The organism is Klebsiella sp. (assembly GCF_027492335.1).
GTDB classification, from domain to species: domain Bacteria; phylum Pseudomonadota; class Gammaproteobacteria; order Enterobacterales; family Enterobacteriaceae; genus Klebsiella; species Klebsiella huaxiensis.
The window spans coordinates 1-115,343 of the sequence record NZ_JAPUEW010000068.1; the positions used below are offsets into that span (position 1 = coordinate 1).

Annotated in this window: 104 protein-coding genes, 2 other RNA genes and 2 pseudogenes (1 of these 108 running past the window's edge); 34 read left to right on the forward strand and 74 right to left on the reverse strand. The window is 54.5% G+C overall.

What is annotated here, in order from left to right:
- Nucleotides 1–82: 82 nt before the first annotated feature.
- Nucleotides 83–208: non-coding RNA, RtT sRNA (locus tag QVF11_RS20370), on the forward strand.
- Between the two features lie 29 nt (nt 209–237).
- A non-coding RNA gene (locus QVF11_RS20375) (RtT sRNA) lies at nt 238–363 on the forward strand.
- Nucleotides 364–502: 139 nt separating this feature from the next.
- On the opposite strand, the gene QVF11_RS20380 is transcribed toward QVF11_RS20375, so the two are convergent.
- The 3 genes from QVF11_RS20380 to xapA all read right to left on the reverse strand — a co-directional run bounded on the left by QVF11_RS20380 (nt 503) and on the right by xapA (nt 3,648).
- Entirely contained in the window at nt 503–1,387 is an 885-nt protein-coding gene (locus QVF11_RS20380) for a LysR family transcriptional regulator (RefSeq protein WP_112212922.1), read from the reverse strand.
- Between the two features lie 100 nt (nt 1,388–1,487).
- Nucleotides 1,488–2,744 (reverse strand): nucleoside permease, encoded by a 1,257-nt coding sequence (locus QVF11_RS20385; protein ID WP_287858915.1) that lies wholly within the window; start codon nt 2,742–2,744, stop codon nt 1,488–1,490.
- 70 nt (nt 2,745–2,814) lie between these two features.
- Nucleotides 2,815–3,648: a xanthosine phosphorylase gene (xapA, locus tag QVF11_RS20390; protein WP_287858917.1), complete on the reverse strand. Its 834-nt coding sequence runs from the start codon at nt 3,646–3,648 to the stop codon at nt 2,815–2,817.
- Between the two features lie 274 nt (nt 3,649–3,922).
- Here xapA and QVF11_RS20395 point away from each other — a divergent pair, with 274 nt between their 5' ends.
- Nucleotides 3,923–4,687, forward strand: coding sequence for a nucleoside-specific channel-forming Tsx family protein (locus tag QVF11_RS20395; RefSeq protein ID WP_287858919.1), 765 nt, complete (start codon nt 3,923–3,925; stop codon nt 4,685–4,687).
- A 31-nt stretch (nt 4,688–4,718) separates the two neighbouring features.
- On the opposite strand, the gene QVF11_RS20400 is transcribed toward QVF11_RS20395, so the two are convergent.
- Nucleotides 4,719–5,645, reverse strand: a complete 927-nt coding sequence (locus QVF11_RS20400; RefSeq protein ID WP_112212918.1) for a LysR family transcriptional regulator — start codon at nt 5,643–5,645, stop codon at nt 4,719–4,721.
- A gap of 89 nt (nt 5,646–5,734) precedes the next feature.
- Here QVF11_RS20400 and QVF11_RS20405 point away from each other — a divergent pair, with 89 nt between their 5' ends.
- The gene (locus QVF11_RS20405; RefSeq protein ID WP_112212917.1) at nt 5,735–6,733 is read left to right on the forward strand and encodes a bile acid:sodium symporter family protein; all 999 of its coding nucleotides are present in this window, start codon (nt 5,735–5,737) and stop codon (nt 6,731–6,733) included.
- Here QVF11_RS20405 and QVF11_RS20410 read toward each other — a convergent pair.
- The 3 genes from QVF11_RS20410 to zipA all read right to left on the reverse strand — a co-directional run bounded on the left by QVF11_RS20410 (nt 6,730) and on the right by zipA (nt 10,050).
- Nucleotides 6,730–6,948 carry a DUF3820 family protein gene (locus tag QVF11_RS20410; RefSeq protein WP_110272204.1) on the reverse strand — a complete coding sequence of 73 codons (219 nt, stop codon included), beginning with the start codon at nt 6,946–6,948 and terminating at the stop codon, nt 6,730–6,732. The genes QVF11_RS20405 and QVF11_RS20410 overlap by 4 nt on opposite strands.
- A complete protein-coding gene (ligA, locus tag QVF11_RS20415) occupies nt 6,941–8,965 on the reverse strand; it encodes an NAD-dependent DNA ligase LigA (protein WP_287858922.1) in 2,025 nt (674 codons plus the stop codon). Before ligA ends, QVF11_RS20410 begins: the two co-directional genes overlap by 8 nt.
- 74 nt (nt 8,966–9,039) lie before the next feature.
- Nucleotides 9,040–10,050, reverse strand: a complete 1,011-nt coding sequence (zipA, locus tag QVF11_RS20420; RefSeq protein ID WP_167492733.1) for a cell division protein ZipA — start codon at nt 10,048–10,050, stop codon at nt 9,040–9,042.
- Between the two features lie 230 nt (nt 10,051–10,280).
- On the opposite strand from zipA, the gene cysZ reads away from it, so the two are divergent.
- The 5 genes from cysZ (at nt 10,281) to crr (ending at nt 15,142) form a co-directional block, all read left to right on the forward strand.
- Nucleotides 10,281–11,042 (forward strand): sulfate transporter CysZ, encoded by a 762-nt coding sequence (gene cysZ, locus QVF11_RS20425; protein ID WP_287858923.1) that lies wholly within the window; start codon nt 10,281–10,283, stop codon nt 11,040–11,042.
- A 165-nt stretch (nt 11,043–11,207) separates the two neighbouring features.
- Nucleotides 11,208–12,179, forward strand: coding sequence for a cysteine synthase A (cysK, locus tag QVF11_RS20430; protein WP_181485398.1), 972 nt, complete (start codon nt 11,208–11,210; stop codon nt 12,177–12,179).
- A gap of 381 nt (nt 12,180–12,560) precedes the next feature.
- Complete coding sequence (gene ptsH / locus QVF11_RS20435) at nt 12,561–12,818, forward strand: phosphocarrier protein Hpr (protein WP_002913505.1); 258 nt, start codon at nt 12,561–12,563, stop codon at nt 12,816–12,818.
- 44 nt (nt 12,819–12,862) lie between these two features.
- Nucleotides 12,863–14,590 (forward strand): phosphoenolpyruvate-protein phosphotransferase PtsI, encoded by a 1,728-nt coding sequence (ptsI, locus tag QVF11_RS20440; RefSeq protein ID WP_112212912.1) that lies wholly within the window; start codon nt 12,863–12,865, stop codon nt 14,588–14,590.
- Between the two features lie 42 nt (nt 14,591–14,632).
- Entirely contained in the window at nt 14,633–15,142 is a 510-nt protein-coding gene (gene crr, locus QVF11_RS20445) for a PTS glucose transporter subunit IIA (RefSeq protein ID WP_000522253.1), read from the forward strand.
- Between the two features lie 42 nt (nt 15,143–15,184).
- On the opposite strand, the gene QVF11_RS20450 is transcribed toward crr, so the two are convergent.
- Together QVF11_RS20450 and pdxK are read right to left on the reverse strand one after the other, a co-directional pair.
- The gene (locus tag QVF11_RS20450; RefSeq protein WP_112212911.1) at nt 15,185–15,424 is read right to left on the reverse strand and encodes a cytoplasmic protein; all 240 of its coding nucleotides are present in this window, start codon (nt 15,422–15,424) and stop codon (nt 15,185–15,187) included.
- Nucleotides 15,421–16,287 carry a pyridoxine/pyridoxal/pyridoxamine kinase gene (gene pdxK, locus QVF11_RS20455; RefSeq protein ID WP_287858931.1) on the reverse strand — a complete coding sequence of 289 codons (867 nt, stop codon included), beginning with the start codon at nt 16,285–16,287 and terminating at the stop codon, nt 15,421–15,423. Before pdxK ends, QVF11_RS20450 begins: the two co-directional genes overlap by 4 nt.
- 82 nt (nt 16,288–16,369) lie before the next feature.
- On the opposite strand from pdxK, the gene ptsJ reads away from it, so the two are divergent.
- The 4 genes from ptsJ to QVF11_RS20475 all read left to right on the forward strand — a co-directional run bounded on the left by ptsJ (nt 16,370) and on the right by QVF11_RS20475 (nt 19,286).
- Nucleotides 16,370–17,668 carry a MocR-like B6 salvage transcription factor PtsJ gene (ptsJ, locus tag QVF11_RS20460; protein WP_287858932.1) on the forward strand — a complete coding sequence of 433 codons (1,299 nt, stop codon included), beginning with the start codon at nt 16,370–16,372 and terminating at the stop codon, nt 17,666–17,668.
- A 14-nt stretch (nt 17,669–17,682) separates the two neighbouring features.
- On the forward strand, nt 17,683–18,390 hold the full coding sequence (locus QVF11_RS20465; protein ID WP_112212908.1) for a type 1 glutamine amidotransferase: 708 nt from the start codon (nt 17,683–17,685) through the stop codon (nt 18,388–18,390).
- 91 nt (nt 18,391–18,481) lie between these two features.
- Entirely contained in the window at nt 18,482–18,856 is a 375-nt protein-coding gene (locus QVF11_RS20470; protein ID WP_112212907.1) for a YfeK family protein, read from the forward strand.
- 22 nt (nt 18,857–18,878) lie between these two features.
- Nucleotides 18,879–19,286 carry a YybH family protein gene (locus QVF11_RS20475; protein WP_112212906.1) on the forward strand — a complete coding sequence of 136 codons (408 nt, stop codon included), beginning with the start codon at nt 18,879–18,881 and terminating at the stop codon, nt 19,284–19,286.
- On the opposite strand, the gene cysM is transcribed toward QVF11_RS20475, so the two are convergent.
- The 9 genes from cysM to QVF11_RS20520 form a co-directional block, all read right to left on the reverse strand.
- A complete protein-coding gene (cysM, locus tag QVF11_RS20480) occupies nt 19,283–20,194 on the reverse strand; it encodes a cysteine synthase CysM (protein WP_110272192.1) in 912 nt (303 codons plus the stop codon). The genes QVF11_RS20475 and cysM overlap by 4 nt on opposite strands.
- A gap of 136 nt (nt 20,195–20,330) precedes the next feature.
- Nucleotides 20,331–21,425 (reverse strand): sulfate/thiosulfate ABC transporter ATP-binding protein CysA, encoded by a 1,095-nt coding sequence (cysA, locus tag QVF11_RS20485; RefSeq protein WP_110272191.1) that lies wholly within the window; start codon nt 21,423–21,425, stop codon nt 20,331–20,333.
- On the reverse strand, nt 21,415–22,290 hold the full coding sequence (gene cysW / locus QVF11_RS20490) for a sulfate/thiosulfate ABC transporter permease CysW (protein WP_112212905.1): 876 nt from the start codon (nt 22,288–22,290) through the stop codon (nt 21,415–21,417). The genes cysA and cysW overlap by 11 nt, the downstream gene beginning before the upstream one ends.
- Entirely contained in the window at nt 22,290–23,123 is an 834-nt protein-coding gene (gene cysT, locus QVF11_RS20495; protein ID WP_110272189.1) for a sulfate/thiosulfate ABC transporter permease CysT, read from the reverse strand. Before cysT ends, cysW begins: the two co-directional genes overlap by 1 nt.
- Complete coding sequence (cysP, locus tag QVF11_RS20500) at nt 23,123–24,139, reverse strand: thiosulfate/sulfate ABC transporter substrate-binding protein CysP (RefSeq protein WP_287858936.1); 1,017 nt, start codon at nt 24,137–24,139, stop codon at nt 23,123–23,125. The genes cysT and cysP overlap by 1 nt, the downstream gene beginning before the upstream one ends.
- A gap of 184 nt (nt 24,140–24,323) precedes the next feature.
- Nucleotides 24,324–25,223 (reverse strand): Dyp-type peroxidase, encoded by a 900-nt coding sequence (locus tag QVF11_RS20505; RefSeq protein ID WP_110272187.1) that lies wholly within the window; start codon nt 25,221–25,223, stop codon nt 24,324–24,326.
- A gap of 94 nt (nt 25,224–25,317) precedes the next feature.
- Nucleotides 25,318–25,893: an RpoE-regulated lipoprotein gene (locus QVF11_RS20510; protein WP_112212903.1), complete on the reverse strand. Its 576-nt coding sequence runs from the start codon at nt 25,891–25,893 to the stop codon at nt 25,318–25,320.
- A gap of 61 nt (nt 25,894–25,954) precedes the next feature.
- Entirely contained in the window at nt 25,955–26,404 is a 450-nt protein-coding gene (locus QVF11_RS20515) for a DUF2919 domain-containing protein (RefSeq protein ID WP_142513052.1), read from the reverse strand.
- On the reverse strand, nt 26,391–26,816 hold the full coding sequence (locus tag QVF11_RS20520) for a GNAT family acetyltransferase (RefSeq protein ID WP_004104360.1): 426 nt from the start codon (nt 26,814–26,816) through the stop codon (nt 26,391–26,393). The genes QVF11_RS20515 and QVF11_RS20520 overlap by 14 nt, the downstream gene beginning before the upstream one ends.
- Nucleotides 26,817–27,027: 211 nt before the next feature.
- Between QVF11_RS20520 and amiA the strand changes: the two genes are divergently transcribed.
- Nucleotides 27,028–27,900 carry an N-acetylmuramoyl-L-alanine amidase AmiA gene (gene amiA / locus QVF11_RS20525; RefSeq protein WP_110272183.1) on the forward strand — a complete coding sequence of 291 codons (873 nt, stop codon included), beginning with the start codon at nt 27,028–27,030 and terminating at the stop codon, nt 27,898–27,900.
- Entirely contained in the window at nt 27,900–28,799 is a 900-nt protein-coding gene (hemF, locus tag QVF11_RS20530) for an oxygen-dependent coproporphyrinogen oxidase (protein WP_287858938.1), read from the forward strand. The genes amiA and hemF overlap by 1 nt, the downstream gene beginning before the upstream one ends.
- Before the next feature lie 11 nt (nt 28,800–28,810).
- On the opposite strand, the gene eutR is transcribed toward hemF, so the two are convergent.
- The 18 genes from eutR to maeB all read right to left on the reverse strand — a co-directional run bounded on the left by eutR (nt 28,811) and on the right by maeB (nt 46,110).
- Nucleotides 28,811–29,863, reverse strand: a complete 1,053-nt coding sequence (gene eutR / locus QVF11_RS20535; protein ID WP_287858940.1) for an HTH-type transcriptional regulator EutR — start codon at nt 29,861–29,863, stop codon at nt 28,811–28,813.
- A gap of 48 nt (nt 29,864–29,911) precedes the next feature.
- Nucleotides 29,912–30,394, reverse strand: coding sequence for an ethanolamine utilization microcompartment protein EutK (eutK, locus tag QVF11_RS20540; protein WP_110272181.1), 483 nt, complete (start codon nt 30,392–30,394; stop codon nt 29,912–29,914).
- Between the two features lie 10 nt (nt 30,395–30,404).
- Complete coding sequence (gene eutL, locus QVF11_RS20545; RefSeq protein ID WP_110272180.1) at nt 30,405–31,064, reverse strand: ethanolamine utilization microcompartment protein EutL; 660 nt, start codon at nt 31,062–31,064, stop codon at nt 30,405–30,407.
- A 9-nt stretch (nt 31,065–31,073) separates the two neighbouring features.
- A complete protein-coding gene (eutC, locus tag QVF11_RS20550) occupies nt 31,074–31,967 on the reverse strand; it encodes an ethanolamine ammonia-lyase subunit EutC (protein ID WP_112213205.1) in 894 nt (297 codons plus the stop codon).
- A gap of 20 nt (nt 31,968–31,987) precedes the next feature.
- Nucleotides 31,988–33,349, reverse strand: a complete 1,362-nt coding sequence (eutB, locus tag QVF11_RS20555; protein ID WP_112212898.1) for an ethanolamine ammonia-lyase subunit alpha — start codon at nt 33,347–33,349, stop codon at nt 31,988–31,990.
- An 11-nt stretch (nt 33,350–33,360) separates the two neighbouring features.
- Nucleotides 33,361–34,764, reverse strand: coding sequence for an ethanolamine ammonia-lyase reactivating factor EutA (gene eutA / locus QVF11_RS20560; protein ID WP_287858942.1), 1,404 nt, complete (start codon nt 34,762–34,764; stop codon nt 33,361–33,363).
- Complete coding sequence (gene eutH / locus QVF11_RS20565; RefSeq protein WP_110272177.1) at nt 34,761–35,993, reverse strand: ethanolamine utilization protein EutH; 1,233 nt, start codon at nt 35,991–35,993, stop codon at nt 34,761–34,763. The genes eutA and eutH overlap by 4 nt, the downstream gene beginning before the upstream one ends.
- A gap of 195 nt (nt 35,994–36,188) precedes the next feature.
- Nucleotides 36,189–37,376, reverse strand: coding sequence for an ethanolamine utilization ethanol dehydrogenase EutG (eutG, locus tag QVF11_RS20570; RefSeq protein ID WP_287858944.1), 1,188 nt, complete (start codon nt 37,374–37,376; stop codon nt 36,189–36,191).
- Nucleotides 37,366–38,205 carry an ethanolamine utilization protein EutJ gene (gene eutJ / locus QVF11_RS20575; RefSeq protein WP_287858946.1) on the reverse strand — a complete coding sequence of 280 codons (840 nt, stop codon included), beginning with the start codon at nt 38,203–38,205 and terminating at the stop codon, nt 37,366–37,368. The genes eutG and eutJ overlap by 11 nt, the downstream gene beginning before the upstream one ends.
- Before the next feature lie 12 nt (nt 38,206–38,217).
- Nucleotides 38,218–39,621 carry an aldehyde dehydrogenase family protein gene (locus QVF11_RS20580; RefSeq protein ID WP_287858948.1) on the reverse strand — a complete coding sequence of 468 codons (1,404 nt, stop codon included), beginning with the start codon at nt 39,619–39,621 and terminating at the stop codon, nt 38,218–38,220.
- A gap of 11 nt (nt 39,622–39,632) precedes the next feature.
- A complete protein-coding gene (gene eutN / locus QVF11_RS20585) occupies nt 39,633–39,920 on the reverse strand; it encodes an ethanolamine utilization microcompartment protein EutN (protein WP_110272173.1) in 288 nt (95 codons plus the stop codon).
- 106 nt (nt 39,921–40,026) lie between these two features.
- Entirely contained in the window at nt 40,027–40,320 is a 294-nt protein-coding gene (eutM, locus tag QVF11_RS20590) for an ethanolamine utilization microcompartment protein EutM (protein ID WP_110272172.1), read from the reverse strand.
- A gap of 39 nt (nt 40,321–40,359) precedes the next feature.
- Nucleotides 40,360–41,376: a phosphate acetyltransferase gene (gene pta, locus QVF11_RS20595; protein ID WP_181485373.1), complete on the reverse strand. Its 1,017-nt coding sequence runs from the start codon at nt 41,374–41,376 to the stop codon at nt 40,360–40,362.
- Nucleotides 41,373–42,176 (reverse strand): ethanolamine utilization cob(I)yrinic acid a,c-diamide adenosyltransferase EutT, encoded by an 804-nt coding sequence (gene eutT / locus QVF11_RS20600; protein WP_142513058.1) that lies wholly within the window; start codon nt 42,174–42,176, stop codon nt 41,373–41,375. The genes pta and eutT overlap by 4 nt, the downstream gene beginning before the upstream one ends.
- Nucleotides 42,173–42,865, reverse strand: a complete 693-nt coding sequence (gene eutQ / locus QVF11_RS20605; RefSeq protein ID WP_287858951.1) for an ethanolamine utilization acetate kinase EutQ — start codon at nt 42,863–42,865, stop codon at nt 42,173–42,175. The genes eutT and eutQ overlap by 4 nt, the downstream gene beginning before the upstream one ends.
- Nucleotides 42,843–43,322: an ethanolamine utilization acetate kinase EutP gene (gene eutP / locus QVF11_RS20610; protein ID WP_110272168.1), complete on the reverse strand. Its 480-nt coding sequence runs from the start codon at nt 43,320–43,322 to the stop codon at nt 42,843–42,845. The genes eutQ and eutP overlap by 23 nt, the downstream gene beginning before the upstream one ends.
- Before the next feature lie 12 nt (nt 43,323–43,334).
- Complete coding sequence (eutS, locus tag QVF11_RS20615) at nt 43,335–43,670, reverse strand: ethanolamine utilization microcompartment protein EutS (protein ID WP_004123425.1); 336 nt, start codon at nt 43,668–43,670, stop codon at nt 43,335–43,337.
- A 160-nt stretch (nt 43,671–43,830) separates the two neighbouring features.
- Entirely contained in the window at nt 43,831–46,110 is a 2,280-nt protein-coding gene (gene maeB, locus QVF11_RS20620) for an NADP-dependent oxaloacetate-decarboxylating malate dehydrogenase (RefSeq protein WP_112212890.1), read from the reverse strand.
- A gap of 288 nt (nt 46,111–46,398) precedes the next feature.
- On the opposite strand from maeB, the gene tkt reads away from it, so the two are divergent.
- Nucleotides 46,399–48,402: a transketolase gene (gene tkt, locus QVF11_RS20625; RefSeq protein WP_287858953.1), complete on the forward strand. Its 2,004-nt coding sequence runs from the start codon at nt 46,399–46,401 to the stop codon at nt 48,400–48,402.
- Between the two features lie 8 nt (nt 48,403–48,410).
- Here the strand turns inward: tkt and QVF11_RS20630 are convergent, their stop codons facing one another.
- The 3 genes and pseudogenes from QVF11_RS20630 to aegA form a co-directional block, all read right to left on the reverse strand.
- Complete coding sequence (locus QVF11_RS20630; RefSeq protein ID WP_287858955.1) at nt 48,411–49,478, reverse strand: DUF1176 domain-containing protein; 1,068 nt, start codon at nt 49,476–49,478, stop codon at nt 48,411–48,413.
- A gap of 65 nt (nt 49,479–49,543) precedes the next feature.
- A pseudogene (nudK, locus tag QVF11_RS20635) lies at nt 49,544–50,141 on the reverse strand (GDP-mannose pyrophosphatase NudK).
- Between the two features lie 58 nt (nt 50,142–50,199).
- Complete coding sequence (gene aegA / locus QVF11_RS20640) at nt 50,200–52,182, reverse strand: formate-dependent uric acid utilization protein AegA (RefSeq protein WP_112212886.1); 1,983 nt, start codon at nt 52,180–52,182, stop codon at nt 50,200–50,202.
- A 381-nt stretch (nt 52,183–52,563) separates the two neighbouring features.
- Between aegA and acrD the strand changes: the two genes are divergently transcribed.
- Nucleotides 52,564–55,677 carry a multidrug efflux RND transporter permease AcrD gene (gene acrD, locus QVF11_RS20645; RefSeq protein ID WP_287858957.1) on the forward strand — a complete coding sequence of 1,038 codons (3,114 nt, stop codon included), beginning with the start codon at nt 52,564–52,566 and terminating at the stop codon, nt 55,675–55,677.
- A gap of 136 nt (nt 55,678–55,813) precedes the next feature.
- On the opposite strand, the gene ypfM is transcribed toward acrD, so the two are convergent.
- The gene (ypfM, locus tag QVF11_RS20650) at nt 55,814–55,873 is read right to left on the reverse strand and encodes a protein YpfM (protein WP_100181659.1); all 60 of its coding nucleotides are present in this window, start codon (nt 55,871–55,873) and stop codon (nt 55,814–55,816) included.
- A 384-nt stretch (nt 55,874–56,257) separates the two neighbouring features.
- Between ypfM and QVF11_RS20655 the strand changes: the two genes are divergently transcribed.
- The 3 genes from QVF11_RS20655 to QVF11_RS20665 are packed head-to-tail and all read left to right on the forward strand — an operon-like array spanning nt 56,258 to nt 57,974.
- Nucleotides 56,258–56,611 (forward strand): ArsC family reductase, encoded by a 354-nt coding sequence (locus QVF11_RS20655; protein ID WP_110272155.1) that lies wholly within the window; start codon nt 56,258–56,260, stop codon nt 56,609–56,611.
- 3 nt (nt 56,612–56,614) lie between these two features.
- Nucleotides 56,615–57,742: a succinyl-diaminopimelate desuccinylase gene (gene dapE, locus QVF11_RS20660; protein ID WP_112215498.1), complete on the forward strand. Its 1,128-nt coding sequence runs from the start codon at nt 56,615–56,617 to the stop codon at nt 57,740–57,742.
- A 28-nt stretch (nt 57,743–57,770) separates the two neighbouring features.
- A complete protein-coding gene (locus tag QVF11_RS20665) occupies nt 57,771–57,974 on the forward strand; it encodes a YpfN family protein (protein ID WP_112215497.1) in 204 nt (67 codons plus the stop codon).
- 202 nt (nt 57,975–58,176) lie between these two features.
- Here QVF11_RS20665 and ypfH read toward each other — a convergent pair whose 3' ends face one another.
- The 6 genes from ypfH to dapA form a co-directional block, all read right to left on the reverse strand.
- Complete coding sequence (ypfH, locus tag QVF11_RS20670) at nt 58,177–58,875, reverse strand: esterase (protein ID WP_287858960.1); 699 nt, start codon at nt 58,873–58,875, stop codon at nt 58,177–58,179.
- Between the two features lie 77 nt (nt 58,876–58,952).
- The gene (locus QVF11_RS20675; protein WP_287858961.1) at nt 58,953–60,956 is read right to left on the reverse strand and encodes a tRNA(Met) cytidine acetyltransferase TmcA; all 2,004 of its coding nucleotides are present in this window, start codon (nt 60,954–60,956) and stop codon (nt 58,953–58,955) included.
- A gap of 12 nt (nt 60,957–60,968) precedes the next feature.
- Entirely contained in the window at nt 60,969–61,838 is an 870-nt protein-coding gene (ypfJ, locus tag QVF11_RS20680) for a KPN_02809 family neutral zinc metallopeptidase (protein WP_112215494.1), read from the reverse strand.
- Between the two features lie 119 nt (nt 61,839–61,957).
- Nucleotides 61,958–62,671 carry a phosphoribosylaminoimidazolesuccinocarboxamide synthase gene (purC, locus tag QVF11_RS20685; RefSeq protein WP_110272150.1) on the reverse strand — a complete coding sequence of 238 codons (714 nt, stop codon included), beginning with the start codon at nt 62,669–62,671 and terminating at the stop codon, nt 61,958–61,960.
- A 108-nt stretch (nt 62,672–62,779) separates the two neighbouring features.
- A complete protein-coding gene (bamC, locus tag QVF11_RS20690) occupies nt 62,780–63,814 on the reverse strand; it encodes an outer membrane protein assembly factor BamC (RefSeq protein ID WP_287858963.1) in 1,035 nt (344 codons plus the stop codon).
- A gap of 16 nt (nt 63,815–63,830) precedes the next feature.
- The gene (gene dapA / locus QVF11_RS20695; RefSeq protein WP_112215492.1) at nt 63,831–64,709 is read right to left on the reverse strand and encodes a 4-hydroxy-tetrahydrodipicolinate synthase; all 879 of its coding nucleotides are present in this window, start codon (nt 64,707–64,709) and stop codon (nt 63,831–63,833) included.
- A gap of 153 nt (nt 64,710–64,862) precedes the next feature.
- Here dapA and QVF11_RS20700 point away from each other — a divergent pair, with 153 nt between their 5' ends.
- On the forward strand, nt 64,863–65,432 hold the full coding sequence (locus QVF11_RS20700; RefSeq protein WP_167492732.1) for a glycine cleavage system transcriptional repressor: 570 nt from the start codon (nt 64,863–64,865) through the stop codon (nt 65,430–65,432).
- A 3-nt stretch (nt 65,433–65,435) separates the two neighbouring features.
- A complete protein-coding gene (gene bcp, locus QVF11_RS20705; protein ID WP_112215491.1) occupies nt 65,436–65,906 on the forward strand; it encodes a thioredoxin-dependent thiol peroxidase in 471 nt (156 codons plus the stop codon).
- A 79-nt stretch (nt 65,907–65,985) separates the two neighbouring features.
- On the opposite strand, the gene QVF11_RS20710 is transcribed toward bcp, so the two are convergent.
- The gene (locus tag QVF11_RS20710) at nt 65,986–67,062 is read right to left on the reverse strand and encodes an AI-2E family transporter (protein WP_110272146.1); all 1,077 of its coding nucleotides are present in this window, start codon (nt 67,060–67,062) and stop codon (nt 65,986–65,988) included.
- A 229-nt stretch (nt 67,063–67,291) separates the two neighbouring features.
- Here QVF11_RS20710 and bepA point away from each other — a divergent pair, with 229 nt between their 5' ends.
- On the forward strand, nt 67,292–68,755 hold the full coding sequence (gene bepA / locus QVF11_RS20715; RefSeq protein ID WP_112215490.1) for a beta-barrel assembly-enhancing protease: 1,464 nt from the start codon (nt 67,292–67,294) through the stop codon (nt 68,753–68,755).
- A 9-nt stretch (nt 68,756–68,764) separates the two neighbouring features.
- Entirely contained in the window at nt 68,765–69,124 is a 360-nt protein-coding gene (gene arsC / locus QVF11_RS20720) for an arsenate reductase (glutaredoxin) (RefSeq protein ID WP_110272144.1), read from the forward strand.
- 40 nt (nt 69,125–69,164) lie between these two features.
- Here arsC and QVF11_RS20725 read toward each other — a convergent pair whose 3' ends face one another.
- From QVF11_RS20725 to bglK, 5 genes are all read right to left on the reverse strand, one after another.
- Entirely contained in the window at nt 69,165–69,866 is a 702-nt protein-coding gene (locus QVF11_RS20725; protein ID WP_220022280.1) for a DnaA inactivator Hda, read from the reverse strand.
- A 95-nt stretch (nt 69,867–69,961) separates the two neighbouring features.
- A complete protein-coding gene (gene uraA, locus QVF11_RS20730) occupies nt 69,962–71,251 on the reverse strand; it encodes a uracil permease (protein ID WP_112215489.1) in 1,290 nt (429 codons plus the stop codon).
- Nucleotides 71,252–71,346: 95 nt separating this feature from the next.
- Nucleotides 71,347–71,973, reverse strand: coding sequence for a uracil phosphoribosyltransferase (upp, locus tag QVF11_RS20735; protein ID WP_112215488.1), 627 nt, complete (start codon nt 71,971–71,973; stop codon nt 71,347–71,349).
- Between the two features lie 182 nt (nt 71,974–72,155).
- A complete protein-coding gene (locus QVF11_RS20740; protein WP_287858965.1) occupies nt 72,156–73,586 on the reverse strand; it encodes a 6-phospho-beta-glucosidase in 1,431 nt (476 codons plus the stop codon).
- A 13-nt stretch (nt 73,587–73,599) separates the two neighbouring features.
- Nucleotides 73,600–74,493 carry a beta-glucoside kinase BglK gene (bglK, locus tag QVF11_RS20745; protein ID WP_287858967.1) on the reverse strand — a complete coding sequence of 298 codons (894 nt, stop codon included), beginning with the start codon at nt 74,491–74,493 and terminating at the stop codon, nt 73,600–73,602.
- 264 nt (nt 74,494–74,757) lie between these two features.
- Here bglK and purM point away from each other — a divergent pair, with 264 nt between their 5' ends.
- The 4 genes from purM (at nt 74,758) to ppx (ending at nt 80,218) form a co-directional block, all read left to right on the forward strand.
- Nucleotides 74,758–75,795: a phosphoribosylformylglycinamidine cyclo-ligase gene (gene purM, locus QVF11_RS20750; protein ID WP_112215485.1), complete on the forward strand. Its 1,038-nt coding sequence runs from the start codon at nt 74,758–74,760 to the stop codon at nt 75,793–75,795.
- Nucleotides 75,792–76,433 carry a phosphoribosylglycinamide formyltransferase gene (purN, locus tag QVF11_RS20755; protein ID WP_112215484.1) on the forward strand — a complete coding sequence of 214 codons (642 nt, stop codon included), beginning with the start codon at nt 75,792–75,794 and terminating at the stop codon, nt 76,431–76,433. Before purM ends, purN begins: the two co-directional genes overlap by 4 nt.
- Before the next feature lie 179 nt (nt 76,434–76,612).
- Nucleotides 76,613–78,673: a polyphosphate kinase 1 gene (gene ppk1, locus QVF11_RS20760; protein WP_112215483.1), complete on the forward strand. Its 2,061-nt coding sequence runs from the start codon at nt 76,613–76,615 to the stop codon at nt 78,671–78,673.
- 3 nt (nt 78,674–78,676) lie between these two features.
- Nucleotides 78,677–80,218 carry an exopolyphosphatase gene (ppx, locus tag QVF11_RS20765; protein ID WP_112215482.1) on the forward strand — a complete coding sequence of 514 codons (1,542 nt, stop codon included), beginning with the start codon at nt 78,677–78,679 and terminating at the stop codon, nt 80,216–80,218.
- A gap of 43 nt (nt 80,219–80,261) precedes the next feature.
- Here the strand turns inward: ppx and QVF11_RS20770 are convergent, their stop codons facing one another.
- Nucleotides 80,262–82,481, reverse strand: coding sequence for an EAL domain-containing protein (locus QVF11_RS20770; protein WP_112215481.1), 2,220 nt, complete (start codon nt 82,479–82,481; stop codon nt 80,262–80,264).
- 369 nt (nt 82,482–82,850) lie between these two features.
- On the opposite strand from QVF11_RS20770, the gene QVF11_RS20775 reads away from it, so the two are divergent.
- On the forward strand, nt 82,851–83,042 hold the full coding sequence (locus tag QVF11_RS20775) for a YfgG family protein (protein WP_287859042.1): 192 nt from the start codon (nt 82,851–82,853) through the stop codon (nt 83,040–83,042).
- 17 nt (nt 83,043–83,059) lie between these two features.
- Here the strand turns inward: QVF11_RS20775 and QVF11_RS20780 are convergent.
- A pseudogene (locus tag QVF11_RS20780) lies at nt 83,060–83,976 on the reverse strand (LysR family transcriptional regulator).
- Between the two features lie 72 nt (nt 83,977–84,048).
- On the opposite strand from QVF11_RS20780, the gene QVF11_RS20785 reads away from it, so the two are divergent.
- Nucleotides 84,049–85,245, forward strand: coding sequence for an MFS transporter (locus QVF11_RS20785; protein WP_287859046.1), 1,197 nt, complete (start codon nt 84,049–84,051; stop codon nt 85,243–85,245).
- 72 nt (nt 85,246–85,317) lie between these two features.
- Here QVF11_RS20785 and guaA read toward each other — a convergent pair whose 3' ends face one another.
- On the reverse strand, nt 85,318–86,895 hold the full coding sequence (guaA, locus tag QVF11_RS20790) for a glutamine-hydrolyzing GMP synthase (protein ID WP_112215478.1): 1,578 nt from the start codon (nt 86,893–86,895) through the stop codon (nt 85,318–85,320).
- Nucleotides 86,896–86,963: 68 nt separating this feature from the next.
- Nucleotides 86,964–88,430 (reverse strand): IMP dehydrogenase, encoded by a 1,467-nt coding sequence (guaB, locus tag QVF11_RS20795; protein WP_110272117.1) that lies wholly within the window; start codon nt 88,428–88,430, stop codon nt 86,964–86,966.
- Nucleotides 88,431–88,588: 158 nt separating this feature from the next.
- Between guaB and xseA the strand changes: the two genes are divergently transcribed.
- Entirely contained in the window at nt 88,589–89,959 is a 1,371-nt protein-coding gene (gene xseA / locus QVF11_RS20800) for an exodeoxyribonuclease VII large subunit (RefSeq protein WP_142462707.1), read from the forward strand.
- Nucleotides 89,960–89,965: 6 nt separating this feature from the next.
- On the opposite strand, the gene QVF11_RS20805 is transcribed toward xseA, so the two are convergent.
- From QVF11_RS20805 to QVF11_RS20865, 13 genes are all read right to left on the reverse strand, one after another.
- Nucleotides 89,966–90,184, reverse strand: a complete 219-nt coding sequence (locus QVF11_RS20805; protein WP_287858972.1) for a zinc ribbon domain-containing protein — start codon at nt 90,182–90,184, stop codon at nt 89,966–89,968.
- Nucleotides 90,185–90,314: 130 nt separating this feature from the next.
- The gene (locus tag QVF11_RS20810; RefSeq protein ID WP_287858973.1) at nt 90,315–90,704 is read right to left on the reverse strand and encodes a cell envelope integrity TolA family protein; all 390 of its coding nucleotides are present in this window, start codon (nt 90,702–90,704) and stop codon (nt 90,315–90,317) included.
- Nucleotides 90,705–90,752: 48 nt separating this feature from the next.
- Nucleotides 90,753–91,130: a TonB family protein gene (locus QVF11_RS20815; protein ID WP_287858974.1), complete on the reverse strand. Its 378-nt coding sequence runs from the start codon at nt 91,128–91,130 to the stop codon at nt 90,753–90,755.
- Between the two features lie 159 nt (nt 91,131–91,289).
- The gene (gene der / locus QVF11_RS20820; RefSeq protein ID WP_112215473.1) at nt 91,290–92,768 is read right to left on the reverse strand and encodes a ribosome biogenesis GTPase Der; all 1,479 of its coding nucleotides are present in this window, start codon (nt 92,766–92,768) and stop codon (nt 91,290–91,292) included.
- 115 nt (nt 92,769–92,883) lie between these two features.
- Nucleotides 92,884–94,062, reverse strand: coding sequence for an outer membrane protein assembly factor BamB (bamB, locus tag QVF11_RS20825; protein WP_110272112.1), 1,179 nt, complete (start codon nt 94,060–94,062; stop codon nt 92,884–92,886).
- Nucleotides 94,063–94,072: 10 nt separating this feature from the next.
- Nucleotides 94,073–94,693 (reverse strand): YfgM family protein, encoded by a 621-nt coding sequence (locus QVF11_RS20830; RefSeq protein ID WP_112215472.1) that lies wholly within the window; start codon nt 94,691–94,693, stop codon nt 94,073–94,075.
- 34 nt (nt 94,694–94,727) lie between these two features.
- Complete coding sequence (gene hisS, locus QVF11_RS20835; protein WP_142513074.1) at nt 94,728–96,002, reverse strand: histidine--tRNA ligase; 1,275 nt, start codon at nt 96,000–96,002, stop codon at nt 94,728–94,730.
- A gap of 91 nt (nt 96,003–96,093) precedes the next feature.
- Nucleotides 96,094–97,215 carry a flavodoxin-dependent (E)-4-hydroxy-3-methylbut-2-enyl-diphosphate synthase gene (gene ispG / locus QVF11_RS20840; RefSeq protein WP_142513075.1) on the reverse strand — a complete coding sequence of 374 codons (1,122 nt, stop codon included), beginning with the start codon at nt 97,213–97,215 and terminating at the stop codon, nt 96,094–96,096.
- A gap of 26 nt (nt 97,216–97,241) precedes the next feature.
- Entirely contained in the window at nt 97,242–98,231 is a 990-nt protein-coding gene (rodZ, locus tag QVF11_RS20845) for a cytoskeleton protein RodZ (protein ID WP_142513076.1), read from the reverse strand.
- A gap of 274 nt (nt 98,232–98,505) precedes the next feature.
- A complete protein-coding gene (gene rlmN / locus QVF11_RS20850; RefSeq protein WP_112215468.1) occupies nt 98,506–99,672 on the reverse strand; it encodes a dual-specificity RNA methyltransferase RlmN in 1,167 nt (388 codons plus the stop codon).
- Nucleotides 99,673–99,960: 288 nt separating this feature from the next.
- On the reverse strand, nt 99,961–100,392 hold the full coding sequence (gene ndk, locus QVF11_RS20855; protein WP_004114414.1) for a nucleoside-diphosphate kinase: 432 nt from the start codon (nt 100,390–100,392) through the stop codon (nt 99,961–99,963).
- A gap of 160 nt (nt 100,393–100,552) precedes the next feature.
- Complete coding sequence (gene pbpC, locus QVF11_RS20860) at nt 100,553–102,877, reverse strand: peptidoglycan glycosyltransferase PbpC (RefSeq protein WP_287858978.1); 2,325 nt, start codon at nt 102,875–102,877, stop codon at nt 100,553–100,555.
- Nucleotides 102,878–107,824, reverse strand: coding sequence for an alpha-2-macroglobulin family protein (locus QVF11_RS20865; RefSeq protein ID WP_287858980.1), 4,947 nt, complete (start codon nt 107,822–107,824; stop codon nt 102,878–102,880). It abuts the gene before it with no gap.
- A gap of 529 nt (nt 107,825–108,353) precedes the next feature.
- Here QVF11_RS20865 and QVF11_RS20870 point away from each other — a divergent pair.
- From QVF11_RS20870 to sseA, 3 genes are all read left to right on the forward strand, one after another.
- The gene (locus tag QVF11_RS20870) at nt 108,354–109,565 is read left to right on the forward strand and encodes a hypothetical protein (RefSeq protein ID WP_287858982.1); all 1,212 of its coding nucleotides are present in this window, start codon (nt 108,354–108,356) and stop codon (nt 109,563–109,565) included.
- A 35-nt stretch (nt 109,566–109,600) separates the two neighbouring features.
- Complete coding sequence (locus QVF11_RS20875; protein WP_112215464.1) at nt 109,601–110,785, forward strand: amidohydrolase; 1,185 nt, start codon at nt 109,601–109,603, stop codon at nt 110,783–110,785.
- Nucleotides 110,786–110,909: 124 nt separating this feature from the next.
- Complete coding sequence (gene sseA, locus QVF11_RS20880) at nt 110,910–111,755, forward strand: 3-mercaptopyruvate sulfurtransferase (RefSeq protein ID WP_112215463.1); 846 nt, start codon at nt 110,910–110,912, stop codon at nt 111,753–111,755.
- Nucleotides 111,756–111,795: 40 nt separating this feature from the next.
- Here the strand turns inward: sseA and sseB are convergent, their stop codons facing one another.
- The 5 genes from sseB to hscA all read right to left on the reverse strand — a co-directional run.
- Nucleotides 111,796–112,572 carry an enhanced serine sensitivity protein SseB gene (gene sseB / locus QVF11_RS20885; protein WP_287858984.1) on the reverse strand — a complete coding sequence of 259 codons (777 nt, stop codon included), beginning with the start codon at nt 112,570–112,572 and terminating at the stop codon, nt 111,796–111,798.
- A 61-nt stretch (nt 112,573–112,633) separates the two neighbouring features.
- Nucleotides 112,634–113,920: an aminopeptidase PepB gene (gene pepB / locus QVF11_RS20890; RefSeq protein WP_287858986.1), complete on the reverse strand. Its 1,287-nt coding sequence runs from the start codon at nt 113,918–113,920 to the stop codon at nt 112,634–112,636.
- Nucleotides 113,921–114,024: 104 nt separating this feature from the next.
- Nucleotides 114,025–114,225 (reverse strand): Fe-S cluster assembly protein IscX, encoded by a 201-nt coding sequence (gene iscX, locus QVF11_RS20895; RefSeq protein ID WP_112215460.1) that lies wholly within the window; start codon nt 114,223–114,225, stop codon nt 114,025–114,027.
- A 1-nt stretch (nt 114,226) separates the two neighbouring features.
- Nucleotides 114,227–114,562 (reverse strand): ISC system 2Fe-2S type ferredoxin, encoded by a 336-nt coding sequence (fdx, locus tag QVF11_RS20900; RefSeq protein WP_112215459.1) that lies wholly within the window; start codon nt 114,560–114,562, stop codon nt 114,227–114,229.
- Nucleotide 114,563: 1 nt separating this feature from the next.
- Nucleotides 114,564–115,343: the end of a Fe-S protein assembly chaperone HscA gene (hscA, locus tag QVF11_RS20905; protein ID WP_287858987.1), read on the reverse strand. It continues 1,071 nt past the right edge of the window; 780 of the gene's 1,851 nt are visible here — the last part of the coding sequence; its start codon lies off the right edge, out of view — the gene reads right to left on this strand; its stop codon occupies nt 114,564–114,566.

Here is a 115,343-nt window from a genome sequence, read left to right on the forward strand (position 1 = left end):
GCAGTTGACTTTTAATCAATTGGTCGCAGGTTCGAATCCTGCACGACCCACCAATGTAAAAAAGCGCCCTAAAGGCGCTTTTTTGCTATCTGCAATATACAAGATTCGAACCTGCTGCAGGTTCGAGTCGAACGAAGAGAGACAACGGAGCCGCCTGCGGCGACGGCCCGAAGGGCGAGCGAAGCGAGTCATCCTGCACGACCCACCAATGCAAAAAAGCGCCCTAAAGGCGCTTTTTTGCTATCTGCAATATACAAGATTCGAACCTGCTGCAGGTTCGAGTCGAACGAAGAGAGACAACGGAGCCGCCTGCGGCGACGGCCCGAAGGGCGAGCGAAGCGAGTCATCCTGCACGACCCACCAATGCAAAAAAGCGCCCTAAAGGCGCTTTTTTGCTATCTGCAATATACAAGATTTAAACCTATATGATGGTGTTACGCTTATCAGGCCTCCGGTACGTTGTAGACCCGATAACACGTTCGCACCACCATCGACGACTTAATTACCCCGTCAACGCTTCCACTAGCTTCGTCAGCGCAAGCGTCGCCTGAGACTCTTCATAGACGATATATAAATCAGCGGGAATACGCTCCTCCAGCGGACGAAATACAACGCCAGGCCAATTCATCTGCGCATAGCTATCCGCGATTAGCGTAATACCAATCCCCATGCTGATCATCGCCAGAACCGTTTGTGGTTCCATCACTTCACGAACAATCATCGGCGAAAATCCGGCAGTCTGGCAAACGCGTTGCAAAAATGCCCAGTCGGTATGGATCGAGGGCATGGTGACAAAATATTCATTTCGCAATGCCTCCAGGGGAACCACACCGTGGGTAGTCAGGTGGTGTTCTTCCGGCATAGCGACCAGAAAAGACGATTCATGCAAACGTAAACTGGTAAACCCTTCCGTTGGCTCGGTGGCCATCCGCCAGATTCCCGCATCCAGCTCTCGCCGTTCCAGTAGCGCCATCTGCATAGCAGGCATTTTTTCGCGAAACAGCACCTCGACATTCGGATTGTCCTTTAAAAAACGGTGCATCACGGGGCGCATTTTCCCCCACATTGCCGTCCCCACTACGCCAAGCTCAATACGCCCTGCTTCACCGCGTCCAATTTGCTCAACCCTTGCCAGCGCCTGATTGGCACTAGCCAGCAGGCGGCGAGACTCTTCCATCAGGATCTTACCTGCATGTGTTAACACTACGCTGCGGGAATGACGAACAAACAGTAGCGTACCAAGCTGCTGTTCCAGTTCTTTAATGTGAATACTCAGCGGAGGTTGCGACATATTCAGGCGAGCAGCAGCGCGTCCAAAGTGTAGTTCTTCTGCGACGGCAAGAAAATAACGCAGTAACTTCAGATCGGTACGATACGTGCGTTCCATCAATAATGCGCTCCTGAAGCGAAGGATAGTACGCAAAGTTACCACACTGTATCGCAGAAAATGAAACGGCGGGTACAGAGTTCCCGCCATTGTAGAATGGTTAGTGGGCCAGCGATCTCTGCGCCAGCTTTTCAGGCTCATGTTTGTACCTGAAGAACAGCGCAAAAATAACCGCCAGTACCAACGAATAAGCTGCGAACAGTAGCCAGATAGTTTGCCAGTCTTTCACACCGTCAACGGAGAAGTAATCCACCGCCATACCGCTTAAAATCGATCCAACCCATGCGCCAACACCGTTCACCATCGTCATAAACAGCCCTTGCGCACTGGCGCGAATGTTGGAGCTCACCTCCTGCTCAACGAACACCGACCCTGAAATATTGAAGAAGTCGAATGCACAACCGTAAACAATCATCGACATCAGCAACAGCACAAAACCAAACGGAGACGGATCGCCAAAGGCAAAGAAACCAAAGCGCAGCGTCCACGCCAGCATACTCATCAACATCACCGTTTTGATGCCGAAGCGTTTTAGGAAGAACGGTATGGTAAGGATAAAACCGACTTCCGCCATCTGCGAAACGGAAAGTAAAATAGAGGGATACTTGACGACAAAGCTGTTGGCAAACTCCGGATTACGGGCAAAATCGTGCAGGAACGGGTTACCAAAAACGTTGGTAATTTGCAGCACCGCTCCCAGCATCATCGCAAACAGAAAGAAAATTGCCATGCGAGGGTTTTTAAACAGCACAAATGCATCCAATCCTAGTTTACTGGCAAGCGTTGTTGCCGCCTTCTTCTCAGCCACCGGAATCTTCGGCAACGTAAACGCATACATCGCCAGCGCCAGCGAAGCGCCTGATGCGATATACAGCTGCGCACTGCTCAATTCCAACCCCATGAGACTCACCGTCCACATGGCGACAATAAAGCCAATCGTGCCAAACACGCGAATAGGAGGGAAGGCGGTAACTGGATCCTGTCCAGACTGTGCAAGGCAGGAATAAGAGACGCTGTTAGACAACGCTATCGTCGGCATATAGGCCATTGCGTTAATCAACATCACCCAGAACATCGTATCCGGATCGGTGACGGTAGTGGCATACAGCAGCACCCCGGCGCAAACCAGATGGCAAAGCATATAGGCGCGTTCTGCGCGTAACCATTTGTCGGCAATGATCCCCATAATGCCGGGCATGATAATGGCTGCCAACCCTTTGGAGCTATAAACCATCCCGACGTTTGCGCCAGTAAAGTCGAGGGTGTTTATCATGTAAGAACCCAGGGTCACCAGCCAGCTTCCCCAGATAAAATATTGCAAAAACGACATGACCTTTAATCGGGACGCAATACCCATTTTTCGTTCCTTGCCGTAGAGATAGAGTAAGAGAAAGACCCCGTGCGCGGGGTCATTGTTATTATTGATTTCAGGCCAGTTTACGTAAGAAACCGCAGATCAGATTAATAAAGTTTTGGCGAGATAACTCAGCCGCTGCCAGGGTCTGCGCATGAGATAATTTCACATCACCCAGGCCTTCAGCCAGGTTGGTGATAGCAGAGACCGCGACCACTTTCAGGCCGCAATGGCGTGCAGTGATGACTTCTGGCACGACTGACATACCAACGACATCGCCACCAATAATCTGCATCATGCGAATTTCTGCCGCCGTTTCAAAGTTTGGCCCTGGGTAGGAAACGAAAACACCTTCACTGAGCGGAAAACCCTCTTCTGCCGCAACAGTCTGTAATACAGCACGATAATCCGCATCATAGGCATTCGCGAGTGAGAAGAAACGGTCGCCAAAGCGTTCATCGTTCAACCCAACCATCGGTGTTCCTGGCATCGTGTTAATGTGGTCATTTAATGCCACCAGGCTACCTGGCCCGACTTCCGGACGAAGAGAACCCGCCGCGTTGGTGCAAAACAGCAGTTCACAACCCAACAGCTTCAGGGTCCGAATCGCATCAGTCATGATGGTCATGCCACGGCCTTCATAAAAATGTCCCCGACCTTTCATGCAGGCGACCGGAACACCAGCCAGATGACCCAGCACCAGTTCTCCGGCATGTCCATGGACGGTGCTGACCGGGAAACCTGGCAGTTTCTCGTAAGAGATAGCCACTGCATCTTCAATTTGTTCCGCCAGGGCACCTAAACCTGAACCAAGAATAAACGCCACGCGCGGCGTAAAATCAGGCTTATAACCACGAATGATATCTGCGCTATACCAGGGATTCTGTGACAAAAGGGAGTGGCTCATGATAGATCCTTAAGGCTGAATAATCGGAAAAGTGTTGTGTACCTCTTGTTTATAACGAGAGAAGACAATCGTTTACCAATACACTTTCCCGTAATGATTGATATCCTTTCTATATTGATGGCATAAACCTCATTCAGATCGTTTACCTATCGATTATCAATAATTAAATATTGGTTTCACCATCCCCTTTTTGAATAAGATGTCGTCTGCTGGGGCCCACAGCAAAATAAAATAAACACCTACATTTTTATATTTCTGGTAGATGGAACACCCCATGAATAAAACGCTTATAAATTTAAGTTTTGCCGCCGCATTGGTTTTACCTCATACCGTACAGGCTGAATTTAAAGGTGGCTTCGCCAATCTTGGTCTGCATTACCTTGACTGGACATCACGCACGACAGAGAAATCTGGCAACAAATCCCACAAAGATGATTTCGGCTATCTGGAACTTGAAGGCGGTGCAAACTTTAGCTGGGGGGAAATGTATGGATTTTTTGATTGGGAAAATTTCTACTATGGCCGTCATGACAAATCCGGTAGCGAACAGCGCTATACGTTTAAAAATACCAACCGTATTTATTTGGGCGACACTGGATTAAACCTCTATTTACACGCATACGGCACCTACGGTTCGCCCGCTCGAGTGAATTTCCATGATGATATGTTTCTCTATGGTCTCGGATATAATTTCACCGGCAACGGTTATTGGTTTAAGCCCTTCATCGCCAAACGCTATACCGACCAAACGTATTATAGCGGCGACAATGGTTATGTGCTGGGCTGGGTAGCCGGATATAGCTTTATGCTGGGTAGTGAAAAATTCACCCTGACCAACTGGAATGAATATGAATTTGATCGCGCTGCAACCTATGCTGCGGGCAACGGTGGTAAAGATGGCCTTAACGGCGCTGTGGCGCTGTGGTGGAATGCGACACCTCATCTGACAGCAGGCGTTCAGTATCGCTACGCGAAGAATAAGCTTGGGGAAACTTTTCTTCAGGACGGCATTATTTACTCCCTCAAATATCAATTTTAATCTTTTGCGCCTGCCTGAAGCGGCAGGCCGACTATATTTGATAGAGAGGATCTGCCGCACGGCATGCGGTCAACTCGCTGGCCTGGGACCTGACGACCTCCCACAACGCCTCTGCAGCAGTTGATAACGACCGGTTTTTGCGCCGTGCCAGCATCAGTTGCCGTTCAACTACCGGCGTTAATCGCTTCACCTGCAAATGGCTTCCCTGAGGAAGCGGCAGGGCTAACGCCGGTAATATACTGATGCCAATTCCCGCTTCAACCATCGGAAATAGTGTCGCCGGATGGCCAATCTCCTGCACAATCTTCGCTTCAACGGAAAATCCAGCGAGAGCCGCATCGATAAGCGGACGGCTACCGGACGCATAATCCTGTAACACCAACCGCTGCTGCTGTAGCTCCAGCCAGCCCACTGAATCTCGTTGGGCAAAAGAGTGATCGTGGCGGCAAAGCAACAAAAACGGCTCCGCCAGTACCGTCTCGCACTCTAAATCGGTTGCGGCTCCAGGATCGATAACGATGCCAAAATCCACCTCTCCCTGACGGATGCTCTCCAGCACCCATTGCTGAGGGCGGTCGTGGAGAACAAAATCGATCTCAGGGTAGCGTCGATTAGCGTATGCAATGCACTGCGGGATCAGGTGGGCAGAAATGGTCTGACTGGCGGCAACTCTGACAGTTCCAGTAAGTTGCTGCCCGACGCGTCCGGCCTCACGCAGCGTACTATTCAATTCATCCAGCAGACGCTCCAACCTGGCTGCCAACTGTTGGCCCGCCTCCGTGAGCACCACTTCCCGGGTAGTTCGATCGAGCAGACGCACACCGGTTTGATGTTCCAACTCTTTGACGCTATGGCTCACCGCCGACTGGCTTAGCCCGATACTCTCCCCTGCCCGGCTAAAGCTCCTGGCACGAGCGACTGTCACAAACACCTTTAACTGACGTAGCGAGTAATTCATCTCTTTTTTTCATGAATAGATGCAATAAATCGATTTTATTTCTCAAACTAAAGAAAGCACAATAGCGGCATCGATTTTCAGGAGCGTTTATGAAATTTTTCCGCATTCTTGATCCATTTACTCTGACCTTAGTCACCGTCGTCCTGCTGGCTTCTTTTTTTCCCGCTCGCGGCGCATTTGTCCCCTTCTTTGAACATTTAACCACCGCCGCTATCGCTCTGCTGTTCTTTATGCACGGCGCAAAACTTTCTCGTGAGGCCATAGTTGCCGGGGGAAGCCACTGGCGTTTGCATCTTTGGGTAATGTGCAGCACCTTTATCGTCTTTCCCGTTCTTGGCGTGTTGTTCGCCTGGTGGGCACCCATTAACGTCGATCCGGCGCTATACACCGGCTTTATTTATCTCTGCATTCTGCCCGCCACCGTCCAGTCCGCTATCGCGTTTACTTCGCTGGCGGGCGGCAACGTGGCGGCGGCGGTATGTTCGGCTTCGGCATCAAGCCTGCTGGGTATTTTTATTTCGCCCTTGCTGGTCGGCCTGCTGATGAATCTGCACGGCGCAGGCGGCAGTCTGGAGCAGGTCGGCAAGATCATGCTGCAGCTTCTATTGCCGTTTGTGCTGGGGCACCTTTCTCGTCCGTGGATTGGCGATTGGGTAGCGAAACGTAAAAAATGGATCTCTAAAACCGACCAGACCTCTATCCTGCTGGTGGTTTACTCGGCGTTCAGCGAAGCGGTCGTTAACGGCATATGGCACAAAGTCGGTGTCGGCTCGCTGCTGTTTATCGTCGTAGTCAGCCTTGTGCTGCTGGCGATTGTTATTGCGATTAACGTCTTTGTGGCGCGCAAGTGCGGGTTCAATAAAGCGGATGAGATTACGATTGTCTTCTGCGGATCGAAAAAGAGTCTGGCAAACGGAATTCCGATGGCCAACATTCTCTTCCCGACCTCAATACTGGGGATAATGGTGCTGCCGCTGATGATCTTCCATCAGATTCAGCTGATGGTGTGCGCCGTGCTGGCGCGTCGTTATAAGCGCCAGGCCGAAGCATTACAGGCGCAGGAAAAGACCCGCGCCTCCGAAGCTTAACGCGGGCGCTTAAGGGGCTGAACCAGATCGGTTAGCCCCTCGGTTTTAATCAACAAGGTTAACGCCATCAGCTCGCCAAGATGCCCGGCTGGAAATTGATCTTTACGGGCAAACCACAGCAAATACTCTTCCGGCACATCGATCAAACGACGCCCTTTATATTTGCCAAACGGCATTTCCGTATTAGCAATTTCAATAAGCTGGTCTTTATCCACGCGATTCTCCGAGCAGACGCACCATTTCAGCTTCATCTATCACCGCAATGCCCAGTTCCTGTGCTTTAGCCAGTTTGGAACCTGCCGCTTCTCCGGCAATCACCAGATCGGTTTTCTTCGATACGCTGCCCGCAACCTTCGCGCCCAGCGCGACCAGCTGCGCTTTAGCATCATCGCGCGAGAGCTGGCTCAGGCTACCGGTCAGAACCACCGTTTTCCCGGCAAATGGGCTATCAATTTCTTCGGCATTGACCACTACCGGCGCAGGCCAGCGGACCCCTTCTTTGCGCAACTGAGCAATCACTTCGCGGTTACTCTCCTCAGCAAAGAAATTGCGCACGTGTGTGGCGACAACAATCCCGACATCAGGCACTTTTTGCAGCTCTTCAATCGATGCCTGCTCCAGCGCCTCAATGGTACCAAAGTGGGCCGCCAAACCTGCTGCCGTGGCTTCGCCTACTTCGCGGATCCCTAACGCATAAAGGAAACGGGCAAAGGTCGTTTCTTTCGATTTTTCCAGAGCATCCACCACGTTCTGCGCTGATTTTGGCCCCATGCGGTCCAGTCCAGTGAGTTTACCCGGCGTCAACTGGAAAAGATCGGCTGGCGTATGGACGTACTCTTTCTCAACCAGCTGGTCGATGATTTTATCGCCCATTCCCTCGACATCTAACGCGCGACGAGAAACGAAATGTTTGAGCGCTTCTTTACGCTGAGCGCCGCAAATCAGACCGCCAGTACAGCGCGTGACAACTTCACCTTCCACACGTTCTACATCGGAATGGCAGACCGGGCAATGCGTGGGGAACACGATTTCACGGGTCTCTTCCGGACGCTCTGAAAGGACCACGTTCACCACCTGAGGGATAACATCTCCGGCACGACGAATGACCACCTTATCGCCGATACGCAACCCCAGACGGTCGATTTCATCCGCATTGTGCAGCGTCGCGTTGCTGACCAGCACTCCTGCGACATGGACCGGCTCCAGACGGGCAACTGGCGTGATGGCACCGGTACGCCCGACCTGAAACTCGACATCACGAACAAAGGTCATCTGCTCTTGCGCCGGAAACTTAAACGCCACCGCCCAACGCGGCGCGCGGGCCACAAAACCAAGCTGTTCCTGTAGAGCCAAAGAATCAACTTTGATGACCACGCCGTCGATATCAAAGCCCAGGTTCGGACGATCTTCCTCAACTTTGCGATAGTAAGTAAGCACTTCCTCTGGCGTATGGCAGAGTTTTACGCGCTCGCTGACCGGCAGCCCCCAGGCCTTAAACTGCTGTAAACGCGCAGAGTGGCTTTCCGGCAGCTCACCACCTTCCAGCACACCCACGCCGTAGCAAAAGAAAGTGAGCGGTCGCTTCGCCGTAATTCGCGGATCGAGCTGGCGCAAAGAACCGGCGGCCGCGTTACGTGGGTTAGCAAACACTTTCCCACCGGTGCGACGCGCCTCATCATTAATTTTTTCAAACCCGGCCTGCGGGAGAAATACCTCGCCGCGAACTTCCAGACGCTGCGGAATATCGTCACCACGCAGCTTCAGGGGGATGGCGCGAATGGTGCGTACGTTGGAGGTAATATCTTCTCCGGTGGTCCCATCGCCTCGGGTCGCCGCCTGCACCAGAACGCCGTTTTCATACAGGATGCTAACCGCCAGGCCATCCAGCTTCAGTTCACAACAGTAAGTCAGATCATCAGTATTTTTCAGACGGTCCTGAACGCGCTTATTAAACGCGAGGAAGCTCTCTTCATCAAAAACGTTATCCAACGACAACATTGGCACTTCATGACGAATCTGGCTAAATGAGGCCAGAGGCGCAGCGCCAACGCGCTGAGTGGGTGAATCAGGCGTAATCAGTTCAGGATGTTGAGCTTCCAGTTCACGTAATTCACGCATCAACCGATCGTATTCCGCATCAGGAATTTCCGGTGTATCCATGACATGGTACAGATATTCATGATGGCGAAGCGTGGTTCGCAGTTCAGTCAGTTTTTGTTCGTTCGATTCCATATCACACCATCAATGATAAAAAACCCCCGACGGGCGGGGGTTCAGGATAAGTAGACGAAACTCAGGAAGATGAATCAGGCGTTAGCCTCTTTCACTTCGCGAATGCGGTCCTGGTATTCACGCAATTTTTGCGGCGTCATCATACGACGTTGATCGTCCAGCACGACACCACCAACTTCATCGGCAATGTACTGCGCAGATTGCAGCATCAACTTAAAGTTTTGCAGCTCATCGCCAAAGGACGGAACCTGCATAAAGATAGTGATCCCTGGCGTCATCATATCCGCCATGCTATCCGGATTGAATGTGCCTGGTTTTACCATATTCGCCAGGCTGAACAAGACCTGGCCGCTACCGTCAGGACTGAGGTGGCGATGGAAAATATTCATATCGCCGAATTTGAAGCCCGCCTGTTGGATGCTGTTGATTAATAGCTCACCATTAAGCTGCGAACCATGGTGCGCGGCAACGTTCATCACAATGACCGTTTCTTTACGCTCTTTAGGCTGCGGTGCCGGCTGCGGTTCAGGAGCAGCTTGAGGTTCAGGTACCGGCTGCGGAGCGACTGCAGGTTGTTGAACCGATTGCGGCGCATGCTGAACTGGCTGCTGCACATGTTGAACAGGTTGCTGGGGCTGCGGCGGCACGGGCTGCTGTGTCGGCGCAACGTGATGCGGTTGCTGAACCGGAGCCTGTGTATGAACCGGCTGCTGATGTGGCTGCGGCTGATGAGATGGCTGCGGCGCACGAGCAGGCTCCTCCTGATGCACAGGCTGTTGCGCCTGACGCTCATAAGGCGGCTGATACTGGTGTTGTGGTGCCTGATGAGGTGCTTCATGCTCCCCATGAGCCCCATTCGGCGCGTGATTAACCCGATGAACCCGGACTTCACCAACGCCTTCAACATCGCCATCAAAATCATCGCCTTCCGACTCTTCATCGTCGCGAGACTTCATACGTTTTAGTGGGCGATCGCGAAACATCGAAGAACGTTCTTTACGGCTGGTCCAAAAACCGTGCACCAGTAAAGCGATTATGGCGATCGCGCCAACAATGATTAATATCAGACGCAAATCCTGCATCATTATATTCTCTGTTGTTCTAACACCTTGCCACCACGGCAAACATTTACTCACTAAGAGTATTTGTCGATTACATCAAGTGCAAGTGCGTCTGGGGCTTTCACTACATAAAGATGAACTAAATCGTGCTTTTTGCTGTTTTTTCGAACATTTCCTAACTGGTTATTGTCTGCTAACCCGATAAAATATCCAGGCATTCAGTCTGGATGTCAAAAAAGGAGCATTGCCTGACTATGGTTTCATCATCCGCAACGACCCCGCGTAGTGGCGTCTATTATTTTTCGCAGGGCTGGAAACTGATCGGGCTACCGGGGATCCGTCGATACGTATTCCTCCCTTTACTCGTCAACATCATTTTGATGGGTGGAGCCTTCTGGTGGTTATTCACTCGTCTGGGTAGCTGGCTCCCCTCGCTGATGAGCCATGTACCGGAATGGCTGCAATGGCTTAACTACTTGCTGTGGCCGATAGTGGTTATCTCCATTCTGCTGGTCTTCGGCTACTTCTTCTCGACGATTGCCAACTGGATTGCCGCCCCCTTTAGCGGTCTACTGGCCGAGCAGCTTGAAGCGCGCCTCACCGGCGCAACGCCTCCGGATGTCGGGGTTTTCGGCATAATGAAAGATGTGCCGCGCATTATGAAGCGTGAATGGCAGAAGTTTGCCTGGTATCTCCCACGGGCAATCGTGCTTTTGATTCTCTATTTCATTCCCGGCATCGGCCAGACCGTTGCTCCCGTACTGTGGTTCCTGTTCAGTGCCTGGATGCTGGCAATTCAGTACTGCGATTACCCTTTTGATAACCATAAAGTGCCGTTTAAAACCATGCGTGAGGCGCTGCGTACCCGCAAAGTAACCAATATGCAATTTGGTGCCCTGACCAGCCTGTTTACCATGATTCCGGTGCTGAATCTGGTCATTCTGCCGGTGGCCATTTGCGGTGCAACGGCAATGTGGGTCGATTTCTACCGCGACAAACACGCCATGTGGAAGTAATCCCCTCCTCTCTTCTTGCGGAGCGGCTTATGCCGCTCCTTATTACTTCTGGCTTGCCATTATTTCTCTTGCGAATATAGATATGCTAAATCCTTACTTCCGCATATTCTTTAAGCGGGTATGCTGAAGCCGTACTCCCAAATTTCATACAGTTAAGGACGGGCCATGAGTAAGATTTTTGAAGACAACTCCCTGACTATCGGCCATACGCCGCTAGTACGACTGAACCGAATCGGTAACGGGCGCATCCTGGCAAAGGTAGAATCGCGTAACCCGAGCTTTAGCGTGAAATGCCGTATCGGTGCCAATATGATTTGGGATGCCGAAAAACGCGGTGTACTAAAACCAGGCGTTGAGTTGGTAGAACCGACCAGCGGTAACACCGGTATTGCACTTGCCTACGTCGCAGCAGCACGTGGCTATAAGCTGACGCTGACAATGCCAGAAACTATGAGTATCGAGCGCCGCAAACTGCTAAAAGCGTTAGGTGCCAATCTGGTATTAACCGAAGGTGCGAAAGGCATGAAGGGTGCAATCCAGAAAGCCGAAGAAATCGTCGCGGGCAACCCAGAGAAATTCTTACTGCTCCAGCAGTTCAGCAACCCGGCCAACCCGGAAATTCATGAAAAAACCACCGGCCCAGAAATCTGGGAAGATACTGACGGCCAGGTTGATGTCTTCATCTCCGGCGTCGGTACTGGCGGTACGCTGACCGGCGTAAGTCGTTACATCAAAGGCACCAAAGGTAAAAAAGATCTGATTACCGTCGCGGTTGAACCCACCGACTCCCCGGTTATCGCCCAGGCGCTGGCAGGTGAGGAGCTAAAACCCGGCCCGCACAAAATTCAAGGCATCGGCGCAGGCTTTATTCCGGGCAACCTGGATTTGAAGCTGGTTGATAAAGTCGTTGCTATCACCAACGAAGAAGCCATTTCAACCGCTCGTCGCCTGATGGAAGAGGAAGGTATTCTGGCCGGTATCTCTTCCGGGGCAGCCGTTGCTGCTGCGCTGAAGCTTCAGGAAGATGAAGCCTTTACCAATAAGAATATTGTGGTTATCCTACCCTCTTCAGGTGAACGCTATTTAAGCACTGCTTTGTTTGCCGATCTCTTCACAGAGAAAGAACTGCAACAGTAGTGCCAGCCTGTTAATATCGTGTAAAAAAGCACCTTTTCAGGTGCTTTTTTGTGGCACAGTTCAAATTTTTACCCCTCCTGGCATTGATTCACTTCGTTGGGTCTGGTATTTAACCAGCACATTTATTTTGATGCGCGAAATTATTCGGATTTGGATTTCCATAAGCTGAATCGATTTTATGATTTGGTTCAAGTCTTCCTTTCGCGGCATAATGTTTAATGACGTGGTAGACGTCAACGGCCTGAAGGTTCACGCTGCGATTCACTGCTGCTGGTGCCGGAGCCGGACACGTAATGCCGGCGCTAACGATACAGGCTAAAGTTTGGCCGTTAGGCTAAACTTTAGGTCCACAACACTAAACCTATAAGTTGGGGAAATATAATGTTCCAGCAAGAAGTTACTATTACCGCTCCGAACGGTCTGCATACCCGCCCTGCTGCTCAGTTTGTTAAAGAAGCGAAAGGCTTCACTTCTGAGATCACTGTTACCTCCAACGGCAAAAGCGCCAGCGCCAAAAGCCTGTTCAAACTGCAAACTCTGGGTCTGACTCAGGGTACCGTTGTGACTCTTTCTGCCGAAGGCGAAGATGAGCAAAAAGCAGTTGAGCATCTGGTTAAACTGATGGCTGAACTCGAGTAAGTTCACGGGTTCTTTTTAATATCAGTCACAAGTAAGGTAGGGTTATGATTTCAGGCATTTTAGCATCCCCGGGTATCGCTTTTGGCAAGGCACTCCTGCTGAAAGAAGATGAAGTAGTCATCGACCGGAAGAAAATTTCTGCCGATAAGGTTGATCAGGAAGTTGAACGTTTTCTGAGCGGCCGCACCAAGGCCTCCGCCCAGCTGGAGGTCATCAAAACCAAAGCTGGTGAAACTTTCGGTGAAGAAAAAGAAGCCATCTTCGAAGGGCACATCATGCTGCTGGAAGATGAGGAGCTTGAGCAGGAAATCATAGCCCTGATTAAAGATAAGCACATGACTGCCGATGCGGCAGCCAATGAAGTTATCGAAGGTCAGGCGACTGCACTGGAAGAACTGGATGACGAATACCTGAAAGAGCGTGCCGCTGACGTACGCGATATCGGTAAGCGCCTGCTGCGCAACATCCTCGGCCTGGCCATCATCGATCTGAGCGCGATTCAGGATGAAGTTATCCTGGTTGCCGCTGACCTCACCCCGTCTGAAACCGCACAGCTGAACCTGAACAAGGTGCTGGGTTTCATCACCGACGCGGGCGGCCGTACTTCCCACACCTCTATCATGGCGCGTTCCCTTGAACTTCCAGCCATCGTGGGCACCGGTAGCGTTACCGCTCAGGTGAAAAACGGCGATTATCTGATCCTCGACGCGGTGAATAACCAGGTTCTGGTTAACCCAACAAACGAACAAATCGAAGAACTGCGTAATCTGCAGGCTCAGGTTGCTGAAGAGAAAGCGGAACTGGCTAAACTGAAAGACCTGCCGGCAATTACGCTGGACGGCCATCAGGTTGAAGTCTGCGCTAACATCGGCACCGTCCGTGACGTCGAAGGCGCTGAGCGCAACGGCGCGGAAGGCGTAGGTTTGTATCGTACTGAATTCCTGTTCATGGACCGCGACTCGCTGCCGACTGAAGAAGAACAGTTTGCAGCTTACAAAGCGGTTGCTGAAGCGTGCGGCTCTCAGGCCGTTATCGTCCGTACCATGGATATCGGCGGCGACAAAGAGCTGCCGTACATGAACTTCCCGAAAGAAGAGAACCCGTTCCTCGGCTGGCGTGCTATCCGTATCGCAATGGATCGTAAAGAGATCCTGCGTGACCAGGTACGCGCCATCCTGCGTGCTTCAGCTTTCGGTAAACTGCGCATTATGTTCCCGATGATCATCTCTGTTGAAGAAGTTCGCGCGCTGCGCAAAGAGATCGAGATCTACAAACAGGAACTGCGTGACGAAGGTAAAGCTTTTGATGAAGCCATTGAAATTGGCGTAATGGTAGAAACCCCTGCCGCCGCGACAATCGCTCGTCACTTAGCCAAAGAAGTTGATTTCTTTAGTATCGGTACCAATGATTTAACGCAGTATACTCTGGCAGTTGACCGTGGTAATGATATGATTTCACATCTTTACCAGCCAATGTCACCGTCCGTCCTGACGCTGATTAAGCAAGTTATTGATGCTTCTCATGCTGAAGGTAAATGGACTGGCATGTGTGGTGAGCTTGCGGGCGATGAACGTGCTACACTTCTGTTGCTGGGTATGGGGCTGGACGAATTCTCTATGAGCGCCATTTCCATCCCGCGCATCAAGAAGATTATTCGTAACACGAACTTCGAAGATGCGAAAGTATTAGCAGAGCAGGCTCTTGCTCAACCGACAACGGACGAGTTAATGACGCTGGTTAACAAGTTCATTGAAGAAAAAACAATCTGCTAATCCACGAGATGCGCGGCCCAAATTACTGCTTAGGAGAAGATCATGGGTTTGTTCGATAAATTGAAATCTCTGGTTTCTGATGACAAAAAAGACACCGGAACTATTGAGATTGTTGCCCCGCTCTCTGGCGAGATCGTCAACATCGAAGACGTGCCGGATGTCGTTTTTGCGGAAAAAATTGTGGGTGATGGCATTGCCATCAAACCTACTGGCAACAAAATGGTTGCGCCGGTAGATGGCACCATCGGTAAAATTTTTGAAACCAATCATGCGTTCTCTATCGAATCTGATAGCGGCATTGAGCTGTTCGTTCACTTCGGTATTGATACCGTTGAACTGAAAGGCGAAGGTTTCAAACGTATCGCTGAAGAAGGCCAGCGTGTGAAAGTCGGCGACCCGGTTATCGAATTCGATCTGCCGCTGCTGGAAGAAAAAGCCAAGTCTACCCTGACTCCGGTTGTTATCTCCAACATGGACGAGATCAAAGAGCTGATCAAACTGTCCGGTAGCGTAACCGTGGGTGAAACCCCGGTTATCCGCATCAAGAAGTAATTCATGCCGCAGAAGAATGGCGCCTCTAAGGGCGCCATTTTTTTATATCGTCGCTTTAAACGGTCGATAGCATTTCTCCCTCGACAACACCTTCATGCCCTCCGGGGAGCTTTCCAGAATCCGCTTCTCGCTGTCAGAGACCAGCAAATCACACTGATATCCGCCAACCGCCCCAAACAGCGAGCTGACTTCGCAGGCATCTTCCAGCGCCTCACTGCCTGAGGTATCAAAATGTCCAACAACTCTTCCCAGCTGACGAACCACTAAACGGTAGCTCTTCATACTCCCTCCTCTGGCGGTGGAAGAATTAACTCATCACAACCCTGCTCATCAGTCCAGGTCATCACCGTCAGTACCCGCTGCGCAGCGGCACGCGCGGCATCGCTCAGCGGCATCCCGCAAACTAAACCGCTAACCAGCTCGGCGCAAAAAAGGTCTCCCGTGCCCTTCAGGTCTGTTTCAACACGCGGATGTTCCACCATCTCAACTGACTCTGCGCTAACCACCAACACGTTGATCGAGGAGTTATCAATTCCCGGCGCGCTGGTAATCACTACCCATTTCAGCGAATCAGATAGCAGGCTGCGTGCAGCGATAATCGCCTCCTGCTGATTGTGGCAAGGCAGGCCGCTTAGCGTCTCCAGCTCAAACAGGTTAGGCGTGATAACCTGCGCCAGTGGCAGCAGATGGATGCGATATGCTTCGGGAATCTCCGCCTTGACGTAGATGCCGCTATCCACATCGCCAATGACCGGGTCGACCAGAATGCAAAGATCTGGATGATGCTCGCGGATGCGGCACAACCATTGCGCTAACCGTTCAATCTGCACCGCACTGCCCATATAGCCAGTGGTGACCGCTCGCAGTTCGCGCAGAGCATCACGCTCTTCCAGCGCCTTTAAATACCCGACAAACCACTCTTCCGGAATAACGCCGCCATAGTACGTATCATAATGCGGGGTATTGCTGAACAGCACCGTCGGCACCGCCATCACCCGCAGGCCGTGCTGCTTTATCGCCGGTATCGCAATGCTATTTCCGACGCTGCCGTAGACCACTTGCGATTGCACGGCCACAATATCGACCTGTAGCGCCCGACTTTTATCGTTGAAGAGCACCGATTGTATTTCGTCTTGCTGACCCATCCTTTCTCCTCCCGCTGGACAGCGGGTCATACTCTGATTATCATTCGTCCTATGCTAAAATTCATTTTGTCATAGGTCAATAATGTTTGTCGGAAAAACCGCTAGTGAGATCTTCGATAACGTCCGCCATCTGGTACAAAGCGGCGTATTAAAACCAGGCGATGTTCTGCCGCCGGTTCGCGAGCTGGCTACCAATCTCTCGGTTAACCGCAACACCGTCGCTTCAGCCTATAAGCGGTTAGTCACCTCCGGATTAGCCATCAGCCAGGGGCGTAATGGTACGGTCATCAAGACATACAATACTCTCCCCGAGCTTGAAGGGGGCGATCCCTCTTCGCCGTTGAAAGATATTTCCAGCGGCAATCCTGACCCTAATCGTCTGGCCGACATTAAACGCTACTTCAGCGCTATCGCAGTCACCCCACGTCTGTACGGCGATGCGGCAGTTGAACCGCAGCTTGCCGCCTGGGCCCGCACCTGGGTGAATAAAGACTTGGGCATAGACGCCGAGATTAACCTCGCCAGCGGCGCTATCGATGCGCTTGAGCGTCTGCTTTGCGCCCTGCTGTTGCCCGGCGATAGCGTGGCTATCGAAGACCCCTGCTTTCTCAGCAGTATCAACATGCTGCGCTATGCCGGTTTTAACCCTTCGCCAGTGCCGGTGGATGGTGAAGGGGTGCAGCCCGCAGCGCTTGAAGAAGCGCTACGCAACGGCGCGCGCGCGCTCATTATTACCCCCCGCGCGCACAACCCCACTGGCTGTAGCCTCAGCGAAACACGCGCCCGGGCGATACGTGAAATACTAGCCCGCTACCCGCAGGTTCTGGTGATTGTCGATGATCATTTTGCGCTGCTGTCCGCTACGCCATGGTACTCCCCGCTGGCCGCTGAAACTCAGCGCTGGGCGCTGGTACGGTCGCTGTCAAAAACGCTGGGACCGGATATGCGCCTGGCCATTGTCGCCAGCGATCCAGACACATCGGCGGCGCTGCGTCTGCGCCTGAACTCCGGCAGCCAATGGGTCAGCCATCTGCTGCAGGATCTGGTGCTGGCCTGCCTGAATGATAGCGCCTTTATGGCATCTTTAACGCAGAGCCAACGCCACTATCGCCAACAACATGAAAAACTGGTCACCGCGCTCTCTCAGCGTGGACTCACCCATTTTACGCCTGGAGACGGTCTTAACTTTTGGCTTCCCCTGGAGAAACCCAGCCAGCCGATTGCCCTACGTCTGGCGCACGCGGGTTGGCTGGTTCGCGAAGGAGAAACGTTCGGTGTTGGCGCACCGTCGCACGGACTCCGCCTTTCGCTCGCCACACTGAACGATGATGAAATCAATAAACTCGCCGATGATTTATGCCAGGTATTACAACAACATTGACAGGAGTTAACGCTATGCAGATCCACTTTATTGTCCATGAAGTCTTTGAAGCGCCGGGAGCGTATCTGCATTGGGCGCAGGCGCGCGGTTACGCTACCAGTTGGTCACGCGTTTACGCGGGTGATGCACTGCCAGAAAATGCGGATGACTTTGATATGCTGGTTGTGCTGGGCGGCCCGCAATCGCCGCGCACGACGCTATCTGAATGCCCTTATTTTGATACCCACGCCGAGCAGCGCTTAATCGCCCAGGCGATTGCTGCCGGGCGAACGGTCATTGGCATTTGCCTCGGCTCGCAACTGATTGGCGAAGCGCTGGGCGCGCCGGTGATGCAAAGCCCGGAAAAAGAGATTGGTCATTATCCGCTAACGCTAACCACTGCGGGCCTGCAGGATAGCAAACTCTCCCACTTTGGCCCTTCACTGGTGGTTGGCCACTGGCATAATGACATGCCGGGACTGACCCCGGAAGCGGAAGTGATGGCCTCCAGCGAAGGCTGCCCGCGGCAGATAGTGAAATATCGCGACCGGGTATATGGTTTCCAATGCCATATGGAATTTGATGCTGAGGTCATTGAACTGCTGATTGCTCATTCGCAGCCAGAGCTCAGCGCCGCCAGAGGCAGACGTTTCATCCGCAGCGAACAAGAAATGCGCGGCTGGGACTACCGTGAGATGAATCAGAAACTGTGGACGTTTCTCGACAAACTGACGATGAATTAACCAAAAGCGATCGTTTTTCTTAAAGCTAAATCCCCTCACTGCGGAAAGAGTAAACTTTATCGCGAACAAACCACTATGGAAGGGACTCAAGATGAAGAATATTCTCTGCGCGGTGATGGCATTATTTCTTACACTTCCCGCCTTTGCCAAACTCAACGCTTATCAAGAAGCGCGCATTAACGCGATGCTCGACGCCCTGGCGCAAAAGAAAGATCTGATCTTCGTGCGCAACGGTGATGCCCATACCTGCGAGGAAGCAGTCTCACACCTGCGGCTAAAATTAGGCAATACCCGAAATCGCATCAATACCGCCGAGCAATTTATTGATAAGGTAGCATCATCGTCGTCTATTACTGGGAAGCCCTATATCGTCAGGATCCCTGGAAAAAGCGACGAAAACGCGCAGCCGTACCTGCACACCCTGATCGCTGAGACGGATAAAACGGTCACGGCGGAAAATCAATAGCTCACAAAAAGGGCCATCAGAGATGCATAATCCCAACCCGCAGTTAAAAGCCGCCATTGAAGCCTGCGATCGCGCCATCTCGCAGGAGGATTACGCCAGCCTGATGGAGTATTACGCCGAAGACGCCGCGCTGGTGGTTAAGCCGGGAATGGTAGTCAGGGGCAAAGAGAATATCCGCAAAGCGTTTATCGCCATCGCCGATTATTTTCAGCACCGGCTGGTGGTGACGCAGGGGAAGATGGAGATTATTGAAGGCGGCGGCAATGCGCTGGTGATTATGGAAACCCGGCTGGATATCCCGACGGCGGAAGGCGGCACGACACAGGTCACGCGGCGCGCAACCTATGTCTTTCGCCAGCAGGGTGAGCGCTGGCTATGTACCGTAGATAACTCCTACGGTACTGACCTGCTCGACGCTCCCGAGGTTTAAATCCCCGCGCCCTGGGCGAAGTGCTCTTCGCCAAAGACCCCAGTAGAGAGGTAGCGATCGCCCCGATCGCAGACGATCGCCACCACTACCGAGCCAGGGTTTTCACGAGCAATACGTAATGCGCCAGCCACCGCACCGCCTGAACTGACGCCGCAGAAAATACCTTCCCGTACCGCCAGCATTCGCATGATGTTTTCCGCATCCTGCTGATGAATATCCAGAACTTCATCCACCAGCTGTGCGTTAAAAATGCCCGGCATATATTCGGCTGGCCAGCGGCGAATCCCCGGAATACTGCTTCCCTCTTCTGGTTGCAGCCCGACAATGCTCACCGCTTTATCCTGCTCGCGCAGAAAGCGTGAAACGCCGGTAATGGTCCCGGTTGTGCCCATACTGGAGACAAAATGGGTGATTCGTCCATCAGTCTGCTGCCAGATCTCCGGCCCGGTGGTGGTGTAGTGCGCGTAAGGGTTATCCGGATTATTGAACTGATCCAAAAGCTTACCTTCGCCGCGTTGGGCCATTTCCAGCGCCAGATCGCGCGCCCCTTCCATGCCCTGCTCTTTGGTGACCAGAATCAGCTCAGCGCCGTAGGCGCGCATAGCGGCACGACGCTCCTGACTCATGTTATCCGGCATCAGCAACTTCATCTGATAGCCTTTGAGCGCAGCAATCATTGCCAGCGCGATGCCGGTATTGCCGCTGGTCGCTTCAATCAGCACATCGCCGGGCTTAATCTCGCCGCGCTTTTCGGCTTCAACAATCATCGACAGCGCCGCGCGATCTTTCACCGACCCCGCAGGGTTGTTCCCTTCCAGCTTGACCCAGATTTCGCTGCCGTTGTCAGGCGCAAGGCGTTGTAATTTCACCAGAGGCGTATTGCCAATTGTTTGTTCTAATGTATTCACGGTTTTTGCCCAATAAAAAGGCCGGGTGAGAGTTTACCCGGCCTGCAAACGTCCCCGGATGGCGACGCATTGCGTCTAACCCGGGCTACCAAATCCTGCCGTTGCGAAAACGGCGATAAACTTGCGGATTAAGCTATCAGGCCGATTCAGCCAGAGCAAGCTCCCCGCGTGGCTCGATACGTTCATTGCCGTTGTACAGGCGTGCATTTTGCAAGCCGACAAACAGGCGCTCCCCGCGATACGGCGCATCTTCTCCCTGCAATACCACGGTCAACGGTTCGTCATACCACCCAAGGGGCTGAACAACTAATTGGGTGTAGTGCCCTTTGGGGCTGGCTTCCAGTACCTGTACCGGCAGCGGCGAATCAAGGCTGGTGCGACGGCTGATATCCACTTCCCACGGACGCAGGAACAGATCGACCGGCCCCTGGTATGCCGGGGTATAGCCCAGCGGCCAACGATGCGCGCCGACGTGGAACTGACCGCCGCGAATGGTGCCTTTCAGGCGGTTAACTTCGCCCATAAACTCCAGCACAAAGCGGGTGGCAGGCTCACGCCACACCAGGTCAGGCGCATCGGCCTGTTCGATATTGCCCTGGCTCATCACTACCACACGATCCGCCACTTCAGTGGCTTCTTCCTGATCGTGGGTCACAAATACGCTGGTAAATTTCAGCTCTTCATGCAGCTGACGTAGCCAGCGCCGCAGTTCTTTACGCACCTGAGCATCCAGCGCACCGAAAGGTTCATCCAGCAGCAGGATTTGCGGTTCAACCGCCAGCGCACGAGCCAAAGCCACGCGCTGCTTTTGCCCGCCGGAGAGCTGGGCCGGATAGCGATCGGCCAGATGCGCCAGCTGCACCATTTCCAGCAGTTTGGTCACTTTTGCTTTAATACCGGCAGCATTCGGACGTTCACGCTTAGGCAGCACCGTCAGGCCAAAAGCAATGTTGTCGAACACCGTCATATGGCGAAACAGCGCGTAGTGCTGGAACACGAATCCAACTTTGCGATCGCGCGCATGCACACGGCTCACATCGGTGCCGTGAAAACGGATATGCCCGCTGGACTGATTCTCCAGCCCGGCAATAATACGCAGCAGCGTAGTTTTCCCGGAGCCGGACGGCCCCAGCAGCGCAACCATCTGTCCGGAGGGGATATCCAGTGAGATATCATTCAGCACCTGGGTGCGACCAAAAGACTTCTTAATATTGGCAATCTCAATGCTCATGATTTCCCTCCAGTTGCGCGCGTTTTTCCTGATTGGCCAAACGCCATTGCACCATACTCTTCAAAAACAAGGTCAAAATAGCCATTAATGTCAGCAGGGCGGCGGCAGTAAACGAACCGACGGTATTATAGTCCTGCTCAAGTAATTCAATTTGCAGCGGCAGCGATAAGGTTTCGCCGCGAATCGAGCCGGAAACCACCGACACGGCGCCGAATTCACCGATGGCGCGGGCGTTAGTCAGCACCACGCCGTAAAGCAGCGCCCAGCGGATGTTCGGCAGCGTAACCCGGCGGAACATCTGCCAGCCTGAAGCGCCGAGCAAAATCGCCGCTTCATCTTCATTACTGCCTTGACTCATCATTACCGGCACCAGCTCGCGAACCACGAACGGACAGGTCACAAAGATGGTCGCCAGCACCATGCCCGGCCAGGCGAACATGATCTGCAGGTTGTGCTCATCGAGCCAACCGCCCAGCGGGCCGTTAGAACCGTAAAACAGCAAATAAACCAGCCCCGCCACCACTGGCGAGACGGCAAACGGGATATCCAGCAGCGTCAGCAGCAGCTGGCGGCCCGGAAAAGTAAAGCGCGTCACCAGCCAGGCAAGCAGCACACCGAACACCAGGTTCACCGGCACGGTAATCAAAGCAATCATCACCGTCAGCCAGATAGCATGCAGCATGTCCGGGTCGGCAAGGTTTTGCAGCACTGGCATCAGACCTTTGCTAAAGGCCTGCACGAAGATATAGACCATCGGCACAATCAGAATGAAAGCAGAAACCAGCATTCCGGTACCAATCAGAAACCATTTTCCCCAGTTAATGCGGGGCGCGTCATAACGCTTCAATTGAGCAACGATCGCCATTAGTGACCTACCACACGTCGACCAAAGCGACTTTGCAGGGTGTTAATTGAGAACAGCAGTAGTAACGATGCCGCGAGGATCACCGAAGCAATCGCGCTGGCGGCAGGGTAATCAAACTCCTGCAAACGAACGAAAATCATCAGCGAGGTCACTTCCGTTTTCCACGCGATATTACCGGCGATAAAAATCACCGCACCGAACTCGCCGAGGCTACGGGTAAACGACAACGCAATCCCAGCCAGCAGCGCCGGAGACAGCTCCGGCAACACCACTTTGCGAAAGCTCTGCAGACGCGTCGCGCCCAGCGTTTCCGCAGCTTCTTCATACTCCGGACCCAGCTCTTCGAGCACTGGCTGCACCGTACGCACCACAAACGGGATGCTGGTAAAGGCCATCGCTACTGCGATACCCAGCCAGGTATAAGTCACTTTGATATCAAACTTCGCCAGCCACTCGCCGTAAAAACCGTTGACCGAGAATAGCGACGCCAGCGTCAGGCCCGCTACCGCCGTCGGCAGGGCAAACGGCAGATCCATCAACGCATCCAGCAGCGTACGGCCCGGAAAACGGTAGCGCGTAAGGATCCATGCCATCAGCAAACCGAATACGCCGTTGAAAATCGACGCCACGAAGGCCGACAGCAGGGTGACTTTATAGGCCGCCACCACCTGAGGATTAGTGACCACATCCCAGTACTGAGCCCAGGTCATCTCAGAGAGCTGCATCACCAGCGCGCTCAACGGCAGCAGCAGAATCAAGCAAACAAACAGCAGACTGGTGCCGAGGCTCAGGGTAAAGCCCGGCAGCACGCGCTTTGATGCAACAGCAAACATTACTTACGCCCCGCAGCCAACAGTTTGTCCAGCTCACCGCCGCTGACAAAGTGTGTTTTCATCACTTCCGGCCATGATCCAAACTGGTCTTCCACGCGGAAGAGTTCAGTCTGCGGGAATTTATCTTTCAATCCATCCATCACTTTCGGGTTGTTCACGCGATAGTAATAGTCGGTAATAATTGTCTGCGCTTGTGGGCTGTAGAGCCATGTCAGATAGGCCTTCGCCGCCTTTTCCGTACCGTTGGCTTTGACATTTTTATCCACCCAGGCCACCGGGAATTCAGCCAGGATATTGGTTTTAGGAATAACCACCTCGAATCCCTGATCTTCGTACTGTTTGCGGATGTTATTCACTTCCGATTCAAAACTAATCAGTACATCGCCCAACCCGCGTTCCGCAAAGGTGGTAGTAGCACCGCGACCACCGGTATCAAACACTTCGACGTTCTTCAGAAATTGGGTCATAAACTGCTCGGTTTTGGCTTTATCGCCACCGTCAGCTTTATCCGCGGCGCCCCACGCGGCTAAATAGGTATAACGCGCGTTGCCTGAGGTTTTCGGGTTCGGGAAAATCAGTTTCACATCGGAGCGCACCAGGTCATTCCAGTCGTGAATATTTTTCGGATTGCCTTTGCGCACCAGGAATCCCATGGTGGAGTAAAACGGCGAGCTGTTATTCGGCAAACGGCTTTGCCAGTCGGCCGGAATCAGCTTGCCTTTGTCGTGCAAGATCTGCACGTCGGTCACCTGGTTATAGGTCACCACGTCGGCCTTCAGGCCTTGCAGAATCGCCAGCGCCTGTTTTGATGACCCGGCATGAGATTGTTTAATCGTCAGCTTGTCGCCGCCATTATCTTTCGCCCACTGCTGTTCAAACGGCGGGTTAAGGGCGGCAAACAGCTCGCGGGAAACATCGTAGGAACTGTTCAGCAGTTCCGTCGCCTGCGCCTGCGCAACTAACAGCACAGAAGCTGCCAGAGCCAGATATCCTTTTTTCAGTGTTTTAACGGCCATTGCGCACCCTTATCAATTTGATGACTTTCTGGTGATCATCATATTTATAACGGTGATGAAAGGAGTAACGGTTTTATATACCGTTTGGCGATTTGGAAGTCGAAAAGAGAATAAGTAAATAGAATTGCTTTGCCAGATGGCAGAAAACAGGCCTCTCTTACGGATGAAGGAGAGGCCTTTACGCTTACAGCGCCTGAATACGCTCCAGCGACGGCGCGAAGTAGTACCCGCCGGTCACCGGTTTAGTAAAGCGCAGCATCGCATCGCGCTTACCATCGGTATCGCCGAACATACTCAGCAACTGCTGCTCAATATTGTACAGGCGCGCGCAGTAGGCACAGAAGTAGAGACCATGAACGCCGCTGGCGGTGCCGTACGGCAGGCTCTGGCGCACAATCTTCAGCCCTTTACCATCTTCCTTCAGATCCACGCGGCTCAGGTGGGAGGTTTCCGGACGATCGTCGCCGTCAATCTCTTCATTGGCTTCTTTGGTACGACCAATCATCATTTCCTGATCAGGAACGCTCATGCGGTTAAGCTGTTTGAGGTTATGCTCCCAGCGCTGAACGAAAACGTAGCTGCCGCCTGCATCAACGCCATCTTTGATAACGGCGACTTCACGGCGCGTCTCTTCACCCGCCGGGTTTTCGGTGCCATCAACAAAGCCGCTCAGGTCGCGCTCTTCAATCCAGCGGAAGCCGTGAATCTCTTCTTTAACTTCAATGATGTTACCAAACGCAGCCATTGCCGCCTGGGCAACAGAGAAGTTCACCTCATGCTGCGCGGACAAAATGTGGATCAGCACATCATACTGAGTTGATGGCGCCAGACCTTTACCATAGACCGGGAAGTCTTTTAACTCTTCCGCGCCCACGCCGCCGCTCAGTTGACGCCAGACGTTATGGCCAAAAGCAACCACCGCCCCTAGCTTAGCATCCGGATATTTCGCCTCAAAAGTAGCTAATTTATCGGCAAAAACCTTGCTGGCTTCACGCAGTGCATCAACGTCGCCTTTAACATTCGCTTCAATCCAAATCGCCGCACGGCAATGTTCCGGCAAAATGCCGCTCTGAACCTGAGACATCGCTCCTCCTGAAATTATACAGCCACAACGCTGTGGCATTTTTAAGGCGCTATTGTACTCGTTTTTTCAGAACGTCGAGTCACTTCAGATCAAATTAGCGACGCCAGATAATCTCGCTCACAGGCCAGCTCTTCAGCGTGTCGTCAGAAGGCATCAGCTCTTCAGGCCCGCTCCAGTTGCCAGTGAATACATAGCTGATGTGCTGGCTGCCTTCGGCTTTACATTCCACAACCGTGCCGTTGTCATGATGGCCTTTCTGACAGTTGCCGAAAGCTTTACTGTAGATGTCGCTAAACGGCGTGCCAACTTTCACGCCGCTGGCGGCTTCGATATTGCTATCGCGCACGTCGATACGGCTGATGGTGCCGCTCTCACCGTTGATGGTTAGCGCGACCTTGTCATCTTTTAACGCTTCGAAATAGCGCACGATGTTGCCGTTGGCGGTTTTCATACCGCTGCGCAGGCGATAGTTGCTGCCAATCGCATCGCTGATGGCCTGCTCGCTCATCGGCGTCGCGGCGGTCAGATTGCCCACGCCCTGCTCGGTAACCTCCGTTGAGGAACCAAACCAGTTCCACGGATAGGCAGCTGACCAGTTGACCGCGCTCATTGTTGAGCAACCGGTTAAGACCAGCGGTAATGCGCAGAGAAGTAAACGTCGCGATTTCATGACTCAGTCCTTTCTTATTAATTCAACGCATGTTGGAGTACACGATCGGCAAAAAGTGCCCTTAAAGCTGTTCGTCACGAAAACAGGCTTTCAGTCGACGGCTGCTCAACAGCCACCAGAGCGCGTAAAGATCCGCCGCCAAAAGGGCGATGGTCAACGCCGAAGGTGATTCACCGCTCAGCCACAGTAACGGCTGCCAGACCAACAGCAATACTTGCGAGAAGACCAGCAGCCAGCGCATCAGCGGCCAAAGCCGAGGAAATTTTTGACGGTGTCCGCTGACGACAAACGCCAGCACTGCCGGAATACCGGGCAGCAACCCCAGCCAAAAATTGTCATGATTCGGATAAAACAGATTCAGCAACGCATCGCCCTGTTGGCGCGACGCGCCTGCCATCAGAAATAGCACCCACGTCCGCGCCTGCAACAGCAGCACGCACCAAAAAAGGAACGGCAAACGCAGGCGACCATGGCTATCAAAATCGGAGGGGATAAATTCAGTATTCTTCATCTTCAATTAAGCGTTTACCGAGGCACAGCACGTCCGAATGCTCATAGCCGAGCCGCTCGTACATCCCCTGAACCACGTCGTTATCTTCACGTATCATAATGTTGATTTTTGGACAGCCGCGGGCAATCAGCTTTTTCTCCAGCCGGTTAAGCAACGCATTCGCAATGCCGCGACCACGGTATTCAGGGTGCACGCCAAGGTAATAAGCCGACCCGCGATGGCCGTCGTAACCCCCCATTACCGTGCCGACAACTTCGCCATTAACCTCAGCAACCAGGAACAAGCTGGCATCGTGGTTCAGCTTACGTTCAATATCCATTTCCGGATCGTTCCATGGCCGCAGGAGATCGCAACGCTCCCACAAGGTAATCACCTCTTCAAAATCTTGCTGGCGAAAAACGCGTATCTCCATGGTATTGCCCACCATTAACGGTTAAAAACAGTGATTATGGCGCGATTGCGCTCGATAGCCAATATCAGGCGCAATGAGCCGCAAAAAATGGCATAATGTGACTTTGTCATGTATTGAAATGAAAAGTAAAACAATTCTTATTTTGAATGGTCGTATCAGAAAACACGATACGATATAACATTGGTTACCACTTGTTTGCAATTCAGGCCGAATGAGCACTTTTAAACCCTTAAAAATACTTTCTTCGCGCCGCCAGGTGCTGAAAGCCGGGCTGGCAGCAATCACCCTTTCAGGGATCGCCTCACAGGCCAGCGCGAAAGAACAACCGTTAAAAACATCTAACGGTCACAGCAAACCCGCCGCGAAGAAAAAAGGCGCTAAACGCGTCGTGATGCTCGACCCGGGCCATGGCGGTATTGATACCGGCGCTATTGGCCATAACGGCTCAAAAGAGAAACACGTCGTGCTGGCTATCGCTAAAAACGTGCGCAGCATTCTGCGCAGCAACGGCATTGATGCGCGGCTGACGCGCAGCGGGGATACTTTTATTCCGCTGTACGATCGCGTGGAGATAGCTCACCAGCACGGTGCCGACCTCTTCATGTCGATTCACGCCGACGGTTTCACCAACCCGAGCGCAGCCGGGGCCTCCGTATTCGCCCTTTCCAACCGCGGCGCCAGTAGCGCCATGGCAAAATACCTCTCCGATCGTGAAAACCGTGCGGATGAGGTCGCTGGCAAGAAAGCGACGGATAAAGACCACCTATTACAGCAAGTGCTGTTTGACCTGGTACAAACTGATACCATCAAAAACAGCTTGACGCTCGGCTCGCATATTCTGAAAAAGATCAAGCCGGTGCATAAGCTGCACAGCCGCAATACTGAACAGGCGGCGTTCGTGGTGCTAAAGTCGCCATCGATTCCTTCGGTGCTAGTAGAGACGTCGTTTATTACCAATCCAAACGAAGAAAAACTGCTCGGCACCACCGCGTTCCGGCAGAAAATCGCCACGGCGATTGCTAACGGCATTATTAGTTATTTCCACTGGTTCGATAACCAGAAAGCCCATTCGACGAGACGTTAATGAAACCCGACGCGCAGCAGGTAAAAGCATTCCTTCTTCAGTTGCAGGATACTATCTGCCAAAAGCTGAGCGCCGTTGACGGCAGCGATTTCGTTGAGGATAGCTGGCAGCGGGATGCCGGCGGCGGCGGACGCAGCCGGGTGCTGCGCGATGGCGGAATCTTTGAGCAGGCAGGCGTGAACTTTTCTCACGTACACGGCGATGCGATGCCGGCTTCTGCTACCGCTCACCGCCCTGAGCTAGCGGGACGCAGCTTCGAAGCCATGGGCGTGTCGCTGGTGGTGCATCCGCGCAGTCCGTACATTCCCACCAGCCATGCCAACGTGCGCTTTTTTATTGCGGAAAAACCGGGCGCTGACCCAGTGTGGTGGTTCGGCGGCGGCTTCGATTTAACCCCCTATTACGGTTTTGAAGAAGATGCCGTTCACTGGCATCGTACCGCCCGTGATTTATGCTACCCCTTCGGCGAAGAGGTTTATCCACACTATAAAAAGTGGTGCGACGACTACTTCTTCCTCAAACATCGTAACGAGCAGCGCGGTATCGGCGGGCTGTTTTTCGATGATTTGAATACCCCGAATTTCGACCATTGTTTCGACTTTATGCAGGCGGTTGGCAACGGCTATACCGACGCATATTTACCGATTGTCGAGCGACGTAAAGAGATGCTCTGGGGCCAGCGCGAGCGCGATTTTCAACTCTACCGTCGCGGGCGCTACGTAGAGTTCAATCTGGTGTGGGATCGCGGAACCCTGTTCGGCCTGCAAACAGGCGGACGCACCGAATCCATCCTGATGTCGATGCCTCCGCTGGTCCGCTGGGAATATGATTATCAGCCAGAAGCGGGCAGCCCGGAGGCGGCGCTAGGCGAATTTATTCAGGTTCGCGACTGGCTATAAGCGCCCCATCATTATGCCCACTGCCGCATCCTTTGATGCAGCGTCAGCGACGGTTTCTCGGCGAACAACTGCTGATAATCGGTGGCGAACTGCCCCAAATGCCAGAATCCCCACTGCATCGCGGCATCCTTAACCGTCGTGCTCTGCGACCAGGGGCTAATCAGCTCCCGGCGCACCGCGTTTAACCGAATGCGCTTCAGCCACGCGTTCGGGCCAATCCCCAGAATGGCGTGAAAAGCGTTTTGCAGCGTGCGGCGGCTAACATGCAACTGATTACATAAGTCGAGAACGGTCAGCGGCTCCGACATATTCTCCAGCACATATTCCCGCGCTCGGGATAATAGTCGTCGATAGCTTTGATGGCTGATGCTCTCGGCGGTGACCATCGGCTGCGCCTCCTCCAACATCGCCCCCATCGCCAGCAGTAAATTATCGCCCAACACTTTGCGTACAGCGGGTTGATGGAGGTTTTCCGGGTTCTCGCTAAACGTCGCCAGCGCCTGCTGCACAAAACCCCATAGCGCCGCTTTGTGCTGTCCTTTCACCTCCAGCGCCGACTGGTTACGCAACATATGCAGCACTCTTTCCGGATGATGCAGGAAGCCGGCCTGGCGGGAAATCACATCTTCCGAGATAACCACCCCAAGAATGGTGTAATCATCCGGCGTACTGAGTTCAAACTCCGTACCGCCGGGTCGGGTAGCGATTTCCGCACTGCCAATACACTGCGAGCCAATAAACCCCTGCTCGCCGCGGGTTGCCGGAATGCCGAACCAAAAAGAGTTAGGCCATACCAGGCAGGATTGACGCAGCGCCAGGCCAGTATATTCGCGAAAAACCTGAATATCATCGAGCAGGATTTCAGTGAATTCACCGTGGAATTTTCCCGGATGAAGTTGATCGTAAATCTGCTGCCAGGCGGTAATCGTCAGGGCATGTTCATAAACATCGGTGGTACGCCGCTGGTGGACGTTATCCACCTCCACCATCGGCGTCAGCTTAACGTCTTCGGGTAATGCTTCATGATAAAGATGGTGCAGGTTTGCCGGTTTTTTCTTTTTCATGATCTTTTGAGCCGGGAACACTGTCGCGCTCCCGGCACCTCCGACTGGTTAATTTTTTAAGCGATAGCGACTACTGCGTTTACGCAACGCCCCGGCAGAAAAGAGCTGCTCCAGCGCCTTTCTGGCTTCTTCAAGCGACCAGCCGAAATGCGCGGCCACCTCCCCTGCCGTCATTCCCTGACGCACCGATGTCAGCAGCGCCACCAGGGCTTCTGATGACTCCGTCGTTGCAGGTGCCTCCGGCGTTTCCTGTTGGCGTTGAAAGCCACTAATCAGCCGCTGGGTATCCTCTTCCGGTCGGCCAATTTCCCGGCGGCTAATAACACGGCCCGTGCGCTGTGCAGCAGCGCTTCCGGCATCCAGCGCCGCACGGCATGCCGCCAGATCGCCTTCAATCACCAGCGTCAGCCTCCCCGGGTCGAGAACTTCATGGCTGAGTAGACGCACGTTGGCCGCTTTCAGCATGGCATCCGCCGCGTCAACGGCGGCAACCATGCCATCCACTTCCAGTAATCCCAGCGCGTTGATCATCACAGCCCCCTTACGCGCGCTGGATTGGATGACGGGCTATATCCAGAACGGCATCAGTAAAGGCATTGCAGGCGGCTTTACAGGCAGCCTGGCTTCCCGTCAAAAACGCCGCCGAATAGTTGGTTTCTGACGGCGGTGGCACGTAGGTCACCAACTGGACGTCCGCTGATTTCAACGCTGCATCGATACCAAACGTCGCTTCTAAAGGCGGCGCGACCAGATAGGCCAACGGGTCACCCAGCGCAATGCCTGAAGTCGACGAGAGATACGAGCCGGTGCGCGAAACTACATGTGCCAGAAACGCCGTATCTTCGGCGTCATTGGCCCACTGAAACGCCGCGCCGCCTTCAATATGCGCGACCATCGCATCCAGACCGGCGCGAACCTCCGCCGGGTTAGGCCCCCCCAACATAATCAACACTTCCCCCGCTGTCGGCGAGGGACCATGAGCCGCCCCGGCGTACAGAGAGCGGCCATAAACCACTTCCACCATTGCCTGTTTTGTCGCTTCGTCAGCGGCAATATAAGTCACGTCATCAGAATCTGCCGTGATGAGTCCGAGGCTACGTATATGTGGCGGTAATTTAAGTTCGCGCGCGAAACCGTCATTCACCGAAGCAATCACGCGCATGGCCGTCACCGAGGGGCGAATTAAATCTAATGCAGGCATGATGCCTCCTTAACGAGTCATGTTGATGCCGGAAGCCTTCTGCTCCAGCATGCGTTTGGCCAAATCAACGATCACCGCGGCCGCCTCTACCGGCGGCGTACCGCCCTGGTGAATATTCGAAATACAGGTACGATCCGCTTCAACGGTAGTCGCCACGCGCGGAGAGTAAACGGCATAGCAGGAGAGGCTTTCCGACTGCCCTAGCCCAGGACGCTCACCCACCAATAGGACAACGACTTTCGCACCGAGAATTTCGCCAATCTGATCTTCGATTTTGACGCGCCCGTAGCGCACGAAGAACGGCGTGCCGACCTTCAATCCAGCCTGTTTCAGGCCCGACAGCAGCGGCGGCAAGATCTCTTCATAGTTGACGGTGATCGCGTCGGTCGAGAGGCCATCGGAAACCACCACCTGCACATCCGGGCTCATTACGCACTGTGACTTCAGCGCGTCAATCGCTTCAGCACTCAGGCGACGCCCCATATCCGGGCGCGTCAGGTAGAGGTTTTTGTCGCTAATTTCTGAACGCACTTCCAGTAGGCCCTGGGTTTTCACCCACTCTTCCGGCACCTCTTTCAGCACCGTATCTTTGGAGCGTGAATGGTCGGCAAGAAAGCGCAACAGCGCGAGGGTGCGCGGGCGTGGACCGGCACGACCGGTACAAACACGCGCCACGGTGCTGCGCTTCAGCTCGGCCAGCACTTCCGCACGATGCGGCTGCTGCACGCCAATCCAGGCCTTGGCTTCAGGCGAACCTAAATCCAGTTCGCAACTCTCCGCGGCAACTTCACACTGGCTGGCGCACTTCGTCACCGCCGCCTGCGGCGCTGCCGCCGTGGTTTGCGGTTGTCCCATTGACGCCATCACGCTACGTACAATTTCTTCAATCTGCTTTTGATCCATCATGTGTCATCCCCGCGTCATCAAAAGAACAGTGACGGATCGCCCGCCCGTTTGGTCAGGCGACCGTTTGCCATAATGCCCATGGTTTCCAGCCAGCGTTCGAACTCCGGCGACGGCCGTAAATTCAGTAACTGACGGACGGTGGCGGTATCGTGAAACGCGGTGGTCTGATAGTTGAGCATGATGTCGTCGCCGAGCGGCATGCCCATGATGTAGTTGCAACCGGCGGTGGCGAGCAGAATCATCAGATTTTCGTTGAGGTTCTGGTCGGCGTCAGCGTGGTTGGTGTAGCAGCAGTCGCAGCCCATCGAGATGCCGCTCAGCTTGCCCATAAAGTGATCTTCCAGACCCGCGCGGATAATCTGCCGGTCGTTGTAGAGATACTCTGGTCCGATAAATCCCACCACGGTGTTAACGAGGAACGGATCGTAGTGCCGCGCCAGCCCGTAGTTACGTGCTTCCATCGTCACCTGATCGGCACCGAAGTTCGCGCCAGCCGACAGCGCCGAGCCCTGCCCGGTTTCAAAGTACAGGCAGTTTTCCCCGGCGATACGGTTGAACTCCGCACCAACCGCGCGCGCTTCATCAAGCATCGCCAGCTCCACGCCGAACTCTTTTAAGCCCTTCTCACTGCCGCAGATACTCTGGAAAATCAGCCCGCCCGGCGCACCGCGACGAATCGCTTCGATCTGGGTGGTGACGTGCGCCAGTACGCAGCCCTGGGTCGGGATATTGAATTTGTCGATAACGCCGTAAACGGTATCGAGTACGCGGGTCAGGTTCTCCACGTCGTCTGTGACCGGGTTAACACCGATTACCGCATCACCCGCACCAAAGGAGAGTCCTTCGTAGATTTGTGCGGCAATACTCTGCACATCGTCACGGGTATCGTTCGGCTGCAGACGGCAGCTAAAGGTGCCCGGCAGGCCGATGGTAGTGTTGGCTTTTTTGATTACCGGCATTTTCTTCGCGCCGTAGATCAGGTCAGCGTTGGAACTGATCTTCGCCACCGCCGCCACCACTTCAGAGGTCAGCCCTTTGCGCACAAACGCGATATCGTCGCTGGTCACTTCATCGTTCAGCACGTATTCGCGCAGGTCGCTGATGGTCCAGTTTTTAATACGGTTATAGGCGGTTTCGTTGACGTCGTCCTGAATCAGACGCGTTACGCAATCCTCCTCGTAAGGGATCACCGGGTTATTACGAATATCGGCAACTGTCATATCGGACAGCACCTGCTTCGCCGCCACGCGCTGCTGCGAACTCTCCGCCGCCACGCCCGCCAGCACATCCCCCGAACGCAGTTCGTTGGCTTTAGCCAGCACCTCTTTTACATCCTTAAACTGATAAACATTGCCGAACAATGTGGTCTTTAGTTTCATAAGTCGTTCCCTCAGGAAGGAAATGCGAGTGATTTCACCGTCACCGGCACAACCGATCCGCCAAAAAGAGGCGTACCAATGTCGATATAGTCCCCCGCCCGGACGCTCACCTCATCGATGACCGCCAGCGGGAGTTGTTGTAACTGCGGGCGCAGCAGCATGCCCAGCGCCTTGCCAAAATCCTGCTCGGCTACCACCAGCAGGGGATGCGGATTGGGAAAACGCGCGATAAAGGCGACAAGCGCGTCAATAACCGTAAGTAATGCGACGTAGCGCACCGGAAGCGATGCGGGAAGCGCCAGCACGTAAGCATCGGTTTGAGGATCCAGATCGAGCTGTACCAGCGCCTGCTGCCAGGCCGTCACGAGGTCAGCAGACTCAAGCGGGATCGCCACCGGCAGGTTACGAATCGGCAAAGCGACATCGTCCAGCCAGATGGTGCTCCCGGAGAGCGACAGCGTGTGCGCTCCCGCGCCAATCACCGTGGCGCGCACGGTTTGCGCTGGAAACTGCACGTTCATTTCGCGCAGTCGCGGATGCTCATGCAGCGCCGTCGCCAACAGCGGCCCAATATCAGAAAAACAGAACGGATCGGCGGGCTGGTTGCGATAGCACTCGCCCACTCCGCCGGAAAGGGTAATCACATCTGGCTTCTTATCGGCGGGCAGCAATCCGGTTTGCATCAGCTTTTGCGCCAGTGGAGAGAGCATGCCATCGATAACCTCGACGATAAGCGTCGCCATCCGTCGCGCCACCTGAATCAGCTGGGTAGCGTTAAGCGAACGGGCATCGGTGCCAGCACCGAAAACCTCATCGACAATCCTCTGTCCCGGCTGATGGGCATGAACCACGCGCCCTTGCCCATCGGTCTCCAGCAGACGGCCACCAACGTTCAGGCAGGCGGTGCCGCTGACTTTTCCGGCATCAAACAGGGCGTAATTCGAGGTACCACCACCGATGTCGATGTTCAGCACCCGGCACAGGCGCTGTTCTGACAGGGTTTGCGCCCCGGCGCCGTGACCGGCAATCACCGACTCCAGATGCGGACCGGCGCTGGCAACTACAAAGTCCCCCAGCGACTGCGACAGCGCCATCACTGCCGGACGAGCATTGCGGGTTTTCGCGCTTTCCCCGGTGATGATGATTGCCCCGGAGTCCACCGATTCGGGGGCAATACCTGCGGCCTGATACTGGGCCAGAATCAGCGCCTTAAGTTCAGCCTCCTTCAGACCGCCCTGCTTATCGACAGGGGTAAAGAAGACCGGGCTTTGCCAGCTAATTTCGCGTTTGATGAATTCGTAGCGCGGCACCTGCGACACTGCCGCACGGTTCACCAGCTCAAGGCGCGAAAAGATCACCTGGGTGGTGGTGGTGCCGATATCGATACCGACGCTCAGCAGCTGGCGTGTATTCACGATTGCGCCTCCACTTCGGTTTCTGCTGGTGCAGAAACGTTTTCATCTTTCGGTACCAGCATCATCGCCACGCCAATCGCCGTCACACCGCCGATCAGCTTGCCGACAATCATCGGGAAGATCATGGCGTTCATATTGGCGGCGGCGAAGCCTAAGTGGTCACCCAGCGCAAAAGCAGCGGAGACCGAAAACGCGCAGTTGATGACTTTGCCGCGAGTATCCATCTGCTTCATCATGCCGAACATCGGGATGTTGTTGGCCAGCGTCGCGACCATACCAGCAGCAGCGATATTGTTAACTTTCAGCAGATTGCCGACGCGCATCAGCGGTTTTTCAAACCAGCGGGTCAGCAGCAATACCATCGGATAGGCACCAAGCAGTACGCAGGAGATGGATCCGATAACTTCAATGGCGCGCATCACTTCGCCGGGCTTGTCGTCGGCCGCCATAAAGATAGGGTCAAGACCGGGGATCAGATCCCAGCCAAGCAGGAATTTGATCACCGCAGCGGCAAGTCCGATGGTGATCAGCGCCACGAGGAACTTGGCAAAGATCTGGAAGCCGTTGATCATTTTTTCCGGGATAAACTTCAGCCCCAGCGCCACCAGCGCAGCGACAATTAGTACCGGGATCATGTTCATCAGGATCAGCGCGAAGGTGAACTCCACCGGCTGGCCATTAACCTCAACACCGGAGTACATCGCAATCAAGCCACCCGCAATACAGCCGATCGGAATGGTGACAATCCCGGCCAGTACGCCGAGCGCCAGATAACGACGATCGGAAGGCTCGATAATGCCGAGCGCGACCGGTATGGAGAACACAATGGTTGGCCCCATCATGGAACCCAGAATCAGGCCGGAGTACATCCATGCTGCAATGTCGCCGCCTGCCAGCTCTTTGGCGAGGAAGAAGCCACCCATATCGCAGGCCAGCAGCGTCCCGGCGAACATCGATGGGTTTGCACCGAGCATTTCATACAGCGGAATAATCACCGGCCCGAGCAGATGCGCCAGTACCGGAGCCAGCGCGGTCATACCGACCATCGCCAGGCCCAGCGCGCCCATCGCCATAAAGCCTTCTTCGAACTGACTGCCGGATCCCTCGATACTTTTACCTATCTTACCGAGGAAGCGCGCCGAGCCGCCGAACTGCGACAGGATCCTGTCCACGGCGGCAATCAGCATAAAGAACATCATGATGTACATGATGATTTCGTTAATTCCCATAGCCCTTACTCCCTGTCATTTATGATTTGTAGATACTGTGAACACCTGGAACATCTTGAGTGATGTGCCGGTGTTGTAGCCCGGACAGGCGCCACGCGCCGCCTCCGGGATAACCCTCCAGCCCGCATCATTCCCGGTGGCGCTTCGCTGACCGGGCTACAGGGTCACCGCAATCCTGTACTCCGGGAAATCGCATCATTGTGCCGCCGTATACAGCTGGATAATCTGCTCCTGGTTGGCGGTCCGCGGGTTAGTACGCAAACAAATATCCCCCAGCGCCGCCTGCGCCCATCCACTGAAGTGTTCAGGTAACGCTCCGGCATCCGAAAGCCGTTTGGTCAGGCCCACTTCGGCAATCAGCTCGCGTACGGCAGCAATTGCGTCGTGGTGATCGGTTTTCTTGCCGGTTAGTGCCCGGCCGATATGGCTAAAGCGTTCGCGGCATACCATGCGGTTAAATCCCATCACCGTCGGCAGCAGCATGGCGTTGGCCTGGCCGTGCGGAATGTGCAGCGCCGCGCCCGGCTGGTGCGCCATCGCGTGGCATAAGCCCAGACCGGCGCTGGAAAAAGCCATCCCGGCCATGCACGAGGCAAGCAACATGCTTTCGCGCGCAGCGAGGTCGTGCCCGTAGCCCACCGCTTTCGGCAGCGACTGAGCAATCATCGCAATCGCACCAATTGCCAGGCTGTCGGTGAACGGTGTCGCATTGAGCGCGCTGTAAGCTTCTATGGCATGAGTCAGCGCATCGATACCGGTCATCGCCGTCACGTGAGGAGGAACACCTTCAGTCAGCGCAGCGTCAAGAATCGCCACGTCCGGCATCAGAGAAGCATGCGCCAGCACCTGCTTACGCCCGCTGACCGCATCGATAATCACCGTCACGTTGGTGGTTTCGGAGCCGGTTCCGGCCGTTGTCGGCACCGCAATCAGCGCCAAACGCGGGCGCAATGCGCTGGTTTCGGTCATGGCGCTCAGCGTCTGCTCAGGGTTGGTGACCAGCAGCGCGACCGCTTTTGCCGCATCCAGCACTGAACCGCCGCCAAAGGCCACCACGCCGTCGCACTGTGATTCGCGTAGTTGAGCCACCGCCGCGCAGACGTCGGTAATGCACGGCTCACCCGGCGGGCACGGCCAGACGGTCATCGCCACGCCCTTCATCGCCAGGCTGCGTTCAAGCCCGGCGGTCATTCCCGCTTGATGCAAAAAACTATCAACCATCACGAACAGATGGCTCAAACCGCGAATTTGCGCTTCCTGCCCGCAGGTGCTGAGCGCGCCGAGGCCGCACAGCGTGACCGGCGGTACGCTAAAGGTTTTTACGCGTTGCAGATTCAGGGTATCGAATGCCTGAAAGAGCGCCGTCTGCAATTCAGCTTGCATAGATTCCCTCCGCTTTCTCTCTCCCGCTGTTGGCAATTGCCAGCGGGGTCATAAACAGGCTGTGCTGGGGCAAATGCACCTGCAATTCCGGGAAGCGCTTGCGAAACAGCGCATCCACGCCCGGCTGCATACAGGAGCCGCCCGCCAGCCATAAATCAGCAATTCCCTGCCCTTCAATATGGTGAGCAACAATCTCGGCCATCTTTTCGTATACCGGCTTCACCACCGGCCAGATCTCCTGGGCGTTGCTGCGCTTGTACTGCTCCGCTTCTTCCAGTTGAATACGGCGGTTTCCGGCAAGCGTCAGGGAGATGTGATGACCACCAGTGGCTTCGTCGGCGGAGTACGTCACCTCGCCCCGTTTGACGATAGCGATGCCGGTGGTACCGCCGCCGATATCCACCACGCCCGCGTTATCCAGTTGCAGCAGATCCGCCACCGCGGTCGGTTCATCCAGCACATGGCTGACTTCCAGCCCGGCAGACTCCAGCACATTGATCGAAATACGCGGATCGGTGCCCGGCGGAAACGAGGTCGCCGCGTGGGTAAAGCGGCAACCAAGCTGCTGTTCGAGAGTGTCGAGATGGCGGCGTACGATGGTGACGGCACCGAAGAAATCCCAGACGATGCCGTCACGCACGACGTCAGCCCAGTCCAGGCACACCGCCACCGGCTGCCCTTCACTGTCGACAACCATCGACACCACGTCGCAGGTGCCTAAATCCACGCCCAGCCACTGCGGTGATTCATTGGCGGCAGGCGTCTGATTACACAGGGCAGCCGCTTTTTGCAGTCTGGGGGTGAGCCACAGCTGTTCGTCGTGCGCCATCTCTTTCACTCCTTATACGATGCGGAACGCATCCACCAGCACACAGCGCCGCAAGCGAACAAAGGTGCGCGCACTGGTCACCCCTTCCCCGGTCGGCGTGGTAATGGTCATGGTGGTCCAGCCTTCACCGCCCAATCCAAGTCCGGCAATGCACGGTCCGTTTTTGACGAAAATGCTGGTGTCGATGGCGTTAGCCATCCGGTTCATGTTGTCGATATTGCGCGAGTGCATCGCCGCCGTGTGATGGCAGCCGCCTTCAAGCTGGACCGCCAGAGCGATGGCCTCTTCGACGTTGGCAACTCGTACGACAGGAAGCACCGGCATCATCAGTTCGGTCACCGCGAACGGATGGCTGGCTGAGGTTTCAACGAACAGCAGGCGCGTTTGCTCCGGGACGTTCAGACCGATGGCCGCGGCAATCTTGCCCGCATCGCGCCCGACCCAATCACGACTGACGGTGCCTTTGCCGCGCTCATCGACATTTTTCAGCAGCACCGGCTGGAGCTGCTCGGCCTGAGCGGAGGTCAGTTTCACCGCGTGTTGGCCTTCCATCAGGTGCATCAGCTCATCGGCGACGCTATCAACCACAATCAGCACCTTCTCGTCGGCGCAGATGATGTTGTTATCAAACGACGCGCCTTTGACGATGGACTGCGCGGCGCGCGCCAGGTCGGCGGTCTCGTCAACGACTACCGGCGGGTTACCGGCACCGGCAGCAATCAGACGTTTATTGGTATGCTTGCGCGCGGATTCCACCACCGCTTCGCCGCCGGTTACCACCAGCAGTCCGATTCCGGGGTACTTAAACAGGCGCTGGGCGGTTTCGATATCCGGGTTCGCCACGGTGACCAGCAGGTTTGCCGGGCCGCCCGCCGCAACCACCGCCTGATTAAGCAGGCCGATCGCACGCTGAGAAACGCCTTTCGCTGCCGGATGCGGCGCAAAGACTACGCTGTTGCCAGCGGCAATCAGGCTGATGGCGTTGTTAATGACGGTCGCGGCCGGGTTGGTGGACGGCGTTACCGAAGCCACCACGCCCCACGGCGCATTTTCAATCAGCGTCAGGCCATTATCTCCAGTCAACACCTGCGGGGAGAGACACTCCACGCCCGGCGTACCGCGCGCCTGAGCGACGTTTTTGGCAAATTTATCGTCGACGCGTCCCATGCCGGTTTCAGTCACGGCAAGTTCCGCTAATTCCTGGGCGTATTTTTCGCCCGCTTCACGAATGGCATGAATGGCAAGCTGGCGCATCGCCACGCTCTTCAGCCCCTGTTGGGCGACTTTCGCTGCCGCAACGGCGTCATCCAGGGAGGCAAAGACGCCCATTTCATGAACGGCGCCAGCAGGCTGACTGCTGTCTTTCATCTTCAGCAGTACCGCTTTGATGACCTGTTCAATATCCTGTTGATTCATTTTCTTATGCCCTATTTGTGAAAGATCACCTGACCACCAGCCACCGCTTCATCGACGATGCCAATCACGCACAGGTCGACGGGAGAGGATTCACGCGCATGCGCCTGGCGGGCTGAGCTACCGCTAACCAACAGCACCCACTCACCGGGCCCCGCGCCAATATTGTCGATAGCGACGGCGCTCTGCCCGTCGGGATTACCCTGGGCATCAATCATTTCCACCATCAGCAATTTGTCGTGCGCCAGTCCCTGATGGCGGACGGTACAAACAATTTGTCCTGTGACGATTGCCAGTTTCATATCCGCCTCCGTGGCTTATTTCAGGTAAAGCAGTTCCCTGCCCTCCGTAGAGAGCCATTTGCAAAAGGGAGAACGTGACGCCAGCAGGTGACGTCACAGAGAGCGGTTACAGGTTGCTGCTGTCGCCTTTAAAGCTGATCGGAAACACTTCTTCCAGATCGCCATGCGGACGCGGAATAACGTGTACCGAGACCAGCTCGCCAATGCGCTGCGCCGCTGCGGCACCGGCATCCGTCGCGGCTTTACACGCCGCCACATCGCCACGCACCATGGCAGTACACAGGCCGCCACCGATCTGCTTCACGCCAACCAGCTTCACGCGTGCGGCTTTAACCATTGCGTCAGAAGCCTCAATCAGCGCAACCAGGCCCCGGGTTTCAATCATTCCTAATGCTTCCATTGTGTTTTCCTCTTAATCAAAGGGGGTCCAGAACGGGACCTATACAACGAGTGTTTGCGAGTCGTTTACCCGATTCGCGTCAGTCTGGCGCGGCACGGCTGCCACTAACGCCAGTTCGATAATTTCCTGCACGCTACAACCTCGGGAGAGATCGTGAAGCGGCGCGGCAAGCCCCTGAATGAGCGGCCCAACGGCGCGATAGCCGCCCAGCCGCTGGGCGATTTTGTAGCCAATATTGCCCGCCTCCAGCGATGGGAAGACCATCACGTTCGCATTGCCTTCAAGCGGGCTGGCGGGCGCTTTCTGCGCGGCGACATCCGGCACGAAAGCGGCGTCAAACTGCAGTTCGCCGTCCACCATCAGCTGCGGCGCACGCTGGCGCACGATTTCAGTGGCCTGCTGTACGTTGGCAACATTGGGGTGGCGGGCGCTGCCGTTGCTTGAGAAAGACAGCATCGCGACGCGCGGCTCCTCGCCGGTAATGGCTCGCCAGGTGTCGGCGCTGGCGATAGCGATATCCGCCAGTTGCGCCGCCGTCGGTTGCGGCACCACGCTGCAATCGGCGAAGCCTAATGCCGGTCCGATGTACTGCGGCAACATCAGGAAAATCGACGACAGCGTTTTGCAACCCGGCAGCAGGCCAATAATCCGCAATCCGGCACGCAGCACGTTCGCCGTAGATGAGAGGTTGCCAGCAATACACACATCAGCCTTACCGGCGCTCACCATGGCGGCGGCGAACATCAGCGGGTCATTGAGTTTTTCCAGCGCATCCGGCGGCGTTTTCTCTCCGGCACGGGCCAGCCAGCGCTCGGCAAACGCTTCGCGCATCGACAGATTGCTATGCGGGTCGATGACCTGAATACCGTCCATCGGTACGCGGTGGCTGAGCGCAAACTGGCGCAGAGCAAACGGACTGGCGACCAGAATCGGCCTTGCCAGCCCCTGCTGTTGCAGGTAGTGCGCGGCCTTCAGCACGCGAACATCCAGCGCGTCCGGAAAGACCACCCGAGCGGGTGAATGCAATGCAAGTTGGCGAGCGCGTTCAATAATCATTGCTCCCCTCCCAGGCGTTGTTGTATTTGGCTAACGGTGAGCGGATGCTTCGTGACGCACAGAATCATCATCACGTAGACGGTACTGGAGAGGCGGTTTAGCGCCTGCAGAATGTCCGGGCGCAATACCTCAAAACTGCGGCTAATAAAGACCTGGGCGGCAACCGTTTCTGCCTCACGCACCTTGGTACGCAACAGATTCAGCAGCGCAGCATCGCGGCCATGACTGGCTTCCGGCACCAGATGATCGTGGTCGAGATAGCGCAGCGGCTGATGGGAAAGCCGGTGCAGCTCATCTTCGTTCAAGCCGACGATGGACTGCGCCGCCAGCGGTTCATCCATGGCGTCGGCGCGCATAATGTTGCCCAGACGCGAGCGAATATCCGCCAGCCACGGCTGCCACGGTTCCGCCAGTTCGATTTGCAGCCACACCGCCAGTGCGATAGTGCTATCGAGCACCGCGCGAAAGCCCAAACGCGGGTCGCTTTTGGCGACCATCTTGTCTGCCGTCAGATGGGTCAGCGTGTCGGGCTTTTTCACCACCGGCTGGCGACACAGCTCGCAGCACGCCTGCGGGTGCGTTTCGCTGCTGGTTAAGCCATGTACCGGCTGCGGCTGCTGCTGATCATCATCAACAAACAGGCTTCCCTGTTCGTCGATAAACTTAATGCGCAGACGGCGGCTTTCCAGCAGTTCCCGAGCTGATGGCGTCAGGCGAGCATCGGCGGGCAGATGAATCTCTGCTCCTTCGCTGAGCGTGTGGTTTGCTCTGAGCCAAGCTTCGGTGATGAAATCTTTCATAGCGATTGCCAGTTCGCAGGCCAGGCAACGTACAGGAAGCGCACACTCGACGGAGTGCCGAACTCGATGCTCGAACCTTTCGGGATAAACATCACGTCACCGGCTTTGGCAATCATGGTTTCGCCTTCATGGCGCACATGCAGTTCGCCCTCCAGCACCATATCAACCTCGTCGTAATTCAGCGTCCACGGGAAAAAAGCGTTTTCCCACTGCATAAACCCGGCGGCCATACTGCTGCCGTCCTGGTCGGTGACTAAGTCCGTTAAGCCGACGCAGTGCGGTTCGGCACCGTCGAAGCGGCCAAACTTGACGCTGCTGCCGTCAATGACTTTTACGCCACCTTTGCCAGTGACCGATTTAAAGCTGGGTTGCATATCGCCCTGCGCCAGCGACTGTTTCTCCTTCATCACCTTGTCCATCAACTGCGCGACCAGAGTTTCGGTAAACTGTCCTTCCGGCAGCTGCGCGATGATGGTTTCACGAATGCGCTGGCTTTCCGTTTTCTCCTCTGCTACCGGTGCCGCCACCGCAGGTGTGGATTCATCGCATTCGGTAATGGCGACGCCCAGCAGATCCGCAACTTCGCGGGCCTCCGGGGTGATGATGCTGGCGCGCAGAACAATCGATATCTTCTGTTCACCGCGTGCGTGGGCCGCACGAATATCGTTAGCTGTGATGAGTTTCTTCACCTGCCCCTTCCTCCTTTTGGCTGAGCTCTGTCAGATAATCCACCAGGTGCTGTACGCTTTGCGGGTCGTGACCATTGAGTTCAAAAATCGGCTCCTGAAACCCCATTGCGTGAAGTAACCGTCGCGTTGCGGCAACGTCGGCATCCGGCATATCCGTTTTGCTGATTGCGGCGATTTGTCGTTTACTGGTGCCGATATCCAACAGCCCGGCAGGTAAGCGACTCTCTTTGTCATTGGCTGCATGGACATAAATCAGCGTATCCACATCCTGTAGCGTGGTAATTAACGCGTGATACCAGCGCGGATGACTGAAATATTCCCCAGGCGTGTCGATATCGCCACTTTCATTAAATTCCACGGCCTGCGTTTTCCTGGCGAGGGAATAATTCCCCTGCAACGCGTTAAATAGCGTTGTTTTTCCCGCGCCCACCGTACCGACAAATGCAATACGTTTCATCGCCGCCTCTAATTAGCTTTTTGTTAACTCGCAGAGGGTGTAATTTAATAATCTGCCCAGTCCGCTAACCGTTTGCAGTAGCGCCTCTTCTACCGCGCCGACCGAACCATAGATAACCAGCGCGCCGCTAAATCTGTCGAGAAAACCGATATGCACATCGGCGGCCTTCATCGCTAAATCCCCGGCGATCATCGCGGTTTCCCCTGGGGTCAGGGTCATAATGCCGATAGCGCCGGATTCGGGAACGCCGATCTTTTTCGCCAGCTCTGCACCGGGGTGCGCAATCAGATGCGCCAGCGTAACCTGCTTGCCGGGTACAAATTCCTGAATGATGCGTTCTTTATCCATGGCTCACCGCTCCGCTAAAACTTGGGCTAATCGTGACAAGTTTTTGCTGGAGTAAATAACAAAATTCGGCAAGCTGATTTAAAAGGTGAGATAGATCACTTATGAACAAAAATAAAAAAGCGCGGGAAGATTTCCCGCGCCTGAATTAATTAAACGAATATTACAGCGGTTGAGTTTGCGCTTCGACAACCGCCAGTGCGACCATATTCACAATTCGGCGTACTGAGGCAATAGGTGTCAGAATATGCACCGGCTTCGCCACGCCCATTAACACCGGACCTACGGTGACGCCTTCGGAGCTGGAGACGCGAAGTAGGTTGTAACTAATACGTGCCGCTTCCATATTCGGCATTACCAGGATATTCGCCGAGCCTTTCAGCGGACTGTCCGGCATCCGATCGTTACGAATGCTTTCCACCAGCGCGGCATCGCCGTGCATTTCACCATCGATCATCAAATCCGGCGCACGCGCTTTCACCAGTTCCAGCGCCTGGCGCATTTTGCTGGCGGAAGGGCAATCCGACGAACCGAAGTTCGAGTGCGACAACAGCGCCACCCGCGGTTCGATACCAAAACGACGTACGCTCTCTGCCGCCATCAGCGCAATTTCAGCAATCTGCTCTGGTGACGGGTCGTGGTTAACATAGGTATCGGCGATAAAAGTGTTGCCGCTCGGCAACAACAGCGCGTTCATCGCTCCGGCGGTATGGACGCCATCACGGTAGCCAAACAACGGCTTAATGACGTGGAAATGCTCGTGGTAATCACCAATGGTGCCACAAATCATTCCGTCCGCTTCTCCACGCTGTACCATGATTGCGCCGATGGCGGTGGTGTTGCTGATCATCTCACGCTGCGCCTGTTCTTGCGTAATACCGTTGCGTTTCATCAGGCCGTAGTATTCCTGCCAATACTCTTTAAAACGCGGATCGGACTCGTTGTTGACGATTTCAAAATCGACACCCGGTTTAATCTGCAGGCCCAGTTTCTGAACGCGCATCTCAATAACGCTCGGACGACCAATCAGAATTGGCTTTGCCAGCCCCAGCGTCACAAGCTCCTGCGTCGCGTGCAGCACGCGGTTATCTTCACCTTCCGCCAGCACGATACGCTTCGGCTCTTTACGCGCCTGCGAGAAAATCGGCTTCATAAACAGGTTGGTTTTGTAGACGAACTCGCTCAGTTTCTCGACGTAGGCATCAAAATCGGCAATCGGACGCGTGGCTACGCCTGAGTCCATCGCTGCTTTCGCCACCGCGGGAGCGATCTTAACGATCAGGCGCGGGTCGAACGGTTTCGGAATGATGTATTCCGCACCGAAGCTCAAATCCTGATCGCCGTAGGCTGAAGCTACAACTTCGCTCTGCTCGGCGTGAGCCAACTCAGCAATCGCATTTACCGCCGCCAGCTTCATCTCTTCGTTAATCGCCGTTGCGCCGACGTCCAACGCCCCGCGGAAGATGAACGGGAAGCAGAGTACGTTGTTAACCTGGTTTGGATAGTCGGAGCGACCGGTGCAGATAATGGCGTCGGAGCGCACCTCTTTCGCCAGCGGTGGCAGAATTTCCGGCTCCGGATTAGCCAGCGCCAGAATCATTGGCGCGCGAGCCATTTTCTTGACCATCTCCTGGGTCAGTACTTTCGGGCCCGAACAGCCAAGGAAAATATCCGCCTCCTCAATCACGTCATCCAGCGTGCGTTTACCGCTGTCTTCCACCGCGTAAGCCGCTTTGGTTTCCGCCATATTCGGCTCACGGCCTTTGTAGATAACCCCTTTCGAGTCGCACACCACGATGTTGTGCTTCTGCATCCCCAGCGCTACCAACAGGTTCATACAGGCGATCGCCGCCGCGCCTGCACCGGAAACCACCATCCGTACATCGGAGATGTTTTTTTCCACCACCCGAAGACCGTTAAGAATTGCCGCCGTACTGATAATCGCCGTACCGTGCTGATCGTCATGGAAGACCGGAATATTCATGCGCTCGCGCAGCTTCTGCTCAATGTAGAAGCACTCCGGCGCTTTAATATCCTCCAGGTTGATACCGCCGAAAGTCGGCTCCAGCGCCGCGACGACGTTGATAAATTTGTCCGGGTCCAGTTCATCGACTTCAATATCAAACACATCGATACCAGCGAATTTTTTAAACAGAACGCCTTTCCCTTCCATCACCGGCTTACCGGCCAGCGCGCCGATATGGCCAAGTCCCAGAACCGCCGTGCCGTTAGAGACCACCGCAACAAGGTTGCCACGCGCGGTATATTTGTAGGCCGCCAGCGGATCTTTTTCGATTTCCAGACACGGGGCGGCAACGCCCGGCGAGTAGGCCAGAGCCAGGTCACGCTGAGTCGCGAGCGGTTTAGTCGGGGAAACCTGGATTTTTCCGGGAACAGGGAATTCATGGAAGTCGAGGGCGCTTTGTTTTAACTGCTCATCCATTTTATCTTTCCTTTCACATATCGATCGTAGGGGTGAAGCGTAATGGCGTATCGGGTGTTCACCCTAAAGGGCCACCTAGTATCTCGCCTGACGGCTTCGTAAACTTTGAACACCGCCAAACTCTCGCCAAAACAAAGTTATATTTGTTATCGATTTATAATGTTTATGTAACTTAGATTAGGAAGCAATGATAGCCCCATCTGCTATGCTTTTTAGTTATGCAACTCATCACCCTCTCTATCCTAAGCCAATAAAAACTCACGCAACGTATTGTTTCAGGAGCACATTATGTCCCGAAGAGAACTTGCCAACGCGATTCGCGCCCTGAGTATGGATGCTGTTCAGAAAGCCAATTCCGGTCATCCCGGCGCCCCAATGGGTATGGCGGATATCGCCGAGGTGCTGTGGAATGATTTTCTCAAGCACAACCCCGAAAACCCGCAGTGGTACGACCGTGACCGCTTTATTTTGTCTAACGGCCATGCTTCGATGCTGCTTTACAGCCTGTTGCATCTGACGGGCTATGACTTACCCATTGCGGAGTTGAAAAACTTCCGTCAACTGCACTCAAAAACCCCAGGCCATCCGGAAATTGGCTATACCCCAGGTGTTGAAACCACCACCGGGCCGCTGGGACAGGGGCTGGCGAATGCCGTCGGTCTGGCTATCGCCGAGCGCACGCTGGCCGCGCAGTTTAATCAGCCAGGACACGAGATTGTCGATCACTTCACTTATGTTTTTATGGGAGATGGTTGCCTGATGGAGGGGATCTCCCACGAGGTGTGCTCGCTGGCAGGCACGCTGGGGTTAGGCAAGCTCATCGGCTTCTACGATCACAACGGCATCTCCATTGACGGCGAAGTTAAAGGCTGGTTTACCGATGACACAGCAAAACGCTTCGAAGCCTACCACTGGCATGTGGTACATGAAATCGACGGCCACGATCCGGAAGCGGTGAAGAAAGCTATTCTGGAAGCCCAGAGCGTGAAAGATAAACCGTCGCTGATTATCTGCCGGACGGTGATTGGCTTTGGTTCGCCAAATAAAGCCGGCAAAGAAGAAGCCCACGGCGCGGCGCTAGGCGAACAGGAAGTGGCGCTGGCGCGGCAGAAACTGGGCTGGCACCATCCCGCTTTTGAAATCCCCAAAGAAATTTACCGTGCCTGGGACGCCCGCGAAAAAGGCGAAAAAGCGCAGAAAAACTGGCAAGAGAAGTTTGCCGCATACAAAAAATCCTGGCCGGACCTGGCGGCCGAGTTTACGCGTCGCATGAGCGGCGGTCTGCCTGACTCCTGGAATGAAACTACGCAGAAATATATTGCCGACCTACAGGCCAATCCGGCGAAAATCGCCACCCGTAAAGCATCACAAAACACCCTAAATATTTACGGTCCGCTGCTGCCGGAACTGCTCGGTGGTTCGGCGGATCTCGCGCCAAGTAACCTGACCATTTGGAAAGGTTCTACCTCGCTAAAAGAAGATCTGGCGGGCAACTACATTCACTACGGGGTACGCGAATTCGGCATGACCGCCATTGCCAACGGCATCGCGCATCATGGTGGGTTTGTCCCCTATACCGCTACCTTCCTGATGTTTGTCGAATATGCCCGCAATGCGGCGCGGATGGCGGCGTTGATGAAAGCGCGGCAAATCATGGTTTATACCCACGATTCTATTGGACTTGGTGAGGATGGCCCAACTCACCAGGCGGTGGAACAGCTTGCCAGCCTGCGCCTGACGCCGAATTTCAGCACCTGGAGACCGTGCGATCAGGTGGAAGCCGCAGTAGCGTGGAAACTGGCGGTAGAGCGTCACAACGGACCGACTGCGCTCATCCTCTCCAGACAAAATTTGACGCAAATGGCGCGCACGCCGGAACAGGTGCAGAATATTGCGCGCGGCGGATACATACTGAAGGACGCCGGCGGCAAGCCGGATCTGATCCTGATCGCCACCGGCTCGGAAGTGGAGATTACCGTGCTGGCAGCGGAGAAGCTGCTCGCCAACGGGGTAAACGTTCGTGTCGTCTCCCTGCCGTCAACCGATGTGTTTGATACCCAGGACGAGGCGTATCGGGAATCGGTCCTGCCATCGGGCGTAGAAGCTCGCGTCGCCGTCGAGGCCGGGATCGCCGACTACTGGTATAAATACGTTGGCTTGAAAGGCAAGGTTGTCGGTATGACCGGCTTTGGCGAATCGGCTCCGGCGGATGACCTCTTCCCGTTCTTCGGCTTTACCGTTGATCATATCGTCAGAGTAGGGGATGAGTTACAGAACGGGTTTCACCGTTGAGCGTCTTATCAGCGTGGCGGCTGCGCGACTGAACGGGTAACCCATAAAGTGGGCCAGGCGTCTGGCCCCTGCCAGTTATCGCATTGCGGCTGCCGGGCGTAGCGCACAAGGCTAAACCGCTGGCCGTCATAGCGCCAGCGCGTTTGCGTCCCGCAGTCGCCGGGTGCACGCCCTTTATCCAGCGTCACCAGCTCCTGGTGCCGATCGTCATAGCTGGCGTTAACCAGCTCAATCGCGCGGGGCGCATCGCCGGGGGGCTGGAAAGGCAGCGTCAGGCGTAGCGGGCGGGCAATAAATGGACGCTGGCGCGACACCAGCCAGGCCAACCAGATGGTGTTGTAAGCGCCCGCTTCACAGCTGGTCATCAGCAGAACTTTATCGTCGGTCAGCGCGGCAACCCTTACCTCGCGGCGAAACGGGTCCAGTGAACAGGCGCTGTTATTCATTCGTTCGTTACCGTAATCCATCAGATCGTTAAGCTCATCACGACTGAGGGGCGATTGCGTCATATCCACTTTCGCTACCGTCCGCAACGCAGGCGCTGGCGGAACGCTGAGCGGCGGCTCTTCTCCCTTACCAATCCACGCCGTTTCGCTACCCACTCGCTTTTGTCGGTTATCAATAAACAACAAAGCGGCCTTCAGCCCCTCCAGAGAAATCTTCTGCAGGCCATTTTCGAGGGTAATCGCCTGTGCTTCCTGCACTTGTTGCAGGAAGGCATCAATGGTGACGCTATCGTCGGTTTTAAGGAGTTTATCGGCAATCTGCCAGTGTTCATCGCCCAACGTCAGGGACTGACCATCGAGGAGAAGGCGAGGCGCAATCGGTGCCAGGGTAGCAACCGGGTTGCCCACGCCACCAAGTTCGATGCGCAGGCTGGCGTTGGTGGCCGCTCCGGCGCTGCGAGTGAGGGTTATTACCAGCCCATGATGTAACCCAACGTTGCGGGCGACGCAGAAGTTTTGATTATTGCAGGTTACCATCCAGTCGCTAAAGAGCTGTTGCGCCGGCGCCGCCCACGCCAACGAAGTCGGTAGCAAACCGAAAAGCAGGAACAAAATAACCCGATACAACATGAGCGGCACGACCCCGGTGAGAACACGATTAACAACGGTTATGTTCACCAGCGACGAGCTTTTACTCAATCGGATTTATCAGATATCCCGCGTCATTAGCCCGGAAGTTTGCAAATATTGCAGGAGGATCACCGCTTTGCCATCACGTATTTCCCCATTCGTCACCATCTCCAGCGCCTGGCTGAAAGGCAGCTCAAGCACGTCAATCTCTTCATCATCGACCCCACCGCCATCGGTAGCCCGCTGGGCATCGCTGTATTCAGCGATAAAGAAGTGGATAAGCTCGGTGACGCCACCGGGGGACATATACAGCTCGAACAGTTTACGAACTTCGCCAACCTCAAAGCCGGTCTCTTCGATAGCTTCTTTGCGCACGCACACTTCTGGCTCGTCGTTATCCAACAGCCCAGCGCAGGTCTCAATCAACATGCCGTCTTCGTTGCCGTTTACCCACGTCGCGACGCGAAACTGGCGCACCAGGACCACGCTTTGCTTGCGGCGGTTATAGAGCATGATGGTAGCACCGTTGCCGCGGTCATAGACCTCACGTTTATGGCGAACCACGCTGCCGTCGCTACGCGTCAGCTCGTAGGTCATATTGCGTAAAACGAACCAGTTTTCGGAGAGAATTTTATCTTTGATAACGTTGATATTGAGTGACATACGGGCCCCACGGCATGAAATAACGCCGCCATACTACGCCGTGGGACCTGCTTTGTCGCTAGTGAAGAGGAATCGGTTTAACGTCGAGGAAATCCATGATCCCCTGCGCCGCGTGGCGGCCTTCGGCCATCGCGGTCACCACCAGGTCGGCACCGCGCACCGCATCACCACCAGCAAACACCTTGCGGTGGGTGGTCTGGTAACGATAGCGGCTTTCGACATTGGCTTTGATTCGTCCTCGACTGTCGAGCTGTACGCCGACCGACTCCAGCCACGGCATGCCGTGCGGATGGAAACCAAAAGCCATAATTACCGCATCAGCGGGCATGACGAATTCACTCCCTGGGATCGGCGACGGGCTACGGCGACCCTGGGCATCCGGTGCACCAAGCTGGGTACGCAGGAAGCGCACGCCGTTGACGTTACCCTCAGCATCCAGTTCCAGCGTTACCGGCTGAACGTTGAACTCAAACATCGCACCCTCTTCGCGCGCGTTTTTGACCTCTTTTTTCGAGCCTGGCATGTTGGCTTCATCGCGACGATAGGCGCAGGTCACCTGTTTCGCACCGTGACGCAGTGCGGTACGCACGCAGTCCATCGCCGTATCGCCACCACCCAGCACGACCACGTTCAGGCCTTCTGTGTTGACGTAAGGCTCTTCCGGCAGCTCCAGAAGCCCCATCACCTGCTTGGTGTTGGCGATCAGGAACGGCAGCGCATCGTACACGCCGGGGGCGTCTTCATTGGGCAGATCCGCCTTCATTGAACGGTAGGTTCCGGCACCAATAAACACCGCATCATAGTCCTCAAGCAACGTGGTCAGCGGGATATCCTTGCCTATCTCGCAGTTCAGCTCAAAGCGTACGCCCATCTGGGTAAAGATTTCGCGTCGCCGGGCAAGGAGTGACTTATCCAGCTTAAATGCCGGAATACCAAAGGTTAGCAGGCCGCCGATTTCCGGATGGCGGTCAAACACGACTGGCTGCACGCCATTGCGCACCAGGCGGTCGGCACAAGCAAGCCCCGCAGGACCGGCACCAATAATCGCCACCCGCTTGCCGCTTTCGACGACCTGCGAGAGATCGGGTCGCCAGCCGCTGGCCAGCGCCTGATCGGAAATATAGCGCTCAATATTGCCGATAGTGACCGAACCGTGCTCATCGCGCAGCGTACAGGCCCCTTCGCACAGGCGATCTTGCGGACAAACGCGGCCAGTGATTTCCGGCAGGCAGTTGGTTTGATGAGAAAGCTCCACGGCTGCTGAGATATCGCCCTCTTTCACTCGCTCAATCCACTGCGGAATATGGTTATGCAGCGGACAGGTCCATTCGCAAATACTGTTTTCGCCACACTTCAGGCAGCGTTCCGCCTCGCGGTTGGCCTGGTCGGCGCGGAACGGCAGATAGATCTCAGAAAAGTTGGCTTTGCGCGCTTCAGCGGACAGCTTGTCAGGCTCACCGCGCGATGGCGTGGCGGCCATCTGGGCAACCTTTCCGCCCGAACACGGCGATGTTACTGCGCCCGGGTGGCTATGCCACGGCTGCGCTTCCAGACGCGCTGCGCGCTGACGCCGCTGTCTTGCCAGATTTAACAGCGTGTTGTCCGTCGCCAGCTGCAATGCTTGTGCCGGGCAGTTTTGCACGCAGGCGGGCCCCTCTTCACGACCAATACACAAATCGCATTTGTGCGCCGTCGCTTTAAATTTCCCCTCCTGTACTGGGGTGAGAACAATTTGCATCACGCCAAACGGGCAGGCAACCATGCAGGATTTGCAACCGATGCATTTCTCCTGATTAACCTGCACGCTGCCGTTAAGCTGACTGATTGCGCCATTTGGACAGCTCCGGGCGCAAGGAGCTCCTTCACAATGGTGACATGTTACTGCGTTACGTTTTTGCTCGCTTTTGATAACCGTAATACGCGGCAAGAAACGCTGCGGGGTCAATACATGCTGCTCATCGTTGTGCGCCATGACGCAGGCAACTTCACAAGCCTGGCATCCGATGCACTTATGACTATCGCTTAAAATAAAGTGGTTCATGACATCCTTCAGTCTTATTGGTGAATAACCCCTCAATTCGCATGCTTATCTATTACCCGACAAAACGGTGCAGGGACAATGTGCATTTGCACAGGTTGCCGATTTTTTGGTGATAACCCGAGTTGGATCAATTTTTTTGACTTAAATGAAATTACGTTTTATTTAGCTAAGTAATAATTGGTTACGTTAGAGGTCAGGCGACGATGCGCAGAAAAGCAGAAGATTGGTGGAGATAGCAGGACAGTTCTTTACGCTGCCATAAAAGGCACATGATAAATTACACTATCTCCTTAATTTCTCCACGATTGCCTGAGGGCTTGCCGCTAGAGTGTCACAGGCTATGCAATAACAAAAAATGTGCACAATGAGGTTCTAATTCTGATGGCGAATTTTTTCATCGATCGCCCCATTTTTGCGTGGGTCCTGGCAATCCTTTTATGCCTGACCGGTACGCTCGCAATCTTGTCGCTTCCCGTTGAGCAGTATCCCGAACTTGCCCCCCCTAACGTGCGGGTGACGGCGAACTACCCCGGCGCTTCAGCACAGACGCTGGAAAATACCGTGACTCAGGTTATCGAGCAGAATATGACCGGCCTCGACAACCTGATGTATATGTCATCCCAAAGCAGCGGCACCGGCCAGGCAACCGTAACGCTGAGCTTTACCGCCGGCACCGACCCGGATGAAGCCGTCCAGCAGGTGCAAAACCAGCTGCAATCAGCAATGCGCAAACTCCCGCAGGCTGTACAAAACCAGGGCGTCACGGTGCGCAAAACCGGGGATACCAATATCCTGACCATCGCCTTTGTCTCTACCGATGGCAGCATGGATAAACAGGATATCTCCGACTACGTCGCCAGTAATATTCAGGACCCGCTGAGCCGCGTAAACGGCGTCGGCGACATCGACGCGTACGGCTCCCAGTACTCAATGCGCATCTGGCTCGACCCGGCCAAGCTCAATAGTTTTCAGATGACGGCAAAAGACGTCACCGATGCCATTTCCTCGCAGAACGCACAGATCGCCGTCGGCCAGTTAGGCGGCACGCCGTCAATAGATAAGCAGGCGCTTAACGCCACGATTAATTCACAATCGTTACTACAAACCCCGGAGCAGTTTCGCGATATCACCCTGCGGGTTAACCAGGATGGTTCCGAGGTTACTCTCGGCGACGTCGCCACCGTCGAGATGGGGGCGGAAAAATACGATTATCTTAGCCGCTACAACCGTCAGGCCGCTTCCGGCCTGGGAATAAAACTGGCATCCGGCGCTAACGAAATGGCGACCGCCGAACGCGTTATCAACCGCCTGAACGAGCTATCGCAATACTTCCCGCACGGTCTGGAATACAAAGTTGCCTACGAAACTACTTCTTTCGTGAAAGCATCAATTACCGACGTAGCGAAAACGCTGCTGGAAGCCATCGCGCTGGTGTTCCTCGTGATGTACCTGTTCTTGCAGAACTTCCGTGCCACGCTGATCCCCACCATCGCCGTTCCGGTGGTACTGATGGGAACCTTCGCCGTCCTCTACACCTGCGGTTACAGCATCAACACCTTAACCATGTTCGCCGTGGTGCTGGCGATCGGCCTGCTGGTGGATGATGCCATCGTGGTCGTGGAAAACGTCGAGCGCATCATGAACGAGGAAGGTCTTTCGCCGCGAGAGGCGACGCGAAAATCGATGGGGCAGATCCAGGGGGCGCTGGTCGGCATTGCCATGGTGCTCTCGGCGGTATTTGTGCCGATGGCCTTCTTCGGCGGCACTACCGGCGCTATCTATCGTCAGTTCTCAATAACGATTGTCTCAGCGATGGTGCTATCCGTCCTGGTGGCGATGATCCTGACGCCAGCGCTGTGCGCCACCTTGCTCAAACCGATTCATAAAGGAGAATCCCACGGACAACGGGGCTTCTTCGGCTGGTTTAACCGCATGTTTAACCGTAATGCCGACCGCTACGAATCCGTCGTCGCCAAAATTCTTCACCGTTCGCTGCGCTGGATAATGCTCTACATCCTGCTGTTGGGCGGGATGGTATTTCTGTTCCTGCATCTTCCTACGTCATTCCTGCCGCTGGAAGACCGCGGCATGTTTACCACGTCGGTGCAATTGCCCAGCGGCGCGACCCAGCAGCAGACGCTGAAAGTGGTACAGCAGGCGGAAGATTACTTCCTGAAACAGGAGAAACAGAACGTCGAATCGGTATTCGCCACCATCGGCTCCGGCCCCGGCGGCAACGGGCAGAACGTAGCGCGCATGTTCGTGCGTCTGAAAGATTGGGACGAGCGCGATCCGACAACCGGTTCATCCTTTGCCATCATCGAACGCGCAACCAAGGCGTTTAACAAAATTAAAGAAGCGCGCGTGTTCGCCAGCAGCCCACCGGCTATTAGCGGGCTGGGCAGCTCCGCCGGTTTCGATATGGAGCTGGAGGACCACGCCGGTAACGGACACGAAGCGCTGATGGCCGCCCGTGATACCCTGCTGGAGTTGGCTGCCAAAAATGACCAATTGACCCGTGTTCGCCATAACGGCCTCGACGATAGCCCGCAGTTGCAGGTCGACATCGATCAGCGTAAAGCGCAGGCGCTGGGCGTGTCCATCGACGATATCAACGATACGCTGCAAACCGCCTGGGGCTCGAGCTACGTCAATGACTTTATGGACCGGGGTCGCGTGAAGAAGGTTTATGTTCAGGGCGCAGCGCCATATCGCATGCTGCCGGACGATATCAATCTTTGGTATGTACGCAACAACAGCGGCACGATGGTGCCCTTCTCTGCCTTCGCCACCTCGCGCTGGGAGACCGGCTCGCCGCGTCTGGAGCGCTACAACGGCTACTCGGCGGTGGAGATCGTCGGTGAAGCCGCCCCGGGCGTCAGTACCGGTACCGCCATGACAATCATGGAAGAACTGGCCCAGCAGCTACCGAATGGATTTGGCGTGGAGTGGACGGCGATGTCTTATCAGGAACGCCTCTCCGGCGCGCAGGCCCCGGCGCTGTACGCCATTTCGCTGCTGGTTGTGTTCTTGTGTCTGGCGGCGCTGTACGAAAGCTGGTCGGTGCCGTTCTCGGTGATGCTGGTGGTACCACTGGGGGTTATCGGCGCGCTGCTGGCGACCTGGATGCGCGGTCTGGAAAACGACGTCTATTTCCAGGTGGGTCTGTTAACGGTTATCGGCTTGTCGGCAAAAAACGCCATTCTTATCGTCGAGTTTGCCAATGAGTTAAACCAGAAAGGTGAAGACCTGCTTATCGCGACGCTATCGGCCTGTCGCCAGCGACTGCGGCCAATCCTGATGACTTCGCTGGCGTTTATCTTCGGCGTGCTGCCGATGGCGACCAGCACCGGGGCCGGTTCCGGCAGCCAGCATGCGGTGGGGACTGGCGTGATGGGCGGAATGATCTCCGCTACCGTGCTGGCAATCTTCTTCGTACCGCTGTTCTTCGTGCTGGTGCGCCGTCGCTTCCCGCTTAAGGAACGGCCGCAATAACAAAGAGATAAGTCTGCTTTATATTACCGGGATTAATAACAGAAAAGGCGACCGAAAGTGTCGCCTTTTCATAATTGGTCGTTTCGACTGCATTATTATTCTGCCCGTGGAATCGCCCTACTTACATTATGGAAATTTATTTACGAAGCATACCTTCAATAAAATCTTTCCAGTTCCCTAGTTCATGCTCAATCATAATAGCCTCTCTTATTATTATGGGTGATTTTATGCAAATTCGTTGATGGTGAAAAGTGTGTTTACGCTATCGCTCTGATTACTTTAATTACCGCCTCCAGAAAAAGCCCTTTCATTCGTAAGCACTATGAGCCGAATTTAACCCGTTTAATGTGACCAATAGCAACATTCAGCAACATTTGTTCATCAGCACAATCCGCCCTCACTCGGCTTGTGACAAGTCACAGCGTAAAAACAGGTCAAAAAACAACCAATAGATAACGTTCAGGATATATCACGGGTAAAAAACGATATTTATTAACGTAATTCACGTATTATTTATTAACGACTTATATATTCGGAACATTCCTGGTCAAACGTTTAATTCAATGGAAAAGGTTTAATCATGCTCACCATGTACGGGATAAAAAATTGCGATACCATAAAAAAGGCCCGCCGCTGGCTGGAAGCCCAGCAGATAGAATATCGCTTTCATGATTATCGGGTTGATGGTCTGGACCGCGAATTATTAGATACCTTTATAGATGAACTCGGCTGGGAAGCGCTGCTCAATACCCGCGGCACCACCTGGCGCAAACTAGACGAAACGGTCCGCGCAGGTATCGATAACGCCGATGCTGCGGCAAAACTGATGCTGGAAATGCCGGCAATCATCAAACGCCCATTGCTCTGTGCGCCCGGTCAGCCTATGCTGCTGGGTTTCAGTGAATCTAGTTATCAGCAGTTTAACGAGGTGTAGTCTATGTCTTGCCCGGTCATTGAGCTGGCTCAGCAGCTTATTCGCCGCCCTTCCCTCAGTCCCGATGATGCGGGATGCCAGGCGTTAATGATTGAACGTCTGCGTGCGATTGGCTTTACCGTTGAACCGATGGATTTCGGCGATACCCAAAACTTCTGGGCCTGGCGCGGGCGCGGGGAAACGCTGGCTTTCGCCGGCCATACTGATGTCGTCCCTTCTGGCGATGCCGACCGCTGGATTAACCCGCCTTTCGAACCTACTATTCGTGATGGAATGCTGTTTGGCCGCGGCGCGGCAGACATGAAAGGCTCTCTCGCTGCAATGGTGGTTGCCGCTGAACGCTTTGTTGCCCAGTATCCGAACCATCAAGGTCGCCTGGCATTTCTGATCACCTCAGATGAAGAAGCCAGCGCCAAAAACGGCACCGTTAAAGTCGTGGAAGCGCTAATGGCGCGTAACGAGCGCCTGGATTACTGTCTGGTCGGAGAACCCTCCAGCACCGAAGTTGTCGGCGATGTCGTCAAAAATGGCCGTCGCGGCTCCCTGACCTGCAACCTGACCATTCACGGCGTGCAGGGGCACGTGGCCTATCCTCACCTCGCGGATAACCCGGTCCACCGCGCCGCGCCGATGCTGGCAGAGCTGGTGAATATTGAATGGGATAAAGGTAACGATTTCTTCCCGCCAACCAGCATGCAAATCGCTAACGTGCAGGCCGGAACCGGTAGCAACAACGTGATTCCCGGCGATATGTTCGTGCAGTTCAACTTCCGCTTTAGCACAGAATTGACTGACGAAATGATCAAAGCGCGCGTTGTAGCACTGCTGGAGAAATACGAACTGCGCTACAGCGTTGACTGGTGGCTTTCGGGCCAGCCGTTCCTGACCGGCCGCGGTAAACTGGTTGATGCGGTGGTGAACGCCATTGAGCACTATAATGAAATTAAACCGCAGCTCCTGACCAATGGCGGCACCTCCGACGGGCGTTTTATCGCACGCATGGGTGCGCAGGTGGTAGAGCTGGGGCCAGTGAATGCCACTATTCATAAAATCAACGAATGTGTTAATGCCGCCGATCTCCAGCTACTGGCGCGAATGTACCAACGCATCATGGAACAGCTGGTCGCCTGACGGCATCAATAGATAAGAGGTAGAGCGCATGGATTGGCTATCGAAATACTGGTGGATCCTGGTGTTGGTATTTTTAGTGGGCGTCATGATCAACGTAATTAAGGATCTTACCCGCGTTGACCATAAAAAATTTCTCAACAATAAGCCGGATCTTCCGCCGCATCGCGACTGCAACGATAAGTGGGACGATGATGATGACTGGCCAAAGAACGACCAGTCGAAGAAAAAGTAAGCGTCTTACTTCAGTTATGTCTATGGGTCCTGCAGATCCGGTAGTCCGAACAGATGCACAGCATCGCCTCCGGGAAATTAACACAGTGTGCCGCTATTTTCCCGGGGGCGGCGCTCAACGCGCCTTGCCCGGACTACGGGTTCGTGCAGGGTACACTTTTGTAGCCCGGACAGATGCGCAGCATCGCCTCCGGGTTTTTTATTTACAGCAGCTCGATAATATCGCTGTCTTTTGGCGTACTGCCGCTGAGCGCTTCGTCAAAATAGTGCTTCGGTACGGTAAAACGCAGATGATCGAGCGCAAACTGCATGCTGCGATCGTCAATGGCGTGTCCCAGGTCCTCAACAATATCCAGCGTTACGTCACCGCCTGCCTGCTGAAGCGCTTCTTGCCCGGCTACCGCCCATGCCAGATCGATAACGCGATCTTCACCGCCGTGAATCAGGTGGATAGTCGTCGCCGTGGTCGCCTTCTCCGGCAGAGTTGCATAGCGGCCGTTAAAGGCGATCACTCGCGACGCCAGACCCGGCTGCGCTTTAATGCTCTCCAGCGACATTATCGCCCCTTGCGAGAAGCCAATTAACGCCGTTGCCTGCGGGCCGACGCCGCTTTGCTGCTGCCAATAGCGAACGGTCTCGATAAAGGTTGGCATAATGGCGTCTACACGCTGCTGGCGGTTTTCTTCGGTAACGCCCTGCACGGAGAACCACTGGCGTCCAGGGGGCGGGCCGCACGGCTCTGCGCCACCGATACTGACGATCAGCGCATCCGGGAAGAGCGGGGCAAACCAGCTGCCGATTTGCCCCATGGCAACCGGGTTATCGCCGACGCCATGAAACAGCAGCAGCAGTTGCTGTGCAGGGGTCGCGGGGCTTTGAACAACAAAATGATCGTGTTTCATGGCTGTCTCCTTAATGTCTGCAAGGAAGTTTACGCCGCATGCGAAATATGACCATGCCATTTAACTGAAGGAGTTAGTTAAAAAAATTGCAGCATTTTGACCTGCTGGCGCAGAGCATCAGCGCGAGTTGCATTGAGAGTAGATAACGCCAGCGCCGCCTCTTCGCGCAGCCTGGCCAGCAGCGCTTTTCGCCCGGAGAGTTGTAACGTGCGGCAAAGTTCCGCTTCATCCTGGCGCTCCAGGCGCGCGCGCAAAGCAGGCAGCGGTAAATTCACCTGCATGAGCAGCCGATTTAGGCTACCAACCGCCGCCAGCAGCGGGCGATGGGCAAACGCAAAGCCCGCAGCCTCCAGCCAATCCTCTTCAGTAAAGATAGCCGCTTCTTCCAGTATAGTCAGCGGCAACGACTCATTTCGCCAGTCGCACAGCCAGTGTTCATCGCGCAGCAGCCGGCGGATTTCTTGCTGAGCCAGATGTCGGCCAGCCGCGCTGATGGGATAGAGCGCCATCGCGGTATAACAGCCGCTGCTGGCTTCCCGATGAGTACCCAAGCGCACCAGCATAAAACCGCAGCTATCCCAGAAACGCCACAGTTCGGGTGTGTAGCCAAAACTGACCGAGAGATAGTCCCGCTCCGACGCCTGAGACGCCGCCCAATCGACCAGCCGTTGCCCAAGCCCCTCGCGCTGGCGCACCGGGTGTACGGCAATGCGACTGATACGCAAACCCGTCAACGTTGCCGCCAGCGGGCTACCGCCGTGCGCCGCCAGCGACTGTGCAACCAGATTGCCACGTGGGCGGCGATATCCAGCCCATACGGCCTGGCTAAGCGATGACTCCAGCCCTCCCTCCTCCACCAGCCACAACGCTCCGACGACGCGGTTTACGCTGCGAGCGCAGGTAAAATGCTGCCCCGGCGCATCCATCATGCGGCGTAAATCGAGAGGAGAAGTGCGATAGTGCGCCCCGGAGAGCAGTTGATACATCGCCTCCGGTAAAGCGGGCTGCTGCTGCCAACTGGTCTGACTGACGTTTTCCAGTACCGTGTCGCCAGCAGGCGTATGCTGGAAGGTCTCATCGCTAAACAACAGCAACTGCGCGATAGCCGCCTCCAGCGGGCAGCCCAATGCCCAGCGGATGGGCGTCGTCAAACTAAACTGTCGCAAATGGGCAAAACCGGCGCAAAACTTAAGCAGGAAGCCGCGCCCGGTGCCTTCGTAGCCCTGCACGGTAGTGGCCAGCAGCGTCCTCGGGAAACGAGCGACAAGCTGGCGCAACAGCGGCCCCGGAATGGCGGCGGCCTCATCAACAATCAGCCACGAAGCGTTGCACTCTGATGCCAGTAACGCATCGGGAGCCAAAAAGCGAAAGCCCTCACCTGCAAAAGCCGCCATCACATCTGTGGCTCCACGCGCCGGTGCCGTGACGATGGCATCCCCTGCCAGTTGGCGAATAAGCATTCCCGCCAGAGCGGATTTGCCTCGTCCGCGCTCTGCGGTTAAGGCGGCGATACCGGGAGGGAAGTCAGCCAATTCGGCAAGAACGGCTGCCTGCTCCGCCTGCGGCTGACCATCAGCGGGATGCCAGGATTCACGAAGCGGGAAAGCGGGTAATGTCAGCTCATTCCCTTGCCGCCAGAGGACAGAATCATTATCGGCAATAATTTGCTGGCAGAAGCGATAGACAAAATTTGGCGTGGGGACCGGCTCGGGAGTGTCGCTCCAGCGCAGAGAGTCTGCGTCAGGCCGGGTCGGCCATTGGGAAAAATCGGGGAGCAGCAAGATCAGCCAGCTTCCTGCGCGCAGCGTACCGGCTAACGCAGCAAATGCCGCGACGTCGAACCCCTCGCGCGCATCGAAAAAAGCATGCTGGAATTCCCGGCCCAGCAGGGTCTTCAGCGCAACGGGAGGCGTATACGCCTCCGGTACCGGCTGCGGGCCAACCCACAGCCCATCACCAGCCAACAGAGTACGCAGATTTTGCGCCTGGTTGAAAGTCCAGGCATCATCGCCGCTGAGCACCAGCAGACGACGGATGCCCTCACGCGCCATTTGCGCCGTCAGGTGAAGCAGTTCATCCATGACAGACGGCAATTACAGCGCTTTGCCAAAGGTGTTGCACTGCGCCGGGTCGCCACTATCGAAGCCGCGTTTAAACCAAGTATAGCGCTGCTGCGATGTACCGTGAGTAAAGCTGTCCGGCACCACGCGTCCCTGGCTTTGCTGCTGCAAGCGGTCATCACCAATAGCCTCTGCGGTGTTCAGCGCCTCTTGCAGGTCGCCAACCTCCATCACGTCCTGCTTCTGCATATTGTAGCCCCAGACGCCCGCGAAGCAGTCCGCCTGTAGCTCCATTTTCACTGACAGGCGGTTCGCTTCCGCTGGTGAAGCATTCTGCTGTAGCTGGCGCACTTTCGACTCAATACCCAGAAGCTTTTGTACATGATGGCCGACTTCATGGGCGATAACGTAACCCTGAGCGAAATCGCCGCCCGCGCCGAGCTTAGTTTTCATCTCATCGTAAAATGACAGGTCGATGTACACTGTGCTATCTGCCGGACAGTAGAACGGTCCCATTACCGACTGGCCAGTACCGCAGGCGGTTCGCGTCGCGCCGCGATACATCACCAGCTTAGGCTGCGGATACTGACGACCCATGTCTTTAAAAATCGCGCCCCAGGTATCTTCCGTATCCGCCAGAACCACTTTAGTGAACTTCGCAGCTTCTTCATCCTGTGGACTAATAGAGCGTTGAGTGGTGGTTTGCTGTTGTGACACCGGTTCACCGGTTAACATGCCGGTTAAATCAACGCCGTAATATCCCGCCACCACAATGATAATCAGCAGCACGATACCGCCTTTCCCGCTGGGGAGACGAAAACCGCCACCTCCGCCCATCGGTGAACCGGATTGACCACGTCGATCTTCAACATTGTCGCTTTCGCGACGTCCTTGCCAGCGCATAAGCACCTCAATTCATCATAAAACCAATGTATGAGATCGTAGGCGGTTCAGCGGAGGATTACCACAGGAAACAGCAAGAAGAGCGCCAGAAGAAGGGGTCTTCCTCTGGCGTCGGGGAATTAGTCCAGTTCTACGCCCAGACGACGGGCAACTTCTTCATAGGCTTCAATCAGGCCGCCAAGGCTCTGGCGGAAACGGTCTTTGTCCATTTTATCCATGGTCTTTTTGTCCCACAGACGGCTGCCGTCCGGAGAAAACTCGTCGCCCAGCACCACTTCGCCTTTAAACAGACCAAACTCCAGCTTGAAATCCACGAGGATCAGACCTGCATCGTCAAACAGCTTTTTCAGCACGTCGTTAGCTTTGTAGGTCAGTTCCTGCATACGCGCCAGGTTCTCTTTGCTCACCCAGCCGAAAGTTTCGCAGTAGGACTCGTTGACCATCGGGTCGTGCATGGCGTCGTTTTTCAGGAACAGGTCAAATAGCGGCGGGTTCAGCTCGATGCCCTCTTCAATCCCTAAACGTTTCACCAGCGAACCGGCAGCGCGGTTACGCACAACGCACTCCACCGGCACCATATCCAGCTTTTTCACCAGACATTCGGTATCGGACAACAGCGCTTCCATCTGGGTCGGGATACCCGCTTGCGCCAGTTTGCTCATAATGAAATAGTTGAACTTGTTGTTCACCATGCCTTTACGATCGAACTGCTCAATGCGAGCACCGTCACCTGCTGACGTATCGTTACGGAATTCGAGTACCAGCAGATCCGGGTTTTCGGTGCTGTAAACGGTCTTCGCTTTACCACGATACAACTCAGCTAGCTTTTGCATCTTTGTCACTCCAGTGATGATTAACGATAAAAATTTGTGCTTTTCTGCTGACGCACACGTTTGCGTCACTATACATTAAAAAGGGCCGGATTACTCCAGCCCTGTTTATTACTTACTTAATGCGGCCTGGAATACGGCAACCAGGGCATCATTTTGCGACTGCGTCAGGGTATGTCCTTTCGGGTCGATAAACTGCAGACTGCTGCGGTTATCGAGGTCTCCAACCTGCAATTTATAATCGCCGGATACCAATTGCGGGTCACGAGCGCCCAGATCGGTCCAGCCGCTGTCGGATAGCGGTTTGTAGGTCACAGAGAAGCTGCCCTGAGAACGAGAGCTATCGGTTACCTTCATACCCACTTTTTCCAACGCGCCCGGCAGGCGTTGCCACACCAGGTTAAACGGTGCGCGAACGACCAGCATCGGCAGGCCGGTATCATCCGCACCGCTCTGCACGTCGAAGGTCGCCCCGGCACTTTTCTGCGCGGCGTTCTGAGCGCTGGTGGCGTTCAGATCCAGACCTTCGGAAATGACGTTCAGCATGGCAGTACTGTAGCGCTGCAGCGAAGCCGGATCGGCAACCGGTTTACCCGCCTGCTCCAGATTCACCAGCTTCACGACCACTGCTTGCTGATAGCCCTGCTGTTTAACTGAGATTTGATAGCGACCACGGTACTGCTGGTCTTCATCGAGGCGATTCCATTCGACCCAGTCGGTATTCAGCGTCTGGCTGGCATCGTCGCGTTTCGCGATAGTGTAGTTTTTCGACTGCACGATGCTTGCCACCTGCGCCCACAGCGAACCGCTGCGACCGTTCTCCACCATCAGCGTCGCGGTATCATCGTTAAACTGAGTGCGCGCGCCGCTAACCAGCGCCAGAGGCTGAGCCGGAGGACGGATATCCAGAGCCTTGCCTGTGTTACCGGTGCTGGCAGCAACCGGAATATTATAATCACCCACCTGAACCGGCAGGATCATCCCTGCTGGCGCGTGAAGTTCACTAAGCGGCGTTGCCTGCAAATAGGCCTCGTCGCCGCTCACCTGACGCTTATAGCGCGAGTCAGAACTACAGGCCGCGAGGAGTAGAACCAGCGAAACACCCGCAACCTTCGCCAGGCGCGACTTCTGTACTGAGTAAGCCATCAAATCTCCCTAAACTTTACAGCAAACCGGCATGCTTCAACGCTGCGGTGACAACCTTAGTACCGTTTTCGGTAATCGGGGTCATCGGCAGGCGTAGCGTATCGGTCGCCACAAGACCCAACGCCTTACATGCCCATTTGACCGGGATAGGGTTGGGTTCGACAAATAATTTTGTATGCAACGGCATCAGACGCTGATTAATCGCCCGAGCTTCGGCGAATTGACCAGCCAGAGCCAGTCGGCACATTTCAGCCATTTCGCGCGCCGCAACGTTTGTGGTTACGGAAATCACGCCGTGACCGCCAAGCTGCATAAAGTCCATTCCGGTCGCGTCATCGCCGCTCAGCAGAATAAAGTCATCTGAAACCAGCTCTTTGATCTGATGAACGCGACTTAAGTTCCCCGTCGCTTCCTTAATACCGATAATATTTTTAACTTCCGCCAGACGACCGACGGTTTCCGGCAACATATCGCAACCGGTACGGGACGGCACATTATACAGGATTTGCGGCAGGTCAGTATGTTCTGCAATAGCTTTAAAGTGTTGGAACAGGCCTTCCTGGGTCGGACGGTTGTAATAAGGCGTAACCGTCAGGCAGCCAACCACACCGCTATTGTTAAACCGCTTGGTCAGGCTAATCGCCTCTGCGGTTGCATTTGCACCGGTACCTGCGATAACCGGGATGCGTCCGTCAGCCAGCTCCAGCGTCTGCATAACTACGTCACCATGCTCTTCATGGCTCAATGTTGCGGACTCTCCGGTAGTGCCTACCGAAACGATCGCCGAGGTACCGCTGGCGACATGGTAATCAATCAGTTTTTTCAGGCTTGACCGGCAGACGTTACCGTTTTCATCCATCGGCGTGATAAGCGCTACAATACTTCCCGTAAACATGGGCCATCCTCAGAGCAGAAGTGGGACAAGATTCTCAATGTTACGTTTGGTGCTGCAATAAAAGCAAGAGACCCGATGCCATCAGGGATGTTGTATGCCGGTTTTTTTTATGCTTTCCTAATGTTACCTCACCTTTTTAAAGGAAGAACAGGTTTGACAGCCTCATTACAACACTATCTGGTTATTACCGCATTGGGTGCTGATCGCCCTGGCATCGTGAATACAATCACTCGCCACGTCAGCAGCTGCGGCTGTAATATCGAAGACAGCCGGCTGGCCATGCTTGGTGACGAGTTTACGTTTATCATGCTGCTCTCCGGCTCGTGGAATGCGATTAACCTGATTGAATCGACTCTGCCTCTGAAAGGTGCCGAGCTTGATCTGCTGATCGTAATGAAGCGTACAACCGCAAGGCCGCATCAGGCGATGCAAAACACCGTCTGGGTTCAGGTTGAGGTGCCGGATTCGCCGCATATTATTGAGCGATTTACTGCCCTGTGCGATACGTGGAAAATGAACATTGCCGAGCTGGTCTCCCGCACCCAACCGGGAGCGAACGACGATTCAGCGCAGCTTTTTATCCAAATCACCGCCCATAGCCCGACTACGCAAAATGCATCAAATATCGAACAAGCGTTCAAAGCCCTATGTACAGAACTGAATGCACAAGGCAGTATTAACATCGTTAATTATTCACAGCATGATGAACAGGATGGAGTTTGAGTAATGAACCCACTGAAAGCCGGTGATATTGCACCGAAATTTAGCTTACCAGACCAGGACGGCGAGGAAGTAAATTTGACCGACTTCCAGGGACAGCGTGTTCTGGTTTATTTTTACCCGAAAGCCATGACCCCGGGCTGCACCGTACAAGCGTGCGGTTTACGCGATAATATGGACGACCTGAAAAAAGCAGGCGTTGAAGTACTGGGTATCAGTACTGATAAACCAGAGAAACTCTCCCGCTTCGCCGAAAAGGAGCTGCTGAACTTTACTTTGCTGTCTGACGAGAACCATCAGGTATGCGAACAGTTTGGCATCTGGGGTGAAAAAACGTTTATGGGGAAAACCTACGACGGTATTCACCGTACGAGCTTCCTCATCGATGCCGACGGCAAAATCGAACATGTGTTTGATGATTTCAAAACCAGCAATCACCACGACGTGGTGCTGAACTGGCTGAAAGAAAACGCCTGACGCGCAGACAAACGCAAGACGCCGGGTCGGTTTCAAACCGCCCGGCGTCTTTTTTTGCCGCTCATCAGTAAGCGTTGCGCTAATTCTCTTCTTCTACGTCTTCCACTATCAGGCCATCCGGCCAGGCATGCACCACCGCTTTGATTAGCGTCGCCAGCGGAATCGCGAAGAACACGCCCCAGAATCCCCACAGGCCGCCGAAGATAACCACCGACAGAATAATCACCAGCGGGTGCAGGTTAACGGCTTCGGAGAACAGCACCGGCACCAGCAGGTTGCCATCCAGCCCCTGAATAATCAGGTAAACCGCGAACAGGCTCCAGAACTCGGTGCCCGCGCCAAACTGAAACAGCGCCACGCCGACCACTGGAATGGTAACCACAAAAGCACCAATGTAGGGAATCAGTACTGAAAACCCAACCAGCACCGCCAACAACAATGAATAGTTAAGCCCGAAAAGGATAAAACCAATCCACGTCGCCACGCCGACGACAATCATCTCCAGCACCTTACCGCGAATATAGTTGGTAATTTGCTGATTCATCTCTTTCCACACCTGCCCTGCCAGCCCGCGATTGCGCGGCAGCACACGGCGCACGGCGTTAAGCATCTGCTCTTTGTCTTTCAGCAGAAAGAAAACCATCAGCGGCACCAATACCAGATAGACCGCCAAAGTCAGCAGCCCGACTAGCGAGGCAAGCGAATATTTCACTACCGAATCACCGACGGTTAACATCCGCCCGCGCATATTCTCCGCCATGGCGTCGATAATTCCGGCATCCATTAAGGCCGGATAGCGGCGCGGCACCGTCGCTGCAAAATCAGAAAGTTTGTTCAGCATCCCCGGCATATCACGAATCAGATAAATGCCCTGCTGCCAGGCAACTGGCATCACCACAAACGCCATCAATAGCAGAATGCCGACGAACAGAATCAGGACGACCGAGGTGGCCCAGGTACGAGAAAAACCGATACGCTCCAGCCTGACCGTTGGCCATTCAAGCAGATAGGCCAGCACGATGGACACTAATAGAGGTGCCAGCAGGCCGCTGAAGAAAAACATAATGCCGAAACCGGCCAGCAAAATGACCAGCAGCGCTATCGCCTCCGGATCGCTGAACCGACGGCGGTACCACTGCATTAACATCTGAAGCATAAAACCCTTCCCTGAAGAGCAAAGCTGTAACAATCTCGGGAATTGTATCGAAATGTCACAAAAAAGACTTCGCTTTTTATGGGTAAAACCACAAACATTAATGACCGGGTGAATATGATATTTGCAACGCCGCTAGCGACGGCTAAACTCGCTGAACTTGCTTGCGGTCAGGGAACATTACGCCGCACAATCGGTCAAACTGGCACACCTACATTACAGGATTGAGGTTATGTTCAGGCAGTTGAAGAAAACGCTGGTGGCAACCGTCATAGCGTCGCTGACGCTGGGTTCGATATTACCTGCTTTTGCCGACTCCGCAGACACCCTGCCGGACATGGGCACCTCCGCAGGAAGCACGCTCTCCATTGGCCAGGAAATGCAGATGGGGGATTACTACGTACGCCAGCTGCGCGGCAGCGCACCGCTAATCAATGACCCGCTGCTGGTGCAATACATTAACGGCTTGGGTATGCGTCTGGTTTCGCACGCCAATTCAGTGCGAACGCCGTTCCACTTTTATCTAATCAATAACGATCAAATTAACGCCTTTGCATTCTTCGGCGGTAACGTTGTGCTGCACTCGGCCCTTTTCCGCTATTCCGATAACGAAAGCGAACTGGCGTCGGTCATGGCGCACGAAATTTCTCACGTCACCCAGCGCCACCTTGCCCGCGCGATGGAAGACCAAAAGCGTAACGCTCCGCTGACCTGGGTCGGCGCGCTGGGATCGATTCTTCTGGCGATGGCAAGTCCGCAGGCCGGGATGGCGGCGCTCACCGGGACCCTGGCGGGAACCCAGCAGGGAATGATCAGCTTTACCCGGCAAAACGAAGAAGAGGCCGACCGTATTGGTATTCAGGTTCTTCAGCGTTCTGGTTTCGATCCGCAGGCGATGCCGGCATTTATGGGCAAGCTGCTTGATGAATCGCGCTACTCTACTCGTCCGCCGGAAATGCTGCTGACGCACCCTCTGCCGGAAAGCCGTCTGTCCGACGCCCGCAACCGCGCAAACCAAATGCGCCCGGTCGTCGTCCAATCTTCAGCTGACTTCTATCTGGCGAAAGCCCGTACGCTTGGCATGTACACCTCCGGCGACAACAAGCTGAGCAATGATCTGCTAAGCAGCTGGGAGAAAGGTAATATCCGCGAACAGCATGCAGCACAATACGGTCGCGCCCTGTTGGCGATGGGCAGTAACAATTACGATCTGGCGCGCAAAACGCTGCAGCCGCTGCTGAGTGCCGATTCGCAAAATGCCTGGTATCTTGACCTGGCAACCGATATTGACCTTGGGCAGAAGAAAGCGACGGAGGCGATTAATCGCCTGAAAAGTGCCCGTGAGCTTCGAACCAATCCGGTGCTGCAATTAAACCTTGCCAACGCCTTGCTGGAAGGCGGGCAACCGGCAGAAGCGGCGAATATCCTTAATCGCTACACTTTTAATTATAAAGATGACGTCAACGGTTGGGATTTACTGGCGCAAGCGGAAGCCAAGCTGGGCAATCGCGATCAGGAGCTGGCCGCGCGGGCTGAAGGCATGGCGCTGGTTGGCCGACTCGATCAGGCCATTACGCTGCTCAGCAGCGCCAGCTCGCAGGTGAAATTAGGCAGTTTGCAACAGGCTCGCTACGATGCGCGCATCGATCAGCTGCGCCAGCTGCAAGAACGTTTCAAACCGTACCAGAAAATGTAAGGAGATCTCATGTCCGATACGGTCAAAATCTATCACAACCCTCGCTGCTCCAAGAGTCGTGACACATTAAGCCTGCTGAAAGCCAACGGCATCGATCCTGAAGTGGTGCTCTATCTGGAGACGCCGCCGGACGCCGCCACGCTGCGCCAGCTGCTGAAGATGTTGGGGATGGCCAGCGCTCGTGAATTGATGCGCCAGAAAGAAGATCTGTATAAATCACTGGATCTCGCTAATCCACAGCTTAGCGAAGATGCACTAATCCAGGCGATGATCGACAATCCAAAGCTGATTGAACGGCCTATCGTGGTGAGCCACGGCGAAGCAAGAATCGGCCGCCCACCTGAACAAGTTCTGGAAATTGTGAGCTAAAAGCAACGCGCCGTAACGGATTTGAACGTTGCGGCGCAGCTTAAAGCTTCAGGATTTCTTTCACGAACGGGATCGTCAATTTGCGCTGAGCGGTAATCGAGGCGTGATCCAACTGATCAAGAGTCATAAACAGCGAGCGCATTTCGCGATCCAGCCGCTTAAGTAGAAAACGACACACATCTTCCGGCATCTCGAAGCCGCGCAATCTGGCACGCAGTTGTAGTGCCTGAAGCTTATCTTCATCCGACAGCGGCTGTAGCTTGTAGATTTGCCCCCAATCGAGGCGCGATGCCAAATCCGCCAGCCCCAGTTTGAGCTGGCGCGGTGGCCGGTCGCCGGTAATCAGCAGCCGGGTCTTGCCTGATTCAAGGATCCGGTTATAGAGATCGAAGATCGCCATTTCCCACAGTTCATCGCCCGCCACGCATTCAATATTATCGATGCAAACCAGCGAAAGTTGCTCCATTCCGTCCAGCACTTCTGGCACAAACCACGTCCGTTTATCTAAAGGAACGTAGCCCACCGCGTCGCCACGTTGGGAGAGTTCCGCGCAGGCGGCGTGCAATAAATGGCTGCGTCCCGCCCCTTCGCGTGACCAGATATAGATGTATCCGCTATGTTCCTGCCGCAGCACGTTCTGAAGGGCAGCAAGAAGAGAAGGATTATCGCCCGGCCAGAAACTCGCGAAAGTTTCATCATCGGGAAGATACAGTGGCAAAGAGAGCTGTGCCGGTGCGTTCAGATGGACCTCAACATAGGCTTTCAGAAAAACGCGAAGAGTTTAGCACACAAATAGGTAAGGAGAGAACCGGGCGGGATCACCGCCCGGTATAAGGATCAATGTTTTGCTTCTTCGCTATCCGCCGCGTCGAGGACAACCTCTTCCGGACGCAGAACGCTAATCAATTTGAAGATCAGGCTCAGGCAGATACCCACGATGGTCGCCAGCGCCATACCTTTCAATTCTGCGGCACCAATATGCACCTTCGCACCGCTGACACCGATGATCAGGATAACGGAGGTCAGAATCAGGTTCTGCGCTTTGTTGTAATCCACTTTTGATTCAATCAGCACGCGAATACCTGATGCACCGATCACGCCGTACAGCAGCAGAGAGACGCCGCCCATAACCGGCAGCGGGATAATCTGGATAGCCGCCGCCAGCTTGCCAACGCAGGAGAGCAGAATCGCGATGATCGCCGCCCCGCCGATAACCCAGGTGCTGTAAACGCGGGTAATCGCCATCACGCCAATATTCTCACCGTAGGTGGTGTTTGGCGTCGAGCCAAAAAAGCCGGAGATAACGGTCGAAAACCCGTTAGCAAACATAGAACGATGCAGGCCCGGATCGCGGAGCAGATCTTTTTTGACGATATTCGCCGTCACGACTAAATGCCCAACGTGCTCGGCGATAACGACCAGCGCGGCGGGCAGAATGGTGAAAATCGCAAACCATTCAAAACGCGGCGTGTAGAAGGTCGGCAGAGCGAACCAGTGAGCCTCGGCGATTGGCGTGGTATCGACTGCGCCCATGACAAAAGAGAGCGCGTAGCCAACTAGCACGCCGATTAAAATCGGGATAATTGCCAGGAAACCGCGGAACAGCACGGAACCGAAGACCGTCACCGCCAGCGTTACCATCGAAATGATAATAGTCCTGGTATCCGGAGCTTGCCCGTCCGCAGGCAGCAGTCCGGCCATGTTCGCCGCAACGCCCGCCAGCTCCAGCCCGATAACCGCAACAATCGCGCCCATCGCCGCAGGGGGAAACATCACATCCAGCCAGCCGGTACCGGCTTTTTTGACAATAAAAGAGACGATGCAAAACAGCACGCCGCACATGATAAAGCCACCAAGGGCAACTTCGTAGCCCAACGGTAGCAGAAGGAGCACCGGGGAGATAAACGCAAAGCTCGATCCTAAATAAGCCGGAATTTTGCCTTTGCAGATGAAAAGATATAACAGCGTTCCGATGCCGTTAAACAGCAGTACCGTGGCCGGGTTGATATGAAACAGAACGGGCACCAGTACCGTAGCGCCAAACATGGCGAACAGATGTTGCAAACTAAGCGGGATTGTCTGTAAAAGCGGCGGTCTTTCACTCACCCCGATAGCACGGCGCGTCATGGCATTTTCCTCTGAGAGTCGTTTGTTGGTTGTTGTTGGTGTGTTTTATTCAAAAAAAAGCCGACTATCAAAGTCGGCTTTTTCTACTTCATCATTTATTTCGTACCAAAAATCTTATCGCCGGCATCGCCGAGCCCCGGAATAATGTATCCGTGCTCGTTAAGCCCCTGGTCAATTGACGCAGTGTACATTTCCACATCCGGATGCGCTTTCTCCAGCGCGGCGATACCTTCCGGCGCAGCCACCAGAACCAGCACCTTAATGCTGGTGCAGCCCGCTTTTTTCAGCAGGTCGATAGTGGCGATCATTGAACCGCCGGTTGCCAGCATCGGGTCAACTACCAGCGCCATACGTTCGTCAATATTGGACACCAACTTCTGGAAGTAAGGAACCGGCTCAAGGGTTTCTTCGTCACGGTAGATGCCCACAACGCTGATACGCGCGCTCGGCACATGCTCAAGCACGCCTTCCATCATTCCCAGACCTGCGCGCAGAATCGGCACAACGGTAATTTTCTTACCTTTGATTTGCTCGACTTCTACCGGACCGTTCCAGCCTTCGATGATGACTTTCTCGGTCGCCAGATCGGCAGTGGCTTCATAAGTCAGTAAGCTGCCCACTTCTGAGGCGAGTTCACGGAAGCGTTTGGTGCTGATGTCGTGCTCGCGCATCAGGCCCAGCTTGTGTTTGACGAGTGGGTGTTTCACTTCCACGATCTTCATTCTCTTTCTCCTCTGAGGGGCAGCCACAAAAAAAATCGCCGGATTATACCGCCTTTTACCTTTTACGCCATAGCCGATATGTTTGACCGGGATCAACCAAAATGCTTTACGCTGCCTGAGCCAGTATAAGACAAAATAAAAAAACCCCGCGAACGCGGGGCTGGATGGGGCTTTGCGGCAATTTACAGCTTTTCGCCGTTGCTGCCGATAACTTGCTGATACCAGGCAAAAGATTTCTTGCGGCTACGCTCAAGCGTACCGTTGCCTTCATTGTCTTTATCAACATAGATAAAGCCGTAGCGTTTTTTCATCTCGCCAGTGCCCGCCGAGACCAGGTCGATACAGCCCCAAGGGGTGTAACCCATCAGGTCAACGCCGTCTTCAACAACTGCTTTTTTCATCTCGGCAATATGCGCAGAGAGGTAGTCGATACGATATTGGTCATCCACCGAGCCATCAGGCTCGCGCACGTCGATAGCGCCAAAACCGTTCTCGACGATAAACAACGGCAACTGGTAGTGATCCCAGAACCAGTTCAGGGAGTAGCGCAGCCCGACCGGGTCAATCTGCCAGCCCCAGTCCGACTTCTGCACGTACGGATTGGAAACCAGGCTGGTGGTTTCATCATAATCCAGCTGCGGATTATCCTCGGACGCTTTGGTGGCGAACGACATATAGTAACTAAAGCCGATATAGTCGACGCAGCCCTGAGTCAGCGCCACACGATCTTCTTCGGTAATATCCAGCGCAAAACCGCGACGCTCGAAGTAGTTCAGCAGGTGCTGAGGATATTTTCCGCGCACGTGAACATCAGTGAACCAGTAGCGACGATGCATGGCGTTCATCGCCATCATCATATCGTTGGGCGCACAGCTCAGCGGGTAAATCGGGCACATGGCGATCATGCAGCCAATCTGCAATGTCGGGTTAATTTCGCGAGCCACTTTAACCGCCAGCGCGCTGGCTACCAGCTCATAGTGCGCCGCCTGATACATAATCGGCTCGCGGTCTTCTCCCGACTGATACTTCAGTCCGGAGTTAGTAAATGGCGCAAAATCTTCGTGGAAGTTCGCCTGATTGTTGATCTCGTTAAAGGTCATCCAGTACTTCACTTTATGCTGATAGCGGGTGAACACGACCTGCGCAAAGCGAACGAAGAAATCAATCAGCTTACGGTTACGCCAGCCGCCATATTCCGTCACCAGGTGGTACGGCATTTCGAAGTGGGAGAGCGTAATCACCGGTTCGATGCCGTGCTTTAGGCACTCATCAAAGAGATCGTCATAAAACTGCAGTCCGGCTTCGTTCGGTTCCAGCTCATCGCCCAGCGGGAAGATACGCGTCCAGGCAATTGAGGTACGGAAGCATTTAAAGCCCATTTCGGCAAACAGCTGAATGTCGTCTTTATAGCGATGGTAAAAATCAATCGCCTCATGATTGGGGTAGTTTTTCCCCGGCTGCACGCCATCGGTGATTTCACGCGGCACGCCGTGCGCGCCTGCGGTCATCACATCGGCGACGCTAGCGCCTTTACCGCCCTCTTTCCAGCCGCCTTCCAGCTGATGCGCTGCGACCGCACCTCCCCACAGAAAACCTTCTTTGAATCCAGACATGTTCTCTCCCTATCTATGCGCAGTCGCCGCTATGCGACCGATATTGCTGATTGAAATGGTAAACAGCGCCTACCAGCCCGGCATCGTTGCCGTGGCTGACGGTGTCGATATAGTCCGCAATGCCAAACCAGGCCAGATGTTCGCGCAGCAGCGCCAGAAAGCCCGGTCGTTCAACGATCCCGCCGCCGATTAAAATCGTTTGCGGGTCGAACACGTTGACGAGGTTATAAAGCCCGGTGCCGAGACCGTTAAAAAACTCGGAAACCAGACGCCGACAGGTGGCGTCGCCCGCATCGTAGCGGTCAAAAATTTCCTCACCGGTCACTTCATCCAGCGATTTACCGATATGTTCAGCATAGCGATGGCGCAGAATGCGCAGTGTGCAGTTTTCATTCATCGAGTAGCGCCGCACATCGCGGGTACCGGGACGCGCAGTTTGCATATAGCCGAATTCACCGGCGCGAAAACGCGCGCCATGCACCAGTTGGTTATTACAGAAAATCGCTCCGCCGATACCGGTGCCGATGGTCAGAACCAGGAAATTAGCCATTTCTGCGGCTTTGCCCTGCCAGCGCTCGGCCAGCAGCACGCAGTTAGCGTCATTTTCAATGGCGACCGGCAAACGCACTTGCTCTTCGAGCCAGGTTTTAATGGCGAAATTATCAAATTTACGGATGGCGCCGCCCATTTCGATAAAGCCAGTGTGCGGATTCACATAACCGGGAGCGCTGATAGCCACCCCTTCACATTCTGGATGGGCAGCAATCCACGCCAGCATCGCCTGCAGAATCTGGTCGCCATTGCTGTCGCTTATTGACTGTTTACCTTTATCCAACAGCGCGCCTTCTCGGGTCATTACGCCCATTTTTAACGCCGTGCCACCAATATCAAATGCGGCAATTTTCATCCTCGACTCCCTTACTAAATCCCATCCAACTCGCGGTTTATCTGTTATTGATAAAAAAGAAACCGGTTTCATTAACATGATGGTGATTCCCTGACCCAGTGGCAAGCAGAAGAATGTACCCGGTTTCATTTTCGTGAACAGTATCAAATTTGCGCACATAGCGGCTGTTTTACGTCGGCTGCAAAGCAGGCTCGCAAACGTTTGCTTTCCCTGTTAGAATTGCGCCGTTTTTTATTGCTACCGCAAACGCGTGGAGACTTCGCAGTGACCGATAAAACCTCTCTCAGCTATAAAGATGCCGGCGTAGATATTGATGCAGGCAACGCTCTCGTCGACCGTATTAAGGGCGTGGTAAAGAAAACCCGTCGCCCGGAAGTGATGGGTGGACTGGGCGGATTCGGCGCACTGTGCGCATTGCCGCAGAAGTACCGCGAGCCGGTTCTGGTTTCTGGTACAGACGGCGTCGGCACCAAGCTGCGTCTGGCGATGGATCTAAAGCGTCACGACACCATCGGTATCGATCTGGTCGCCATGTGCGTGAATGACCTGGTCGTTCAGGGTGCTGAGCCGCTGTTCTTCCTGGATTACTACGCAACCGGGAAACTGGATGTGGATACCGCAGCCAGCGTGATCAGCGGTATCGCCGAAGGTTGCTTACAGTCCGGCTGCGCGCTGGTCGGCGGCGAAACGGCGGAAATGCCGGGTATGTATCATGGCGAAGATTACGACGTGGCGGGTTTCTGCGTCGGCGTGGTAGAAAAATCAGAAATTATCGACGGCAGCAAAGTAGCTGATGGCGATGTGCTGGTGGCTCTGGCCTCCAGTGGCCCGCACTCTAACGGTTACTCTCTGGTGCGTAAAATTATCGAAGTGAGCGGCGTTGACCCGCAAACTACCGATCTCAACGGTAAGTCGTTGGCGGATCACCTGCTGGCCCCGACCCGCATCTATGTGAAATCCATTCTCGACCTGATTGCTAACGTTGACGTTCACGCCATCGCCCACCTGACTGGCGGCGGTTTCTGGGAAAATATCCCGCGCGTCCTGCCGGACAACACTCAGGCAGTCATCGATGAGTCTTCATGGCAGTGGCCGGAAGTGTTCAACTGGCTGCAAACTGCCGGTAACGTCAGCAGCCATGAGATGTATCGTACCTTTAACTGCGGCGTGGGCATGGTTATCGCCCTCCCTGCTGAAGCTGCGGACAAAGCCATCGCCTTCCTGAATGAGAAAGGTGAAAAGGCGTGGAAAATGGGTTATATCAAAGCCTCTGATTCCGAACAGCGTGTGGTCATTGAATGAAAAACATCGTGGTGCTGATTTCCGGCAACGGCAGTAATCTGCAGGCCATTATTGACGCCTGCGCCCGGAAAAAAATCAACGGCACCCTGCGAGCAGTCTTCAGCAACAAGGCCGATGCGTTCGGCCTTGAGCGCGCGCGCGAGGCCAATATTCCGGCTCATGCGCTCACCGCCAGCGAGTTCGCTAATCGTGAAGCTTTCGATCGCGAACTGATGCACGAGATTGACGCTTATGCGCCGGATCTAGTGGTACTGGCCGGCTATATGCGCATTCTCAGCCCGGCGTTTGTCGCTCACTATCATGGGCGCCTGCTGAATATCCACCCTTCCCTGCTGCCAAAATATCCGGGCCTGCACACTCATCGCCAGGCGCTGGAAAATGGCGACGAGGAACATGGGACATCGGTGCATTTCGTCACCGACGAGCTGGATGGCGGGCCGGTAATACTTCAGGCGAAGGTACCCGTTTTCGCCGAAGATACCGAAGATGAGATCACCGCTCGCGTCCAGGCTCAGGAGCACGATATCTATCCGCTGGTGGTCAGTTGGTTTGTCGATGGTCGCCTGCGTACCGATGGCAAAGAAGCCTGGCTCGACAAAATAAAGCTACCGCCCCAGGGCTACGCCGCTGAAGAATAACCCATCGCCCTGCGTTTTATCCATGCGGGGCTTTTTTTTGATTAAAATCGTTTAACAATCAATCATGTCGAAGAAATAGTTCTTCTTACTGTCATATTGTTGTGACACAGTGAATCGCTATGCGGAAAATTTCGTCATAATAGTCTATGTCCTGTGAGTAAAACGGAGTGTGAGTTGTAATGGGCCAGGAAAAGCTATACATCGAAAAAGAACTCAGTTGGTTGTCCTTTAACGAGCGCGTACTTCAGGAAGCGGCGGACAAAAGCAATCCGCTGATTGAACGCATGCGTTTTTTAGGAATTTACTCCAACAACCTCGATGAATTTTATAAAGTGCGGTTTGCCGAGCTTAAGCGCCGCATCATCATCAGTGAAGAGCAAGGCAGTACCGCCCACTCTCGTCACCTGCTAGGCAAAATCCAGGCTCGTGTACTAAAGGCCGATCAGGAATTTGATGGTCTGTATAACGAGCTGCTGCTGGAAATGGCGCGTAACCAGATTTTTCTGATTAACGAACGTCAACTCTCCGTCAACCAGCAGTCCTGGCTGCGAAATTACTTCAAGCTCTATCTTCGCCAGCACATTTCGCCGATCCTGATTAATCGTGAAACGGATTTGGTGCAATTTCTGAAAGATGATTACACCTATCTGGCGGTAGAGATCATCCGCGGGGATACTATCAATTACGCGCTGTTGGAAATTCCGTCAGATAAGGTTCCCCGTTTTGTGAACCTGCCGCCGGAAGCGCCTCGACGCCGCAAGCCAATGATTTTGCTGGATAACATTCTGCGCTACTGCCTGGATGATATCTTTAAAGGCTTCTTCGATTACGACGCGCTGAATGCCTACTCGATGAAAATGACCCGTGATGCCGAATATGATTTGGTGCACGAGATGGAATCGAGCCTGATGGAACTGATGTCCTCCAGTCTGAAGCAGCGCCTGACCGCAGAACCGGTACGTTTTGTCTATCAGCGCGATATGCCTGACGCAATGGTCGAAATGCTGCGCGATAAGCTGTCTATCTCCAACTACGACTCCATGCTGCCTGGTGGACGCTACCACAATTTTAAAGACTTTATCGGCTTCCCAAATGTTGGCAAAGCCAATCTGGTCAACAAGCCGATGCCGCGCCTGCGTCATTTGTGGTTCGATAAGTTCCGCAACGGATTTGACGCGATTCGCGAACGCGACGTGCTGCTCTATTATCCGTACCACACCTTTGAGCACGTGCTCGAACTGTTGCGTCAGGCCTCTTTCGATCCGAACGTGCTGGCTATCAAAATCAATATCTACCGCGTGGCTAAAGACTCACGGATTATTGATTCCATGATCCATGCCGCTCACAACGGCAAGAAAGTCACCGTAGTAGTAGAACTGCAGGCGCGTTTCGACGAAGCGGCCAATATTCATTGGGCCAAACGTCTGACCGAAGCCGGCGTGCACGTTATCTTCTCCGCGCCGGGGCTGAAGATTCACGCCAAACTGTTCCTCGTATCCCGTAAAGAGGGTGATGAAGTCGTCCGTTATGCGCATATCGGTACCGGCAACTTCAACGAAAAAACCGCGCGTCTTTACACCGACTATTCATTACTGACCGCCGATGCGCGCATCACCAATGAAGTCCGCCGGGTGTTTAACTTTATCGAAAACCCATACCGCCCGGTCAGCTTCGACTATCTGCTGGTATCGCCGCAGAACTCGCGCCGTCTGCTTTATGAAATGATCGATCGCGAAATCGCCAATGCGCAGAATGGCCAGCCTTCCGGTATTGCCCTGAAGCTGAATAACCTGGTTGATAAAGGCCTGGTAGACCGTCTCTACGCGGCCTCAAGCTCCGGTGTCCCGGTTAATTTGCTGATTCGCGGCATGTGCTCGCTGATTCCCGGTCTGGAAGGGATCAGTGATAATATTCGCGTGATCAGCATCGTGGACCGTTTCCTTGAGCACGACCGGGTCTATAGCTTCGAAAACGGCGGCGATAAACAGGTTTGGCTATCGTCCGCAGACTGGATGACGCGCAATATTGACTATCGTATCGAAGTCGCCGCGCCGCTGCTGGATCCAAGACTAAAACAGCGCGTGCTGGATATTTTCGATATCCTGTTCAACGATACGGTAAAAGCACGCTATCTTGATAAAGAACTGAGTAATCGCTACGTGCCGCGCGGCAACCGCCGTAAAGTTCGCGCACAGATGGCGATATACGACTATCTCAAATCACTTGAACAGCCCGATTAACCTATGCCAATAAACGAAAAAGCCCCTCGGCCGCAGGAGTTTGCTGCGGTCGACCTTGGTTCGAACAGTTTTCATATGGTGATCGCCCGTGTCGTTGACGGGGCAATGCAGATCATCGGTCGCCTTAAACAGCGGGTGCATCTGGCCGATGGTCTGGATGAAAACTCTGTGCTGAGCGAAGAGGCCATTACGCGCGGGCTGAACTGCCTGTCGCTATTTGCTGAACGCCTGCAGGGTTTTTCCCCCTCCAGCGTCTGCATCGTCGGGACGCACACGTTACGCCAGGCAGTAAACGCAGCTGAGTTCCTCAAGCGCGCAGAAAAGGTTATCCCCTATCCGATAGAGATAATCCCTGGCAACGAAGAAGCGCGCCTGATTTTTATGGGTGTTGAGCACACGCAGCCAGAGCGAGGCCGTAAACTGGTTATTGATATCGGCGGCGGCTCTACCGAGCTGGTTATTGGCGAGGATTTCGAACCTCGCCTGGTGGAAAGCCGTCGCATGGGATGTGTGAGCTTTTCCCAGGTCTATTTCCCTGGCGGTATTATCAGCAAAGAGAATTTCCAGCGCGCGCGCCTGTCGGCAGTACAGAAACTGGAAACGCTGGCCTGGCAGTTCCGCATTCAGGGCTGGAACGTCGCCCTCGGTGCCTCCGGCACCATTAAAGCTGCTCATGAAGTGCTGGTCGCTATGGGCGAGAAAGATGGCTTTATTACCCCTGAACGCCTCGAAATGCTGGTCGAAGAGCTGCTGAAATATAAAAATTTCGACTCTCTTAGCCTGCCGGGACTTTCTGAAGACCGAAAAGCCGTTTTCGCGCCAGGCCTGGCTATTCTCTGCGGCGTGTTCGATGCGCTGGCGATTAAGGAACTGCGCCTGTCCGACGGTGCACTGCGCGAAGGCGTCCTGTACGAAATGGAAGGACGTTTCCGCCATCAGGATATTCGTAGCCGTACCGCGCAAAGTCTGGCTAACCAGTACAATATCGACCGCGAACAAGCGCGTCGGGTGCTGGAGACAACCACGCATATGTTTGAGCAGTGGCAGGAGCAGAACCCTAAGCTTGCCAACCCACATCTCGCGGCGCTACTGAAGTGGGCAACCATGCTACACGAAGTCGGCTTAAACATTAACCATAGCGGCATGCATCGTCACTCGGCTTATATCCTGCAAAACAGCGACCTGCCGGGCTTTAATCAGGAACAGCAAATGCTGATGGCGACGTTAGTTCGTTATCACCGTAAAGCGATCAAGCTGGATGATTTGCCACGTTTTACACTGTTTAAGAAAAAGCAGTTTCTGCCGCTGATCCAGCTCCTGCGCCTCGGCGTGCTGCTGAATAATCAGCGTCAGGCGACGACAACGCCGCCGACCTTAACGCTGAAGACCGAAGCTAACCACTGGACGCTTGTTTTCCCCCATGACTGGTTCAGTCAAAATGCGCTGGTGCTGCTCGATCTGGAAAAAGAGCAGGAGTACTGGGAAGGCGTTCCGGACTGGTGGCTGAAGATTAGCGAAGAAGAACAGCCTGATATAGCGCCTTAATCCACCTCATATGGGCCGGACTGATCGGCCCATTCAATGATGTTCAACCATCGGCAAGTCGCTCAAGTGGTGCGGGTTTACCGATATCGTAGCCCTGCATATAATCGATTCCCAGCGAAATCACCGCCTGGCGAATTTCCGCCGTTTCAACATATTCCGCCACCACCTGCATATTTTTCATTCGTGCCAGAAGACAAATGGATGCGACAGCCTGATAGTCCAGGCTGCTGGTCAGCAGATTACGAATAAAGCTACCGTCTATTTTCAGCAGATCAGCATTCATTGTTTTTAGCCGCGCATAGCTGGCATAACCGGTACCAAAGTCATCAATGGCCACGCGACACCCCATATCCTGCAAGTGCGCCAGGGTTTGCCGCGCCTGCTCAGGATTGGTCAGCGAATGGTTCTCGGTCAACTCAAAAATAATCTGCCAGGGTTCGATGTCATAACGTTCCAGCAGCGCTTTTACCTGATGATGAAAATGGCTATTACTCACTGAAAAGGGCGAGATATTAATCGCCAGGCGCATCCCCGGCAGCTTCTTGCGCTGCTTGTCCATAAAGATGAGCGTATGCTCCAGAACCCAGCTATCAATGCGCGCAGAGAGGCCAAACTCATACGCTACCGGTAAAAAAACGTCCGGCATGATTATCTTATCGCTGTCATCCAGCATTCGGAGTAAGACTTCATGATAACTATCACCACGAATGCCAACGATCGGTTGCGCCATCAGAAGGAATCTATCCTGTTCCAACGCCTTCACCAGCTGGTTCATTATCGTGACTTTGTCTTTCAACTCTTGCTGCAAATTGATAGCACCGCGGCGCTGCAAGTTTTCCGGACTCCCGGTCGCCAACGAAAGGTCGGCAACGCTATTGAGCTCGCCAAGCAGTAAATGCAGATGAACCACCGGGGAGCGAACGTTGCAATAGCTAAACCCCACCGGGGGCTGCAGTGGCATACCATTCCAGACAAAACGAAACTTTTTGAGATGCTCATACAACAGGGGAATTCGCTGCTGGTGGTCTTCACTGTTGAGGCGGACCACCAGCTCATGCCCGGCCATCTGATAGACATCCTCCCCCGGCATCAAAAACCCGCCAAGTGACTCTGCCAGCTGCTGCTTGTATTGAATACGCAACAGAACGCCATAATGGCGGCCTAATATTTCCAGCTCAGGAATACGTAAGAGGCACAGCACTGACCAGGATGAATGATTCAACGCGCGGCTCAACGCGCGCAAATTGGGCAAGTGAACAACCGGGTCGAGAAAGGCCATTCGGCGCACGCGAGCGTAGATAGCCCTCTGCTGAGTCGCCAACATTGCCATGTAGGCGATAATAAAAGAGAAAACCAGATAGCTAGAGGAGGTAATAGCCAGTTGATTGTTATAAATCGGAGAAAGCGGTAAGTATTGATAATGAAAATGAATTATAACAATCAAAACCGGCGGCCAAATCAATGATATGAAACGATAACCAAAGCGCATCGCTCCCCATAAAATGACTGGCATAAGTAATGACAACGTATAGTTTGTGCTAAAAATAGTACTAGAACTGTTCAATGGCATTAATAGTAAGATTAGTAATACTAACAATGCTGCTGCCCATAAAATGATCTCAAGGCATTTTATTTTCGGATCAATTTGCAGGCGAACCTGAGAAATAAATCCACGGATATAGAGTGGATTTCGGATAATTCGAATCAAAAAATAGCATAACGGTATACCGGTCAAACACCCCACCATCAATGCCTGAAAAGCGATTAACGTACGTAAACTAAAGGGATTTACGCCCAACAGCCCCGTGGCACGAGGATGAATACCAAGGTATTCGGCAAGTTGAGAGAGAACCAGAAAAATCAGCGATGGTAGCAGCATTTGCCAGAACAATCGGTGAGGCATCAGTCCGACGTTACCGTGAGAGATTTGCTGCCTGCGCGGCACAAAAATACGATAACCTCCCCAACACAGCACCGCTGGAATAAGGAAATGGAAAATAACGCCAACGGAATCTTCCGCCGTCATGCCGTACGTAATGGAAAGTAGCAGGCCGAGCACGATCCCCGGCAACGCAGCCCAGCCAAAAAAAAGCATCAGGCTAAGCACTAATCCCAGAGGCAAATAGTAAAGAAAAACGTCATTGCCATTCAGCACAGCAACGGTATTGGCCCATCTTGATACAGGAAGCAAAAACGTGGGTAAGACGAGCGGTAATGCCCACCATTTATCCCGATATTGCCTGTAAAGTTTAATTAATCTCATAGATGCTCAACGATAACCCTAAATCCTGCAGGGTATATTCAGGCAGGCATCCGACCAACCATCATAATCGCGCCAAAAATAATAACGCAGAACTGGCTGGAGATTTTAGTTATCAGTGAGAACAGGCGATTGATATAAATCAAAAAATCACGCAGCAAATATTAATAAATCTTATTTTTTAGCACTCAAACGCCATAAACAGAAAGCATGTAAATACGACAATCATCTTATATAACATTAATTAATGTTTTGACCGTCGGATTTTTACATCCGCATCAATTGACCCCACCGCTTTCCTGTGCCTTAATACGCATATCGCCCGCCCTGCGGGTATACTTCAAGGAACCTTTTGTGAGTCAGGCACCCAGTATGCGTAAACGACATCGATTTAACCGTCGCATGACCCGTATCGTACTGCTAATCAGCTTTATCTTCTTTTTTGGACGTTTTGTCTACTCCTCTATCGGCGCCTGGCATCATCATCAGGACAAGAAACAATCGCAACAATCGACCATCACCGTTGAGCCGTCAGCCCCAACGGACGCACCCGTACGAAAATAAGCGCACGCGGTACCCAACTATCTGTTGCCCACTTGATGTAGTAAACGCAGCATCTCAGCAATTCCCTTGCTGATGACTTTATCTTGCCGCATAACCACACCTAACTGACGATGCAGCAGCGGGGTCAACGATTGAACTTTTAAGCCGACGCGATCCTGTGGATGCTCTACCGCCATTCGCGGCACGATACTGAACCCCAGCCCCGCGCGCACCATGCGTTTAATCGCCTCAATGCTGCCTAACTGCATCACTGGCACGACCATCAGTCCATTTGTGCGAAACCAGCCGTCAATCAGATCCCGGGTTCCACTCCCCACTTCAAAAGCAATTAGTGGCAAGGATTGCAGAATCTCTGGTGTCAGACGCGATGGCAACTCGTCCTGTCCATCGCTGAAAATACACACAAACTCTTCATCTAAAACCGGCGTCACCGCCAGACTGCGCCCGTTTGCCGGCAGCGTACACAGTCCCAGGTCAAGCCGGTTCTCCTCAATAGCACGGACCACCTCCAGAGTATTGCCGACCGTGACCCTAACCGTCAGCAGAGGATGATCTTGATGCAGCTTCTGCAGTAGCGGAGGTAAAAGGTGGATACAGGCAGTTGCTCCGGAGCCAAGCGATATTGATCCACTGATTTCACGGCTAAATTCACTAACTGATTGCACCGCCGCGCTTACCGCCAGTTCAATCTTCTCGCTGTGCGCCAGCAAGGCAATTCCGGCCGCCGTCGCTTTAATACCACGCCCGGTTCGTTCAATCAATCGCGTCTGTAGAAACTGCTCCAGCTGACGCACCTGCAGGCTTACCGCGGGCTGCGATAATCCCAGCACGTCAGCAGCGGCGGAGAAGCTCCCACGCTGTACCACCAGACGAAAAGTCGCCAGATTTCCCAGATTGAGCATCATCATCACAAAGTTTCTCTTATAGGGGTCATAAACGAACTGGCCTGCCTGCACAATGGCTTGCAGGGTATGCTGCCGACAACAGCGTAACAGAATGGAAGATGATGAAAACACCTGAAAAATCACTCTCCGCACCAGGCTTTGTCACCCTTGCCGCCGGATGCAATCAACTGATCAACTGGGGGATATCGTTTTATATGCCCGGGACTTTCGCCAGAGCTATTGCCCAGGACACCAACTGGGCCGCAACGCAAATCTACCTGGGCCTGACTATTGCGATGTTGATGATGGCGCTAACCTCTCCGTTTATCGCCCGACTACTGGCCCACTTTGGCGGCCAACGGGTGGTTATCTCCGGCACGTTGATGATCTCAACGGGTTGCCTCATCATGGCAAATATTCACGGCTTGACGAGCTGGTTCGCCGCCTGGATATTGACAGGTATCGGCATGCGACTGGCGCTGTACGAGACGATGTTCTCTGCGCTGGTGAATCTTTACGGACAGCGTGCCAGGCTAACTATCTCACGCGTGACTCTGGCCGGAGGATTGGCCTCGGCTATTTTCTGGCCATGCGGAACATGGCTACTGACGCAGATGGACTGGCGGCATGCTCTGCAGATCTACGCCCTTTTTGGTCTGGTTAGTGCCGTGTTGTTGTGGACTATGCCGAATCATAAACTCCCCTCGCCAATACGGAAAAAACCACACAATCCGATTTCCCGCCACGATCGGCGCCCAGCTCTGCTGTATGCAGCACTGATTGCGCTGGTCACCTTTGTCTCCAACGGCACATCGACGCATCTGCCGGAGTTTATTGCCAACTACGGACTTCCTGTTGCAGTGGGAATGCTCTGGGGGATTGGGCAAACCGGCGCTCGCTTTCTTGAACTGGCATCCGGTTCAGCATTAACGCCATTGAGGCTAACACTATTGACCACCATGCTGATGCCGCTCTGCTTTGTGCTTGGCCTGAGTGGGCCTTATTTGTCCTGGGCGGCCGGTGGGTTCGTACTGGGCTATGGCGCAATCAACGGTTTGACAACCATATTTAAAGCAACGCTGCCGTTACAACTTTTTGCCGTCGAAGATTACGCCCATCGCACTGGCATTCTGTTAATTCCCGCGCAACTGTTAGCAGCCGTATCGCCTTTTGCCTATGCGTGGCTTAATCATCATCTTGGGATTCAGGGAAGCCTGGCGGTTTCCGCTACACTAACGTTGATAGTGGTAGGGTTGGCAGTATCGATTGCATTCAACCAACATATAAAATTACCGCTAACGGCTGGCAAGCGATCGTAAACAGCGAGGATAAAAAACCCTCTTTTCAAAGAGGGTTTTAGTCAGCAAAAATTTAGCTATTACGAGGAGAAATCATTCCCACTCAATGGTCGCTGGCGGCTTACCGCTGATGTCATACACCACGCGGGAAATACCGTCGACTTCGTTGATGATGCGGTTGGAGACGCGACCAAGGAAATCGTACGGCAGATGCGCCCAGTGCGCGGTCATAAAGTCGATGGTTTCGACAGCACGCAGGGAAACCACCCAGTCGTACTTACGGCCATCGCCCATGACGCCGACGGAGCGAACCGGCAGGAAGACGGTGAACGCCTGGCTCACTTTGTTGTACAAGTCAGCTTTGTGCAACTCTTCGATGAAGATGGCATCAGCGCGACGCAGCAGGTCGCAGTACTCTTTCTTCACTTCGCCCAGCACGCGCACGCCGAGGCCCGGTCCCGGGAACGGGTGGCGATACAGCATGTCGTACGGCAGACCCAGTTCGAGACCAATCTTACGTACTTCATCTTTGAACAGCTCACGCAGCGGTTCAACGAGGCCCATCTTCATCTCTTTCGGCAAGCCGCCCACATTGTGGTGAGATTTAATGACGTGTGCTTTACCGGTTGCAGATGCCGCAGACTCAATGACGTCAGGGTAGATAGTCCCTTGCGCCAGCCATTTGACATCTTCCAGCTTCAGCGCTTCTTCATCAAACACTTCAACAAAGACGCGGCCGATGATTTTACGTTTTGCTTCCGGGTCATTTTCACCTTTCAGCGCGCTCAGGAAACGCTCTTCACCTTCAACGTGAACGATGTTCAGGCCGAAACGATCGCCGAACATGTCCATTACCTGCTGAGCTTCATTCAGGCGCAGCAGGCCGTTATCAACGAATACGCAGGTCAGATTTTTACCAATCGCGCGATGCAGCAGCATCGCGGTAACAGAAGAATCTACGCCGCCGGACAGGCCGAGGATCACTTTATCGTCGCCAACCTGCTGACGAATGCGCTCAATGGCATCGTCGATAATTTTAGCTGGCGTCCACAGCGCTTCACACTGGCAGATCTCAAGCACAAAGCGCTCAAGCATACGCAAACCCTGACGGGTATGAGTGACTTCCGGGTGGAACTGCACGCCGTAGAAACGCTTCTCTTCGTTAGCCATAATGGCAAACGGGCAGGTTTCGGTGCTGGCAACGGTGACGAAGTCAGACGGGATGGCGGTCACTTTATCACCATGGCTCATCCAGACGTCCAGCATAGCTTTGCCGTCTGCGCTCAGCGCATCTTCAATGCCGTGGATCAGCGCGCTATCGGTCTGAACTTCAACCTGCGCATAGCCAAATTCGCGCTCATTAGAGGCTTCAACGTGGCCGCCCAGCTGCATCGCCATGGTCTGCATGCCATAGCACACGCCAAATACCGGTACGCCAGCTTCAAACACATACTGCGGCGCGCGCGGACTGTTATTTTCAGTGGTACTTTCCGGGCCGCCGGAAAGAATAATGCCGTTAGGGTTGAACTCACGAATTTGAGCTTCAGTGACGTCCCATGCCCACAGTTCGCAATAGACACCTAATTCACGAACGCGACGCGCCACCAGTTGGGTGTACTGAGAACCGAAGTCCAGAATAAGAATACGATGTTTATGAATGTTATCCGTCATTGACGATAATTCCGAGGCAAGTGAAACAGGTTAAATAAATCGCCCGGCGCATGGCCGGGCGAAGAAAATCAGGAGCCCATGCGGTAATTAGGCGATTCCTTGGTGATCGTCACGTCGTGAACGTGACTCTCCTGGATGCCCGCGCCGCTGATGCGCACGAATTCCGCTTTGGTCCGTAGGGTGTCGATGGTACCACAACCGGTCAGCCCCATACAGGAGCGCAAGCCGCCCATCTGCTGGTGAATGATCTCTTTCAGGCGACCTTTATAAGCGACGCGACCTTCGATACCTTCCGGTACTAGTTTGTCGGCGGCGTTATCGGTCTGGAAGTAGCGGTCAGAAGAGCCTTTGGACATCGCACCGAGGGAACCCATACCGCGGTAAGATTTGTAAGAACGCCCCTGATAGAGTTCGATCTCGCCCGGAGACTCTTCGGTACCGGCCAACATGGAGCCAACCATTACGGCAGCTGCGCCTGCAGCAATCGCTTTGGCAATATCGCCAGAGAAACGAATACCACCGTCGGCAATAACCGGAATACCGGTGCCTTCCAGCGCTTCAACCGCGTCAGAAACGGCGGTAATCTGCGGAACGCCCACGCCGGTCACGATACGAGTCGTACAGATGGAACCTGGGCCGATACCCACTTTGACCGCGCTGCAGCCCGCTTCCGCCAGGGCACGTGCGCCCGCGCCGGTAGCCACGTTACCGCCGATGATTTGCAGGTCAGGATATTTGGCTCGCGTATCACGGATACGCTGCAGCACGCCTTCAGAATGACCATGGGAAGAGTCGATCAGCAGAATGTCAACGCCCGCAGCAACCAGCGCATCAACACGCTCTTCGTTGCCTGCCCCCGCACCAACCGCCGCGCCTACGCGCAGGCGACCATGCTCATCTTTACAGGAGTTTGGCTTACGTTCTGCTTTCTGGAAGTCTTTAACGGTGATCATGCCGCGCAGATGGAAGCTGTCGTCAACAACCAGCGCTTTCTCAACACGTTTTTCGTGCATTTTGGCAAGCACTACTTCGCGGGTTTCACCTTCACGCACGGTGACCAGGCGCTCTTTCGGCGTCATATAAACGCTGACTGGCTGGTTCATATCAGTAACGAAACGCACGTCACGACCAGTGATGATACCGACCAATTCATTGTCTTCAGTCACGACCGGATAACCGGCAAAACCGTTACGTTCGGTCAGCTCTTTAACTTCACGCAGGGTGGTTGTCGGCAGGACAGTCTGCGGGTCGGAAACCACACCGGATTCATGTTTTTTCACGCGCTTAACTTCTTCAGCCTGGCGCTCAATGGACATGTTTTTATGAATAAAGCCGATGCCACCTTCCTGTGCCAGGGCAATCGCCAGACGCGCTTCAGTCACGGTATCCATTGCAGCGGAAAGCATAGGAATGTTCAGACGAATGGTTTTCGTCAGTTGAGTGCTGAGATCGGCGGTATTTGGCAAAACGGTTGAATGTGCTGGAACGAGGAGGACGTCGTCAAACGTCAGGGCTTCTTTAGCGATACGTAGCATGGGCAATATCTCGACCTGGGTGGATAAATATTGCCGTGGCATTATACAGAGCGTAACCGATTGCATCTACCCTTTTTTGCAAATAATACTTGCGATCCCCTCTCAGCAGGTTACTATCGACTGAATAACCTGCTGATTTAGAATTTGATCTTGCTCACATGTTGCCATCTCAATCCCCCTCAATTTACACGGTTAGCCGCCTGAATCAGTCGGTTCGTTTGCTGCTGGAACGTGAAATGGGTCAGGTATGGATTAGCGGCGAGATTTCAAATTTCAGCCAGCCTTCATCCGGACATTGGTACTTCACCTTAAAAGACGATAACGCCCAGGTGCGCTGCGCGATGTTCCGCAACAGTAACCGCCGCGTGACCTTCCGCCCGCAGCACGGGCAACAGGTGCTGGTACGCGCCAACATCACGCTTTACGAGCCGCGCGGCGATTACCAGATTATCGTTGAGAGTATGCAACCGGCGGGTGAAGGTCTGCTTCAGCAGAAGTATGAACAGCTTAAGGCCACATTGGCTGCGGAAGGGCTGTTCGATCAGCGGCACAAACAAGCGCTTCCCTCCCCTGCGCACTGCGTGGGAGTTATTACCTCTAAAACCGGGGCCGCGCTGCACGATATTTTACAGGTGCTCAAGCGCCGCGATCCCTCCCTGCCGGTCATTATCTATCCGACCGCCGTTCAGGGCGAAGACGCTCCGGGGCAGATCGTTCGCGCGATTGAACTGGCCAACGCGCGTCATGAATGCGACGTGCTGATTGTTGGGCGCGGCGGCGGTTCGCTGGAAGATTTATGGAGCTTTAACGACGAACGAGTAGCGCGCGCGATTTTTGCCAGCCCTATTCCAATCGTCAGCGCCGTGGGTCACGAAACCGACGTGACTATCGCCGATTTTGTCGCCGACCTGCGCGCGCCAACGCCTTCCGCTGCCGCAGAGATTGTCAGCCGCAATCAGCAGGAACTGCTGCGCCAGCTGCAGTCCGGTCAGCAGCGTCTGGAGATGGCGATGGACTACTTCCTGGCCAATCGCCACCGTCGCTTCACCCAGATTTTTCACCGTCTGCAGCAGCAGCATCCTCAGCTGCGGCTGGCGCGTCAGCAAACGGAACTGGAGAGATTACGTCAGCGGATGCGTTTCGCTCTTGAGACGCAGATAAAACGTGCAGATCAGCGCCAACAGCGCGCTACGCAGCGTCTGAGTCAACAAAACCCGCAGCCGCGTATTCACCGCGCCCAGAGCCGTATTCAACAACTGGAATTCCGGCTGGCGGAAAACATCCGCGCCCGGCTTGGCGAGCAGCGCGAACGCTTCGGCAATATGGTGACGCATCTGGAAGCCGTCAGCCCGCTGGCGACACTTGCCCGCGGCTATAGCGTGACGTCCGCCAGCGACGGCAAAGTCCTGAAACAAACCAGGCAGGTACGTGAAGGGGATTTACTTACTACCCGCCTGAACGACGGCTGGGTAGAGAGCGAGGTAAAAACGGTGACGCCCGTGAAGAAAACCCGGGCGAAGAAGAAGTAACGTCGGTTATTCGGTTTCCACCCACTCCACGCGTTTTTTCGAAATCAGCCCATGTCCGTTCTGGCAGAAGTAATCCACCGCGCCGCAGGCCTTTAAAACATCCAGCGGTTTGTGGCAGTCCGGGCAGCGTGCTTCCACAATAAAATCTTTAGCACAACGATCGCAGTGGGCGCTATTAGCCTGAATATCAAGCTGCGCGTGGCAGACGGGGCAATCAAATTCCATAGTGACTCCTGACGACGTTTATATTTTGTTATTTTATCACGTTTGCAGCGAGTGGGGGCCGAGAAGCAGCTGTTGCAACTGGATAATCATTAATGACAAACAGGCTATTCATCCATCACCGAGTTTCGTTTTATTCACCCTGCATGCTGAATCGCGATTGAGAAAACGCATCATAAATTTTCTCATTGGTAAACGGCGCAAAGGTGGCCCGTTTAGCGGCGGCAACCAGCGCGGCACAATATTGTTTGTTACCTTCGCTTGTTGTGATGCTATTCAGTTGTCCATCGTAGCTAAAACTCACGTGTATCCTGCATTTTTTGCCCGTCCATCCGTAGCGATCGGGTAGCTGGGACTCTATAGACTCTTTAATCGCCCTCGCCTGCCTGCCATACTCATCTTTGTCAGTGAAACGCCCAGAACTGCAGTCCCCAAGCGCTGTTGTTTTATGGCAATCCGAAGGATGAAGCGGCGCACAGCCGCTGGTAAAGATGACCAAAATACCTATTATTATCTTTTTCATATCCCTGTTCCCATTCCTTTAAACGATTCCCCATAAAACGTATTCTTCTTATCTAAAAGGAACACCCCTACTTTGAATGCTACCCGGCTGGTTTGGCGATGGCACCTCTACGGAAGACGGCCCCGGCCTGAAGTTAATGGTAATGATGTTATTCCTGGAGGGCTTCCCTTTAACATATCGCCATTTGTTCATGGCTGCCCTGACCTCGTTATCAAACATTCCGGAAGGGTCAACACTTAACAATTGAATGTTAGTGACGAGGCCATTATCGTCTACATCAAATTGCGCCTTAACCTGACCTGAGATTCCTTTTTTCTCAGCTTTAGCGGGATAAACAGGCTTAATTCGAGGTTCAATAGGTTGTGATTCAGCGGCATACGCGATTGGGGTAATAAACAGCATCAGGATAGCTAAAATTTTTTTCATTTTGACCTCATTGTCATAGAAGCATTAACCCTCACTGATTTTTCTCATATTTATACAACTACCTCAAGCAGGTTTACCTTATTGTGGTTAATTGGCGATCGCGCTAAATAAAAAAGCCCAACAGATGTGGGCTTTGGAGTCTTTATTCAGGCAAATAGCTTATTTGCTTTTCTTGATATGTTTGATGAGACGCTTACGCTTACGCATCTGGTTCGGCGTCAGGGTATTACGTTTATTAGCAAACGGGTTTTCCCCTTCTTTGAACTGAATACGAATCGGCGTACCCATCACTTCCAGCGATTTGCGGAAGTAGTTCATCAGGTAGCGCTTGTAAGAATCCGGCAGATCTTTCACCTGGTTACCATGGATAACCACGATTGGCGGATTATAGCCACCGGCGTGAGCATATTTCAGCTTCACGCGACGGCCTCGCACCAGCGGCGGCTGGTGATCTTCGGCAGCCATGGTCATGATGCGAGTCAGCATGGCGGTACCCACGCGACGGGTTGCGCTGTCGTAGGCTTCACGTACGGATTCAAACAGATTACCTACGCCGCTGCCGTGCAGTGCGGAGATAAAGTGCACGCGGGCGAAGTCGATAAAGCCCAGACGGAAGTCCAGGGTCTCTTTCACTTGCTCTTTTACTTCCTGACTCAGGCCGTCCCATTTATTGACGACAATCACCAGCGAGCGGCCGCTGTTGAGGATAAAGCCCAGCAGAGACAGGTCCTGATCGGAAATACCTTCCCGTGCATCAATCACCAGCAGCACGACGTTAGCATCTTCAATAGCCTGTAGCGTTTTAATCACCGAGAACTTCTCTACGACATCGGTAATTTTTCCGCGCTTACGTACGCCCGCGGTATCAATCAGCACATATTCACGCTCATCGCGCTGCATCGGGATATAGATACTGTCGCGAGTGGTACCGGGCATATCGTAGACCACCACGCGGTCTTCACCCAGAATACGGTTGGTGAGCGTTGACTTACCGACGTTCGGACGTCCTACAATCGCCAGCTTGATTGGCAGATCCTGCGGGTTAAAGTCATCTTCCGGCTCTTCAACTTCTTCGCCATTCTGCTCGGCTTCAAACTGCGCCCAGTATGCCGCGTCTTCGTCAACTTCTTCCGGCGGGTTCACTTCGTCAACCCACGGCAGCAGCACGTGCTCCAGCAGGCTGGTAACGCCACGACCGTGCGAAGCGGCAATCGGGTAAATCTCACCCAAACCCAACGACCAGAAATCAGCAACTGCCTGATCGGCATCGATACCGTCAGTTTTGTTCGCCACCAGGAAGGTCGGTTTTTCGCGAGAGCGCAGATGCTTGGCGATTGCTGAATCCGCAGGCATCAAGCCCGCGCGCGCATCGACCATAAACAGCACCACGTCCGCTTCTTCAATCGCCAGCAGCGACTGTTCCGCCATCCGCGTTTCTACGCCATCTTCGGTACCGTCGATCCCGCCTGTATCAATACAGATAAATTCACGACCTTCTACTTCAGCACGACCGTACTTACGGTCACGAGTCAGCCCCGGAAAATCCGCGACCAACGCATCACGAGTGCGCGTTAAACGGTTGAAAAGCGTGGATTTTCCAACATTAGGGCGCCCGACAAGCGCGACCACAGGTATCATGTTAAATGCCTCTTACAAAAATCGATACAACGTCGCTTTTCACGACGTTTCTAAAAAAGTCAAAACGGCCCCTGTCTGCCAGGGGCCGTTTCTCAAAAACAAACTACCGCTGTACTTAACGCGTAACTGCGTACAGCGTGCCGTCTTTGGCCTGAATCAGCAGTTTACCGTCAGCAACTACCGGGTCGGTCAGGAAGCCGGAGCTATCCATTTTCTGCTGGGCCACAAAGTGACCATCTTCCGGGTTGAGCCAGTGCATATAGCCTTCGCTATCGCCGACGACCAGATTTCCATTATACAACACCGGCGCAGTTAACAGGCGATGCAGTAGATCGCTTTGCGTCCACAGCGTCACGCCACCGTCAGTGGTCAGCGCCAGCACACGGTCATTCTGGTCAACCAGGTAAATACGGTTGCCGTCAACAATGAAATCGTTCACTGAACCCAGCTCGCGTTTCCACATAATCTGGCCGCTACGCAGATCCAGCGCCGTCAGGTTGCCGTTATAGGCCAGCGCATAAATTACGCCGTTAACGATAACCGGAGTTGTATCGACGTCGTTAAGGCGGTCGATTTCAGTCGGGCCGGTCGCGGTAGAGATACGCTGCTGCCAAATCATCTGGCCCTGCTGCATTAGCACCGCGCTTACGCGACCGTTGTCACCACCAACAACGGCAGCACCGTAGGCGGTAGCGGGAGCGGATTCACCACGCAGGGAGAGCGCTGGCATATCAAGGTTGACGGTCCATTTTACTGCACCATCAGCCTCGTTCAGAGCCTGCAACTGACCGTTGGTCGTATGAATCAGAACCATGCCGTCGCTCACCACCGGACGAGAAATGGCTTCACCCGCCACGCTCGCTTCCCACGCGACGGTGCCATCGCTGGTATTCAGCGCAAAGACTTTGGCTTTTTCACTACCGATATAAACATGACCGCCGGAAACGGTCACGCCGCCGGAAAGCAGTGCAGGCGCGCGGGAGAACCAGCCGTCTTTCTCTGCCAGGTTAACCGACCATACTTCTTTACCGTCACCTGAATTCAGAGCTTTAACAGTGCCTTTCCGATCGGCGGCATAGACAACGCCATCGGCAAACGCCGGGTGAAGATTAGAGTAAAATTCGCCGATACCGCCGCCAACTGAGGTGCTCCAGGACGTGGACGGCGTAAACTGGTTTTCCACCGTCGGCAATGGTGACATTTTCACCACATCTTCTTCGCTATTAAACAGCGAACAACCGCTCAATAAAGTAACGGAAAGCAGCCCTGGCAAAAGTAATTTACGCAATTGCATCGAGTCCCTCTCAGATGGACAAATTATTTATTTTCATACGCATCATTTCGCTGAGCGCCGGTGAAGCATCACTTTTCTCGCCCGCTTCCCAGGCCGCTTTAGCCCCTTGCTTATCGCCTTTACTCAGCAGGATCTCACCGCGCAAATCAGCAACAATTGAGGTCCAACCTTCGCCTTTAACGGCATCAAGGGTTTTTAACGCGGCATCAGGCTGTTTCAGCTGCAGCTGAACGCGAGCAAGACGCATATTGATAACCGATTTCAGATTATCATCAGAAGCGGCTGTCAGCCCCTGCTGAAGCTGCTTTTCAGCGTTCTGCAGGTCGTTCTTATCGACAAACTGCTGCGCCAGCTCAAGAGACGCAAACGCACCGTAAGTGTTTTTACTGTCAGCGGCAAATTTCTGCGCCGCGTTCAGTGCTTCTGGCTTATCCGATTTAAGCGCGGAAATCGCATTCTCATAGGCCAGAGACGAACCTCTGGCAGTGTCTAACTGATGGGATGTCCAGTAGCGCCAGCCAACCAGTGCGCCAACGCCCAAAACCACTCCGACGGCCAACGCTTTGCCATTTTCGGCAAAGAAACGCTTCAGCGCATCGACCTGATCGTTTTCGTTATCGTAAGTTTCCACGCAGTCCTTCTCCTGACTAATGATTCCCGGGAGATTAACCCAGAAGTGTGCGCAAATGCGCGGCAACGCTATCCTGCGTTACGGTAGTTTGCTCACCTGAGCGTAAATCTTTCACTACCACGTTTCCGTCAGCGACTTCTGACTCACCCACCACCAGAGCAATACGAGCGCCCCATTTATCCGCACGGGCAAACTGCTTCTTGAAGTTGCCGCCGCCGTGGTTGGTCATCAGCTTAACGCCGGGTAACGCATCACGAACCTGTTCAGCCAGACGCATAGCAGCAAACTGGGTTTCGGTTCCGGAGGCTACCAGGTATATATCGACAACAGGATCTGCTTTAAATTCCGGATTCACTGCCTGGACCAGTAAAACCAGACGTTCCAGCCCCATAGCAAAACCAACACCAGGGGTTGCACGGCCACCAAGTTGCTCAACCAGACCATCATAACGGCCCCCGGCACAAACAGTGCCCTGTGAGCCAAGGCTGGTCGTTACCCACTCAAACACAGTGCGGTTGTAATAGTCGAGACCACGCACCAGGCGCTGGTTCACGGTATAGCTGATACCGGCGGCATCCAGCAGAGCGCACAACCCGGCGAAGTGCTCTTTAGACTCTTCGTCAAGATAGTCACCAAGCGCTGGCGCGTCGTTCAGCAGCGCCTGTACGTCCGGGTTTTTGGAATCCAGTACGCGCAGCGGGTTGGTGTACATGCGGCGTTTACAGTCTTCATCAAGCTTATCTTTAAACTGCTCAAGGTAAGCCACCAGCGCATCGCGATAGTTGGCGCGCGCCTCCAGCGAACCGATGGAGTTCAGCTCCAGCGCAACATGGCTGGAGATACCCAGCTCACGCCACCAGCGAGCGGTCAGCATAATCAGTTCGGCATCAATATCCGGCCCCTGCAGGCCGAACGCTTCCGCGCCAATCTGGTGGAACTGGCGATAGCGCCCTTTTTGCGGACGCTCATGGCGGAACATCGGCCCGATGTACCACAGGCGCTGTTCTTGATTGTACAGGAGACCATGCTCGATACCGGCGCGTACGCAGCCAGCCGTGCCTTCCGGACGCAGCGTCAGGCTATCGCCATTACGGTCCTCAAAGGTGTACATCTCTTTTTCAACCACGTCGGTGACTTCACCGATCGCGCGTTTGAATAACGGGGTCTGCTCTACAATCGGCATACGGATTTCGCTGTAACCGTAGCTACCGAGCACCTGCTTCAGTGTGCCTTCAATGCGCTGCCAGAGAGCGGTTTCGCCCGGCAGATAATCGTTCATGCCGCGGATGGCTTGAATGTTCTTTGCCACGTTTATTCTCTTTATATATACAAAAATGAACCCCGGCGCCTCGCGCCCGCAGGTTCAATCATACACGGGAAGCGTATCGCTTCCCAACACGTTATTTTGCTTCAACCTGTTGAATATCGATACGACGTGCTTCATCAAGCATCGATGCTTTGGCACGGATACGCGCTTCCAACTGATCGATCATATCGTCGTTATCCAGCCTGTCTTTACGTACGCCATCTTCGTACAGGCCACTTTTCTTATTGCCACCGGTTACGCCGAGCGTAGATACCAGCGCCTCACCAGGACCGTTTACCACGCAGCCAATGATCGAAATATCCATCGGCGTAATGATATCTTCCAGACGCTGCTCCAGCGCATTAACAGTGCCGATAACGTCGAACTCCTGACGCGAACAGGTTGGGCAAGCAATGAAGTTAATGCCGCGCGCGCGAATACGCAGAGATTTCAGAATGTCGAATCCGACTTTGATCTCTTCAACCGGATCTGCTGCCAGCGAAACGCGCAGGGTGTCGCCAATGCCTTCATTAAGCAGCAAACCGAGGCCAATAGCTGATTTCACCGCACCGCTGCGGGCGCCACCGGCTTCGGTGATCCCCAGGTGCAGGGGCTGATCGATCTGCTTCGCCAGCAGACGATAGGATTCAACCGCCAGGAATACATCGGAAGCTTTTACGCTGACTTTGAACTGATCAAAGTTCAGGCGATCGAGATGATCGACATGACGCATGGCAGATTCCAGCAGCGCCTGTGGCGTCGGTTCACCATATTTTTCCTGGAGATCTTTCTCCAGAGAACCGGCGTTCACCCCGATACGAATGGGAATATTTTTATCGCGAGCGCAATCTACGACCATGCGTATACGCTCTTCATTACCGATATTACCTGGGTTAATACGCAGGCAATCGACGCCGTATTCCGCAACCTTCAGCGCAATACGGTAATCAAAGTGGATATCGGCAACCAGCGGGACATTAACCTGCTGTTTGATAAGTTTGAATGCTTCAGCCGCGTCCATTGTCGGCACGGAAACGCGGACAATGTCTGCGCCAACGCGTTCTAACGCTTTAATTTGATTGACTGTCGCCGCCACGTCAGTGGTGCGAGTGTTGGTCATCGACTGTACGGCGATAGGTGCACCATCGCCAATCGGCACATTCCCAACGTAAATTCGTTTAGATTTTCTACGTTGAATCGGAGCCTGATTATGCATGAAAAATCTCCCGCGTTACCCGTCTATTACTGCGCCGGTGATTGTTCGGCATTAAGGGTCAGACGCGCAACCTGGTTAGTTCTGATAAAACGACTCAAATCGACGGGTTTACCCAGATACTGAATCTGTACAGCTGCCGGTGCGCCAATTTTCAGCTTATAAGGTGCCTGACCGCTCAGATTCAGGTTGCCACCTTTACGTTGCAAACCGCTGAACAACTTTTTACCGGTGGCATCGCTCACTTCCAGCCAGCAATCAGCGGAGAAGTTCAGCACCAGATCCTGAGCTGAAGCCGCCGTAGCGGCCACGTTTGCCTGATCGGTGGGTAGTGGAGAGGTTGGATTCACCGCTGCAGGCGCTGGAGTTGCCGCAGTGTCGACATTTGCCTGAGAAGGCGCAACAACGGCGTTGTTATCTACCGGGGCCGGAGCCGGGGTTGACGCCGCTGGCGCAGTAGAAGTATCTACCGGCGCGCTGTTAGCAACAGCGTCCGGTGCAGAGTTCGCCGAATCATTATCCAGAGGAATATTTTGGCTATTATTATCGCCAGAATTCAGTTCAGCGGTGGATTGATCGGCCATGGTGGAGATCTCGTCCTGCTGCGCTTTGTGGTCTTGCCACCACCAGGCGCCGCTGAGGCCGATCACCACAAACAGGACCAGCCAGGTAAAGCTCATCAGCCAGCCATCACGCTTTTTACGACGTTTGCCCAGCGAGAAACTCTGCATTGGCGCAACTTTTGCCGCGCGAATGGGAGCCTGTTTCGCCATCATTGGCAGCAGTTCTTCTTCGGGAATGTGCACAAGGCGGGCATAAGAACGGATATAGCCGCGCAGGAAGGTTGAAGCAAGATCGGCTGGGGCCTTATCGTCTTCAATATCACGAACCGTGGAAACCTTCAGGCATAAGCGCTCAGCCACCGCTTGCTGGCTGAGTCCGAGTTGTTCGCGGGCCGTACGCAGACGCGCGCCCGTGGTGTTTGCTTCTTGATGGTCTTGAGTGGCTTCAGTATTCATTCGCTACAACTACTGGTACGTGAAATTTAAAGTTCAGCGCCGGTAACCCCGCGCCGCGAGACATCTGCTCAACGTCAGACAAACAGTATAAGGCCGTATGACGTACTATCACAGAGACTTATCAATATTGAATGCTAAGCGGTTGTTGTACCGCTACATACTGCCTCAAAGTCGACAAAAACGCACCGTAATTATTAACCAAACCAGTGTATTTCGCCCGGCTATTCAACATAAATATGCAACGCACAACCCGGGTTGCGCGTTGCATCATTTATCAGATTGCCTTAACGTCGATCGCTTCACCCTGCATACGCTTACGCAACGTGCGCTTGGTGCGGTCGATTACATCACCCGCCAGCTGGCCGCAGGCGGCATCAATGTCATCGCCACGTGTTTTACGCACAATCGTGGTAAAACCGTACTCCATCAACACTTTGGAGAAACGGTCGATACGGCTGTTGGAGCTACGGCCATACGGCGCGCCCGGGAAGGGGTTCCATGGGATCAGGTTGATCTTACACGGCGTATCTTTCAAAAGTTCGGCCAGCTCATGCGCATGCTCGGTACCGTCATTGACGTGATCCAGCATAACGTATTCGATAGTCACGCGACCCTGGTTGGCGTTGGACTTCGAAATGTAGCCACGCACCGAGTTCAGGAAGGTCTCGATATTGTATTTCTTGTTGATCGGCACGATTTCGTCACGAATGGTGTCATTCGGTGCATGCAGGGAGATCGCCAGCGCAACGTCAATCATATCGCCAAGCTTATCCAGCGCCGGAACCACACCTGAAGTCGACAGAGTCACGCGACGTTTGGACAGGCCAAAGCCGAAGTCGTCGAGCATGATTTCCATCGCCGGAACCACGTTGGTCAGGTTCAGCAGCGGTTCGCCCATCCCCATCATTACCACGTTGGTGATCGGACGTACGCCCGTTGCCTTCACCGCGCCGACAATTTTCGCAGCACGCCAGACCTGGCCGATAATTTCCGATACCCGCAGATTACGGTTAAAGCCCTGCTGCGCCGTGGAGCAGAATTTACACTCCAGCGCGCAGCCAACCTGGGAAGAAACGCACAGGGTCGCGCGATCGTCTTCCGGGATATACACAGTCTCAACGCGCTGATCGCCAACGGCAATCGCCCATTTGATAGTGCCATCGCTGGAGCGCTGCTCTTCAACAACTTCGGGTGCGCGGATCTCCGCGATTTCCTTCAGTTTGCCGCGCAGGACTTTGTTGATGTCGGTCATCTCATCAAAGTTATCGCAGCAGTAGTGATACATCCATTTCATCACCTGATCGGCGCGGAAAGGCTTTTCGCCCATATCTTTGAAAAACTCGCGCATCTGCTGACGGTTCAGATCCAGCAGGTTGATTTTGGCATCTTTATTCGGCACCGTCAGAGCGGCGCTATCAGGTGTGACTATTTGTTCAGACATAATTGATCCCGGCCTCGTTATTACACGTTATGGCCCCTGGAGGGTTGAAAAAGAAACGCCCCGGGAGCAACTGCTCGTCCGGGGCGCTGTATTCTACAAAGTCTGGCGCATCAATACCACGCTTGCACGCAGTCAATGATAAAAAAATCGTAACTACATACTTAATCCTCTATGGCTTTTCGATTGTCGCAAGGCGGCAAGCAAGTTAAGCCCCGGGAGCATAGATAACTATGTGACCGGGGTGAACGCGCGCAGCCAACACCGCGACGGTCGAAAAGACGACGAGGATTAGCGGGTGCGCGGGCAAACCTCGCCTTCCGCAAAGAAGAACGCGATCTCGCGCGCAGCAGATTCAACAGAATCGGAACCATGGGTACCGTTCTCGGTAAAGCTATCAGCGTAGTCAGCGCGCAGGGTACCTGCCAGCGCGTTCGCCGGGTTGGTTGCGCCCAGCAGGTCACGGTGACGCTGAACCGCATTTTCGCCTTCCAGCACGGAAACGACGATCGGGCCGGAAGTCATAAATTCAACCAGGCCGTCGAAGAATGGGCGGCCTTCGTGCTCAGCATAAAAACCGCGAGCCTGCTCAACGGTCAGGTGCAGCATTTTGGTGCCGACAATTTTGAACCCTGCAGCTTCAAAGCGAGAAAAGATGCCGCCAATAACGTTTTTTGCCACCGCGTTTGGTTTGATGATGGAAAAAGTACGTTCAATAGCCATGATAACCTCTTATATGTGTTGTTCTGTTTTGCAGATGAGCAGATAAATACGGCGCGAATTATAATCATCATCTACAGCGGTTGCCTATGTGTTTAGGTAACATTTTTTTAAAAAAAAGCGACCTTAAACAACAAATCCGACCAATCTATGACAGCTCCGCTTATTGTACGGTGAAATTCGCGGCAACAATTTGCCCGGCCTCATCCATCACTATCAGTTGATAATTTTCGACGCGTTCCAGGCTGAGGGTCGTGCTGGCCCCTTCCACCGCCAGCGGTTCGCCGTTCAGAAACCACCAGCGCCGCCCTTCCCCGCCGGTCGTTTGCAGCGGTAGCATAACCTTCTGCTCACCGGGCAGACGTTTAATCACCGATCCCTCGCGAATGCCGGATAGCACCAGCGGCGCGGGGTCCGCGGTTTGTACTGGCGGACAATCAGCCGATACTGCAGGCAGCCTGGCGCGACGCCGTTCGCCAACGGGGAGCCAGGGTTCGAGCGGCAACGGCCAGACGTCGATATTTTTTTCCACCGCGCCGGAGCAATCTGCCGCCACCCGCAGCCCTTTGTCATTCAACCATACCGGGAAACGAATGCCGCGAATCCCTTCCTGACCGGGCAGCAGCAGCGTCGGCGGCTGGCTCTCATCCAGCAGCCAGGTTGCCAACCGTCGGCGACAGTTCGCATCTCCTGATGCTAAATGCTGCCCGCCGGGCCAGCAAATGTTCCCGGCGCTGACCGACGATGGACGCGGGTCGGTCGGCAATCCGCCGCGGCCCATCGCTGGTCGCGCCAGCAGCATATTATTCACCTGATTAAGCAACGGCACCGCGCTGGCGAAACCAAACTGCCCGACCACCGGCGTGCCATCGGGCCGCCCGGTCCAGATGCCGATCAGATAGCGGGCATTAACGCCGATCGCCCAGGCATCGCGATATCCGTAGCTGGTGCCTGTTTTCCACGCCAGCGGTACCACCCGCACCAGCGATGCATCAGGAACCGGCTGCGCTTCACCAGCAAGAATACGCCGCACAATCCAGGCTGAACCCGGCGACAGTAGCGGTCTTTCCACTAGCGGAGCGTTCGGTGTGATGCGTAAGCGCGCGGCCTTGCCGTGACGGGCAAATGCGCTATACGCCGCCACGATATCCTCCAGCCTCGCCCCTGCGCCGCCGAGGATCAGCGACAGATTCGGCTCCGCGCCCGTTGGCAGCATCAGCGGCAGACCAGCGTTGCGCAGGTTAGCGGCAAACCGCTTCGGCCCGTAGGCCTCCAGTACCTGCACCGCCGGAAGGTTCAGCGAACGAACCAGCGCTTCGCTAGCGCTCACCGGCCCATGAAAACCGCTGTCGAAGTTGCCCGGCCGGTAATCGCTAAAGCGTCGCGGGACGTCCTGCAATAAAGACGCCGGATGAATCAGCCCCTCATCCAGCGCCATACCATAGACAAACGGTTTCAGCACCGAACCGGGGGAGCGGACCGCCGACACCATATCAATATGACCAAAACGGCTATCATCGCTAATATCCGCCGAACCTACCCAGCCGCGCACCTTCATATTGGTATGGTCAACCACCACCATTGCCAGCGAGCTGCGCGGTGGCAGGCGCGATTTCCAGTTTAACGCCAGATCTTCCAGCTGCCGCTGTAGCCCGGCATCCAGCGTCGTCACCACCTTATCTTCACGGCTGCCCGCCAGCGCGCGGCGGGAAAAAAGCGGCGCCAGCTGCGGCATCTGGCGTGGAAAGAGCCACACTGGTTCTTCGATAGCTTCACGCACCGGTTTTTCAGGCCACACACCCTGGCTCTGCATCCGCAGCAGCACTTTGTCGCGCGCTGCCTGAGCCCGCTCGGGCCAGCGGTCCGGGCGCAATCGGCTCGGCGCCTGCGGCAGTACCGCCAGCAGCGCCGCTTCGCCGTAGCTTAGCTGAGCTGGCGGTTTCCCAAGGTAAGCCCAACTGGCCGCACCGATCCCCTGCAGCGTGCCGCCGAACGGCGCCCGGTTGAGATAGAGCGTAAGGATCTCGCTTTTTGACAGATGCCACTCCAGCTGCAGCGCCCGCCATAGCTGACGCAGCTTGCCGCCGAAGGTGCGAGGATGAGGATCGAGAAGGCGCGCCACCTGCATGGTCAGCGTGCTCCCCCCGGAGATCACCCGCCCGGAGGTCAGATCCTGCCAGGCGGCACGCGCGATCGAGAACGGATTGACACCAGGATGATCCCAGAACCAGCGATCTTCATACTGGATCAGCGCCTGCAAATAGCGCGGTGAGACGTCACCGAGCGTCACCGGATAGCGCCAGACACCCTGCGCATCGGCAAAGCGCCACAACGGCGTCCCGTCTTCCGCAACCACAACCCTTGCGGGCGTAACCTCATGTAGCGGCAGCGGCCATAGCCTGTCAGCCGCCAGCACCGCAAGCCACAGAAGAAAAAAGAACGCCGCCAGCCAGCGCCAGCGGCGTTTTATACCACTCAATCCGCGCATTTACGGGGCGACGGTTAGCGGGCCGCTGGCCGCGCCGGTTGCCCGCCACTGCGGCACATACATCGATTCCACCTGCGGCTGCGGAACCTGATAAGTCCCCGGCGTCACCGCCCGCGCCAGATAAACCAGGGTCACCGGCTGTCCTTCGTTGATAGCCACCGCAGCGACAAAACGATCGTCGCGAAATTCAATGTGCTGGATATCCGCCTGCTGCATCTGGTTGAGCAGATTCTGCACCACCTCGCCATTCTCCTGCAGGCTAGCGCTGCTGTTGGCCAGATTCTGGTTTTCCAGCTCCAGCCCTGCCGGAAGTAAATCGACCACCAGCGCGTCCGGTACGTTGCGTTTGGCTGTGACTTCCAGCTTCACCAGTACCAGCTCACCGCTGCGCAGTGAAGAGAGAGATTTCTGCTGACCCTGAGTATCGAAAATTTGCCGTTCAATACCCAGCACGTTACCGCCAGGCTGTGGAGCGCTCTGCGGATACCCGCTGCTGTCGAGACGTAGCCACAGCGGCTGTTGACCGGTGTTGGTCACCTCCAGCGTCGCCAACTGGTCGCCGGTCAGGTTGCGAGTTTGCGCTTTGTCGCCGGAGAGCGGTTCGGACTGCAGCGAGGTTTGTACCTGCCAGTTGCCAGGAACGTCCTGCAACGAGCGCCCGGCAAGGAATAGCGCGTTGGTCTCCTGCGTTGAGAGCCAGCGCTGACCATAAGCCTCTTCCGCCAGGTTGCTTAGTAGTCTGTTTTGCGCCTCTGGCAGCAGCTTGTTCTCTTCCAGCAACGCCAGCTTCAGCGCATCGTCGCGCAGCTCGCTACCGTAGTCGCCGAGCCAGCGATTTGCATCCTGACGCGGCGTAGACATTGCCAGCTTCAGAGCTTCGTCACCGCGAGGCGCATCGCCCATCGCTTTCAGCGCAACGCCTAACTGCAACAACGGCAGACCAGAACGCGCCTGCTCGTGGCGATTCCAGATTTCGCGCAGCGCGCCGAGCGGTGCTTTTTGCTGCCGCGCCAGCACCAACGCAGCATAGGCCTGAGCAGCAAAGCGGCTGGCCTGGGCATCATCGCTATAGCGAACGGTCATCAGACCCGGTTCCTGTAAATACCGCAGCAGGCGCTGGTTGCCGTTGTTAATAGCATTCGTCGGCACGCTATAGCCCTGCTCTCCCGCTCGCACGAGGAAGTCCATCGCGTAAGCGGTCAGCCAGTACTCTTCCGGTCCTTGTTTATCCCACAGGGCGAAACCGCCATCATCGCGCTGCATTTGCAGCAGGCGCGAAATGCCGATATCCACCGCCGCGCGCCGTTTTTCATCACTGTCTCCGCTGATCCCCAACGCTTTTAGCTGAACGGCGTTGGTATAGAGCGACGGGAACAGTCCGCTGGTGGTTTGTTCCAGACAACCGTAAGGGTAAGCTTTGAGGTCGCGAATATAGCGCGCCAGATTCAGCGGCGGCTTACCACTGAATACCAGTTGCCCTTGCAGCGTGGCGGGCGAGAAGCCCTGACTTTGCCCAGCCGGAGCCTGCCAGCCTTCGCCCGGCTGCAGAACCGCGCCGGAATTCACGGTTTGTGCCGGAAACGCCGGACGCACGCCCAGCGTCCACTGTTTTTGCATCGGGGTGAAGGTTTCGCCAGGCAGGTTCAGACCGCTGATAGTGGCGTTAACATGGCCGTCACCAAAGCCTTCATGGGCGCGAACGGGAACAAACAGAGTGCTGCGCGCGCCGGGCACCAGCTGTACCGGCGGTATTTCCCCGCCTTCAAGCTGCAGCAGGCCGCTGGCGTTCAGCGCAACGTTGAGCGTTTGCGGCTTATCGGTCAGGTTGCTGAGATCCAGCGCCAGGCGTGTCATATCTCCGCTGGCGAGGAAGCGCGGCATGTTCAGCTCGGCAATGACCGGCGCTGCAACGATCACTTTATCTTCACTACTGCCAAAATCATCAGCGCTCCACGCCTGGGCCATCACCCGCAGTTCGCCGTTAAAATCGCCAATCGGTAACGTTACCGTGCCTTCGCCTTTCTCATCCAGCACCACCGGCTGCGCCTGCTGGGCGACAATGGTTACGTGATTAACCGGCGGTTTGCCGCCGCGCTTGAGTTCGTCGCCATCGCCGCCGAAACGCAGGCTAGCGAGCCTCCCCTGCCCTTCAATGACCTGACCGTAGATATCGTAAATATCCGCGCCGTAGCGCTTCTGACCGAAGAAAGCGTTCCACGGATCCGGCGTCGCATAGTCGGTAATATTCAATACGCCGCTATCGACGGCGGAGAGCAGAACGTTGACCTGCTTCGGCATCTCGCCTTCTTTGACGCTGGCTTTCACTTTCACCGTCAGCGGTTGGTTCGGGCGCATTTTATCCGGCGCTTCCAGCGCCAGATTCAGACGGCGGTTTTCATCACCAAGCGGCAGATGCAGCAACCCCACAGCCCGTTTTGGCGTCGCGGAGCGTGATTTATCCCCCGGACGAATCACCAGGGTGCTGAGATACAGGTCGTGGCGATTCCAGGCTTTATCCACCGGAATCGACAAATCCATACCTTCCGCCGGAACATCAATTTCCTGCCACCAAAGCGGCCCCTCACTTGATTCCACCAGCGCATAGCCTTTACCGGCTGCCGGAGCGGCAATGTGCAGCTTGATAGTGTCACCCGGTTTATAGGCTGGTTTATCCAGCTTCATGGTAACGCGGTCCGGACGCGCGGCCCCCTGACCATCGCTGTTATCCTGCCAACTGTATCCGGCCCAGAAACGCACGCTGCTGACAACATCGTCCGGCCCTTTGACCTCCAGTCGATAAGAGCCCCACTCAACCGGGAAGCTGACTTTTGCCGTTTGCCCGGCAGTAAGATCCAGCGACTCCTCTCCTTCCTGAAGATCTTTTTGATCGAACTGCGACTGCCAACCTTCACTATCGGACCAGTTCCAGTAGTAATCGCGGCGTTCGCGAATCAACCGCACCTGTAGACCAGAAACCGCCCTCTTCTCGCCTTTGGCGTCGGCATAGACAATCTCAAACGCCGCGTTGCCGTTTTCATCCACCACCGGCTGTTTGATGGTGCTGTCAGTGCGATAGTCGTATATCTCTTTCAGGGCAAATTCCGGACGAATGCCCGGCAGCGCGTCGGCAGGCCAGATAGGCTGCCGGGCAGTGCGGGTCACCGGACGGCCACCAGATTCCAGCAGGCTGGCCTGCAAAATTACCTGCAGCGGCGAGTGGCTCTCCTGCCACTGGCTGGCGGTGGTCACTTGCGCATGACCTTGCTCATCGAGCGTGGCCTGTACTTCATCCAGGCTGCGGGAAAGGTTCTCTTCGGCAATATCGCCAAACTGGAAGCCCGGCAGCGCTTGCACCGCATCGCGCAGCGGGCGAAGGAACAGCTTGCCCTGTAACTGGTTGCCGCTGGCCGGCGCGCCGTACAGATAAGCGCCGGTCACGGCAAAACTGACATCAGTAGCGGGCGCAATCGGCGCATTTTGCGGCGTCAGGTTCAGCGCCATGCGCTCGGGCATAAAATCTTCAACGTGGAAATCCCACTCGCGCGGCTGGTTGTCGCCAGTGCTGGCGCGGATATGCCACATCCCGGTTGCCGCGCCGCTATCGAGCGAATACGTAAACTGGTACAGACCGTTAACTGGCTTGCTTACCGTCGAACGAATCACCTGGCCGTCCGGCTGCACCACTTCCAGCTTCACCGGCTGCTCGGCCAGCGGTTTGCCGTCGCTATCGCGCAGTAACGCGTTGAGAACCACCGTTTCGCCCGGTCGATAGAGATCGCGCGGGCCGAACATAAACAGTTGCTTAGTGAAGCCCGGCGCACCGGCAATCGAAAACTCCGCCAGATCCAGCGCCGGGAGTTTGAGGTCGAGCAGTGTGGTTTGCCCGTCCTTGCGCGCCAGCAGCAGCGCCGCGTCTTTATCAGTTTGCAGCGTGACGTGTCCCTGAGCATCGCTCTTCGCTTGCGCCAGAGTCTGCCCTTTGGCATTCAGCAGTTGAACGTCAATGTCGGACTGCGCAGCACCGTTTTCGAGGCTCTGGGTAAAGACATCCAGCCGGTTGTGGTAACGGTGTGCGGATACGCCGATATCACTAAGGGTGAACAGCGTCGCGGCGTTGCTGTAGTTATAGTGGCCCGCCTGATTCATCACCGCAATATAGACGCCCGGCTCTTGCAGAGGCTTGATATCCGCCAGCGGCAGCAGCAATTTTTCGCGCGTATTGCGCGCCGGGTTAAGGTCGAAACGGCCGGTATAGACCAAATCGGCCATCTTCAGCAGCTCATCCGACTCCCAGTTGCTCAGCGAATTACGGTATTCCCACTGGCTGACAAAAGCGGAGAGTGATTCCGGTTTGATGCGGAAAAAGTTCACATCGACGTTATCGACATTCAGCGCCATCACCGGTAGTCCGGCGACTACTTTCCCCGGCAGTAGCGAGCCACGGCTGGCAAAACCAATGCTTGGGGCAATATCGCGGGTGGTAATGGTTTTTTCGAAGCTGCTGTCAAAAGTCGCTTTATTCAGCGCCGCCAGGGTTGGGTCCACCGAAACAATCAGCTCACGTTTTGGCTCCAGATGGCGCAACCGTAGCTCTTTAAGATTTGGCGCCAGCTCCCAGGCACCGTCGACTTTGCCGCTCTTTTTGTCGACCAGATGTACGCTGCGGGAGAAATCCTGATCCGGCTGTAAAGGGATAGAAAAAGTCAGCACCAGCGTCGCCGCGCCGTCGAGCTGCACTTCCGAGGCATCCAGCAGCGTTAGCGCTTTGCCTTGGCTTTTTTCCGCCAGCGCCGCCAACTGGGCACTGTCCGGTTTCGCATTGTCTTTATCCGCCGCCGTGGAGGCCGCTGGGGCAGCCGCCTGTGGTTTGCCGCTGTCATCGCAGCCGGTCAACGATAACGCAGTAAGTAGCGCCAGAGATAGCGCCGCCAAACGAAATGGTTTCATCCTTCTAACCCCTCGGCCCAAAAGCCAGATACACTCAGTGAACACATTATTATGCGTGAACGGCAGAATTACCAATAGCACGCTCGTTAACAATGTCCGGCAAAAGAGACCTCTGGACCGAGCATCAGGATTCATGAATTAATCAAATAGGTTAACCCAGGATTTTTCTTACTTCCTCTGAAAAAGGAATTTATTGCTGTCTTGTTATTCTGAGTATCTATCCAAAGCAAACCTATATATACCCTAAATAATTCGAGTTGCAAGAAGGCGGCAAGTGAGCGAATCCCCAGGAGCTTACTCGGGTAAGTGACTGGGGTGAATGAACGTGGCCAACGCATATGCAACTTGAAGTATGACGGGTATAAATTGACAAATCTCGCATTTTCAATTAATTGATATATATCAACGCCTCTAAAGCATAAATTATCTCCCTGGCGAAGATATTATCTGCGCGTTCCGCAGTTACCTGACAACACAATATCCACCCGTCCCATAAACATATATGGGATAAATAATATGGAAGTTATTTATGTCACAAATGGTCGCACTGTCGATTATTGTTTTAATTCTTTATATCGGCGACGTTGTTTCTACCCGCACAAAAGCCTGGATCCCTTCGGTATTTGTCTGCGCAGTTTTGTTTCTGATTGGTTACTGGACATTTTTCCCTGCGGATATTATCAGCCGTGCTGGGATAGGCACCCCTGTTGCCATAATGCTGATGTATTTATTAATCACGAATATGGGCACCCTGCTGTCGCTTAAAGAGCTGGCCCAGCAGTGGAAAACCGTGGTTATCTCCCTCGCAGGTATCGCCGGAATAACGGCCGCCGTTTTTGCGGTATGTATGGTGATGTTCGACCGCAACACCGCGCTGGTCACCATTCCTCCGCTGGTCGGCGGTATCGTCTCATCGCTGATTATGTCGCAAGGTGCAAGCAACGCCGGTCTGGTTGATCTATCGGTTTTTGCCATATTGGTTTACGTGATGCAAGGATTCGCCGGATATCCTCTAACCGCCATCATGTTACAACGCGAAGGCAAAACGCTGCTGGCCCGCTACCGCAGCGGTGAGCACCACCATGATGACGTCCCGGACGAGCACGCTATGCTCGCCGTCGGGGAAGAGAAAATGCCGCGCCTGTTCAGTAAAATCCCTGGCAGCTATAACAGCAACTACTTCAAATTCCTGCGCCTGGCGCTGGTCGGCTGTCTGGCCTGGTTTGTTGCCGACCTTGCCAAGCCAATAGTGAACATCAGCCCATTTGTACTGTGTCTGTTTTTTGGCGTGGTATTTACTTCGCTGGGCTTCCTCGAAAAACACACGCTGCATAAGGCCAACGGCTTCGGCTTCGCCATTATGGGATTGATGCTATTTATCTTTGATACGCTGAATAAAGCGACCCCGGAGATGCTGCTGCGCCTGCTTTTCCCGATGGTAGTATTAATCGCCACGGCGGTTATCGGCATGTTTATCGTCTCCTGGCTGGTTGGGAAACTGCTTGGCGTCAGCGGCCCGATGGCATTCGCCATCTCTCTGACCGCGCTGTACGGTTTTCCCGCCGACTATATTATTACCAACGAGGCCATCAACGCCCTCACCCCCGATGAAAAAGAGCGCCAGATGTTGACCCACCATATGCTGGGCCCGATGCTGGTGGGCGGGTTCGTCTCCGTCACCATGGTTTCGGTGGTATTGGCTGGAATACTGGTCGGTTACCTGACACCGATCGCTGGTTGAGCGCGTTGAATTTTTAGCAAATTATGGAGCCATTGATGATTAACCCTGCCATTACCGAGATTATCGCCAGAGAAGAACCGGCGATGATCGCTTTTCGTCGCGACCTGCACGCCCATCCTGAGCTGCCGTGGGAGGAGAAGCGCACCACCGATCGCGTCGCCGCTGAACTGGAAGCCATCGGTATTCCATACCGCCGTACCCATCCGACAGGCATTATCGCCGATATCATCGGCGGTCAGCCGGGTAAAACCGTGGCCCTGCGCGCCGATATGGACGCTTTGCCGGTGCTGGAGCTCAACGATCAGCTCGACTACAAATCGCAAACGACGGGAAAAATGCATGCCTGCGGCCATGATTCCCATACCGCTATGCTACTGACCGCTGCCCACGCGTTATATGAAATCCGCGAGCAGCTGGTAGGCAACGTACGTCTGATCTTTCAGCCTGCGGAAGAGATCGCTGAAGGTGCAAAGGCGATGATTAAGCAGGGGGCTATCGACAACGTGGATAACGTTTTTGGGATGCATATCTGGTCGGGTACGCCATCCGGCAAAATATCCTGCAACGTCGGCTCATCCTTTGCCTCGGCGGATTTGCTGAAAGTAACGTTTCGTGGCCGCGGCGGTCACGGCTCGATGCCAGAAGCGTGCGTTGATGCCGCCGTTGTCGCTTCTGCTTTTGTGATGAATCTCCAGGCCATCGTGGCGCGTGAAACCTCGCCGCTGGAGTCCGCCGTGGTAACCATCGGCAGAATGGACGTCGGCACGCGCTTTAACGTCATCGCTGAGAACGCCGTTCTTGATGGCACCGTGCGCTGCTTCAGCATTGAAGCGCGTCAACGTCTGGAGGCGGCGATTACCCGCTATGCAGAGCATACCGCCGCAGTCTACGGCGCGACGGCTCAGGTTGACTACTGCTACGGTACGCTGCCGGTGATCAACGAGGAGCGCAGCGCGCTGCTGGCGCAGTCGGTTATCCGCGATGCGTTTGGCGACAAGGTTCTTTTCAACGAAAAGCCGACCACCGGTGGAGAAGATTTCAGTTTTTATATGGAGAATATCCCCGGTGCCTTCGCGCTGCTCGGCTCAGGTAACAAAGAGAAAGGTAGCGATTACGCGCACCATCACGGCTGCTTTAATATCGATGAGCAGGTGATGAAAAGCGGTGCCGAGCTGTACGCACAGTACGCCTGGCGCTACCTGCAGCAAAGCCAGTTTTAACAGGATACTCCCCTGACGCCGTTCGGGGGAATATCACATTACCACCGCATCCCCTTGAAAATGCCTTGTCGATATCGTTAAAAACAACAACAATCACTCTATTGTTGATGACACGGAGGCACTCATGTCTACCTCGTTTTTTGTCGCTGCCGACTGGCTGGCGGAACATATTGATGACCCGGAAATCCAAATTATCGATGCGCGGATGGCCCCGCCAGGGCAGGACGATCGCGATATCAACGCTGAATATCTGGCAGGCCACGTTCCTGGCGCCGTCTTTTTCGATATCGAAGCCCTTTCCGACCATACCAGCCCGCTGCCGCATATGATGCCGCGCGCGGAGGCATTTGCCGTTGCCATGCGCGAACTTGGGGTAAACAGCGATAAGCATCTGGTGGTGTACGATGAAGGTAATCTCTTCTCCGCACCGCGCGCCTGGTGGATGTTGCGTACTTTCGGTGTCGAAAAAGTGTCGATACTTGCGGGTGGCCTCGAAGGCTGGCGTCGCGATGAGCTACCGCTGGAGCAAGGCCTTCCTGAATTGCCGGAAGGTGATTTTGACGGCCGCTTCGATCCGCTGGTGATCAAACGCCTGACCGATGTATTGTTAGTTAGCCATGAAGGATCGGCACAGATCGTCGATGCTCGCCCGGCGGCACGCTTTAATGGTCTGGTGTCTGAACCGCGTCCAGGTCTGCGTAGCGGGCATATTCCCGGCGCACGAAACGTCCCCTGGACCGAGCTGGTGATTAACGGCGAACTCAAAACCGTTGATGAGCTGAACGAGATTTTCGCTCGTCAGGGCGTTGATTTTGAGCGGCCGATTATTGCCAGCTGCGGATCCGGCGTAACGGCGGCAGTGGTGGTATTAGCGCTCACCACCCTCGGCGTCAACGGCGTTAGCCTATATGACGGCTCATGGAGTGAATGGGGCGCGCGGACGGATTTGCCGATTGAACCGGCGCAGTAGATAGCAGATAGAACAACGGGGGCTTAAGCCCCCGTTGTGTTTAGATAATACGATTTTGCTTAAAGTCACGCAGGAAGCTGCCCCAGCGCTTTTCATAGAACGGCGTGATGTGGGCAATCATAAAGTGGCTGATGCCCTTTTCGCCCTCCACCACCTGGCAGATATCAATTGGTTCGTCGCCGGGAAGCGTATCAGTCGCTACGCTGCCGGTTGCCTGAATGATCTCCTCGACGTCACCTTCCGCTTCAATACCAATCAGCAGGTTAGCTGGCGCATCGGCACTGTCTTTAATTGAGCATAAAAACGCACGTTTCACCGTTTTCAGCGTCTTGAACAGCGTAGTCAGCGAATCAACCATCTGCACAGGCGGTTCAGCAACTTCGGACAACAGCAGCGGCGCGCCGCCTTCGAGCACGGTCTGGGTACTCAACGGGCTACCCTCTTCGCCCAGCAGATGGCTAATCTCACGCGGCGCAAACTCTTTGCCGGTCGGCAGTTTGGCATTGAGGTACAGCGTCTCGCCGAGGGTCATAGCGAACAGCGTTCGCACCGGCATCACCACAAAAGACTGCTCGTCTTCCACGGCCTGTTGCAGCGCTTCCAGCGAGGTGAAAAAAGGAATAATCGACGTACCGTCATCTTTTTCCCAGTGCTGCAAATCCAGTACGCTATCTTCAACAACCTGCTCGCCCTGTGCTGCGGCTCCCGGAACCCAAACGGTGGCTTCCAGCAAGGTACTGAAAAACGCCGGACGATGGCCTGGCTCAGTCGCCGCCTTTTCCAGCAGAGTTTCTAGCTCATTTTTAGTTTCGGACATAGTGGTTCCAGAACGGTAATACCCCCTCACCCAGGGAAAAGAGTAAGGTGAGGGGAAAAGGTTATTCCGCAGTCAGCAAATTCGCAATGGTGCGCACACCGAGGCCTGTCGCCCCCGCCGACCACTGCTCAACGGCAGATTTGCGGTAGGTCGCAGAGCAGTCGATATGCAGCCAGCCTTCATGATAGTTCTCGACGAAGTGGGACAAGAAGCCTGCTGCCGTGCTGGCACCCGCCGGATAGGCCGCGCTGCCAGTATTGTTCAGTTCCGCAAAGTTCGACGGCAACTGACCGCGGTGGAACTCGGCCAGCGGCAGACGCCAGAACGCTTCGTTCTCGGCCCGAGCGCTTGCCAGCAGACGATTCGCCAGATTGTCATCAAAGCTGAAGAGCGCATGATAATCGTTGCCCAGTGCGGTTTTTGCGGCACCGGTTAGGGTAGCAGCATCGATAATCAGCTCAGGCTTCTGTGCACAAGCATCAATCAGGCCATCCGCCAGCACCAGACGGCCTTCGGCATCGGTATTCATGATTTCAACGGTTTTGCCGTTGCGATAGAGAATAATGTCGCCAAGTTTGAAGGCGTTGCCGCTAATCAGGTTATCGGCACAGCACAGATACAGCTTCACGCGTTTGTTCAGGCCACGAGTGATAGCAAACGCCAGCGCACCGGTCACCGTCGCAGCACCGCCCATATCGGATTTCATCGAATCCATAAAGGCGCTTTGCTTGATGCTGTAGCCGCCGGAGTCAAAGGTAATGCCCTTACCGACCAGACAGGCGTAAACCGGGGCTTCTTTATCGCCGGTTGGGTTATAGTCCAGCGCCAGCAGGACCGGCGGACGCTCAGAGCCGCGGCCAACGGTGTGCAGACCCAGATAGTTCTGCTCGCGCAAATCTTCGCCCTTTGTGATGCGATAAGAAACATTGTCACAGGCGACGCTGCACAGCAGGTCAACCGCGCGCTGCGCTAACTGCTCCGGCCCCAACTCTTCTGCCGGGGCGTTGATGGTGTCACGGACCCAGTCGATGATGGTCAGGCGGCTATCCAGTTCACTCTTCTGCGCATCGTCCAGAGTTGGCCACTCAACTTTGCGGCTGCCTTTTGGACCTTTATAACCGGCCCAGAACGCCCACGCACGGTCTGTATTCCAGCCCTCGCCATCGAGCGCAACGTGCTTGATGCCCATGCCGTCAATTTTACGCGCTGCGCGCTGGATTAAACCCAGGTCGTCTTTATCGTTCAGGTGCAGGGTGATACCGTCGTTATTAATGCTGTAAGACGCTTTTTCTCCCCAGCGCGCATCGGCTGGCTGATCGGTCAGCGTAATTTTCATAGCTTCGGTCATTATCATTATCCTTCTTAGCAAACGGGCCACCGTATGGCAGCCCGTAAAGTTCTTTCGCTCATTAATTCATCCGACTAAAAGCCGCATAAATCATGACGCGAAAATTATTCTGCTTCGTCTAACCAGACTAGCAGAATCGCCTCCAGAATTTTTTCATTGGATGCGTTTGGATCGTCATTAAACTCTTCCAGCTCGCAAACCCACTGATGCAGATCGGTGAAGCGAACGGTTTTCGGGTCGAGATCCGGAAAAGCATCGTACAGCGCTTCGCCGATTTCACGACTATCGGTCCATTTCAGTCCCATATTAATGCTCGCGTGCGTGGTTGATGGTGTAGCGCGGAATTTCGACGACCAAATCGTCATCGGTCACGCGCGCCTGGCAGCTCAGACGGCTGTCGGGCTCAAGCCCCCAGGCCTTATCCAGCATGTCGTCTTCATCTTCGGTACTTTCAGCCAGCGAGTCAAAGCCTTCGCGCACGATGCAGTGGCAGGTGGTGCAGGCACAGGATTTTTCGCAGGCGTGTTCAATCTCAATACCGCTACGCAGGGCAGCATCAAGGATAGTCTCACCGATCTCAGCTTCCACAACTACGCCATCCGGACACAGGTCCTGGTGGGGCAGAAAAACAATTTTTGGCATTTTAAACCTCGTCCACGGATTGGCCTTTCAGCGCGGTACGGACCGATTGATCCATACGACGTGCGGCAAATTCCTGGGTTTGTGTGTCGATATTTTTAATCGCTTCTTTAATCGCATCGGCATCATCGCCTGCCGCTGCGGTGCGCACTTGCTCCGCAGCGTCATCGATAGCTTGACGCTCTGCGGCGCTTAACAGCGCGGCGTCGGCGGCCAGCGCACTCACCAGACTTTCCAGAACGCGTGCGGCTTCGACTTTTTGCTCGGCCAGCATCCGCGCCTGAACGTCCTGCTCGGCGTAGCTCATCGAATCTTTAATCATGTTGGCGATCTCGCCATCGGTCAGGCCGTAGGACGGTTTCACCTGGATGGAGGCCTCAACGCCGGTCGATTTTTCCATCGCCGTCACGCTCAGCAGGCCGTCAGCATCCACCTGGAAGGTGACGCGAATATGCGCCCCGCCCGCCGGTAGCGCCGGGATCCCACGTAGCGCAAAGCGCGCCAGTGAGCGGCAGTCCTGCACCAGTTCGCGCTCGCCCTGTATCACGTGGATAGACATCGCCGTCTGGCCATCTTTGAAGGTGGTGAACTCCTGCGCGCGCGCCACCGGAATGGTGGTGTTGCGCGGGATGACTTTCTCGACCAGACCGCCCATAGTTTCCAGCCCAAGAGAGAGCGGGATAACGTCAAGCAGCAACAGTTCGCTGTCCGGCTTATTGCCGACCAGGATATCCGCCTGAATCGCCGCGCCGATGGCAACGACTTTGTCCGGGTCAATAGAGGT

What these genes read in the sequence shown, in the direction of transcription:
- ispG (WP_142513075.1), bottom strand. Translation starts at nt 97,215, where the DNA reads ATGCATAATCAGGCTCCGATTCAACGTAGAAAATCTAAACGAATTTAC.
- QVF11_RS20675 (WP_287858961.1), bottom strand. Translation starts at nt 60,956, where the DNA reads ATGGATGAACTGCTTCACCTGACGGCGCAAATGGCGCGTGAGGGCATC.
- sseB (WP_287858984.1), bottom strand. Translation starts at nt 112,572, where the DNA reads ATGTCCGAAACTAAAAATGAGCTAGAAACTCTGCTGGAAAAGGCGGCG.
- QVF11_RS20865 (WP_287858980.1), bottom strand. Translation starts at nt 107,824, where the DNA reads ATGAAACCATTTCGTTTGGCGGCGCTATCTCTGGCGCTACTTACTGCG.
- amiA (WP_110272183.1), top strand. Translation starts at nt 27,028, where the DNA reads ATGAGCACTTTTAAACCCTTAAAAATACTTTCTTCGCGCCGCCAGGTG.
- QVF11_RS20740 (WP_287858965.1), bottom strand. Translation starts at nt 73,586, where the DNA reads ATGTCTGGATTCAAAGAAGGTTTTCTGTGGGGAGGTGCGGTCGCAGCG.
- bcp (WP_112215491.1), top strand. Translation starts at nt 65,436, where the DNA reads ATGAACCCACTGAAAGCCGGTGATATTGCACCGAAATTTAGCTTACCA.
- QVF11_RS20515 (WP_142513052.1), bottom strand. Translation starts at nt 26,404, where the DNA reads ATGAAGAATACTGAATTTATCCCCTCCGATTTTGATAGCCATGGTCGC.
- guaB (WP_110272117.1), bottom strand. Translation starts at nt 88,430, where the DNA reads ATGCTACGTATCGCTAAAGAAGCCCTGACGTTTGACGACGTCCTCCTC.
- eutG (WP_287858944.1), bottom strand. Translation starts at nt 37,376, where the DNA reads ATGCAAGCTGAATTGCAGACGGCGCTCTTTCAGGCATTCGATACCCTG.
- QVF11_RS20875 (WP_112215464.1), top strand. Translation starts at nt 109,601, where the DNA reads ATGATTAACCCTGCCATTACCGAGATTATCGCCAGAGAAGAACCGGCG.
- pepB (WP_287858986.1), bottom strand. Translation starts at nt 113,920, where the DNA reads ATGACCGAAGCTATGAAAATTACGCTGACCGATCAGCCAGCCGATGCG.
- QVF11_RS20580 (WP_287858948.1), bottom strand. Translation starts at nt 39,621, where the DNA reads ATGAATCAACAGGATATTGAACAGGTCATCAAAGCGGTACTGCTGAAG.
- ptsH (WP_002913505.1), top strand. Translation starts at nt 12,561, where the DNA reads ATGTTCCAGCAAGAAGTTACTATTACCGCTCCGAACGGTCTGCATACC.
- arsC (WP_110272144.1), top strand. Translation starts at nt 68,765, where the DNA reads ATGTCCGATACGGTCAAAATCTATCACAACCCTCGCTGCTCCAAGAGT.
- ligA (WP_287858922.1), bottom strand. Translation starts at nt 8,965, where the DNA reads ATGGAATCGAACGAACAAAAACTGACTGAACTGCGAACCACGCTTCGC.
- ppk1 (WP_112215483.1), top strand. Translation starts at nt 76,613, where the DNA reads ATGGGCCAGGAAAAGCTATACATCGAAAAAGAACTCAGTTGGTTGTCC.
- eutJ (WP_287858946.1), bottom strand. Translation starts at nt 38,205, where the DNA reads ATGGCGCACGACGAACAGCTGTGGCTCACCCCCAGACTGCAAAAAGCG.
- QVF11_RS20710 (WP_110272146.1), bottom strand. Translation starts at nt 67,062, where the DNA reads ATGCTTCAGATGTTAATGCAGTGGTACCGCCGTCGGTTCAGCGATCCG.
- QVF11_RS20385 (WP_287858915.1), bottom strand. Translation starts at nt 2,744, where the DNA reads ATGGGTATTGCGTCCCGATTAAAGGTCATGTCGTTTTTGCAATATTTT.
- QVF11_RS20405 (WP_112212917.1), top strand. Translation starts at nt 5,735, where the DNA reads ATGAAATTTTTCCGCATTCTTGATCCATTTACTCTGACCTTAGTCACC.
- ypfH (WP_287858960.1), bottom strand. Translation starts at nt 58,875, where the DNA reads ATGAAACACGATCATTTTGTTGTTCAAAGCCCCGCGACCCCTGCACAG.
- QVF11_RS20655 (WP_110272155.1), top strand. Translation starts at nt 56,258, where the DNA reads ATGCTCACCATGTACGGGATAAAAAATTGCGATACCATAAAAAAGGCC.
- uraA (WP_112215489.1), bottom strand. Translation starts at nt 71,251, where the DNA reads ATGACGCGCCGTGCTATCGGGGTGAGTGAAAGACCGCCGCTTTTACAG.
- QVF11_RS20395 (WP_287858919.1), top strand. Translation starts at nt 3,923, where the DNA reads ATGAATAAAACGCTTATAAATTTAAGTTTTGCCGCCGCATTGGTTTTA.
- bglK (WP_287858967.1), bottom strand. Translation starts at nt 74,493, where the DNA reads ATGAAAATTGCCGCATTTGATATTGGTGGCACGGCGTTAAAAATGGGC.
- iscX (WP_112215460.1), bottom strand. Translation starts at nt 114,225, where the DNA reads ATGGGACTGAAATGGACCGATAGTCGTGAAATCGGCGAAGCGCTGTAC.
- xapA (WP_287858917.1), bottom strand. Translation starts at nt 3,648, where the DNA reads ATGAGCCACTCCCTTTTGTCACAGAATCCCTGGTATAGCGCAGATATC.
- ndk (WP_004114414.1), bottom strand. Translation starts at nt 100,392, where the DNA reads ATGGCTATTGAACGTACTTTTTCCATCATCAAACCAAACGCGGTGGCA.
- der (WP_112215473.1), bottom strand. Translation starts at nt 92,768, where the DNA reads ATGATACCTGTGGTCGCGCTTGTCGGGCGCCCTAATGTTGGAAAATCC.
- rodZ (WP_142513076.1), bottom strand. Translation starts at nt 98,231, where the DNA reads ATGAATACTGAAGCCACTCAAGACCATCAAGAAGCAAACACCACGGGC.
- QVF11_RS20465 (WP_112212908.1), top strand. Translation starts at nt 17,683, where the DNA reads ATGCAGATCCACTTTATTGTCCATGAAGTCTTTGAAGCGCCGGGAGCG.
- QVF11_RS20470 (WP_112212907.1), top strand. Translation starts at nt 18,482, where the DNA reads ATGAAGAATATTCTCTGCGCGGTGATGGCATTATTTCTTACACTTCCC.
- bepA (WP_112215490.1), top strand. Translation starts at nt 67,292, where the DNA reads ATGTTCAGGCAGTTGAAGAAAACGCTGGTGGCAACCGTCATAGCGTCG.
- cysP (WP_287858936.1), bottom strand. Translation starts at nt 24,139, where the DNA reads ATGGCCGTTAAAACACTGAAAAAAGGATATCTGGCTCTGGCAGCTTCT.
- hemF (WP_287858938.1), top strand. Translation starts at nt 27,900, where the DNA reads ATGAAACCCGACGCGCAGCAGGTAAAAGCATTCCTTCTTCAGTTGCAG.
- QVF11_RS20400 (WP_112212918.1), bottom strand. Translation starts at nt 5,645, where the DNA reads ATGAATTACTCGCTACGTCAGTTAAAGGTGTTTGTGACAGTCGCTCGT.
- eutL (WP_110272180.1), bottom strand. Translation starts at nt 31,064, where the DNA reads ATGCCTGCATTAGATTTAATTCGCCCCTCGGTGACGGCCATGCGCGTG.
- QVF11_RS20815 (WP_287858974.1), bottom strand. Translation starts at nt 91,130, where the DNA reads ATGAAAAAAATTTTAGCTATCCTGATGCTGTTTATTACCCCAATCGCG.
- maeB (WP_112212890.1), bottom strand. Translation starts at nt 46,110, where the DNA reads ATGGATGAGCAGTTAAAACAAAGCGCCCTCGACTTCCATGAATTCCCT.
- pdxK (WP_287858931.1), bottom strand. Translation starts at nt 16,287, where the DNA reads ATGGGTCAGCAAGACGAAATACAATCGGTGCTCTTCAACGATAAAAGT.
- upp (WP_112215488.1), bottom strand. Translation starts at nt 71,973, where the DNA reads ATGAAGATCGTGGAAGTGAAACACCCACTCGTCAAACACAAGCTGGGC.
- cysT (WP_110272189.1), bottom strand. Translation starts at nt 23,123, where the DNA reads ATGTTTGCTGTTGCATCAAAGCGCGTGCTGCCGGGCTTTACCCTGAGC.
- dapE (WP_112215498.1), top strand. Translation starts at nt 56,615, where the DNA reads ATGTCTTGCCCGGTCATTGAGCTGGCTCAGCAGCTTATTCGCCGCCCT.
- QVF11_RS20785 (WP_287859046.1), top strand. Translation starts at nt 84,049, where the DNA reads ATGAAAACACCTGAAAAATCACTCTCCGCACCAGGCTTTGTCACCCTT.
- pbpC (WP_287858978.1), bottom strand. Translation starts at nt 102,877, where the DNA reads ATGCGCGGATTGAGTGGTATAAAACGCCGCTGGCGCTGGCTGGCGGCG.
- QVF11_RS20665 (WP_112215497.1), top strand. Translation starts at nt 57,771, where the DNA reads ATGGATTGGCTATCGAAATACTGGTGGATCCTGGTGTTGGTATTTTTA.
- cysW (WP_112212905.1), bottom strand. Translation starts at nt 22,290, where the DNA reads ATGGCGATCGTTGCTCAATTGAAGCGTTATGACGCGCCCCGCATTAAC.
- purC (WP_110272150.1), bottom strand. Translation starts at nt 62,671, where the DNA reads ATGCAAAAGCTAGCTGAGTTGTATCGTGGTAAAGCGAAGACCGTTTAC.
- zipA (WP_167492733.1), bottom strand. Translation starts at nt 10,050, where the DNA reads ATGATGCAGGATTTGCGTCTGATATTAATCATTGTTGGCGCGATCGCC.
- tkt (WP_287858953.1), top strand. Translation starts at nt 46,399, where the DNA reads ATGTCCCGAAGAGAACTTGCCAACGCGATTCGCGCCCTGAGTATGGAT.
- eutM (WP_110272172.1), bottom strand. Translation starts at nt 40,320, where the DNA reads ATGGAAGCATTAGGAATGATTGAAACCCGGGGCCTGGTTGCGCTGATT.
- QVF11_RS20630 (WP_287858955.1), bottom strand. Translation starts at nt 49,478, where the DNA reads ATGTTGTATCGGGTTATTTTGTTCCTGCTTTTCGGTTTGCTACCGACT.
- acrD (WP_287858957.1), top strand. Translation starts at nt 52,564, where the DNA reads ATGGCGAATTTTTTCATCGATCGCCCCATTTTTGCGTGGGTCCTGGCA.
- QVF11_RS20475 (WP_112212906.1), top strand. Translation starts at nt 18,879, where the DNA reads ATGCATAATCCCAACCCGCAGTTAAAAGCCGCCATTGAAGCCTGCGAT.
- QVF11_RS20520 (WP_004104360.1), bottom strand. Translation starts at nt 26,816, where the DNA reads ATGGAGATACGCGTTTTTCGCCAGCAAGATTTTGAAGAGGTGATTACC.
- eutK (WP_110272181.1), bottom strand. Translation starts at nt 30,394, where the DNA reads ATGATCAACGCGCTGGGATTACTGGAAGTGGATGGCATGGTTGCCGCC.
- cysK (WP_181485398.1), top strand. Translation starts at nt 11,208, where the DNA reads ATGAGTAAGATTTTTGAAGACAACTCCCTGACTATCGGCCATACGCCG.
- QVF11_RS20380 (WP_112212922.1), bottom strand. Translation starts at nt 1,387, where the DNA reads ATGGAACGCACGTATCGTACCGATCTGAAGTTACTGCGTTATTTTCTT.
- ptsJ (WP_287858932.1), top strand. Translation starts at nt 16,370, where the DNA reads ATGTTTGTCGGAAAAACCGCTAGTGAGATCTTCGATAACGTCCGCCAT.
- cysZ (WP_287858923.1), top strand. Translation starts at nt 10,281, where the DNA reads ATGGTTTCATCATCCGCAACGACCCCGCGTAGTGGCGTCTATTATTTT.
- QVF11_RS20870 (WP_287858982.1), top strand. Translation starts at nt 108,354, where the DNA reads ATGTCACAAATGGTCGCACTGTCGATTATTGTTTTAATTCTTTATATC.
- QVF11_RS20510 (WP_112212903.1), bottom strand. Translation starts at nt 25,893, where the DNA reads ATGAAATCGCGACGTTTACTTCTCTGCGCATTACCGCTGGTCTTAACC.
- guaA (WP_112215478.1), bottom strand. Translation starts at nt 86,895, where the DNA reads ATGACGGATAACATTCATAAACATCGTATTCTTATTCTGGACTTCGGT.
- QVF11_RS20775 (WP_287859042.1), top strand. Translation starts at nt 82,851, where the DNA reads ATGCGTAAACGACATCGATTTAACCGTCGCATGACCCGTATCGTACTG.
- bamC (WP_287858963.1), bottom strand. Translation starts at nt 63,814, where the DNA reads ATGGCTTACTCAGTACAGAAGTCGCGCCTGGCGAAGGTTGCGGGTGTT.
- eutR (WP_287858940.1), bottom strand. Translation starts at nt 29,863, where the DNA reads ATGAAAAAGAAAAAACCGGCAAACCTGCACCATCTTTATCATGAAGCA.
- sseA (WP_112215463.1), top strand. Translation starts at nt 110,910, where the DNA reads ATGTCTACCTCGTTTTTTGTCGCTGCCGACTGGCTGGCGGAACATATT.
- bamB (WP_110272112.1), bottom strand. Translation starts at nt 94,062, where the DNA reads ATGCAATTGCGTAAATTACTTTTGCCAGGGCTGCTTTCCGTTACTTTA.
- ppx (WP_112215482.1), top strand. Translation starts at nt 78,677, where the DNA reads ATGCCAATAAACGAAAAAGCCCCTCGGCCGCAGGAGTTTGCTGCGGTC.
- eutB (WP_112212898.1), bottom strand. Translation starts at nt 33,349, where the DNA reads ATGAAACTAAAGACCACATTGTTCGGCAATGTTTATCAGTTTAAGGAT.
- aegA (WP_112212886.1), bottom strand. Translation starts at nt 52,182, where the DNA reads ATGAACCACTTTATTTTAAGCGATAGTCATAAGTGCATCGGATGCCAG.
- eutT (WP_142513058.1), bottom strand. Translation starts at nt 42,176, where the DNA reads ATGAAAGATTTCATCACCGAAGCTTGGCTCAGAGCAAACCACACGCTC.
- ptsI (WP_112212912.1), top strand. Translation starts at nt 12,863, where the DNA reads ATGATTTCAGGCATTTTAGCATCCCCGGGTATCGCTTTTGGCAAGGCA.
- pta (WP_181485373.1), bottom strand. Translation starts at nt 41,376, where the DNA reads ATGATTATTGAACGCGCTCGCCAACTTGCATTGCATTCACCCGCTCGG.
- QVF11_RS20805 (WP_287858972.1), bottom strand. Translation starts at nt 90,184, where the DNA reads ATGGAATTTGATTGCCCCGTCTGCCACGCGCAGCTTGATATTCAGGCT.
- QVF11_RS20770 (WP_112215481.1), bottom strand. Translation starts at nt 82,481, where the DNA reads ATGAGATTAATTAAACTTTACAGGCAATATCGGGATAAATGGTGGGCA.
- eutS (WP_004123425.1), bottom strand. Translation starts at nt 43,670, where the DNA reads ATGGATAAAGAACGCATCATTCAGGAATTTGTACCCGGCAAGCAGGTT.
- QVF11_RS20810 (WP_287858973.1), bottom strand. Translation starts at nt 90,704, where the DNA reads ATGAAAAAGATAATAATAGGTATTTTGGTCATCTTTACCAGCGGCTGT.
- QVF11_RS20450 (WP_112212911.1), bottom strand. Translation starts at nt 15,424, where the DNA reads ATGAAGAGCTACCGTTTAGTGGTTCGTCAGCTGGGAAGAGTTGTTGGA.
- eutH (WP_110272177.1), bottom strand. Translation starts at nt 35,993, where the DNA reads ATGGGAATTAACGAAATCATCATGTACATCATGATGTTCTTTATGCTG.
- ypfJ (WP_112215494.1), bottom strand. Translation starts at nt 61,838, where the DNA reads ATGCGCTGGCAAGGACGTCGCGAAAGCGACAATGTTGAAGATCGACGT.
- crr (WP_000522253.1), top strand. Translation starts at nt 14,633, where the DNA reads ATGGGTTTGTTCGATAAATTGAAATCTCTGGTTTCTGATGACAAAAAA.
- dapA (WP_112215492.1), bottom strand. Translation starts at nt 64,709, where the DNA reads ATGTTTACGGGAAGTATTGTAGCGCTTATCACGCCGATGGATGAAAAC.
- eutP (WP_110272168.1), bottom strand. Translation starts at nt 43,322, where the DNA reads ATGAAACGTATTGCATTTGTCGGTACGGTGGGCGCGGGAAAAACAACG.
- cysA (WP_110272191.1), bottom strand. Translation starts at nt 21,425, where the DNA reads ATGAGCATTGAGATTGCCAATATTAAGAAGTCTTTTGGTCGCACCCAG.
- eutN (WP_110272173.1), bottom strand. Translation starts at nt 39,920, where the DNA reads ATGAAACTGGCAATCGTCACAGGACAAATTGTTTGTACCGTCCGCCAT.
- QVF11_RS20505 (WP_110272187.1), bottom strand. Translation starts at nt 25,223, where the DNA reads ATGTCTCAGGTTCAGAGCGGCATTTTGCCGGAACATTGCCGTGCGGCG.
- eutC (WP_112213205.1), bottom strand. Translation starts at nt 31,967, where the DNA reads ATGGATCAAAAGCAGATTGAAGAAATTGTACGTAGCGTGATGGCGTCA.
- xseA (WP_142462707.1), top strand. Translation starts at nt 88,589, where the DNA reads ATGTTGCCATCTCAATCCCCCTCAATTTACACGGTTAGCCGCCTGAAT.
- purN (WP_112215484.1), top strand. Translation starts at nt 75,792, where the DNA reads ATGAAAAACATCGTGGTGCTGATTTCCGGCAACGGCAGTAATCTGCAG.
- rlmN (WP_112215468.1), bottom strand. Translation starts at nt 99,672, where the DNA reads ATGTCTGAACAAATAGTCACACCTGATAGCGCCGCTCTGACGGTGCCG.
- fdx (WP_112215459.1), bottom strand. Translation starts at nt 114,562, where the DNA reads ATGCCAAAAATTGTTTTTCTGCCCCACCAGGACCTGTGTCCGGATGGC.